112 protein-coding genes (1 of these 112 running past the window's edge) are annotated in these 112451 nt (G+C 63.0%); 61 read left to right on the top strand and 51 right to left on the bottom strand.

Annotated features, from left to right (window positions below; genetic code table 11):
- Positions 1-491 precede the first annotated feature (491 nt).
- From AAC077_RS13925 to urtA, 6 genes are all read right to left on the bottom strand, one after another.
- Positions 492-1247 carry a siderophore-interacting protein gene (locus AAC077_RS13925; RefSeq protein WP_339770597.1) on the bottom strand — a complete coding sequence of 252 codons (756 nt, stop codon included), beginning with the start codon at positions 1245-1247 and terminating at the stop codon, positions 492-494.
- Positions 1248-1340: 93 nt separating this feature from the next.
- Entirely contained in the window at positions 1341-2036 is a 696-nt protein-coding gene (gene urtE, locus AAC077_RS13930) for an urea ABC transporter ATP-binding subunit UrtE (RefSeq protein WP_339770599.1), read from the bottom strand.
- Positions 2037-2038: 2 nt separating this feature from the next.
- Positions 2039-2779, bottom strand: a complete 741-nt coding sequence (gene urtD, locus AAC077_RS13935) for an urea ABC transporter ATP-binding protein UrtD (protein WP_339770601.1) — start codon at positions 2777-2779, stop codon at positions 2039-2041.
- On the bottom strand, positions 2776-4005 hold the full coding sequence (urtC, locus tag AAC077_RS13940) for an urea ABC transporter permease subunit UrtC (protein ID WP_339770603.1): 1230 nt from the start codon (positions 4003-4005) through the stop codon (positions 2776-2778). The genes urtD and urtC overlap by 4 nt, the downstream gene beginning before the upstream one ends.
- Positions 4006-4009: 4 nt before the next feature.
- The gene (gene urtB / locus AAC077_RS13945; protein WP_339770605.1) at positions 4010-5968 is read right to left on the bottom strand and encodes an urea ABC transporter permease subunit UrtB; all 1959 of its coding nucleotides are present in this window, start codon (positions 5966-5968) and stop codon (positions 4010-4012) included.
- A gap of 60 nt (positions 5969-6028) precedes the next feature.
- Positions 6029-7312 (bottom strand): urea ABC transporter substrate-binding protein, encoded by a 1284-nt coding sequence (urtA, locus tag AAC077_RS13950; protein WP_339770607.1) that lies wholly within the window; start codon positions 7310-7312, stop codon positions 6029-6031.
- A gap of 453 nt (positions 7313-7765) precedes the next feature.
- On the opposite strand from urtA, the gene AAC077_RS13955 reads away from it, so the two are divergent.
- The 9 genes from AAC077_RS13955 to ureG are packed head-to-tail and all read left to right on the top strand — an operon-like array spanning position 7766 to position 13179.
- A complete protein-coding gene (locus AAC077_RS13955) occupies positions 7766-8575 on the top strand; it encodes an urease accessory protein UreD (RefSeq protein WP_339770609.1) in 810 nt (269 codons plus the stop codon).
- 1 nt (position 8576) lies between these two features.
- Positions 8577-8879 carry an urease subunit gamma gene (locus tag AAC077_RS13960; protein ID WP_028958337.1) on the top strand — a complete coding sequence of 101 codons (303 nt, stop codon included), beginning with the start codon at positions 8577-8579 and terminating at the stop codon, positions 8877-8879.
- Positions 8880-8894: 15 nt separating this feature from the next.
- Entirely contained in the window at positions 8895-9107 is a 213-nt protein-coding gene (locus AAC077_RS13965) for a hypothetical protein (protein WP_339770612.1), read from the top strand.
- Positions 9104-9409 carry an urease subunit beta gene (locus tag AAC077_RS13970; protein WP_339770614.1) on the top strand — a complete coding sequence of 102 codons (306 nt, stop codon included), beginning with the start codon at positions 9104-9106 and terminating at the stop codon, positions 9407-9409. The genes AAC077_RS13965 and AAC077_RS13970 overlap by 4 nt, the downstream gene beginning before the upstream one ends.
- Positions 9409-9750, top strand: coding sequence for an antifreeze protein (locus AAC077_RS13975; RefSeq protein WP_339770615.1), 342 nt, complete (start codon positions 9409-9411; stop codon positions 9748-9750). Before AAC077_RS13970 ends, AAC077_RS13975 begins: the two co-directional genes overlap by 1 nt.
- A gap of 23 nt (positions 9751-9773) precedes the next feature.
- Positions 9774-11483 carry an urease subunit alpha gene (gene ureC, locus AAC077_RS13980; protein WP_339770617.1) on the top strand — a complete coding sequence of 570 codons (1710 nt, stop codon included), beginning with the start codon at positions 9774-9776 and terminating at the stop codon, positions 11481-11483.
- Between the two features lie 10 nt (positions 11484-11493).
- The gene (locus AAC077_RS13985; RefSeq protein WP_339770619.1) at positions 11494-11940 is read left to right on the top strand and encodes an urease accessory protein UreE; all 447 of its coding nucleotides are present in this window, start codon (positions 11494-11496) and stop codon (positions 11938-11940) included.
- The gene (locus AAC077_RS13990) at positions 11930-12568 is read left to right on the top strand and encodes an urease accessory UreF family protein (protein ID WP_339770621.1); all 639 of its coding nucleotides are present in this window, start codon (positions 11930-11932) and stop codon (positions 12566-12568) included. Before AAC077_RS13985 ends, AAC077_RS13990 begins: the two co-directional genes overlap by 11 nt.
- On the top strand, positions 12565-13179 hold the full coding sequence (ureG, locus tag AAC077_RS13995) for an urease accessory protein UreG (protein ID WP_339770623.1): 615 nt from the start codon (positions 12565-12567) through the stop codon (positions 13177-13179). Before AAC077_RS13990 ends, ureG begins: the two co-directional genes overlap by 4 nt.
- A gap of 198 nt (positions 13180-13377) precedes the next feature.
- On the opposite strand, the gene AAC077_RS14000 is transcribed toward ureG, so the two are convergent.
- Positions 13378-14931: a class I adenylate-forming enzyme family protein gene (locus AAC077_RS14000; RefSeq protein ID WP_339770625.1), complete on the bottom strand. Its 1554-nt coding sequence runs from the start codon at positions 14929-14931 to the stop codon at positions 13378-13380.
- Between the two features lie 215 nt (positions 14932-15146).
- Between AAC077_RS14000 and AAC077_RS14005 the strand changes: the two genes are divergently transcribed.
- Positions 15147-15308: a hypothetical protein gene (locus AAC077_RS14005; RefSeq protein WP_339770627.1), complete on the top strand. Its 162-nt coding sequence runs from the start codon at positions 15147-15149 to the stop codon at positions 15306-15308.
- On the opposite strand, the gene AAC077_RS14010 is transcribed toward AAC077_RS14005, so the two are convergent.
- Genes AAC077_RS14010 through AAC077_RS14020 form a run of 3 tightly spaced genes read right to left on the bottom strand, consistent with a single transcriptional unit; the run spans position 15305 to position 18198 of the window.
- Positions 15305-16030 carry an Asp/Glu racemase gene (locus AAC077_RS14010; protein ID WP_339770629.1) on the bottom strand — a complete coding sequence of 242 codons (726 nt, stop codon included), beginning with the start codon at positions 16028-16030 and terminating at the stop codon, positions 15305-15307. The two genes, AAC077_RS14005 and AAC077_RS14010, sit on opposite strands and share 4 nt — an antisense overlap.
- On the bottom strand, positions 16027-17169 hold the full coding sequence (locus AAC077_RS14015) for a Xaa-Pro peptidase family protein (RefSeq protein WP_339770631.1): 1143 nt from the start codon (positions 17167-17169) through the stop codon (positions 16027-16029). The genes AAC077_RS14010 and AAC077_RS14015 overlap by 4 nt, the downstream gene beginning before the upstream one ends.
- 3 nt (positions 17170-17172) lie before the next feature.
- Positions 17173-18198, bottom strand: coding sequence for a pyridoxal-phosphate dependent enzyme (locus AAC077_RS14020; RefSeq protein ID WP_339770633.1), 1026 nt, complete (start codon positions 18196-18198; stop codon positions 17173-17175).
- Between the two features lie 326 nt (positions 18199-18524).
- Here AAC077_RS14020 and AAC077_RS14025 point away from each other — a divergent pair, with 326 nt between their 5' ends.
- On the top strand, positions 18525-19397 hold the full coding sequence (locus tag AAC077_RS14025; RefSeq protein ID WP_339770635.1) for a delta-class carbonic anhydrase: 873 nt from the start codon (positions 18525-18527) through the stop codon (positions 19395-19397).
- A 131-nt stretch (positions 19398-19528) separates the two neighbouring features.
- On the opposite strand, the gene AAC077_RS14030 is transcribed toward AAC077_RS14025, so the two are convergent.
- From AAC077_RS14030 to AAC077_RS14055, 6 genes are all read right to left on the bottom strand, one after another.
- Positions 19529-20266 (bottom strand): TIM barrel protein, encoded by a 738-nt coding sequence (locus AAC077_RS14030; protein WP_339770636.1) that lies wholly within the window; start codon positions 20264-20266, stop codon positions 19529-19531.
- Positions 20266-21756 (bottom strand): altronate dehydratase family protein, encoded by a 1491-nt coding sequence (locus tag AAC077_RS14035; RefSeq protein WP_339770638.1) that lies wholly within the window; start codon positions 21754-21756, stop codon positions 20266-20268. The genes AAC077_RS14030 and AAC077_RS14035 overlap by 1 nt, the downstream gene beginning before the upstream one ends.
- 4 nt (positions 21757-21760) lie before the next feature.
- On the bottom strand, positions 21761-22408 hold the full coding sequence (locus AAC077_RS14040; RefSeq protein WP_339770640.1) for an aldolase: 648 nt from the start codon (positions 22406-22408) through the stop codon (positions 21761-21763).
- On the bottom strand, positions 22405-23652 hold the full coding sequence (gene otnK, locus AAC077_RS14045; RefSeq protein WP_339770642.1) for a 3-oxo-tetronate kinase: 1248 nt from the start codon (positions 23650-23652) through the stop codon (positions 22405-22407). The genes AAC077_RS14040 and otnK overlap by 4 nt, the downstream gene beginning before the upstream one ends.
- Positions 23649-24548, bottom strand: a complete 900-nt coding sequence (ltnD, locus tag AAC077_RS14050; RefSeq protein ID WP_339770644.1) for an L-threonate dehydrogenase — start codon at positions 24546-24548, stop codon at positions 23649-23651. Before ltnD ends, otnK begins: the two co-directional genes overlap by 4 nt.
- Positions 24549-24610: 62 nt before the next feature.
- On the bottom strand, positions 24611-25342 hold the full coding sequence (locus AAC077_RS14055; RefSeq protein WP_339770646.1) for an SDR family oxidoreductase: 732 nt from the start codon (positions 25340-25342) through the stop codon (positions 24611-24613).
- Between the two features lie 89 nt (positions 25343-25431).
- On the opposite strand from AAC077_RS14055, the gene AAC077_RS14060 reads away from it, so the two are divergent.
- Complete coding sequence (locus AAC077_RS14060; protein WP_339770648.1) at positions 25432-25899, top strand: hypothetical protein; 468 nt, start codon at positions 25432-25434, stop codon at positions 25897-25899.
- An 83-nt stretch (positions 25900-25982) separates the two neighbouring features.
- Here the strand turns inward: AAC077_RS14060 and AAC077_RS14065 are convergent, their stop codons facing one another.
- From AAC077_RS14065 to AAC077_RS14075, 3 genes are all read right to left on the bottom strand, one after another.
- Positions 25983-26435 (bottom strand): hypothetical protein, encoded by a 453-nt coding sequence (locus AAC077_RS14065; RefSeq protein WP_339770650.1) that lies wholly within the window; start codon positions 26433-26435, stop codon positions 25983-25985.
- Between the two features lie 107 nt (positions 26436-26542).
- A complete protein-coding gene (locus AAC077_RS14070; protein ID WP_339770652.1) occupies positions 26543-27460 on the bottom strand; it encodes an NAD(P)-dependent oxidoreductase in 918 nt (305 codons plus the stop codon).
- Between the two features lie 25 nt (positions 27461-27485).
- The gene (locus AAC077_RS14075; RefSeq protein ID WP_339770654.1) at positions 27486-28244 is read right to left on the bottom strand and encodes an SDR family oxidoreductase; all 759 of its coding nucleotides are present in this window, start codon (positions 28242-28244) and stop codon (positions 27486-27488) included.
- Between the two features lie 112 nt (positions 28245-28356).
- Here AAC077_RS14075 and AAC077_RS14080 point away from each other — a divergent pair, with 112 nt between their 5' ends.
- The 3 genes from AAC077_RS14080 to denD are packed head-to-tail and all read left to right on the top strand — an operon-like array spanning position 28357 to position 30220.
- On the top strand, positions 28357-28602 hold the full coding sequence (locus tag AAC077_RS14080) for a hypothetical protein (protein WP_339770656.1): 246 nt from the start codon (positions 28357-28359) through the stop codon (positions 28600-28602).
- The gene (locus tag AAC077_RS14085; protein WP_339770658.1) at positions 28599-29195 is read left to right on the top strand and encodes a LysE family transporter; all 597 of its coding nucleotides are present in this window, start codon (positions 28599-28601) and stop codon (positions 29193-29195) included. The genes AAC077_RS14080 and AAC077_RS14085 overlap by 4 nt, the downstream gene beginning before the upstream one ends.
- A gap of 59 nt (positions 29196-29254) precedes the next feature.
- The gene (denD, locus tag AAC077_RS14090; RefSeq protein ID WP_339770660.1) at positions 29255-30220 is read left to right on the top strand and encodes a D-erythronate dehydrogenase; all 966 of its coding nucleotides are present in this window, start codon (positions 29255-29257) and stop codon (positions 30218-30220) included.
- Positions 30221-30267: 47 nt separating this feature from the next.
- Here denD and AAC077_RS14095 read toward each other — a convergent pair whose 3' ends face one another.
- The 4 genes from AAC077_RS14095 to AAC077_RS14110 form a co-directional block, all read right to left on the bottom strand.
- On the bottom strand, positions 30268-30828 hold the full coding sequence (locus AAC077_RS14095; protein ID WP_339770662.1) for a nuclear transport factor 2 family protein: 561 nt from the start codon (positions 30826-30828) through the stop codon (positions 30268-30270).
- A gap of 147 nt (positions 30829-30975) precedes the next feature.
- Positions 30976-31914, bottom strand: a complete 939-nt coding sequence (locus AAC077_RS14100; RefSeq protein ID WP_339770664.1) for a 2-hydroxyacid dehydrogenase — start codon at positions 31912-31914, stop codon at positions 30976-30978.
- A gap of 79 nt (positions 31915-31993) precedes the next feature.
- The gene (locus tag AAC077_RS14105; RefSeq protein WP_339770666.1) at positions 31994-33253 is read right to left on the bottom strand and encodes a ribulose-bisphosphate carboxylase large subunit family protein; all 1260 of its coding nucleotides are present in this window, start codon (positions 33251-33253) and stop codon (positions 31994-31996) included.
- Entirely contained in the window at positions 33250-34590 is a 1341-nt protein-coding gene (locus tag AAC077_RS14110; RefSeq protein WP_339770668.1) for a four-carbon acid sugar kinase family protein, read from the bottom strand. The genes AAC077_RS14105 and AAC077_RS14110 overlap by 4 nt, the downstream gene beginning before the upstream one ends.
- A 48-nt stretch (positions 34591-34638) precedes the next feature.
- On the opposite strand from AAC077_RS14110, the gene nanR reads away from it, so the two are divergent.
- Entirely contained in the window at positions 34639-35346 is a 708-nt protein-coding gene (gene nanR, locus AAC077_RS14115; RefSeq protein ID WP_339770670.1) for a transcriptional regulator NanR, read from the top strand.
- Between the two features lie 3 nt (positions 35347-35349).
- Here the strand turns inward: nanR and AAC077_RS14120 are convergent, their stop codons facing one another.
- Both AAC077_RS14120 and AAC077_RS14125 read right to left on the bottom strand, forming a co-directional pair.
- Entirely contained in the window at positions 35350-36180 is an 831-nt protein-coding gene (locus tag AAC077_RS14120; protein WP_339770671.1) for a phosphogluconate dehydrogenase C-terminal domain-containing protein, read from the bottom strand.
- A 77-nt stretch (positions 36181-36257) separates the two neighbouring features.
- Positions 36258-36686: a YqaA family protein gene (locus tag AAC077_RS14125; RefSeq protein ID WP_339770673.1), complete on the bottom strand. Its 429-nt coding sequence runs from the start codon at positions 36684-36686 to the stop codon at positions 36258-36260.
- Between the two features lie 152 nt (positions 36687-36838).
- Between AAC077_RS14125 and AAC077_RS14130 the strand changes: the two genes are divergently transcribed.
- The 8 genes from AAC077_RS14130 (at position 36839) to AAC077_RS14165 (ending at position 44590) form a co-directional block, all read left to right on the top strand.
- Positions 36839-37858 carry an ABC transporter substrate-binding protein gene (locus AAC077_RS14130; RefSeq protein WP_339770675.1) on the top strand — a complete coding sequence of 340 codons (1020 nt, stop codon included), beginning with the start codon at positions 36839-36841 and terminating at the stop codon, positions 37856-37858.
- A gap of 59 nt (positions 37859-37917) precedes the next feature.
- On the top strand, positions 37918-38685 hold the full coding sequence (locus tag AAC077_RS14135) for an ABC transporter ATP-binding protein (RefSeq protein ID WP_339770677.1): 768 nt from the start codon (positions 37918-37920) through the stop codon (positions 38683-38685).
- Positions 38678-39496: an ABC transporter permease gene (locus tag AAC077_RS14140; RefSeq protein WP_339770679.1), complete on the top strand. Its 819-nt coding sequence runs from the start codon at positions 38678-38680 to the stop codon at positions 39494-39496. Before AAC077_RS14135 ends, AAC077_RS14140 begins: the two co-directional genes overlap by 8 nt.
- 452 nt (positions 39497-39948) lie before the next feature.
- Positions 39949-40743, top strand: a complete 795-nt coding sequence (gene phnC / locus AAC077_RS14145) for a phosphonate ABC transporter ATP-binding protein (RefSeq protein WP_339770681.1) — start codon at positions 39949-39951, stop codon at positions 40741-40743.
- A 69-nt stretch (positions 40744-40812) separates the two neighbouring features.
- Complete coding sequence (gene phnD / locus AAC077_RS14150) at positions 40813-41724, top strand: phosphonate ABC transporter substrate-binding protein (protein ID WP_339770684.1); 912 nt, start codon at positions 40813-40815, stop codon at positions 41722-41724.
- 72 nt (positions 41725-41796) lie between these two features.
- Positions 41797-42687: a phosphonate ABC transporter, permease protein PhnE gene (gene phnE, locus AAC077_RS14155; RefSeq protein WP_339770685.1), complete on the top strand. Its 891-nt coding sequence runs from the start codon at positions 41797-41799 to the stop codon at positions 42685-42687.
- A 50-nt stretch (positions 42688-42737) separates the two neighbouring features.
- The gene (gene phnE, locus AAC077_RS14160; RefSeq protein WP_339770862.1) at positions 42738-43976 is read left to right on the top strand and encodes a phosphonate ABC transporter, permease protein PhnE; all 1239 of its coding nucleotides are present in this window, start codon (positions 42738-42740) and stop codon (positions 43974-43976) included.
- Positions 43976-44590: a chloramphenicol acetyltransferase gene (locus AAC077_RS14165; RefSeq protein WP_339770687.1), complete on the top strand. Its 615-nt coding sequence runs from the start codon at positions 43976-43978 to the stop codon at positions 44588-44590. Before phnE (AAC077_RS14160) ends, AAC077_RS14165 begins: the two co-directional genes overlap by 1 nt.
- A gap of 8 nt (positions 44591-44598) precedes the next feature.
- Here AAC077_RS14165 and AAC077_RS14170 read toward each other — a convergent pair whose 3' ends face one another.
- Genes AAC077_RS14170 through AAC077_RS14185 form a run of 4 tightly spaced genes read right to left on the bottom strand, consistent with a single transcriptional unit; the run spans position 44599 to position 48138 of the window.
- Entirely contained in the window at positions 44599-46029 is a 1431-nt protein-coding gene (locus AAC077_RS14170; protein ID WP_339770689.1) for a hypothetical protein, read from the bottom strand.
- Positions 46026-46787: a class I SAM-dependent methyltransferase gene (locus tag AAC077_RS14175; protein WP_339770691.1), complete on the bottom strand. Its 762-nt coding sequence runs from the start codon at positions 46785-46787 to the stop codon at positions 46026-46028. The genes AAC077_RS14170 and AAC077_RS14175 overlap by 4 nt, the downstream gene beginning before the upstream one ends.
- Before the next feature lie 13 nt (positions 46788-46800).
- Positions 46801-47184 carry a GtrA family protein gene (locus AAC077_RS14180; RefSeq protein ID WP_339770693.1) on the bottom strand — a complete coding sequence of 128 codons (384 nt, stop codon included), beginning with the start codon at positions 47182-47184 and terminating at the stop codon, positions 46801-46803.
- 3 nt (positions 47185-47187) lie between these two features.
- On the bottom strand, positions 47188-48138 hold the full coding sequence (locus AAC077_RS14185) for a glycosyltransferase family 2 protein (RefSeq protein WP_339770695.1): 951 nt from the start codon (positions 48136-48138) through the stop codon (positions 47188-47190).
- Between the two features lie 253 nt (positions 48139-48391).
- Between AAC077_RS14185 and AAC077_RS14190 the strand changes: the two genes are divergently transcribed.
- Positions 48392-49405: a histidine kinase dimerization/phosphoacceptor domain -containing protein gene (locus AAC077_RS14190; RefSeq protein WP_339770697.1), complete on the top strand. Its 1014-nt coding sequence runs from the start codon at positions 48392-48394 to the stop codon at positions 49403-49405.
- A 62-nt stretch (positions 49406-49467) separates the two neighbouring features.
- On the opposite strand, the gene phnF is transcribed toward AAC077_RS14190, so the two are convergent.
- Positions 49468-50178 (bottom strand): phosphonate metabolism transcriptional regulator PhnF, encoded by a 711-nt coding sequence (phnF, locus tag AAC077_RS14195; protein ID WP_339770699.1) that lies wholly within the window; start codon positions 50176-50178, stop codon positions 49468-49470.
- Positions 50179-50284: 106 nt separating this feature from the next.
- Between phnF and phnG the strand changes: the two genes are divergently transcribed.
- The 8 genes from phnG (at position 50285) to AAC077_RS14235 (ending at position 56674) form a co-directional block, all read left to right on the top strand.
- On the top strand, positions 50285-50740 hold the full coding sequence (phnG, locus tag AAC077_RS14200) for a phosphonate C-P lyase system protein PhnG (RefSeq protein ID WP_339770701.1): 456 nt from the start codon (positions 50285-50287) through the stop codon (positions 50738-50740).
- Complete coding sequence (gene phnH, locus AAC077_RS14205) at positions 50740-51300, top strand: phosphonate C-P lyase system protein PhnH (protein ID WP_339770703.1); 561 nt, start codon at positions 50740-50742, stop codon at positions 51298-51300. The genes phnG and phnH overlap by 1 nt, the downstream gene beginning before the upstream one ends.
- A complete protein-coding gene (locus tag AAC077_RS14210) occupies positions 51300-52472 on the top strand; it encodes a carbon-phosphorus lyase complex subunit PhnI (protein ID WP_339770705.1) in 1173 nt (390 codons plus the stop codon). Before phnH ends, AAC077_RS14210 begins: the two co-directional genes overlap by 1 nt.
- Before the next feature lie 136 nt (positions 52473-52608).
- Positions 52609-53478, top strand: coding sequence for an alpha-D-ribose 1-methylphosphonate 5-phosphate C-P-lyase PhnJ (locus tag AAC077_RS14215; RefSeq protein ID WP_339770707.1), 870 nt, complete (start codon positions 52609-52611; stop codon positions 53476-53478).
- Positions 53475-54245, top strand: a complete 771-nt coding sequence (gene phnK / locus AAC077_RS14220) for a phosphonate C-P lyase system protein PhnK (protein WP_339770709.1) — start codon at positions 53475-53477, stop codon at positions 54243-54245. The genes AAC077_RS14215 and phnK overlap by 4 nt, the downstream gene beginning before the upstream one ends.
- A 52-nt stretch (positions 54246-54297) precedes the next feature.
- Positions 54298-54981, top strand: coding sequence for a phosphonate C-P lyase system protein PhnL (phnL, locus tag AAC077_RS14225; RefSeq protein ID WP_339770710.1), 684 nt, complete (start codon positions 54298-54300; stop codon positions 54979-54981).
- Positions 54978-55532, top strand: a complete 555-nt coding sequence (gene phnN / locus AAC077_RS14230; RefSeq protein ID WP_339770712.1) for a phosphonate metabolism protein/1,5-bisphosphokinase (PRPP-forming) PhnN — start codon at positions 54978-54980, stop codon at positions 55530-55532. The genes phnL and phnN overlap by 4 nt, the downstream gene beginning before the upstream one ends.
- Positions 55529-56674, top strand: coding sequence for an alpha-D-ribose 1-methylphosphonate 5-triphosphate diphosphatase (locus AAC077_RS14235; RefSeq protein ID WP_339770714.1), 1146 nt, complete (start codon positions 55529-55531; stop codon positions 56672-56674). Before phnN ends, AAC077_RS14235 begins: the two co-directional genes overlap by 4 nt.
- 340 nt (positions 56675-57014) lie before the next feature.
- Here the strand turns inward: AAC077_RS14235 and AAC077_RS14240 are convergent, their stop codons facing one another.
- From AAC077_RS14240 to AAC077_RS14270, 7 genes are all read right to left on the bottom strand, one after another.
- Positions 57015-57941 carry a spore coat U domain-containing protein gene (locus AAC077_RS14240; protein WP_339770716.1) on the bottom strand — a complete coding sequence of 309 codons (927 nt, stop codon included), beginning with the start codon at positions 57939-57941 and terminating at the stop codon, positions 57015-57017.
- Complete coding sequence (locus AAC077_RS14245) at positions 57938-60373, bottom strand: fimbria/pilus outer membrane usher protein (RefSeq protein ID WP_339770718.1); 2436 nt, start codon at positions 60371-60373, stop codon at positions 57938-57940. The genes AAC077_RS14240 and AAC077_RS14245 overlap by 4 nt, the downstream gene beginning before the upstream one ends.
- A gap of 75 nt (positions 60374-60448) precedes the next feature.
- On the bottom strand, positions 60449-60901 hold the full coding sequence (locus tag AAC077_RS14250) for a fimbria/pilus periplasmic chaperone (RefSeq protein ID WP_339770720.1): 453 nt from the start codon (positions 60899-60901) through the stop codon (positions 60449-60451).
- Between the two features lie 14 nt (positions 60902-60915).
- On the bottom strand, positions 60916-61410 hold the full coding sequence (locus AAC077_RS14255; RefSeq protein WP_339770721.1) for a spore coat U domain-containing protein: 495 nt from the start codon (positions 61408-61410) through the stop codon (positions 60916-60918).
- 374 nt (positions 61411-61784) lie between these two features.
- On the bottom strand, positions 61785-63095 hold the full coding sequence (locus AAC077_RS14260; protein ID WP_339770723.1) for a TRAP transporter large permease: 1311 nt from the start codon (positions 63093-63095) through the stop codon (positions 61785-61787).
- Positions 63088-63639 carry a TRAP transporter small permease gene (locus AAC077_RS14265; RefSeq protein ID WP_339770725.1) on the bottom strand — a complete coding sequence of 184 codons (552 nt, stop codon included), beginning with the start codon at positions 63637-63639 and terminating at the stop codon, positions 63088-63090. The genes AAC077_RS14260 and AAC077_RS14265 overlap by 8 nt, the downstream gene beginning before the upstream one ends.
- Positions 63640-63714: 75 nt before the next feature.
- Entirely contained in the window at positions 63715-64869 is a 1155-nt protein-coding gene (locus AAC077_RS14270) for a C4-dicarboxylate TRAP transporter substrate-binding protein (RefSeq protein WP_339770727.1), read from the bottom strand.
- A gap of 296 nt (positions 64870-65165) precedes the next feature.
- Between AAC077_RS14270 and AAC077_RS14275 the strand changes: the two genes are divergently transcribed.
- Positions 65166-65816 (top strand): TetR/AcrR family transcriptional regulator, encoded by a 651-nt coding sequence (locus AAC077_RS14275; protein WP_339770729.1) that lies wholly within the window; start codon positions 65166-65168, stop codon positions 65814-65816.
- Here AAC077_RS14275 and AAC077_RS14280 read toward each other — a convergent pair.
- From AAC077_RS14280 to AAC077_RS14310, 7 genes are all read right to left on the bottom strand, one after another.
- Positions 65813-67408, bottom strand: a complete 1596-nt coding sequence (locus AAC077_RS14280; RefSeq protein WP_339770731.1) for a class I adenylate-forming enzyme family protein — start codon at positions 67406-67408, stop codon at positions 65813-65815. The genes AAC077_RS14275 and AAC077_RS14280 overlap by 4 nt on opposite strands.
- A 97-nt stretch (positions 67409-67505) precedes the next feature.
- Positions 67506-68891: a HAMP domain-containing sensor histidine kinase gene (locus AAC077_RS14285; RefSeq protein WP_339770733.1), complete on the bottom strand. Its 1386-nt coding sequence runs from the start codon at positions 68889-68891 to the stop codon at positions 67506-67508.
- Positions 68891-69547, bottom strand: a complete 657-nt coding sequence (locus tag AAC077_RS14290) for a response regulator transcription factor (RefSeq protein ID WP_339770735.1) — start codon at positions 69545-69547, stop codon at positions 68891-68893. The genes AAC077_RS14285 and AAC077_RS14290 overlap by 1 nt, the downstream gene beginning before the upstream one ends.
- A complete protein-coding gene (locus AAC077_RS14295; RefSeq protein ID WP_339770737.1) occupies positions 69528-70295 on the bottom strand; it encodes a phosphatidylcholine/phosphatidylserine synthase in 768 nt (255 codons plus the stop codon). The genes AAC077_RS14290 and AAC077_RS14295 overlap by 20 nt, the downstream gene beginning before the upstream one ends.
- Positions 70292-70984, bottom strand: coding sequence for a phosphatidylserine decarboxylase (locus AAC077_RS14300; protein ID WP_339770739.1), 693 nt, complete (start codon positions 70982-70984; stop codon positions 70292-70294). The genes AAC077_RS14295 and AAC077_RS14300 overlap by 4 nt, the downstream gene beginning before the upstream one ends.
- A gap of 23 nt (positions 70985-71007) precedes the next feature.
- Positions 71008-71409, bottom strand: a complete 402-nt coding sequence (locus AAC077_RS14305; RefSeq protein WP_339770741.1) for a diacylglycerol kinase — start codon at positions 71407-71409, stop codon at positions 71008-71010.
- On the bottom strand, positions 71402-73069 hold the full coding sequence (locus AAC077_RS14310) for a phosphoethanolamine--lipid A transferase (RefSeq protein ID WP_339770743.1): 1668 nt from the start codon (positions 73067-73069) through the stop codon (positions 71402-71404). The genes AAC077_RS14305 and AAC077_RS14310 overlap by 8 nt, the downstream gene beginning before the upstream one ends.
- Positions 73070-73341: 272 nt before the next feature.
- On the opposite strand from AAC077_RS14310, the gene AAC077_RS14315 reads away from it, so the two are divergent.
- From AAC077_RS14315 to AAC077_RS14330, 4 genes are all read left to right on the top strand, one after another.
- On the top strand, positions 73342-74118 hold the full coding sequence (locus tag AAC077_RS14315; RefSeq protein ID WP_339770745.1) for a transglutaminase family protein: 777 nt from the start codon (positions 73342-73344) through the stop codon (positions 74116-74118).
- A gap of 342 nt (positions 74119-74460) precedes the next feature.
- Positions 74461-77523 carry a PAS domain S-box protein gene (locus AAC077_RS14320; protein WP_339770747.1) on the top strand — a complete coding sequence of 1021 codons (3063 nt, stop codon included), beginning with the start codon at positions 74461-74463 and terminating at the stop codon, positions 77521-77523.
- 222 nt (positions 77524-77745) lie between these two features.
- A complete protein-coding gene (locus AAC077_RS14325; RefSeq protein WP_339770749.1) occupies positions 77746-77883 on the top strand; it encodes a hypothetical protein in 138 nt (45 codons plus the stop codon).
- Between the two features lie 116 nt (positions 77884-77999).
- Positions 78000-78698 (top strand): hypothetical protein, encoded by a 699-nt coding sequence (locus tag AAC077_RS14330; protein WP_339770751.1) that lies wholly within the window; start codon positions 78000-78002, stop codon positions 78696-78698.
- Between the two features lie 10 nt (positions 78699-78708).
- Here AAC077_RS14330 and AAC077_RS14335 read toward each other — a convergent pair whose 3' ends face one another.
- The 4 genes from AAC077_RS14335 to AAC077_RS14350 all read right to left on the bottom strand — a co-directional run bounded on the left by AAC077_RS14335 (position 78709) and on the right by AAC077_RS14350 (position 83813).
- Positions 78709-80427 (bottom strand): glycosyltransferase, encoded by a 1719-nt coding sequence (locus AAC077_RS14335; RefSeq protein WP_339770753.1) that lies wholly within the window; start codon positions 80425-80427, stop codon positions 78709-78711.
- Positions 80428-81651 carry a tetratricopeptide repeat protein gene (locus tag AAC077_RS14340; RefSeq protein WP_339770755.1) on the bottom strand — a complete coding sequence of 408 codons (1224 nt, stop codon included), beginning with the start codon at positions 81649-81651 and terminating at the stop codon, positions 80428-80430. It lies immediately after the preceding gene.
- 164 nt (positions 81652-81815) lie between these two features.
- Entirely contained in the window at positions 81816-82685 is an 870-nt protein-coding gene (locus AAC077_RS14345; protein ID WP_339770757.1) for a Hint domain-containing protein, read from the bottom strand.
- Positions 82686-82964: 279 nt separating this feature from the next.
- Positions 82965-83813 carry an NAD(P)-dependent oxidoreductase gene (locus tag AAC077_RS14350; protein ID WP_339770759.1) on the bottom strand — a complete coding sequence of 283 codons (849 nt, stop codon included), beginning with the start codon at positions 83811-83813 and terminating at the stop codon, positions 82965-82967.
- A 230-nt stretch (positions 83814-84043) separates the two neighbouring features.
- On the opposite strand from AAC077_RS14350, the gene AAC077_RS14355 reads away from it, so the two are divergent.
- The 8 genes from AAC077_RS14355 (at position 84044) to AAC077_RS14390 (ending at position 91830) form a co-directional block, all read left to right on the top strand.
- Positions 84044-84856 (top strand): UDP-2,3-diacylglucosamine diphosphatase, encoded by an 813-nt coding sequence (locus AAC077_RS14355; RefSeq protein WP_339770761.1) that lies wholly within the window; start codon positions 84044-84046, stop codon positions 84854-84856.
- Positions 84857-84861: 5 nt separating this feature from the next.
- Positions 84862-86094 (top strand): DUF3419 family protein, encoded by a 1233-nt coding sequence (locus tag AAC077_RS14360; protein WP_339770763.1) that lies wholly within the window; start codon positions 84862-84864, stop codon positions 86092-86094.
- Complete coding sequence (locus tag AAC077_RS14365) at positions 86091-86741, top strand: class I SAM-dependent methyltransferase (protein WP_339770765.1); 651 nt, start codon at positions 86091-86093, stop codon at positions 86739-86741. Before AAC077_RS14360 ends, AAC077_RS14365 begins: the two co-directional genes overlap by 4 nt.
- Before the next feature lie 145 nt (positions 86742-86886).
- A complete protein-coding gene (locus tag AAC077_RS14370; RefSeq protein ID WP_339770767.1) occupies positions 86887-87873 on the top strand; it encodes a TRAP transporter substrate-binding protein in 987 nt (328 codons plus the stop codon).
- Positions 87874-87943: 70 nt separating this feature from the next.
- Positions 87944-88462, top strand: coding sequence for a TRAP transporter small permease (locus AAC077_RS14375; RefSeq protein ID WP_339770864.1), 519 nt, complete (start codon positions 87944-87946; stop codon positions 88460-88462).
- Positions 88455-89738, top strand: coding sequence for a TRAP transporter large permease (locus AAC077_RS14380; protein ID WP_339770769.1), 1284 nt, complete (start codon positions 88455-88457; stop codon positions 89736-89738). Before AAC077_RS14375 ends, AAC077_RS14380 begins: the two co-directional genes overlap by 8 nt.
- Positions 89739-89860: 122 nt before the next feature.
- Positions 89861-90439: a TRAP transporter small permease subunit gene (locus AAC077_RS14385; protein ID WP_339770770.1), complete on the top strand. Its 579-nt coding sequence runs from the start codon at positions 89861-89863 to the stop codon at positions 90437-90439.
- Positions 90439-91830 (top strand): TRAP transporter large permease subunit, encoded by a 1392-nt coding sequence (locus tag AAC077_RS14390; RefSeq protein ID WP_339770772.1) that lies wholly within the window; start codon positions 90439-90441, stop codon positions 91828-91830. The genes AAC077_RS14385 and AAC077_RS14390 overlap by 1 nt, the downstream gene beginning before the upstream one ends.
- A gap of 76 nt (positions 91831-91906) precedes the next feature.
- Here the strand turns inward: AAC077_RS14390 and AAC077_RS14395 are convergent, their stop codons facing one another.
- The gene (locus AAC077_RS14395) at positions 91907-93001 is read right to left on the bottom strand and encodes a TRAP transporter substrate-binding protein (protein WP_339770774.1); all 1095 of its coding nucleotides are present in this window, start codon (positions 92999-93001) and stop codon (positions 91907-91909) included.
- Positions 93002-93385: 384 nt separating this feature from the next.
- Here AAC077_RS14395 and AAC077_RS14400 point away from each other — a divergent pair, with 384 nt between their 5' ends.
- The 6 genes from AAC077_RS14400 to AAC077_RS14425 all read left to right on the top strand — a co-directional run bounded on the left by AAC077_RS14400 (position 93386) and on the right by AAC077_RS14425 (position 101728).
- Positions 93386-94528: an efflux RND transporter periplasmic adaptor subunit gene (locus AAC077_RS14400; RefSeq protein ID WP_339770776.1), complete on the top strand. Its 1143-nt coding sequence runs from the start codon at positions 93386-93388 to the stop codon at positions 94526-94528.
- Positions 94525-97620 (top strand): efflux RND transporter permease subunit, encoded by a 3096-nt coding sequence (locus AAC077_RS14405; RefSeq protein WP_339770778.1) that lies wholly within the window; start codon positions 94525-94527, stop codon positions 97618-97620. The genes AAC077_RS14400 and AAC077_RS14405 overlap by 4 nt, the downstream gene beginning before the upstream one ends.
- Before the next feature lie 169 nt (positions 97621-97789).
- The gene (locus tag AAC077_RS14410; RefSeq protein WP_339770780.1) at positions 97790-98443 is read left to right on the top strand and encodes a paraquat-inducible protein A; all 654 of its coding nucleotides are present in this window, start codon (positions 97790-97792) and stop codon (positions 98441-98443) included.
- Positions 98413-99057, top strand: coding sequence for a paraquat-inducible protein A (locus AAC077_RS14415; RefSeq protein ID WP_339770782.1), 645 nt, complete (start codon positions 98413-98415; stop codon positions 99055-99057). The genes AAC077_RS14410 and AAC077_RS14415 overlap by 31 nt, the downstream gene beginning before the upstream one ends.
- A gap of 3 nt (positions 99058-99060) precedes the next feature.
- Entirely contained in the window at positions 99061-101154 is a 2094-nt protein-coding gene (locus AAC077_RS14420) for an MlaD family protein (RefSeq protein ID WP_339770784.1), read from the top strand.
- Positions 101155-101158: 4 nt separating this feature from the next.
- Positions 101159-101728, top strand: coding sequence for an ABC-type transport auxiliary lipoprotein family protein (locus AAC077_RS14425; RefSeq protein WP_339770785.1), 570 nt, complete (start codon positions 101159-101161; stop codon positions 101726-101728).
- A gap of 177 nt (positions 101729-101905) precedes the next feature.
- On the opposite strand, the gene AAC077_RS14430 is transcribed toward AAC077_RS14425, so the two are convergent.
- Positions 101906-103291 carry an amidohydrolase family protein gene (locus AAC077_RS14430; protein ID WP_339770787.1) on the bottom strand — a complete coding sequence of 462 codons (1386 nt, stop codon included), beginning with the start codon at positions 103289-103291 and terminating at the stop codon, positions 101906-101908.
- A gap of 1 nt (position 103292) precedes the next feature.
- A complete protein-coding gene (locus tag AAC077_RS14435; RefSeq protein WP_339770789.1) occupies positions 103293-103991 on the bottom strand; it encodes a GntR family transcriptional regulator in 699 nt (232 codons plus the stop codon).
- Positions 103992-104191: 200 nt separating this feature from the next.
- Between AAC077_RS14435 and AAC077_RS14440 the strand changes: the two genes are divergently transcribed.
- The 9 genes from AAC077_RS14440 to AAC077_RS14480 all read left to right on the top strand — a co-directional run.
- Positions 104192-105763, top strand: coding sequence for an ABC transporter substrate-binding protein (locus AAC077_RS14440; RefSeq protein WP_339770791.1), 1572 nt, complete (start codon positions 104192-104194; stop codon positions 105761-105763).
- Between the two features lie 62 nt (positions 105764-105825).
- Positions 105826-106812, top strand: coding sequence for an ABC transporter permease (locus tag AAC077_RS14445; protein ID WP_028954768.1), 987 nt, complete (start codon positions 105826-105828; stop codon positions 106810-106812).
- Between the two features lie 11 nt (positions 106813-106823).
- Positions 106824-107747: an ABC transporter permease gene (locus AAC077_RS14450; protein WP_339770794.1), complete on the top strand. Its 924-nt coding sequence runs from the start codon at positions 106824-106826 to the stop codon at positions 107745-107747.
- 9 nt (positions 107748-107756) lie between these two features.
- On the top strand, positions 107757-108722 hold the full coding sequence (locus AAC077_RS14455; RefSeq protein ID WP_339770796.1) for an ABC transporter ATP-binding protein: 966 nt from the start codon (positions 107757-107759) through the stop codon (positions 108720-108722).
- The gene (locus tag AAC077_RS14460) at positions 108719-109756 is read left to right on the top strand and encodes an oligopeptide/dipeptide ABC transporter ATP-binding protein (protein WP_339770798.1); all 1038 of its coding nucleotides are present in this window, start codon (positions 108719-108721) and stop codon (positions 109754-109756) included. The genes AAC077_RS14455 and AAC077_RS14460 overlap by 4 nt, the downstream gene beginning before the upstream one ends.
- A gap of 5 nt (positions 109757-109761) precedes the next feature.
- Positions 109762-110397 carry a flavin reductase family protein gene (locus AAC077_RS14465; RefSeq protein WP_339770799.1) on the top strand — a complete coding sequence of 212 codons (636 nt, stop codon included), beginning with the start codon at positions 109762-109764 and terminating at the stop codon, positions 110395-110397.
- The gene (locus tag AAC077_RS14470) at positions 110394-111131 is read left to right on the top strand and encodes an aspartate/glutamate racemase family protein (RefSeq protein WP_339770801.1); all 738 of its coding nucleotides are present in this window, start codon (positions 110394-110396) and stop codon (positions 111129-111131) included. The genes AAC077_RS14465 and AAC077_RS14470 overlap by 4 nt, the downstream gene beginning before the upstream one ends.
- 17 nt (positions 111132-111148) lie before the next feature.
- Entirely contained in the window at positions 111149-112354 is a 1206-nt protein-coding gene (locus tag AAC077_RS14475; protein WP_339770803.1) for an amidohydrolase family protein, read from the top strand.
- Positions 112351-112451 carry the beginning of a chlorohydrolase family protein gene (locus tag AAC077_RS14480; protein WP_339770805.1) on the top strand. The gene runs 1360 nt beyond the window's last position, so 101 of the gene's 1461 nt are visible here — the first part of the coding sequence; it begins with the start codon at positions 112351-112353; the stop codon falls past the right edge of the window. Before AAC077_RS14475 ends, AAC077_RS14480 begins: the two co-directional genes overlap by 4 nt.

The raw sequence follows: 112451 nt of genomic DNA on the forward strand, positions 1-112451 counted from the left end.
GCTAAGGTCTTACCACTACACAACGCCCGCGTAGCACCGGTTAGTTATGGCATGGACCGACAGAGGTCAAGAACACCTGCGCGGGGTGGGCACACAAAATCCGGCTGATTTCGCGGAATTCCGTCAGTGCGTCGCGTCAAGCATTTCTGTCAAGAACCGGACCTTCGACATAAGGTGCGCTGACGAAGCCGCCATGCACCAAAGCCCGGAGTCAAGGTGCGTAGCACCGCCGGGCAGCGCCCGACCGCCCCATGGGCGGGCGCTTTCTCGCCGTATCGCTGCTCATCACCCACACGCCAAAGACGAGACATAAAGTGGCAGTCACGAGCGTCGTGATGCCCACCCGCGGTCGGGCGCTGCCCTTTGTGGTAAGGTCACAAAAGCCTCATACCGGACTTTAGCTGCGGTCTTTACGAACGTCCGGTTCCCCATCTTGCGCCGGGCAAAGATGCAAAGGCCGCGTTCGCCTGACCTGCCCCCCCCCCTAAATCTCAGTCCTCGATGCCCTTGTCCGACGCATCCGCCTGCCCCGCCACCCAATAGCCCGAGGCTTTGATCCACTGTTTGTCGTGCCCCCTGTCCAGCAGATGCGTGCGAATGGCGCGGGCCACCATGGCTTCGGCTGCAATCCAGACAAAGGTGCGCGGGCCGAGGGGCATGGCGTCGAGTGCCGCGAGATAGGGCGCGGGATCGGTTGCCTGATCCAGCGGGCGGTGCAGCCAGTGCGCCGTCCAATCGGCGGCGGTGGTCACGGTCTGCTCGTCTGCCGCATCGGGCACGCCGACGATGCTGGTCACGGGCGTCGCGGCGGGCATCTCCTCGATCCAGCGGCCAATGGCGGGCAGCGCGGTTTCGTCGCCGATCAACAGCCAATGGTCTATATCGCCCTCGATCCGCTGGCTGCCGCGCGGGCCGCCGATGGTGATGGCATCGCCCAGCACAGCGGCCCGCGCCCAGTCGGCGGCGGGTCCGCCGGGGTGGTCGACCACATCCACCACCAGTTCCGACGTACTGAAACGACGCGGGGTATAGTCGCGCATTTGCGGGGTATCGCTGTCTGCGTTCAGGACCAGCTTCATGTGGTCATCCGGTGCGGTGCTTGCAAAATCATGCAGGTCCGCGCCTGTCAGGGTCAGGCGGATCATATGCGGGGTCAGCCGTTCTGTGGCTGCAACGGTCAGATTGCGGCGGCGCAGCTCGTGGCGGGTGCGCACGATGCGCGGCGCGGCGATGGTTTCATCTGTCATGGTATGTCCCTTGCAACAGCGTTCGGGATATACCTGTCTATTTTTGTCGGAATTAGCAAGTGCAGCAGCGCACAGACCCCGGCGCGCAGATGCTCAGACGGAAACGCCGCGCAGCACTTCGGCCTTGGGCACGTCCGCCTTGGCCCCTTCCAGCACCACCGCCCCGCGTCGCAGCACCACGAAACGGTCGGCCAGATCATAGGCGAATTCGAAATACTGCTCGACCAGCACGATCGCCATATCCCCCTGATCGCGCAACAGGCGGATCACGTTGCCGATCTGCTGGATGATGTTGGGCTGGATCCCTTCGGTGGGTTCGTCCAGCAGCAAAAGCTTGGGCTTGGTGATCAGCGCCCGCGCGATGGCCAGTTGCTGTTGCTGCCCACCCGACAGATCGCCGCCGCGCCGCGCTGTCATGTCCTTGAGCACGGGAAACAGATCGTAGATATGATCGGGAATGAAATGTTCATCCGGCGGCAGACAGACAAAGCCGGTCTCTAAGTTCTCTTTCACCGTCATCAACGGGAAAATCTCGCGGCCCTGCGGGACATAGGCCACGCCCAGATACGCCAGCCTGTGCGCGGGCAGCACCGGCAGGTCCTGCCCGTCCAGCGACAGGGTGCCCGCCGTGCGCGGATGGGTGCCGGAAATCGCCTTGATCAGGCTGGTCTTGCCCACGCCATTGGTGCCCATAACGCAGGTCACCTCGCCCTGTGCCGCCTGCATCGAAATCCCGTTCAGGATCTGGCTGTGGCCATAGTGCAGCGTCAGGTCGTTCAAACTCAGCATATTCAACGCCCCAGATAGACGTCGATGACGTCCTGATTTGATGTGACATGGTCCAGCGACCCTTCGGCCAGAACCGACCCTTCGTGCAGCACGGTGACCTTGCAGTTGAGGCGGCGCACGAACTCCATATCGTGTTCCACCACGACCACGGCGCGGGTCTTGGCCGCCTCGACCAGAATGTCGGTGGTTTTCTCGCGTTCTTCCGGCGTCATACCGGCGGCCGGTTCGTCCACCAGCAGCAGACGCGGCTCCTGCGCCAGCAGAATGCCGATCTCCAGCCATTGCTTTTGCCCGTGGCTCAACTCGCCCGACTTGCGCATGAGCGCGTCGCCAAGGCCGATGTCATCCGCCAGTGTGGCGACCTTGGCCAGATCATCCTCGGACGGACGATAGGACAGCACCGGCAACCAGCCGCGCGGTTTCTTCAGCGCCATCAGAAGGTTCTCCTGCACGCTTTGATCCTCGAATACCGTGGGTTTCTGGAACTTGCGCCCCACCCCGGCCTGCGCAATCTTCGCCTCGGACATTTTCAGCAAGGACACCGATTTTTCACCCCACAGCACGCGGCCTTCGTCGGGTTTGGTCTTGCCGGTGACGATGTCCATGAAGGTGGTCTTGCCCGCGCCATTCGGCCCGATCACCGCGCGCATTTCGGCATCCGCGATGCGAAACGACAGGTTGTTGATGGCGCGAAAGCCGTCAAAGCTGACCGTGACACCGGACACTTCCAGAAGCGTGCTCATTGCTGGGCCTCCTTCTCGCGCAGCGATCCTTGATCGGGGCCAAGGTCGGCGCCGTGGCGGTTCGGGCGCAAGCGGTCGCTGATCAGGTCGAACAGCCCGCCGATGCCCTGCGGCGCAAACAGGGTGACCGCGACAAAGGACAGCCCCAGCAGCACCAGCCACCAGTCGACCCATTTGATCGTGTAGACCCCCAGCGGAATATCAGGCGCCTGCCCGCCGGTGAACCATGTGGACAGCAGGCTGACCACGGCAGCGCCGATCACCGCACCATACAGCCGCCCGCGCCCGCCGATGGCCACCCAGACCGCCAGATAGATCGACGCGATGGGGGCAATCTCGGCGGGGTTGATGATGCCCGCCTGCGGGTAATACAGCGCCCCCGCGATGGCGGCGATACAGGCGGTCAGGGTAAACAGGGCCAGCTTGTAGGCCTCGACCGAATAGCCCAGAAACCGCACGCGTGCCTCGTTGTCGCGGATGCCGCGAATGACCGATCCGAACTTGCCCGACACCACCCATGCCGCCAGCAGATAGCCCAGCCCCAGCGCCAGCGCCGAGCCCCAGAAGAACCACATCGACACCACGTCCTGCGACGCGGTCACACCGGGCAGGTTTTGCAGGCCCGACAGGCCGTTGTTGCCGCGCAGGCCGCTGTCGTTCTGAAACAGGTACAGCGCCAGCGCCAGCGTCATCGCCTGTGTCAGGATCGACAGGTACACGCCTGTGACGCGGCTGCGGAACGCCAGCCATCCGAACACCAGCGCCAGCAGGCCGGGCACCAGCACGACCATGGCCAGCTGCAACGTCAGACTGTCGGCAAAGGCCCAGATGGCGGGAAAATCGCTGCTGCCGACGACGCCGAAAATCTGGTTGCCGATGCCATCGACAACCTCTTGGGGTGTGGGCGGGATCTGGCCCTGCGCCAATGCATCGACCACGATCAGGCGGGTGCGTTCATACATCAGCCACATGCCGATCATGTAGCCGCCCAAGCCGAAAAACGCGAAATGCCCCAGGCTGAGGATACCAGCATAGCCCCAGATCAGGTCCATCGCCACGGCCACCAGACACAGGCACAGCGTCTTGCCCAAGGTCTTGACGAAGCTGGTGGACATCATGCCGACGCCAAAGCCTTCGGACAGGATGGTGACACCCAGCGTGAACAGCGCCAGCAGGGCAAGGAAGATCAGGATCGACGGGTTTCGTGCAACGAATGAACGGTTCATGGCCTCAATCCCCCGCCGCGCGGCCTTTGAGGGCGATGATGCCCCTTGGCCGGAACTGGATGAAAATGATGATAAAGACGATCATATAGGTCTGTGCCGCCAGCGTGTTGCTGGGGTTGCCCCATTCGATGCCCTTTTGCAGGAACCCGATCATTGCAGCGCCCGCCAATGTGCCCCAGATGTTGCCGACACCGCCGACAACCACGGTCATAAAGCTTTGCACGATATAATCGGACCCCAGTTCCGAGGTCACCTTCGCGAACAGACCAATGGCCACGCCGGCCACCCCGGCGATGCCGGACCCAAGGCCGAATGTCAGCATGTTCACCCGCCCCGGATTGATGCCCATCGACGCCGCCATACGCGGGTTCTGCGTCACGGCGCGGGTCTCAAGCCCCAACCGCGTGCGCTTCATGATGAACAGGAACACCGCCAGGAAGAACAGCGCCAGAAAGAAGATCGCGATGCGGATGTAACTGATCGACACCACGTCATTCAGCGTCAGCGCCCCGTCCAGCCACGCGGGCGAGGTCAGCGGGCGGGCCTGCGTGCCGAATATGTTTTTGGCCAACTGTTGCAGCGCGATGGAAGTACCAAAGGTCGCCAGCAACGTCTCCAGCGGACGGTTGTACAGCCAGCGGATCACCAGCCGCTCCATCGCCACGCCGGCGGCGAATGTCACAGCAAAGGCCAGCGGGATCGCCACGATGATCGACAGGGTGTGGTTGGGAATGATCTGTTGGACCACATAGCCGGTATAGGCACCCATCATGATAAACTCGCCATGTGCCATGTTGATCACCCCCATCACGCCAAAGGTGATGGCAAGGCCGATGGCGGCGAGAAAGTAGATCGACGCCAGCGACATCGCATCCAGCGTCAGGTCGGCGGCCTGGTTCATCCCCACCTTCAGCTTGATCGCGTTCAGCGCGTCGTTTGCCGCGTCGGTCACCTGTGCAGAGGGATCGAAATAAGCGTCATAGAACGTGAAACCATCCAGCGTATCCTGCACCGCCTCCTCGGAAATGAACGGCGGCACGGTCCCGGCCTTGGCCAGCGTGATATAGGCCGCGCGGCGGCTGGCGTCGTTGTCCAGTTGCTGCACAGGCAAACCGCCCACACGTCCGTCCGCGATGTGCGCCTCAAGTGCTGCGCGAATGGCCGCATCCGTCACCCGCGGGGGGGCCAGATCGGCCGCCACCAGCATGTCATAGGCTTCGGCCTTGCCCAGCGCGTCGGACCCCGGTTTCAGGATCGCCGCCACATTGGTGCCCGCGGGCACATCGCCCTGCACAACGGCGCGGCGGGTGGCGACCAGCGGGTTCAGCGTGGCGCGCACGTCTACGCCCAAGTCGCCCGACATATCGGCCATCGCCTGTACCCGCGCATCGGGGTCGGCGTCGTAGCCGATGGTCAGCAGCCGCTCCAGCCGCAGCTTTTGCGCCTTCAGGGTCGCGTCGGTCTCCATGTCGATCGAATTGCGCAGCGGTTTCAGCAGTGCCTGGTCAGGGTCACGGGAAATCGAAGTCAGCGCGTCCTGACGGCGCTTGGGATCGGGATCTTTCAGTTGGAACTGCACCAGCGCCGTGCCGATCAGCGCGCGGATGCCGCTGTTGGGCTTGATCTGGTCCAGCGCGTCCTTTTCAAACACGCCAACCACCTCGCCGGTGTCGAAATCGGTCAGCGCATAGCCGCCCTCGGCCTTCTTGGCGCGAAAGAACAGACCGTCGGCCTCGCGCAGCCACATATCCTTGTCCGACCATGCCTCGAGCACCGCCTGCGCCTGCGGCAGCCCGCTGTCGGCCACCGCGTCGATGGCCGGACCAATGGTGGTGCGCGAGCTTTTCAGGATCGTGTCGCGGTGCTCTTGCAGCACCTGCTGGATGGGGCCCGTCGTGTCCTGTGCAAAGGCACTGACGCAGGTCAGCAACAGGGCCAGCGTGGCGGCAATAAGTCTGGTCATGTGAATGAAATCCGCATTGGGTCAGAGAGGGCGCGGGATGCGCGCCCTCTCAGGTCAAGCTTAGTAGTTCGACAGGATCTGAACGCAGGTCTTGGTTTCGGTGTTGTACATACCGCAGCCCAGATCTTTCCAATCCGATTCCAGCACGGCGGATTCGGGCAGGAAGTCGGTCCATGCGTCGCCCGGAACCGGATCGGTTTCCGAGATGATGTCAAACTGGCCGTCGGCCTGGATTTCACCGATCAGGACGGGTTTGGACAGGTGGTGGTTCACGCCCATCACGGCGGTGCCGCCGGTCAGGTTCGGGAATTCCTGCCCGTACATTTCGGCGCGCACAGCGTCCACATCGGTGGTGCCTGCCGCCTCGACCGCTGCGACCCACATGTTGAAGCCGATATAGTGGGCCTCCATCGGGTCGTTGGTCACACGCTTGTCGTCACCGATAAATGCGTGCCAAGTCTTGATGAATTCAGCGTTTTCCGGCGTGTCGGCGGACATGAAATAGTTCCACGCAGCCAGGTGGCCAACCAGGTTAGACGTGTCCAACCCCGACAGTTCTTCCTCGCCGACCGAGAAGGCGACGACAGGAATGTCATCCGCCGAAATGCCGGCCGCCGCCAGTTCCTTGTAGAAACCGATGTTTGCGTCGCCGTTGATCGTCGAGATCACGCCGACTTTCTTGCCGTCCGCGCCAAGTGCGACCACGTCGGCCACGATCTTGGACCAGTCCGAGTGCCCGAACGGTGTGTAGTTCACAAAGATGTCTTCGGCAGCAATGCCCTTACCCTTGAGATAGCTTTCAAGGATGTTGTTGGTCGTGCGCGGATAGACATAGTCGGTGCCCAGCAGCGCGAATTTCTCGATACCCAGTTCGTCCAGGAAATAATCGGTCGCCGGGATCGCCTGTTGGTTCGGGGCCGCACCGGTGTAGAACACGTTTTTCGATGACTCTTCGCCCTCGTATTGGACCGGATAGAACAACAGGCCGTTCAGCTCTTCGATGACCGGCAGCACGGATTTTCGGCTGACGGATGTCCAGTTGCCATAGATCACATCGACGTTGTGCACGGTCAGCAATTCGCGTGCTTTTTCCGCGAACAGCGGCCAGTCGGATGCGGGATCGACCACCACGGCCTCTAGCTGTTTGCCCAGCAAGCCACCCTTGGCGTTTTGCTGTTCGATCAGCATCAGCATGGTGTCTTTCAGCGTGGTTTCGGAAATGGCCATCGTACCGGACAGCGAATGCAGCACACCGACCTTGATGGTGTCATCCGCCGCCAGAGCAGCCGAGCCAAGCGTGGCCGCCGCAAGCGTGCCGGTCAGCATGGATTTGAAAAATGTCATATCTGTCTCCAAAGCAGGCCAGCCAGACAGCTACGGCTTGCGCCGCACAGACAGTCCCCTAAGCTGGTCCTGCAACGTTAGCGTTGCAATATCGTGTGGCGGCCCCTCGAGGTCGAAATCGCAAGGTCGCCACACACCCCCCCGTTGGCACTTGTCTCGTGCAATCAGGTCGTCTCAGCGTCAGTTCAAGTGATTGTGAATGGCAAACGAGGATGCAGGTGCAGCATCTTTGATCGCGGGAACTTGCACAATTTTAAGGCGACCCGCCGGAACGTGGTCACTTTTTGTGCGATAAAAACCAGAAGCGCGCTGAATGGATGGGCAATCTGCGCCCTGGGTGCTCTAGTCATTGGGCGCGGCGGGGGTGACTCGCCCAATGACTAGAGCACCGCAGTTTTTCGCCTTTGGGGGGGCACGCAGATCACGCATCATATGGTCATACCACCGGCAACGGTGCGACATCCGCAACAACCCCGCGCGCGCGGGCGCATGGTGGTGTCGTCCAAGCTGGCGCGCGGGCGGTCGGTGCTGGGCCAGTTGCATCAGGCCGGATCGTCAAAATGCCTGTTTCCGCGCGGCAGCGGCACAGCCCTGGACGCCGTGGTGCTGAACACTGCGGGCGGGGTGACCGGCGGCGACCAATATAGCGTGACCGCCACCGCCGAAGCGGGCACAACCCTGTGCCTGACCACCCAGGCCTGCGAACGCGCCTACCGCGCGCAGACCGGCGAAGTGGGCCAGTTGCGCAACACCCTGACCGTCGGACCACAGGCGCGCATCGACTGGCTGCCGCAGGAAACGATCCTGTTCGACGGTGCCGCCCTGGACCGCCGTTTGCAGATCGACATGGCCGCGGATGCGCAATTGCTGATGGTCGAGCCGCTGGTCTTTGGCCGCGCGGCCATGGGCGAACGGCTGCACAGCCTGCATCTGCGCGACCGCATCATGATCAACCGCAACGGCGTGCCGCTGTATCACGACGCGATCGTGCTGTCGGGGGATGCCACCGCGCATCTGGCCAAACCCCATGTGGCACAGGGCGCGGGCGCGATGGCGGCCATGGTCTACATCGCCCCTGACGCCGCCGGACAGCTCGCGCCCGTGCGCGCCATGCTGCCCGATACCGCAGGAGCCAGCCTGATCGGTGACGACATGCTGGTAGCCAGATTTCTGGCCATCGACAGTTTCGAGTTGCGGCGCAGCCTGCTGCCCGTTCTTATCCGCCTCAAGGGTGGACCCCTGCCAAGAACCTGGATGATCTGACATGAACCTGACCCCCCGCGAAAAAGACAAACTGCTGATTGCGATGGCCGCCGTGGTCGCCCGCAAACGGCTGGAGCGTGGCGTAAAGCTGAACCATCCCGAAGCCATCGCTCTGATCACCGATGCGGTGGTCGAAGGCGCACGCGACGGGCGCAGCGTGGCCGACCTGATGGAAGCAGGCGCGCAGATCATCACCCGCGATCAATGCATGGAGGGGATCGCCGAAATGATCCACGACGTGCAGGTCGAGGCCACCTTTCCCGACGGCACCAAGCTGGTGACCGTCCACAACCCTATCCGCTAACAGGAGCCTGACTTGATGAAATCCGTGACAACTGCCCTTGGCCTTGCCCTTCTTGCCGCCCCCGTGGCCGCACACACCGATGCGGGCCTGCACCTGCACCCCCACGTCACCGACGGGGCGGCATGGCTGCCGGTTCTGCTGGGCATGGCGGCCATCGTGGTGGCCGTGGCCCTGACCGCCACCCGCGCGACAATCCGCGCACGCAGCGCGCGGAAATCCCGCAAATGATCCCCGGCGAGTTGATACCGGGCACCGGCGACATCATCTTGAATGATGGCGCCACGGCCATCACGCTGATGGTTGCCAACACCGGTGACCGCCCTGTTCAGCTCGGCTCGCACTATCATTTTGCTGAAACAAACGCTGCGTTGGACTTTGACCGCGACGCCGCACGGGGGATGCGTCTGGACATCGCGTCCGGGACTGCCGTGCGCTTTGAACCCGGTCAACGGCGCGAAGTCTCGCTGATCCCCTATGGCGGGGCGCGGCGGGTGTTCGGGTTCAACCAACAGATCATGGGAGACCTTTGATGGTCACGAAACTGCCACGCTCTGCCACCCCTGCCGATATGATGGGTGCATGGATGAATATGTCGATGCTGATGGTGGAAACCGCCAGCGTCATGACGATGCGGATGATGGGGATGGCGGGCCTGTGGTCGGTCACCAAGTCCGAAAACGACCGGATGGTGTCGGAGAAATCCTCGGCGTTCCTGGACAGCGCCACCGCCGCGTCGATGGCCACCATGCGCGGCAAGCGCCCGGACGAGGTGATGAATGCCGCCGTGAAACCGCTGCGCCGCAAGACCCGCGCCAACGCCCGCCGTCTGGGCAAACGCGGCCCCGCCCTGCCCGGCTCCAAGAAACGCTGACGCCCACCAAAGGACACAGACCCATGCCCAAGCCCATTGCCCGCGCCGATTACGCCGCCATGTTCGGCCCCACCACCGGCGACCGGATGCGTCTGGCGGACACCGACCTGATCATCGAGGTCGAGCGTGACCTGACCACCTATGGTGAAGAGGTCAAATTCGGCGGCGGCAAGGTGATCCGCGACGGCATGGGCCAGTCACAGGTGACACGCGCCCAAGGGGCGGTTGATACGGTTATCACCAACGCGCTGATCGTGGACCACACCGGCATCTACAAGGCCGACGTGGGCCTGCGCGACGGTCGCATTCACAAGATCGGCAAGGCGGGCAACCCCGACACACAGCCGGGCGTCGACATCATCATCGGCCCCGGCACCGAGATCATCGCGGGCGAGGGCCGCATCCTGACCGCAGGCGGGTTCGACAGCCACATCCACTTTATCTGCCCGCAACAGATGGAGGACGCGTTGCATTCGGGCGTGACCACCTGTCTGGGCGGCGGCACCGGCCCCGCGCATGGCACGCTGGCCACCACCTGCACGCCGGGGCCCTGGCACATCGGGCGGATGTTGCAGGCCTTTGACAGCATCCCCATGAACATCGGCCTGTCGGGCAAGGGCAACGCCAGCCAGCCCGCTGCACTGGTCGAGATGATCAATGCCGGTGCCTGCGCGATGAAACTGCACGAGGACTGGGGCACCACCCCCGCCGCCATCGACTGCTGCCTGTCGGTGGCCGACGACATGGACGTGCAGGTGATGATCCACACCGACACGCTGAACGAAAGCGGCTTTGTCGAAAACACCGTGGCGGCCATGAAGGGGCGCACCATTCACGCCTTTCACACCGAAGGTGCAGGCGGCGGGCACGCCCCGGACATCATCAAGATCTGCGGCGAGGAACACGTCCTGCCGTCGTCCACAAACCCCACGCGCCCCTTTACGGTCAACACGTTGGAAGAGCATCTGGACATGCTGATGGTCTGTCACCACCTCGACAAATCCATCCCCGAGGACGTCGCCTTTGCCGAAAGCCGCATCCGCCGCGAGACCATCGCCGCCGAGGATATCCTGCACGACATGGGCGCGTTTTCGATCATCGCCAGCGACAGTCAGGCGATGGGCCGCATCGGCGAGGTGCTGATCCGCACATGGCAGACCGCTGACAAGATGAAGAAACAGCGCGGGCGGCTGGCCGAGGAAACCGGCGACAACGACAATTTCCGCGTGCGCCGCTATATCGCCAAATACACCATCAACCCCGCCATCGCCCACGGCATCAGCCGCGAGATCGGCAGCATCGAAGAGGGCAAGCGCGCCGATCTGGTGCTGTGGAACCCGGCGTTCTTTGGGGTAAAGCCGGAAATGGTGCTGATGTCGGGCACCATCGTCATGGCGCAGATGGGCGATCCCAACGCGTCCATCCCCACCCCGCAGCCGGTCTATTCGCGGCCCATGTTCGGGGCATTTGGCCGGTCGGTCGAACATTCGTCGATCACCTTCGTCAGTGCCGCCGCACAGGACGCCGACATTCGCGGCACGCTGGGGCTGGCCAAGCAGACCGTCGCCGTCAGGGACACCCGCAACATCGGCAAGTCGGACCTGAAGCTGAACACCGCCCTTCCGCACATCGAGGTGAACCCCGAAACCTACGAAGTGCGCGCCGACGGCGAGCTGCTGACCTGCGAACCCGCCGAGGTTCTGCCGATGGCGCAACGCTATTTCATGTTCTGAAGGTTTGACCATGCACACCCTGACCGCCCGCACCTATCACGACCACAGCCACACGACGCCCTTCGCGCAGATCACGCTGGACTACGACACGCGATTTTTGCGCCGCAAGATGCTGGAAACCGACGACGGGCAGCCGATCCTGATCGACCTGCCGCAGACCACATCGCTGGATCACGGCGGGGTCTTGGTGCTGGCCGACGGGCGCGAGGTGCTGGTTCAGGCCGCCGCACAGGATCTGCTTGAGATCACCGGCCCCGACATGCCGCGCATCGCCTGGCACATCGGCAACCGTCACACCCCCTGCCAGATCGAAGACCGCCGCCTGCTGATCCAGCCCGACCACGTGATCCGCGACATGCTGGCCAAGATCGGCGCGGTGGTGCGCGAGGTGAACGAACCCTTTACCCCCGAAGGCGGGGCTTACGGTCACGGACGCACCCACAGCCATGCCCATTGACGACGCGGTCCTGACGCTGGCGCAATGGTTCTCGCCGTCGTTTCCGGTCGGGGCCTTTGCCTATTCGCACGGGCTGGAATGGGCGGTGCAGGCGGGCGACGTGACGGACGCGGCCCAAACACAGGACTGGATCGACACGGTGCTGCGACATGGTGCGGGCTGGAACGATTGCCTGTTCATCGCCGCCAGCTATCGCGCGACGGATGTTGCAGCGGTAGATGCCACCGCCCGTGCCTTTGCCGCCTCGGCCGAACGGCTGCGCGAGACCGATCTGCAAGGGGCGGCCTTTGCTGCTGCGGTGGCCAACCTGAACGGCACCACCGCCACGCCGCGCACCTATCCCGTGGCTGTCGGTGAAGCGGCGCGCGCCGCCGACCTGCCGCTGGAACTGACGGCCAAGATGTACCTGCACGGTCTGACCAGCAGTCTGGCGGGGGCCGCCATGCGGCTGGTGCCCTTGGGTCAAAGCGACGGACAGGCGATCATCCGCGCCCTGACCCCCGTGGCGCAGGACGTGGCCACCCGCGCCTGTGCCGCCAGCCTTGACGATCTGACCGCCACGGCCTTTGCCACCGACATCGCGTCGATGAAACACGAAACCCAATATTCAAGGATTTTCCGCACATGACCCAGATGAACGGCCCCCTGCGCGTGGGCATCGGCGGCCCCGTGGGCGCTGGCAAAACCACGCTGACCGCCGCCCTGTGCGAGGCGTTGCGTGACAGCCATTCGGTCGGTGTGATCACCAATGACATCTACACGCAGGAAGACGCCGAGGCGCTGATGCGCCTGCAAGTGCTGCCGCAGGACCGGATCATCGGGGTCGAGACCGGTGGCTGCCCCCACACCGCGATCCGCGAGGATGCGTCGATCAATCTGGCCGCTGTCGACCAGATGGTGAAACGCCACCCCGAGATCGAAGTGCTGCTGATCGAAAGCGGCGGTGACAATCTGTCTGCCACCTTCAGCCCCGAGCTGGCGGATGTGACGCTATATGTGATCGACGTGGCCGCAGGCGAGGAAATCCCGCGCAAGGGCGGACCTGCGATCACCAAATCCGACATCCTGATCATCAACAAGACCGACCTTGCGCCCTATGTGGGTGCGTCGCTGGACGTGATGGAACGTGACGCCACGCGGATGCGCGCGGGGCGGCCGTTCTTGTTCACATCGCTGCGCCAGCGCGAAGGCGTGGCGGCAGTGGTGGCCGCGTTGAAGAAGGTGGGTGGGCTTGGTTAAGCCCTAAGCGCCAAAGCCCGGAGTCAAGGTGCGTAGCACCGCCGGCCTCTCGGTGTTCGCAAAGCGAACACCTGCCGGCAACACATTGCTTTGCAATGTGTGAGAGGCAGCGCCCGACCGCCCGTCACGCCGAAGGCGTGCCTAATATTATCGGCGCACCTTTGGTGCGACGGTCGGGCGCTGCCCTATTTGGCTACGTCACGGCCAATACGCCGCCCGCAGGTCCTTTTTCAAAATCTTCCCGATTGAACTGCGCGGCAGCACCTCGCGCACTTCGACTGCACTCAAACGGTGGCTCTTGCCCAGCTTCTCGTTCGCCCGCGCGCGGATCTCGTCGCCCGTGGTCTCAGCCCCCTCGCGCAGCACCACCAGCCCCAAGGGCGTCTCGCCCCATTGTTCGGACGGCACGCCGATCACGGCGGCATCCGTCACATCCGCATCCGCCAGCAGGATCAACTCCAAGTCGTTGGCATAGATGTTCAGCCCGCCCGAAATAATCATGTCCTTCTTGCGGTCCGACAGCACCAGAAATCCGTCGTCGTCAAACGACCCCATATCGCCCGAGCGGAAATAAACCTGGCCCTCCGCATTGCGCCACAACGTTTCCTCGGTCAGGTCATCGCGGCCATAGTACCCTGCCATCATCGTCGCAGACCGCCCGCAAATCTCGCCCACTTCGCCGGGAGCGACCTCGGTCCCGTCCGGCCCGATCAGGCGGATGTCGCAATTGGGTGCGGGTTTGCCCACGGTATGAAGCTTGGTCGGGTTCTCGTCGGCAATCAGAACGCTCACGCCGCCGCCTTCGGTCAGACCGTAATATTCCACCAGCTTGCCCGGCATCTGCGCCAGCACTTTCTGCTTCACATCCGCCCGCAGCGGGGCGGAAGTGGAAAGTTTCAGCCGCATAGCGCTGAGGTTATAATCTGCAAAAGCAGGCAGTTCGACAATGCGCTTGTACTGCACCGGCACCAGCATCGTGTGCGTGGCGGCTTCGGCCTCGGCCAGCGCCAGCCACCCCCCGGCGTCGAATTTCGACATCAGGATCACGGTCGATCCGCCCACAAGCGTCGGCAGAAAGGCCACGATGGTGGTGTTGGAATACAGCGGCGTGGAAATCAGCGTGCGCGCGGAATCGTCATAGCCGTTGGCGGTGACACGGTCCATCTGCGCGGCGCGCAGGAAATGGGTGTGAAAGATGCCCTTGGGCGTGCCGGTGGTGCCTGACGAATAGATCAGGTTGAACCCGTCATCCATCTCGACCGGCACCATCGGGTCGGTGGTGTCGGCAGCCTGCATCGCCGCCGCGTAGCTTTCGAACTCGTCGGCGTCAAAGTCCAGCGCGATGCGGGTGATGTCCATCGCATCCACGAATGGCACCAGATCACGGTAGGCTTCGGCCAGACAGAACACCCGCGCACCGCAGTCCTTTACCATTTTCTCCAGCGCATCCGACGACGCCATCGTCGACAACGGCACCACACAGCCCCCTGCCCGCAAGATGCCCATGAACAGCACCGCATAGGCGATCGAGTTCGGCGAAAGCACCGCCACACGGTCACCGCGCGTGACCCCGCGCGCGATCAGCATGTTGGCCGCCTGATTGATGGCTAGGTCGAACTCCGCCCAGCTTAGCCGTGTGCCATCGCAGACCACCGCGTCGCGGTCGGGGTTGATCCGCGCCACACGGCGCACCGCCGCGACGACTGTCTCGGTGGGCATGTTTTCGGGCATGTTCGGGATGATTTCTAGCATGGGGCCTCCTCCGCTCGGCGTTGGCGCGATCCTTGCGCGGGACGCAGGCGATTTCCAGCCCCCAAAGCGGTGTGAACCGGGCTGCGTGACGTAACGGCGCGTTTTTCAAGGGCTTGAGCCAGCCATGCGTCCGCTGCAATGCGGCAATTCCGCAGTCCGCATTGCTGCATCGCAGCATCATGCCTATGTTACGTCCAAGCATAGGAGAGACGACAATGTCCAAACTGATCGCGAAACTTAATTCCCGCAACGACGTGCCCACCATGGCCGATCAAGCGATGGCCCTGCACGCGCTAAGCGATGCCGAACTGGCTGACCGCAACATGAACCGCGCTGACATCGCGCGCGAGATCATGGTCAACGGCACCTGGGCTTAAGGCTTCAGCAACCGGCCCGGTCCCGTCAGTGGCACCGCGGCCAATTGCGCCATATGCCAGGCCAGCACCAGATTTGACGACAGGACAGGCAGGCCAACTGCGGCCTCCAGCCTGTCGATCACCGGCAATGTCCGCAGGTTGGTGCACGACAGAAACACCCCGTCCACATCCGCGTCGGCACACAGGTCTTTCGCCGCGTCGATGATCGCATCCGGCGCGATCCGCGCGACCTTGGCCTCTTCCGCCTCGGCAAAGGTGCCGAACACCGGCGTGTCGATGCCCTGCGCCCCCAGCACGGTGCGCAAATGGTCCGACACAGCCGCGACATAAGGCGACAACAGCGCCAGCCGCCGCAGCCCCAGATGCGCGCAGGCCGCGACCAGCGCCGTGACAGGTTCGGTTACCGCCGCGACCTGCCTGCCCTGCCGCACCAGCCGCGCCACCTGTTCGGGGCCGATTTGCGCCGCCCCCGACGTGCAGCCATAGGCCACCACCGCCAGATCCGCCGCAGGGGGCAGCAACGCCGCCGACCTGCCCAGATGTGCGGCCATCTCGGCCAATGTTTCGCGCGTCACCTGCGCCCCGCTGGGCACGCGGCTGACATAGACCTGCGCATCGCCCAATAGCTGGCGCATGTCGGCTTCGATCGTCTCGTCCACCTGCAACACCACCAGCCCCAGCGACGGCGCCGCCGCAACGCTGTGGTAGGGATAGATGCTCACAACTGGACCATATGTTCATCGCTGGGAATGCTCAGCCACTGCGGCCCCTCTGCGGTGATCACGATGTTTTCCTCGTGCACCAGCATCCGCCCCGGCGCCAGTTCAATCCCCGGCTCCAGCGTCAGCACCATGCCTGGTTCCAGCACCGTGTGATCGGCGGGCATAAGCGACGGCCATTCCGTCAACTGCATCCCCAACCCGTGTCCCAAGCGGCCCGCGTCCGATCCGCCCGCGCCGCCTGTCACCACACGGTCCATGGCGTGAAACAGGTCGGCGGCCGTGGCGCCGGGCTGGGCGGCTTCGAACCCCACTTCGGTCGCCTCGATCAGCCGCGCGTGGGCATCGTGCGCCGCTTGGTCCACGTCGCCCACCGCAAAGTTGCGGTCGAAGTCGCAGTAATACCCGGCCTTGACCGCGCCTGTGTCCAGCATCAGCACATCGCCGTCCATCAGCGGCACATCCGTCGCGGGCGAGATCACGTCGCCGTACCCGCCCTGTCCCGCAGCCCCCGCCAGATAGGGCACCCAATCGGCCCCTTCGGTCAGCAACAAGATCTGAAAGCGGCGGAACACTTCGGACAGGGGCAGGCCCGCGCCGATCACTTCGGGCACACGGTCGAACGCGGTATTGGCGATCTGGCAGATGGTGGCGATGCGGTCGATCTCGGCATCCGATTTGATCAGCCGCAGGCGGTGCATGATCCCCGCATCATCGCGGAAAGCAGCGGCGGTTTGCAGCGCAGCCCATGTGTCCAGCGGCATCCGCAGGTGCGTCTCCGCACCGCTGGGCACACCGACGGGGCCGCCCACCTCGGCCAGCGCATCGCGCAGCAGGCTGATGCCGTCATCGTCGGGCTGCGGGCTGCGCCAGGTGCGGATGTCGGTGATCCAGCTTTGCCCCATCAGATGCGCGCCGATGGACGGGATCACCGCCACCGGATCGCCGCTGGCAGGCACAATCAGGAACCAGGGGCGCGCGGGGCTTTCCCAGAAACGGGTCAGAAAGCCGGTGAAATAGCGCACCTCGGGTTCGGTTGTCAGCAGCAGGGCCGCAAGCCCGGCGCGGTCCATCATCGTTTGGGCACGGTGCAGGCGGGTGCGGTATTCTTCGCGGGCAAAATCGGGGGCGAAATCGGTCATCGGTTATTCAGGCCCTTCGCTGAGGATACACAAAACGCGGCTGTCCGGTCCCAGGTTCAGCGCCTGCGCGGCGGTGATCAACCCCGAGACGCCCGCAGCCCCCGACGGTGTGGACGGCACCCCGTGCTGCGCGCAAGCCGCCGCCCCTGCCGCGCCTTCGCCCTCGGAGATCAACAGGAACACATCCGCATCCCGCGCCAGCCCTTTCAACGCGATCAGGGACGGTTCCTTGCAGTCCAGCCGCCCCATGGCGGACACCGGCCCTTGGGTCGTCACCGCCCTGCCTGCGGTCACCGACGCGTGCAACGCGGGCGCGGCGTCGGGTTCCACCACGACGATCTGCACCGCCTCGCCCCAGGCCTTGCGCGCCAACGCGGCACAGGCCCCCGCCAGCCCGCCGACACCGGCCTGCAAGAACAGATGCGTCGGTGGCTGCGGCATCTGGCGGATCGCCTCGTCCATCAGCACAAGATACCCTTCCATCAGCCGGTGCGGGCGGTCGTAATAGCCGTCCCAGGAACTGTCGGACAACAGCGCAAACCCTTCGGCCTCCGCCGCAGCCATGGCGGCGGCCATGCTGTCCTCGTAAATCGCACCCTCGCGCCGCACCTCTGCCCCGATGTCACGCAATCGCGCGGCAAAAGCCTCGGGCACCGTTTCCGCAATATAGACCACCGCCCGCGCGCCAAAGGCCGCCGCACCGGCGGCCACGCTCATCCCGTGGTTGCCCGCACTGGCGGTCACGTAGGTGCGCCCCTTGGCGGTGCAGTCGCTTGCGTCACAGGCAATCACATAAGCGGCCCCCAGCGCCTTGAAACTGCCCAGCCCCATGCGGTTCCGCTCGTCCTTGATATGCAGGCTGCCAACGCCCGCTATTGCGGCCAGTTCAGGCGCATCGACCAGCGGCGTCGCCCCCGCCACAGGGCATTGCGCCACCAGCAGCGCCGCCCGCGCGGCATCGACCGACGGAGCGGGCACATCCAAAGGTAAGTCAACAGGGCGGCGCGGGGTGTTGTTCAACATGTCCATGGCCCCATTAGGGGCGGCGGCAGGCGCGGGCGTCAAGCGTCAATCACAGGCCACTGTCGGGCCACGCAGTGCGGCGTCAGACTACGCGACCAAATCCGAGTCGTGTTCACGACTTGATCACACAATTTCCCGTAACGCCCCTGAGGGTAGACAAATTATTGCTATTTCACAGAAGGTTATGAAAGAAATCCCAACCCACGGTAGCGTGAATTTACATTCTGATCTGCGAGGCGCTGATTTGAGAAAGATGCAGTCCCTGGGGTTCATTCACAACCGCCCCTACCTTCCACGGAACTGCATCACCGTAAAAAGTATTGGAAATCATCATGATCAAAAGAACCCTCCCGGTGTTGGCCACAGCCACTGCCGCGCTGCTTGCATTGAACAGCTTTGCAATGGCAGCCGGCGCTGTACACGCCGCCGTGTCCGACGACATCATCGCCCAGCAACGCGCTGCATTGGCCAGGAACACCAACGGTGCAGGCTTTGGCCCGCAGGCGCCGCGCGACATTGACGTGGCAGCGGGCAGCAACCACCGCGCCTTTGGCACGGCACCGGCCTATACCCAGATGAACCTGTGCGACATCCACTTTCACGAAAACGCCGAACACCGCGGCGGCGAATTTACCCACTATGCGGGCAACGGCGACGGGCACGGCTATGACACCGGCTATCAATACGATGGCAAGCTGACCAAGGCCGAGCTGAAACCGCTGGACCATCCCGTGGGCAAAACCGAACACGGCGCGCTGAAACCCGGCGACACCATCGAGGCGCATTTTGTCTATTCCACCGCGCAGGCCAAGCCGGGCCCGACCCTTGGCACCTGTCTAAGCGATGCGATCAGCAACCCGCAACTGCGCGTCGAGGCACAGGTGTTCGTTCTGGTGAACGATCCGAGCGCGCTGGATTTCACCAAACTGGCCGACGTTGAAACCGTGAACGGGCTGTATCAGGCCCCCAACATCCCCACCGACACCGGCACGCCAGTGGTCTACGCAGGCTCGACCACGGGACCGGGCTATAACGAGACCGGATCGCCCTTCGAGGTGACGTGGAGCGTGCATCCCAAGGTGGCCCGCGTCGACATCAACTCGGTCGACAAATGGCTGGGGCACAACGCGTTCGACGAAGACCACGCACACGGGGTGCGCAATCTGGTGACCAACCCCGACTTGCTGGCGCAGATCGGTCAGTGATCAGTTGGCCGCGGCCCGTGCAGGGTGGCGGCCTGCCTGCTTGGTCAAAGGTTGCCCGACGCAGGCGCTTTCGGGGGTCAGGCTGTGTGCTTGCAGACGACATGGCGTCTACAAGCGCGCCTTAGCCGCCATCACATCCAGCCCAGTGTCGGCTCTGTCGGCCCGTTCGGCTTGTACTCGGCCCCCACGGGCGCATCCCAGCCCAGCCGCGCCAGCACGTCCCACACATGACCGTAATGCAACTCTCCATGGTCCGGCGCGCCGCGATCAGGGACCGATGCCACCTGCACATGCCCAATCAGCGGCAGCAGCCGTTCCAGCCGGTGGGTCACGTCGCCTTCCATCAGTTGCACGTGGTAGCAGTCGAACATCAGTTTCAGGTTCGGCGCGCCCACTTCGGCAATGATCGCTTCGGCCTGCGTTGTCGTGCGCAGGAAATAATCCGGCGCGTCATAGTGGTTCAGCGGCTCGATCAAAATCGTGCGCCCGTCCGACCTGTCACAAGCATAGCGCAGCGTGTCGACAAAGGCCGCATGGGCCGCAGCACCTTGCGCGAAACCGGCCATCACATGCACGGCCCCCGTATCGGTGGCCGCGGCATAGGCCAGCGCCTGATCCACCGCCGCGCGGGCATCTGCGCCGCGACCGGGCAGCGCCGACAGCCCGTTTTCGCCCGGGTCGCCGCGCGTTGTGTTCAGACCCAGCATCGGCAGGCCCGTTTCGTGCAGCGCATCCGCCACATCCTGCGCAGGGACATCATAAGGCCAGTGGCATTCCACCGCCTGAAACCCCGCCGACTTCGCCGCGCGGATCGCATCGGGCAGTGACAACTCGGTCCACAGAAAGCCCAGGTTCGCCGAAAACCGCATCACATCACCGCCCCGATCTGCCAGGGCACAAATTCATAATCGCCCAGGCCCTGCGCCTCGGATTTGCTGACCTCGCCCGAGGCCATGCGCAACCACATCTGGTAAATCTCGCGCCCCACCTCCTCGACGCTGCGGCCTTCGGACAGGATGGTGCCTGCGTTCACGTCCATGTCTTCGTGTAGGCGACTGTACATTTCCGAATTGGTCGCCACCTTCATCGACGGCGACGGTTTCGCGCCAAAGGCCGAGCCGCGACCGGTGGTGAAACACACCAACGTGCAGCCGCTGGCAATCTGGCCGGTGACCGACGCGGGGTCGTATCCGGGGCTGTCCATGAACGTGAACCCGCGCGCCGTGACGGGTTCGGCGTATTTATAGACGCCCATCAACGGTGTCGTGCCGCCCTTGGCCACCGCCCCCAGCGATTTTTCAAGGATGGTGGTCAGCCCGCCCGCCTTGTTGCCGGGGCTGGGGTTGTTGTCCATCGAGCCACGGTTGCGGGCTGTGTAGTCCTCCCACCAGTGGATCAGGTCGATCAGCTTGTCGCCTGTGGCGCGGTCATGCGCGCGCGCGGTCAGCAGGTGTTCGGCGCCGTAAACCTCGGGCGTTTCGGCCAGCACGCCGGTGCCGCCCTGCGCCACCAGCAGATCGCAGGCATGGCCGACGGCGGGGTTCGCGGTTACGCCGGACCACGCGTCCGACCCGCCACATTGCAGCGCCACCATAAGTTCCGACGCAGGCGCAGGTGCGCGCGTCGCCTTGTTCACCTCGGGCAGCATCGCGGTGATCTTGCTGACCCCCAGCTCGACACAGCGGCGCAGCCCGCCCACCTCCTGAATGTTCATCGTCTGGAACAGCGGTCCCGGCGTCAGCCCGTAAGCCTCGATCAACCAGTCGATCTGCATCATCTCGCAGCCCAGCCCCGCCAGCAGCACCCCGCCCACATTGGGATTGCGCGCATAGCCCCACAGCGTGCGCTGCAACACCTCGAAGCCCGTGCCATCACCGCCCATCGCGCAGCCGGTGCCATGCACAAACGCCACAACCCCGTCGACATTGGGATAATCCGCCAGCTTGTCCGGCGTGAAATGCGCCGCGATCTGGCGCGCGGCGGTGGCCGAGCAGTTCACCGACGTCAGCACCGCGATATAGTTGCGCGTGCCAACGCGGCCACTGGCGCGGTGATAGCCCTGAAACGTGTCTTGCGTGGTCGCCGGGGCCACGGGGCGCAGGTTGGTGCCAAATTCATATTCGGTATCGACCGCGCGAAACTCCAGGTTGTGCGTGTGCACATGCGCCCCTTGGGCAATGTCTTCGGCGGCATAGCCGATCAGGTTGGCGTATTTGCGCACCGCTTCACCCTTGGCAATCGGCTGCGTCGCCATCTTGTGGCCGCGCGGGATCAGCATGGTCGCCCCCTCGTCGCCCACTTGCAACGGCTGGGTGGCGGTGACGACATTGTCGTCGGCAGACAGTCGAACAGTCTTCATGGTCTCACTCCCAATCCACGTCAAAGCGGGTGACGACATCGTTGATCTGCGCATCGCTCAGCGGACGGCGCGGCAGCCCGTGCGTCAACAGCGCCAGCCGCGCGGTGTCTTCCAGTTCCTCGATGGCATAACAGGCCGCCTCGACATCGCGACCCGCCACCACCGGCCCGTGGTTGGCCAGCATCACCGCCGACCGTTTCCCCGCCAGCCCGCGCACCGCGTCGCCCATTGCCGGATCACCGGGCAGGAACACGGGCAGCAGCTTGACCTTGCCCAGTTTCATGATCGCATAGGGCGTCAGCGGCGGCAGGAAATTGTCGGGGTCCACGCCGTCCAGCATCGACAAAGCCACCGCATGGCACGAATGCAGATGCACCACCGCCCCCGCCGTGCTGCGTGTCTCGTAGAACGCGGAATGCAGGGGCATTTCCTTGGTCGGCTTGTCACCGCCCACATGGGCGCCAGTGCTGTCGAACAGCGACAGCCGCGCAGGGTCCAGGCGGCCAAAGCTGGACCCCGTGGGCGTCACCAACAACCCGCCATCGCCCGTGCGCGCCGAGATGTTGCCCGACGAGCCGCCCGTAAGCCCCCGATCATATAGCGATTTCGCCAGCGTACAGATCAGCTCGCGCAGGTCGGCCTCGGCGCTCATGTGTCCAGTGTCCCCAATGCGGTGGCAAAGAAATCTTCCGTGCCGAAATTCCCCGATTTCAACGCCAGCGCCACGTCATGCCCGCCACTGACCGCCGCACACCACGGCACGCCGGGGGCAATCTCGGGGCCGATGTCCAGCCGCGTGACGCCCAGCGCCTGCGTCACGGCGCCCGCGCTTTCACCGCCCGCCACCACGAACCGCCGCGTGTCGGCATCGCGTGCGGCAATGGCGATCTGGCCCAAGGCATCCTCGACCACGGCACCGGCCTTGTCACGTCCCAGCTTGTCCTGCGCCGCCCGCACCACCTCGGGGGCCGCCGTGGCGTAAACCATCGGCGCGCCCGATTGCGCCGCCAACCAGTCCAACACCGGCTGCACCCCGTCGCGCACCAGCACCAATGGGTCCAACTGATAGCTGGGGTTGGCAGCCGCATAACGCGCCACCTGCGCCTGTGTCATGGCCGAGCACGACCCCGACAGCACCAGCGCAGGCCCGTCCGCCGCACGCCACGCAGCCGCCGCGCCGCCATCCTGCAACAGCCCCGCCGCACGGTAGAGATCGGGCAAGGGCATCGCCACGGCACTGCCGCCGGTCATCAGAACCGCATCGCGGCAGGCTTCCGCGATCACATACAGATCGCTGTCGGCCACCGCATCCACCACCACATGCGGCGCGGCCAGCGCCAAGGCATCGCGCAGCGCATCCGCCCCGCGCGCCACCGTCAAACGGTCGACCAGCCCCACGTCCCGCGTCACCTGCGGGGCCAGCAACCGCATCAGATTGCTGTCGCGCATCGGGGTCAGCGGGTGGTCTTTCATCGGGCTTTCGGCCAACGGCACCTGCCCCACGAACAGGTTGCCCATGAAAATCGTACGCCCGTTTTCAGGGAAGGCCGGACAATAGATCGTCTGCCGCGCCCCTGTTGCCTGCATCAACGCCTCGGCCACGGGGCCGATGTTGCCCTGTGCCGTGCTGTCAAAGGTCGAGCAATATTTCCAGAAAAACCGCCCTGCCCCCGCCTGCGCCAGCCACGTTTGCGCGCTGCGCGCCTGCGCCACAGCCTCGGCCACCGGGACCGTGCGGATCTTCAGCGCGATCACCTCAAACGGCGCGGCATCCTGCACCGGCCCCTCGGGCACGCCGATGCGCAAGGACACCCGCGCCCCGCTGCGCGCCAGCAATCCGGCCAGATCGGTGGCCCCGGTGAAATCGTCGGCAATCGCGCCCAGTATCGTGCTCATGCGTCCCCCGGCAGGGTGATCCCGGCGTTGCGGGCGTAAACCTTGGCCACCGCCGCGTCATCCTCGCGGCCCAGACCCGACCCCGACGCCGCCAACCACTGCTGCAACGCCGCCGCCGTGATCGGCGCGCCGAATTTGGCCGATTTGGCAATGTCCATGACAATCCCCAGATCCTTGGGCCAGATGTCCACCGCGCTCAGCGGCGTGTAATCCCCGTCACGCACATGCGGCCCGCGGCTTTCCAGCGCCCAGGACGTGCCGGCACATTGCGAAATCACCTCAAGAAACTGATCGGGATCAACCCCTTGGGTCATGCCGAATGTCATCGCCTCGGCCATGGCGGCGATGTGGATGCCCACCAGCATCTGGTTCACCGCCTTCATCGACGATCCCGCGCCCACCTGATCGCCCAGCTCGAACACCTTTTCCGCCATCGCATCCAGCGCAGGCCGCGCGCGGTCAAAGGCCGCCGCAGATCCCGACGCCAGAATGGACAAGGTTCCGTCGGCAGCGCGGATCGTCCCGCCCGACACCGGCGCGTCCAGATATTCCAACCCCAGTGCCGCACAGCGCGCCGCCATGTCGCGTGCAAAGGCGGGCGGCACCGTGGCGCAGGCCACCACAGCCGTCCCTGCCGCCAGCTTGTCGGCAATGCCATTGGCCCCGAACAACACGTCCTCGGTCTGCGCCGCATTCACCACGACCACCACAACCGCGTCCAGCGTGTCGGCCACCGCTTCCAGCGTGCCATCCGCCCCACCCGCCGCGCGAAACCGCGCCACGGCGTCAGGGTTCACATCAAACCCGTGCGTCACCAGACCGGCACGCAGCAGCGCCCGCGCCATACCGCCGCCCATCGCGCCAAGCCCGAAAATGGCCACTGTCCCTTGTGTCATCCGACACCTCCTTGTTCGATTTCACATTGGGGGCCGCCGCCGACACAGGCGGCCCATTGGGATCAGCCGCGCCCGATGTAGGGCATCGCCGTCGCCATCACGGTCATGAACTGCACATTCGCATCCAGCGGCAGGCTGGCCATATGCAGCACCGACGACGCCACGTTGGCCACATCCATCACCGGCTCGATCGCGTTCGATCCGTCGGCCTGCGGCACGCCCTTGGTCATCTTCGCGGCCATGTCGGTCAGCGCGTTGCCGATGTCGATCTGCCCGCAGGCAATGTTGAACGCCCGCCCGTCCAGCGAAATGGTCCGCGTCAGCCCGGTCACCGCATGTTTCGACGCCGTATAGGGCGCCGAGCCCCAGCGCGGCACATAGGCGCTGACCGATCCGTTGTTGATGATGCGCCCGCCCTGCGGGTCCTGTTTGCGCATCAGGCCAAAAGCCGCGCGCGCCGCGATGAACGCGCCCATGATGTTCACATCCAGCAGGTTGCGAATGTCCGCGACCTTCAGCTCATCCAGCGGCGCACCGCCCAGCGATACGCCCGCGTTGTTGAACAGCGCGTCCAGCCGCCCCCAGCGTTGTGCCGCCTTGCCAAACGCCGCGTCCACCGCGTCTTCGTCGGTCACGTCACAGGGCAGCACCAGCGCACCGCTGTCGCCTGCGGTGTCCTCCAGTGCGGCCACACGGCGCCCCACCAGCCCCACGTCCCAGCCCGCGTCGATAAAGGCCCGGGCCGTGGCGCGTCCCACGCCGCTGCCGGCACCGGTGATGATAATGGATGGCATGGTCTCTCTCCCGTTCTGCGCAATGCTTGCCGCAAGTTGTCAACTTGGTATACCATTTGCAAGAAGAATGCACAGCAAAGGCAACACCGATGAAACTTATCCTATGCGCGGCAGCACTTGCCGCCTTTGGCCACCCGCTTGCGGCGCAGGTGGCCGGGGCCGAGGCCTGCCTGGCTGCCGCCGTCAACGACGGCACCGACCCTGCCCTGTGCATCGAGGCGTCGGACGCCGCCTGCATGGACAACGCCCCCGAAACGCCCGCTGTCAGCACCGCCTGCTTTGCCGAAACCCGCGCGCAATGGGGCGCTGCCATCGGCAAGCGTATGCAATCCCTGCCCGATGACACCGGCACCACCGTCGCGCGGATCGAGGCGAAATACGATGTGATCGGCGGCATGGTACAATGCGACCGTATCGAGGCACTGGCCAAGGCGGCCTCGGACCTTGATGGCCCGCAGATCGCTCTGCAAAAGGAACGCTGCCTGTCGCGCGCCACTGCCCTGACATACGTGCGCCTGTTCGCACGCACGCATTCTGCCGATCCGGCGTCGGACTGATCCACGTAGCCACGAAAAAGCCGCCGGGACAACCGGCGGCTTGGTCTACGGTCATATGCTCTTGGGCGCGGTTGCCGTCCAGGTCAGACGTTGCTTTGCAGCTTGTCAGTACATTTAAGGTAAATGTTCCACATCGGCACATCGCCCGCCATGAACGGGCCATAGCCAAAATTGACAAGCCCAGGGTGCAGGTTTTCCGGACACAGGTTCAACGCTCTGTAAGCATCGCGGACCATGTTCTGAACTTCGGTGTCATCAGCGGTTGTCGCGGTAAAGGCCTTGCCCTTGCTCACATAGGTCAGAACCTTGTCCAACCCGAGATTCCCTTTGGCTTTTTGCTGCGCAAAAAGCGTGTAGGTTTTTCCAGAGGCTTTGTAGGTGAGCTCTTTAAAGCCTTTGCTCTTGTAAAGCTCTGGCGAGAAAGGTTGGGTTTTCGGGGCGGCTGCGGGCGTGTCCTGACCGGTTGATGTACCGCACGCGACAAGTCCGACGGCACAAAGGGCAAAGCACAAATTTCTCAGTAACATGTTGTTCAACCTATATTTCCTGTTTCTGCGCCAAGCGCCCGAAGTGGATACATCGGGCAAAATCTGCTCACAAGCCCGAAACAGAGCGGCACGTCACAAGCGACCTTTGTAGACGCTCACCCCCGCCCCTTCTTCGCCTCTTCTTCCATGTCCATCCCGTTCAGCGCCGCCACATGGTCGGTGATCTTGGGCACGTAATCCTGCCCGTTGCCGCTGGCCTCGACATGGGCGAAATACTGTTTCGCCGCCGCTGCCATCACCGTCATGATCCCCGCACCATCCGCCATCGCGTTGACATAGCGCAGGTCCTTGGCCGCGTTCGCGATGGTGAACTTGTGCACCTCTTCGCGGTCGACCGCATAGGTCATGAAGGTCTCGAAAAACCCGTTGGTCAGCCGCGATGACCCGATGACCTCGCGCACCTTGGCGGGCGGAATGCCGACACTGGCCCCCAGCACCGTCGCCTCGGCATAAAGCGATGCATAGCCCATCGAGATAAAGTTCATCAGCAGCTTCATCTTGTGCCCCGCGCCACTGTCGCCGACGTGGGTGATGTTGCCCGCCCAACACTCCAGCACCGGCCTGATCCGGTCGAATGTCGCATCATCACAGCCCACCATCGCGTCCAGCGTGCCGGCTTCGGCCTCTTTCGGGGTCCGGCCCAGCGGTGCGTCCACCAGCGTGCCGCCCGCCTGCGCCAGTTCATCCGCCAGAACGGCGGTCGAGGTCGGGTCCGCCGTGGTGGTGTCGATCACGATCAACCCCGCCCGCGCGCCTGCCAGAATGCCGTCGGGTCCGCGAAACACCGCTTCGACCTGTTCCGAGTTGGACAGGCACAGATGGATCACATCGCAATTCTGCGCCAGTTCACGCGCCGTCGCCGCCTCTTGCGCGCCCATGCCCACCAGATCGTCCACCGGCGCGCGGTTGCGGTTGCCCTTGACCCACAAGGGATAGCCCTTTTGCAGCAGGTTCTTGGCCATGCCATGCCCCATGAAACCGACGCCGATGAAACCGATAATGCTCTTGCTCATGCGATGCTCCTCCCAAAGCTCTTGTCTAAAGACTGGCGGTGATCCCGCCGTCGACGAAAATGGTCTGCCCGTTCACGAAACTGGACGCTTTCGACGACAGGAACACCGCCGCCCCCACCAGCTCGTCGACCCGCCCCCAGCGGCCTGCGGGGGTGCGTTTTTCCAGCCATTCGGTGAAGGCAGGATCGGCCACCAGTGCCGCGTTCAGCGGCGTTTCGAAATAGCCGGGCGCGATGGCGTTGCAGTTCAGCCCGTGTCGCGCCCAGTCGGTCGCCATGCCTTTGGTCAGATTGGCAATCGCGCCCTTGGACGCGGTGTAGGGCGCGATGCCCGGACGGGCCAGCGCCGTCTGAACCGAGGCGATGTTGATGATCCGCCCGTGGCCTTGGGCGATCATGTGCCGCGCCGTGGCCTGGCCCACGTAAAACGCCGAATTGACGTTGGTGCGCATCAGCCGGTCGAACGCTTCGACCTCGAATTCCTCCAGCGGGCCGCGATGCTGCATCCCTGCGTTGTTGATCAAAATGTCGATGGGCCGATGCGCTGCATAGCCGTCAACCGCCGCGCGCACCGCGTCGGCATCCGTCACGTCAAAGGCCAGCGTGTCCACCGCGTGCCCTGCGTCCCGCAGCCCTTGCGCCGCGTCCTCCAGCCGGTCCGCATTGCGCGCATTCAGCACCACGCGTGCGCCTGCCTCGGCCAGCCCCCGCGCCAGCGCCGCCCCGATGCCCATCGACGCGCCGGTGACCAGCGCCGTGCGCCCGCCCAGATCGAACAGTTCCATATTTCCCCTCCTCAAAAGGCGTGCAGGTGCCATTGACACCCCGCCTGAATCCGCATTTGATGAAATGGTATACCATTCCACTCCGGTTGCAAGAACCACCGAAAGGCCCGCGATGCCCCATGCCCTGTTCGCCCACGCCGCCCGCGACCTGCGGCTGGCCGAGGTGCCCGCCGAAACGCCCGGCCCCGGGGTGCAGGGGCGCGATCCGGTCGCCCTGTTGCCAGCGCGTCCTTGCGGGACCTGCGCACAAAGCGAGCGCGGCCCGCTGATCCGCCGCGTTCCGCTGGCCGCGTTCGACCACACCCTTGCCGGTGACCGTTCTCAGGCGATGAAGGTGCAACTGGTGTTCGGCGCATGATCCTGTTTGCCGCAGCGGTGTTCTTCCTGCTGATCACACCCGGCCCGGGCGTGCTGTCCACTGCCGGCGTTGGTGCGGGGCATGGGTTTCGCGCCGGGCTGCGGTATCTGACGGGGCTGCTCATCGGCACCAACATCGTGGCCTTTGGCGTGATCTCGGGGCTGGCGGCGGTGATCCTGGCCGAACCGGTGGTGCGCTGGGTGCTGATGGGGGCGTCGATCCTGTACCTTTTGTATCTGGCCGCGCGCATCGCCTTTGCCGGCAGCAAGGTCGCTTTTGTCGCTGCCGCCACCGCACCGGGGATCGGTGCGGGCATCCTGTTGCAGGCGATCAACCCCAAGGCCTATGCCGTCAACACCACCCTCTTCGCAGGCTTCCCCTATGCCCCCGACAGCCTGGTGTTCGAAACCGTGACCAAGCTGCTGATCGTCAACGCTTTCTGGATACCGATCCATCTGGGCTGGCTGTGGGCCGGGGCCAGCCTGCACCGTTTGAACCTGTCCGACACCGCCCAGCGGCGCATCAACTATGCGATGGCCGCCGCCATGCTGGGCGTCGTGGCGCTGGCCCTGATCGCGGGCGACACGAGATGACCCGAACCCAACCCCGGCAACGCGTTGCCGCAGACGACTGACCACGAAAAGGGAGAGAGATGAATATTCTGATTATAGGCGGCGGCGGTGTCGTCGGGCAGAAACTGGCCAAGGCTCTGGCCGCCAAGGGCACCCTGCGCGGCACGGCGATCAGCCGCCTGACACTGGCCGATGTGGTCGATCCCGCCCCCGTCGATGCACCTTTCCCCGTTGAGACCACCCGCTGCGACATCGCAGATGCGGCGTCGGTGGCACAGGTCGTGAGCAAAGACACCGACGTGATCTACCTGCTGGCCGCCATCGTATCGGCCCACGCCGAAGAGGATTTTGACGCAGGGATGCAAATCAACCTTTTTGGCACCTACAACGTGCTGGAACGCTGCCGCACACTGGGCACCGCGCCCGTCGTGGTGTTTACGTCCTCCATCGCCGTCTATGGCGGCGAGGCGCAGAACCCGCTGGGCGATCACAGCTATCCCAACCCGCAAACCTCCTACGGCGGGCAAAAGGCGATGGGCGAGATCCTGATCAATGACTATTCGCGCAAAAGTTTCATCGACGGGCGCGCCTTCCGCCTGCCGACCATCTCGGTGCGCCCGGGCAAACCCAACCGCGCCGCGTCGTCGTTCATGTCGTCGATCCTGCGCGAACCGCTGAACGGTCAGACGGCAATCTGTCCCGTCGACGGCGATTTCCTGCACTACTACCTTAGCCCGCGCAAATGCGCTGACAATCTGGTGAAAGCCGCCGAACTGGACGGTGCCGCCATCGGCGAAAACCGCGCGATGCAGATGCCGGGCAAGGTCTGGTCGATAGATCAGGTGATTGCGGCGATGACTGCCGTGGCAGGACCTGCGCCCGCCAAACTGATCCGCTGGGAGGCGCAGCCCGAGGTGCAGGCGATCGTGTCCGGCTGGCGCTGGGACATCCACGCCGACAAGGCTGAAAGCCTGGGGCTTGAGGCGGATGCGTCCTTCGAGGACAACATTCGGTATTATCTGGAAGACGATAAGCCCACCGCTTAAGCGCGCCAGCCCTGTCCGACATATCGCCGGACAGGGCCAAAACCACCTCAGCTTGCCGAGCGCGAGGCGTCGTCGATGATGAACAGCCAGCCTGCGCCCGCGAAATTGCGAACGACCTCGATGCCCCCGCCGGTCAGGTTCACCAGCTTGCCATCGGGATCGGTCAGTTCCAGCGACCAATGATTGGTGGTCAACGATATGTCCTTGTAGACCACGTGTTTGCGGTCACCGATGTCGATCTTGGGCTTAAGCGCCAGAAGAGCCGCGTAATCGGTGCGGGTGTCGGCGCTGCCGGAGATCTCGACACCGTCGGGATTGATGTAGGTGACATCGGTATCATACAGCGCCATCAGCCCGTCCAGATCACCGGCGTTAAAGCGGCTTTGCCAAGCGTCATAAACACCGTCCAGATCAGTGACCGGTGCAGCGTTGCCAGCGGCCTGCGCAAATCCACCCGAAGCCACCCCGCCCAGCGCGGCACCCGCAGCGCCCGTTGCCATCAAGCGCAGAAACCCCGCGCGCGTCATGCCCTTTGCCGACGATACCGGCAGGTTGACGGACGCACCTGACTGTCGCTGCTGCCATGCCTTGTAAACGGATGAAATCATCGTCGAACCCTCCTGAAACGCCATTGTTCACCTCAGGCTAATCACGCAGGGCCGCCCTGATCCATTGCGCTTCAGGACGTAGTTTGTGCAGGTCAGGCCAAACTGGCAGAGCCCCCGGCTTCAACCTGACCCGGGGAGGCATGGGTTCTAGTTCACCGCCGTCAGCAATTCCTGCCCCGCCAGATGCGCCGCCACGTTGTCGCGTTGCAGCTTGGCCATTGCCGCCCGTGTCTCGTGCGTGCCGGACCCCTGATGCGGTTGCAGCACCACGTTGTCCAGCTTCTGGAAGCGCGGGTTCAGATCCGGCTCGCCCACGAACACGTCCAGCCCGGCCCCGGCCAGCGCGCCGCTTTCCAGCGCGTCCAGCATCGCCTCTTCGTCAATCGTGCTGCCGCGCGAGATGTTGATGATCACACCCTTGTCGCCCAGCGCCGCGATCACCTCTTTCGAGACGTATTTCTCGGTCGCGGGGCCACCGACCAGTGCGACGAACAGGAAATCCACCGACCGCGCCAGATCGACCGGATCGGCGTGATAGGTCCAGCCGGGGGTCTCTTTCTCGGACCGCGCGTGATAGTGGATGTCGCATTTGAACGCCGCCAGACGGTCCGCAATGTCGCGCCCGATGCGGCCCATCCCCATGATGCCGACGGTGCCGCCGCTGACCTTGCGGTTCAGCCGGACCGGACCCTTATCGCCCCAGGACCCGTCGCGCACCCATACCTCGGCCTGCCGCATTTCGCGGCCCTGCATCAGCCACATGGCAATCGCCAGATCGGCCACATCGTCGTTCAGCACATCGGGCGTGTTCGTCACCTTGATCCCGCGTGCGGTGGCGGCGTCCACGTCGATGGCGTCATAGCCGACGCCGTAATTCGCAATCAGACCCAGGTTGGCAAAGCGGCCCATCTCGGCCCCGCCAAAGGCATGATGCCCCTTGTAGGCGATCGCCTTGACCGCAGCACAGGTCGCATCGTCCAGCGTGTTCAGGTCGTCGGGCGTGGCGACAAACGCGGGCTTTAGCGTGGCGGCAAAGGCATCGCGTTCGACGTCGGTATAGGGGCCGATGGCAAGGGTGGCGGACATGGCGGGCAACTCCTGAGAAAATGGTATACCAACGTGTCGCGGCATTTCCCGCCCATGTCAACTGTGCGTCACCGGAACGTCAGCCGCGCGTCACCGCCCCCTTGAACGCATCCAGCGCCGCCGCCAGTTCGGGATGGTCCGCCGCATAGGTCCGCACGTCCACGCCTGCGGCCTGCGCTGCGGCCGCCTGCCGGAAACTGGTGATGCCTGCCGCAGGCCCTGCGGGGTGGCTCATGATGCCACCGCCTGCGCAAATCAGGAAATCATCGTTGCCCAGCGCATCGGCACTTGGCCCCACCTGCCACGCGGTTTGACCGGACGAAAACACCGGCAACGCCCCGTGGTCGTGCCCGTCCGAGACCGGCGCCTGCACCGCCCGTGCGGCCTCGATCACCACATCGTCGGGTTCGGTAAACTTGCTGGCCAGCCCGTTCACATGCAAATGATCCGCCCCCGCCAGCCGCCACAGCTTTTGCATCGCAGGATACGCGATCCCGATGTGGGGCGAGCGGGACAACAGCCCCCAGCCATTGCGATGCGCATGGATCGGCAGAGGCGAGCGGTCGCGCACCGCGCGCAGCCCCGCCAGCCCGATCGAATTCAGCGACACCATCGCACAGGTGGCGCCCAAGCCTTCCAGCATCTCAAGATGCCGCCACATATCGGTAATTTCGTCGGTGATGTTGAACGCATACATCGCTTTACGCCCCGTCGCTTGCGCGGCATCGTCCAGCGCCTGCATCACCAGCCGCGCGCGGTCTTCCAAGGGACAGGCGGGGCCATTGCCCTGCAATTCGTCGTCCTTGATGAAATCAATGCCCGCCCGCGCCAGATCACCGGCCAGTGCGGCGGTCTCGGCCGCACTCAGACCCACGCTGGGCTTGACGATGGTGCCGATCATCGGCCCCGTCGCTACCCCCATCAGCGCCCGCGTGCCCGCCACCCCGAACTGCGGCCCCGGACAGGCGGCGGCGATGCTGTCGGGGATGTCCAGCGACAGCAGCCGGATGGCCGAGACTTCGGCCAGCTCAAACAGGTTGCCCGCCACCGTCGCCAGAATGTTGGGCAAGGACGGACCAAAGGTGTCCACCGGCCAGCTCAGCGTGATGCGCCCCTGCTCGTAGCGGTCCGCCTTCAACCGGCAGGGCAAGGCCGGATGGTCCGATGATCCCGTGACCTCGACCGCTTCGACCCGTGCGGCAGAGCGCGCGCGAAGGTCGTCGGTTTCCGAGGCCAGCCGGATGAACGTCCCCGTCGACTGCTCCCCTGCGATCACCTCGGCCGCGCGGGCCACGCCCACCGGGCTTTCAATCTCGTATGTTGCCTGCAACCGTGTCATCGCGCGCCGCCTCCGTCCCGTACCCATCCAAAATAGTCGCGGCTGCCCATCTGCCCGCCCTTCAGCGCCAGATGCAGCCCGTCCATCGGCCCCGTCGCGTGGGCACGGCAAATCGCGGCCCCTGCAATGGTCGGCGCCACCGCCGTCAGCGCGTCAATGCCCAGGGCGTTGCACACATGCCCCGAGGTGTCGCCGCCCGACACCACGGCACGGCCCAGCCCGCCCCGTTCGATCAAAGCGCGCAAGACACGGCCCAGCGCAGCACCAATGCGGTCGTTCACCGCAGGCAGGTCCGCCCCCGCCACCGCACGCAAGGCTGCAACCGCCGGATCATCCGGCCCGCGTGCCGTATAGATCAACGGCACCTGCCCTGCGTCCAAGGCCGCCAGCCCGGCGCTGACCGCCGCGTCCTCGGCCGCTTGCAAACCGTCGCCACAGGCCGCCAGCACATCGAACGCCACACCGGCAAACCCGTTGTCACAGGCCCATGCAATCTGATCCGCCGTGGTGGGCGAAACCGATCCGCTGACCACCGCCATCCGTTCAACGCGGCCCAACCCTGAAACGGGTGCCGCCGCAGGCAACCACCCGCGCGACCGAAAATAGGCGACCAACGCATAGGCCGTCCCCTGCGATCCCACCACAAAGCGGTTGGCCGCGCGGTTTTCCCACAACAACCGCCCCACCGCGACCTCGTCCGCCGGGCCCATCATGTCCACCGTCACGCCCTGCCCCGCCACCAGCGCCGCATCGGCGCGGCCCGCATCGTGCAACCCTTCCAGATCCAGACAGCCCAGCGGCATATCGGTCTGCGCCGCCAGGTGCCGCGCCACGTCAGCCTCGTCCATCGGCGTCACCGGATGGCGCGCCATCACCGGATGCCGGTCCAGCCGGAACACCCCCGCATCGGTGCCTGCGAACAACTGCCCGAACGCCTGATACCGCCGCATCTGCGGGGCCGCGACCACCACCGGAACCGCGCCGCCAAAGCGCGCCTGCCCGATGTCCATCGCCCGTCCGATGCTGCCCACATGCGGCGCGGAATCCAGTGTTGAGCAAACCTTGTACTGCACCAGCGCCGCCCCAGTGGCGTCCAGCGCGTCGAATAACGCAGGCAATTCCGCGTCCATCCACGCAGGCGACCGCGTGCGCGCCATGCTGGCAATGCCGATCCCCCGCAGGTCGGAGAACTGCGCCAGCCGCGCCGCATCGGGCACCTGCAAGAACAGCGTGGTCGGCAGTCCGGCAAAGGCCAGCACCTCCATCACCGCCGCCGCACCGGTGAAATCATCGCCCAGCCACGCCAGCACCGGTGTATCCAAGTCTTGACCAATCATCGCTTATCTCATCATACCAGTTGGAGCACCCAGAACACCGGAGCCGCCATGTCCACGCCCACCGATCCGATCCCGCGCCGCAAGCTTTCGGACGAAGTCTTTGACCGTCTGCACGCCATGATCGTCCAAGGGGCCGTTGCCCCCGGCGATCCGATGCCATCCGAACGCGCGCTGATGGACCGGTTCGGCGTGGGCCGGCCCGTTGTGCGCGAGGCCTTGCAGACCCTGAACACCATGGGGCTGATCACCGTCAGCCACGGCGAACGCAGCCGCGTCAACGCGATCACCCCGCAAAGCGCGCTGGCGCAACTGGACGGCATGGCGCAAACGCTGCTGTCCATCGCGCCCGAAAATCTGGGCCACCTGAAAGACGCGCGGCGCATGTTCGAACTGGGTCTGGTCCGTGTCGCAGCCCAGCAACGGACCGACGACGACCTGACCGCCCTGCACCACCTGATCGCCATGCAGGCCGCCGCCCGTGATGTGCCCGAGGATTTCGTCGCCGCCGACATCGCTTTTCACGCGCGCATCATCGCGATTGCGGGCAATCCGGTGATCACGGCGCTGGCCGATGCCATGCTGAAATGGATTTTCCACAACCACGGCACCCTGCTGCGCTGGTCGGGTCACGAGGACACCACCCTGTCCGAACACCGCCAGATCGTCGCCGCCATCGCCGAACGTGACGCCGACGCGGCGGTGGCACTGATGGCCACGCACCTTGACCGCTCTGCCGGATTGCAACCGCGCGACTGACATTCAGGTGATGCGCTGGATGCTGGCCGCGATTTCGTCGGGTTCGAACACCCGCTTCCAGTCGTCGCGCATCAGCATCGGCTTGCCGAATGTGATCGCCTTGTTGCAGGCATCCGAAAACACGCCGTCGATCTCGTCAAAGATCACCGCGCCCAGAATGTTCATATGCCCCAACAGGAAATCGCGTGCGGCCTCTTTCGGCACGCCGCGCCGCACCACCTCGTCCATCGCTTCGCGCATCACGTCCAGCAGCGACGCGCAGACGGTTTCGGACAGGCCCGGCTCCAGCAGCGCCATCTGCTCGACCGTCACACGGTGACTGCGCGCGACGGGCGCATAGATCGCGCGGCCCACTTTTTCGCCCAAGGCATAGTGGTCTTCCGGCCCCTGCATCAGCGCATTCACAATGCCCTGTTGCGCGGCAATCCCGCCAAAGTAATCCTTGCGGCCCGCGTCGGTCTGTTCGTCGTTGTAGATCGGCGGATGGCACGGGTGGGTCACGAAATAGGTCACGTCGTCCCGCTTGGGCAGATGCCCCGCGAACGGCCCCGCCGCGTCCAGACAGACCACCATCGCGCCCGCTGGCACCATGTCGATGATCGACGCCGCCACCGCGCGAATGGCTGTATCAGGCACCGCCAGCAGGACAACGTCGGCCCCTTTCAGCGCCTCTTCGACCGGCACGCAGTCGACGCCGATGGCATCCTTCAGGCGCGCGCGGCCTGCTTCCGAAATCTCGACATGCGCCACGTCAAAATCCGATTGCAACAGGTTCGTCGCACTGCGCACGCCCATCTTGCCGCCTGCGCCCATCAACGCCAGTTTATGTGCCATCTGTTCGATCCTCTTGTGCAAACCCTCAACTGGTATGATGAGATGATATATTCACAAGTTGAAGTCAAGCACGCCGGTTACACCCACGCCAGCGTCAGCGCCGCCAGCGCCAGATAGCGCGCGCCCTTGGCCACCGTGACCAGCACCAGAAACGTGGCGAACGGTTCGCGCATAACGCCGGCCACCACGGTCAGCGGATCACCCACCAAAGGCAGCCAACTGCCCAGCAGCGACCAGCGGCCATAGCGGTGATACCACCCCTGCGCGCGGTCCAGTTGCCGGTCCGACGCGGGAAACCAGCGCCGGTCCCTGAAGCGCAACAGATAGCGCCCCAGAACCCAGTTGATCACAGACCCCAGCACATTGCCCACCGTCGCCACCAGCAACAGCGCCACGACAGGCTGGTTGCCCGCCACCAGCAGGCCCACCAGAACCGCCTCGGATTGCATCGGCAGGATGGTCGCCGCCACCAGTGCGGATGCGAACAGGACAAGATAGGCGGTCATGTGAATCTGCCTGCGGCTCCAAGGGTCCGCCCCTGATAGCCGCCCCCACCCCGCCCGCATAGCGGGTAATATGCCCTGAACACTTGAAAATCCCGTCCCTTTGGATCACTGCAATATCAATCAAACAGATCATGCACATCAGGGAGGATACGATGATCAACTTCAACCGCCGCCAGACACTGGGTCTGATCGGGGCAGCCGCCGCCACCGGACTTGCCGCCCCCGCCATCGCGCAGAACAAGAAAATCGTCGTGGGCGCGCTGCGCTTCACCTCGCATTCCGCCAGCTTTGTCGCGGTCGAACGCGGCTATTTCGCCGAAGCGGGCCTTGATGTCGAACTGCGGTTCTTCCAGGCGGCACAGCCGATGGCGGTGGCCATTGCCTCGGGTGACGTGGACTATGCCGTCACCGCCGTCTCGGGCGGCCTGATCTCGCTGGCCGACAAGGGTGCGGTCAAGGTCATCGGCGGCGGTCTGACCGAAGAGCCGGGCATTGACGGCCAGAAAATCCTGGCCTCGGACGCGGCGTTTCAGGCGGGGCTGACCGCGCCTGCGGGTCTTGCGGGCAAAAAGTTCGGCATTTCCACCGCCGGATCGTCGTTCCACTACATGGGGTCCAAAGTGGCACAGGCCGAGGGCATCGAGATGTCGTTCACGCCCTTGCAAAAGGTCGGCGCGATCATCGGTGCGCTGAAGTCGGGCCAGATCGACGCGTGGTCGATCGTGCCCCATATCGCCAAACCGCTGGCCGGTTCGGGTGCGGTGCACATCATCGGCAACATCTCGGATTACCTGCCGAACTATCAGGTCACCACGGTCTTCACCTCGACCGACAACGCCGACAACCAGCGCGACCAGACGCAGGCCTTCCTGAACGGTTTCTCAAAAGGTGTGGCCGACTATAACGCTGCGATGATCGAAAAGACCGGCGGCGCGGAAGGCGAGAAAGAGATGGTCGATCTGATCCACAAATACGTCTACGAAGACCAGCCCATCGAAAAGGCGTCCAAGTCGATCATCAACGGCACCATGCGCCTGAACGAAGGGGCCAAGATGAACGTGGCCTCGCTGCGCGATCAGCTTGAGTGGTTCCAGTCCGAAGGTCTGGTCGATGCGGGCATCACGCTGGATACGTTCGTCGACACATCCTACGTCGAAACCTACGAGGCCTGACCGGCCCCGCGCGGCGGGCGCACCGGCCCGCCGCATCCCTTTACCCAAGGACAGCCCCCATGGACATCCGCCTGGACGCGATCAGCCACAGCTATGGCGACACCGAAGTGTTGCGCGACATCTCTCTGGACATTCCGGCGGGGCGGATCGTCTGTCTGGTCGGCCCGTCGGGCTGTGGCAAGTCCACGCTGCTGCGCCTGATCGGCGGGCTGGAGCGGGCCGACAAGGGCCGCGTGTTGCAGGTCGGCGCGCCACCTGCCGACAGCCTGAACCCGCTGACTTACGTATTTCAGGACTTTGCCCTGCTGCCGTGGCGCAGCGTGCATGGGAACATCTCGCTGGTGCTGGAAGATCACGGCATTCGGGGCCGCGCGGCCGATGCGATCATCGGCGATGTGCTGGCCCGCACCAAGCTGTCGGATTTTGCACAGGCCTTGCCACGGCAGTTGTCGGGCGGCATGAAACAGCGCGTCGCCATCGCCCGCGCGCTTGCGGTGAACCCCGCCGTGATGCTGATGGACGAGCCGCTGTCGGCGCTGGACAGCCAGACCCGCGAGCTGCTGATGGATGATCTGGTGGCGCTATGGATGCGCCAGCCGTTCACGTCCGTCTATGTCACCCACAACCTGGCCGAAGCGGTGCGGCTGGGTCACAAGATCGTCGTGCTGTCGCGCCGTCCGGGGCAGATTTGCGAAGTGGTCGAGATTGACAAACCGCTGGACCAGCGCGGCTATGCCGACCCCGAACTGGAAACGGTGCAAAAGCACCTGTGGACCCTGATGCGCGACGAAGCCCGCGCAGCCGATGCGGAGCTTTTGAATGTCTGACACCACCACGCCCGACACCGCCCAACCTGCCGTCGAAGTCCGCTTTCGCGGCGGCGGCTTTGCCCCCTCGGCCCGGCGCGGGGTTGGTGTGGCCGTGTTCGTGGTACTGATCCTGTTGGTGGAATGGGGCACGCGGGCGGGCTGGATCTCGGCGTTGACTTTGCCGAAGCCGTCGGACGTGGCCGCCACATTTGTCGAGCTGTGGCAAAGCGGGCTGCTCTTCAAACACCTCGGCCCCTCGCTCAGCCGTCTGGCTGTTGGGGCCACGCTGGGGGCCACTTTGGGCATTGGCGTCGGCATCCTGATCGGGCTGTTTTCCTATGCGCGCGCGGGGCTGGTGCCGCTGGTCGCCGCGCTGTTTCCGATCCCCAAGATCGCCCTGCTGCCGCTGTTCGTGATCTGGTTCGGCATCGACGAGACATCAAAATACGCGCTGATCGCGTTCGGCACCTTCACCCCCACGGTCGTCGCCACCTATGGCGCGGTGGACAATGTGGACCGGTCGCTGATCCGCATGGGCCAAAGCTTTGGCCTGTCGTGGCTGTCCATCGTGCGCAAGATCGTGTTGCCGGGGGCGATGCCGGGTATCCTGTCCGGTCTGCGGATTTCACTGGCGATTGCGATTATCCTGCTGGTGGCTGCGGAAATGCTGGGCGCGGAATATGGGATCGGCGCCTATATCCTTGAGGCCGGGTCGCTTTACGATCTGGAGCGATTGTTTGCGGGGGTTCTGATCCTGTCGGTGCTGGGTGTAGCGCTGAGCATGGTGATCGGGTTGATCGAGAAACGGCTGCTGGCGTGGCGGGGGTGACAGGCAGGAGCGGGCTGAAACGCAAAGCCGCGCATCGACGGGCCGAGGTGCGGCGATGCAACGCTAAACTCACCCACAAAGGCCCGGAACAAGGCACGCAGTGCCGCCGGGCAGCGCCCGACCGCCCCATGGGCGGGCGCTTTCTCACCGTCTTGCAACTCTGATTCCCCACGCCAAAGCAGATAGATAAAGTGGCATGAACGAAGTTACCTGCGCCCACCCGCGATCAGGCGCTGCCCTGTGAGTTGAGGTCCCTCTTACCTCAAAGGCGTCATTTTCCATTTCAGGTCGATGATCAAAACCAAGCGTTTGTTGATCTTGTGGCAAATTCCCTTGTGCGGACTTTGCTGTCATGCCTCATCCCCTCCCCCTGTCACATAACTTTCGCAAATCTGAAACATTTCTGAATCCTGTACCCAGTACGTCCGCCTCAACAAGCCTTGGGGACATACATGCTGGAAATCACCAACCTGACCAAATCGTTCGGCGCGAACACCGCCGTGGACAATGCCACGCTGTCGGTCAAGCGGTCGTGCATGATCGGTATCATCGGGCGGTCAGGCGCCGGTAAATCCACCCTGCTGCGGATGCTGAACCGGCTGACCGACAGCACCTCGGGCAGCTTTACCGTCGAAGGCCACGACATGACCCACCTGCGCGGCGCGGCCCGCCGTCGCTGGCAGTCGCAATGTGCGATGATCTTTCAACAGTTCAACCTGGTGCCGCGCATGGACGTGGTGTCGAACGTGCTGCACGGCACGCTGAACCGCCGCTCGACCATGGCGACCATGTTCAACCTGTATCCCACATCGGACGTGCACCGCGCCATCGACATTCTGGACCGGCTGGGCATCGTCGAACACGCCCAGAAACGCGCCGAGGCGCTGTCAGGCGGCCAGCAACAGCGTGTCGCCATCGCCCGTGCCCTGATGCAGGACCCCAAGATCATTCTCGCGGACGAACCCATCGCCTCGCTCGACCCGATGAACGCCCAGGTCGTGATGGAGGCCCTGCGCCGCATCCACGAAGAAGATGGCCGCATGGTCATCGCCAACCTGCACACGCTGGACACCGCGCGCCGCTATTGCGACCGGGTGATCGGTATGCGCGACGGTCGTATCGTCTTTGACGGCACGCCCGAGCAACTGACCGTGGGTGCCGCGCGCGACATCTATGGCGCCGACGCCTCGTTCTCCGAAGCGGCCACCTCGACGCAAATCGAAACACTGCAACAGGTGCACGCCTGACAGATCACCGCCCCGGCCGCATCAAAGCGGTCGGGGTTTTTCGTTTCACACCAAGAAAGAAGACATCTTATGAAACGCATCCTCGCGGCCGCACTGGCCACAACTGCCCTCGTCACTCCCGTACTGGCCGACGAGACGCCCATCACCGAATTCCGCATCGGCATCCTGGGTGGCGAAAACGCCCAGGACCGCCTGAACAGCTACCAGTGTCTGGCTGACTACACCACCGAAGAGCTGGGTGTTGAGACCAAACTGTTCGCCCCTGCCGACTATAACGGCGTGATCCAGGGCCTGCTGGGCGGCACATTGGACATGGCTTGGCTGGGTGCATCCGGCTACGCTGCCGTGTACCTGCAAGACCCCGAAGTGGTCGAGCCTGTGCTGGTCAAGATCAACCTTGACGGCTCTTACGGCTACCACTCGATCGGTTTCGCCCGCAAAGACAGCGGCATCACATCGCTGGCCGACCTCAAGGGCAAATCCTTTGGCTTTGGTGATCCGAACTCGACCTCGGGCTATCTGATCCCGTCCATCGAGATCCCCCAAGCGGGCGACGGCATCACCATGGAAAGCGGCGACTACTTCGGTGAGGTCAAATTCACCGGCGGTCACGAGCAGACCATCGTTGCCGTGAACGCAGGCGACATCGACGCCGGCGTGACCTGGGCCGATGGCCAGGGCAACTGGGAAGACGGCTACAACTCGGGCGCGCTGCGCAAGGCGGTTGATGCGGGCCTGGTCGACATGAACGATCTGGTCGAAATCTGGCGTTCCAAAACCATCCCCGAAGGCCCCGTCGTTCTGCGCAAGGCCCTGCCTGCAGACGTCAAAGCCAAGATGACAGCGCTGGTTGACGGCCTGCACGAAGCAGACCCCGAGTGCGCTTACGGCGTGGCCGCAGGTGACAGCCTGGGCTTTGATCCGATCACGCATGACGCTTACGTTTCGATCGTCGAAGCGCGCAAAGCGAAATCGAACTGAGGCCTCAGGCTCTCATGATCTTTTGCAGGCCCCGACATCCCGTCGGGGCCTGCACCACATGAAGGACACCCCATGACATCCGCTGCCGACACCGACCCCAGCCCCGCCGACATCCGTACCGACTATCTGGCGCAGATGCGTCAGAAGCGGATGTTGAACATGATCCTGCTGATGATCTTTGCCGCCCTGATGGTGGCCGGGTTCTACACGGCAGATGCGCGCAATGCCGGCGGGTTCTGGAACGGCTGGCGGCACATTCTGGACTTTCCCGCAGATGTGATCGGCGAAGCGATCGAGCGGGCCAACCTGCTGCCGGGCTATTTCGTGAAATACCTGCCCTCGCTGCTGGAAACCATCAACATCGCGGGGGCGGCGACCCTGATCGGGGCGCTGCTGGCGCTGTTTGCCTCGATGCTGGCGACCCGTGGTCTGGCCCCTGTCGGCTGGCTGATCGCGCCTGTGCGCCGCATCCTTGATATCCTGCGCGCCGTGCCCGAAATCGTCGTGGCGCTGGTGCTGATTTTCCTGCTGGGTGGCGGCCCTGTGCCCGCGATGATCGCCATCGCACTGCACACCGTCGGCGCACTTGGCAAACTGTTCTCGGAAGTGAACGAAAACGCCTCGCTCAAGCCTGTTGAAGGGCTGGCGTCGACGGGCGGGTCGTGGATGCAGCAGATGATGCTGGGCGTGGTGCCGCAAGTGGCGCCCAACTACCTCAGCTATGCCCTGCTGCGGTTCGAGATCAACATCCGCGCCTCGGCGATCCTGGGCTTCGTCGGCGCGGGCGGCATCGGCTATGACCTGCGCAACACCATGTCCTGGGGCCAGGGCAAATTCGACGAGGCCGCCGCAATCTTTTTGCTGTTGTTCGGCACGATCATCATCGTTGACCAGATTTCCAGCACTTTACGCAACCGCCTGACCCACGGGAAGGCGTTCAAAGACAAAGGGGCCGTGCTGTGACCGACGCCGCCATCTATGCCACCGCCGACCGTTCGCTGTCCCGCAAACGCATGATCACGCTGGCCGCGCCTGCGGTCATCCTGGCCTATCTGACATATGTCTTCTTTGCCTTTGACGTCGCGGGCCTTGCCGACCGGATCAGCGTGCGCAACATGCAAACGCTGGTGTCCGACACCTACAGCTACAAGGTCCACGTCACCCGCGACAACCGCGACGGCGCGACATCGGTTTCCATCGAAGGCGAGCGCAAGGGCGAATACCCCGCAGGCACCGGCCCCGACTGGGTCGATCTGGCCGACACCACGCGTGTCGATCTGGCCGACGGGTCGGTTATCATGCTGGGCGAAACCACCAGCTATGACATTCCCGGCTATGGCACCGTCACCGCCACCCCCGGCAGCAATGGGGTCAACGCCACCTTCCCGCCGGGTGACATCCCCGACTGGATCAACGCGTCGAAAAACCGCGTGGCCATCACCACCGACGCCGCGCGCCTGACCATCACCCGCAACCGCACCGAAGTGTTCCGCTATTTCTACGGCTGGGAGCTGTTCTTTTTCACCCTCGACAGCCCCTTCCACGGCAAAAGCGTGACCGAACTGCTTGGCTCGGGGCAATACGGCGCGATCTGGTCGGACTTCTGGAGCAACAAGATGTGGCGGCACGCCGACGTGGCATGGGCGTTGTTTGAAACGGTGCTGATGGCATTCCTTGGCACCTTTGGTGCGGCGATGATCGCCCTGCCCATGGGCTTTCTCGCGGCCAAGAATTTTACCCCGCTGGGCAGCCTGCGCTTTGCCGCGCGGCGCGTGTTCGATTTCCTGCGCGGGGTCGACGGGCTGATCTGGACCATCGTGCTGAGCCGTGCCTTTGGCCCCGGCCCGCTGACCGGATCGCTGGCGATCATGCTGACCGACACCGGCACCTTCGGCAAAATCTTCTCCGAGGCGCTGGAAAACGTCGACGACAAACAGATCGAAGGCATCGCCTCGACCGGGGCCAAGCCGATGCAACGCTACCGCTTTGGCGTCATCCCGCAGATCACGCCGGTGCTGCTGAGCCAGGTGCTGTACTATCTGGAAAGCAACACCCGCAGCGCCACCATCATCGGCGCGATCACCGGCGGCGGTATCGGGTTGCTGCTGACCCAGGCGATCATCACCCAGAAGGACTGGGAAGAAGTGTCCTATTACATCATCCTGATTATCCTGATGGTCATGGCGATGGACAGTTTTTCGGGCTGGCTGCGCCGCCGTCTGATCCAGGGCACCGGCGAGGGCACGCACTGATGGCCCGGCTAAGTGCCGACGCACCGTTCCTGCACCCCGATTGTGAAATCACCGACGCGCAGTTCGGCCGCTATGTCGAGATCGGTCGCGCCAGCCGCGTGGCCTACAGCACCATCGGGGATTATTCCTATTGCGACCGGATGGCGGACATCGCCAATGCCGAGGTGGGCAAATTCAGCAATATCGCAAGCTGCGTGCGCATCGGCGCCACCGACCACCCGATGGACAAGGCCAGCCTGCACCACTTTCACTACCGATCAGCAGACTACTTTGACGACGCCGAACACGACACCGCATGGTTCGACCACCGCCGCAGCCGCCGTGCAACCATCGGTCACGACACATGGCTGGGCCACGGCGCACAGGTCCGGCCGCAGGTCACCATCGGCCACGGTGCCGTGGTGGCGGGCGGTGCCATCGTCACCCGTGACGTGCCGCCCTATATGATCGTGGCGGGCATTCCGGCGGTGCCCCTGCGCGCCCGCTATTCCCGTGACATCGCCGACCGGATGATGGCGCTGGCGTGGTGGGACTGGAGCCACGAGCGCCTGCGCCAGACGCTGGACGACTTCCGCGCACTGCCCGCCGAGGCGTTTCTGGAAAAATACGAATAGCGTCCGCGTCAGTCCCCGTGCGGGTAACGCAGCCGGGTCTGCGCGCCGGTCGTCGCAACCTCGACCCTGAACACGGGCGCGCCGCTGTCCTCTGCCTTGGCACACTGGTCCGGGGCGGTCTGGCACAAAACGATCCTTTGTCCGGTCATCTGCTCCATCCGAAAGGCCAATGCCCTTTCAGACAGAAGACCAACCGCTTTGGCAGTGCTCAGCGACGTGACATCGCCATAGACCAATACGGGCCCTTCAGCGGCATTGATCGCACGGGCCATCGCACGGGTTTCGGCCTGCCAAGGGCGGTAAATCGTATACAGGCTGAACGTATGAACCATATAGCTCAGCACGATCAGCAGCGTGAAATTGCGCGCCATGCGGTCCGCAAACCCGGGGGTCCGGCCCAGCAACGCCGCCGCCCGCACAACGATCACCGCATAAAAGATCCACACGAACAGGAAGGACCGCGACGGGGCCACAACGCCCAGCTTCAGCACCTGAAGCACCATCAGCGCCATACCCAGCCACAGCCCCGCGTGCAGGTACAACGCCTCGCGCGGGGCATGACGGATCAGCACCAGCGTGGCACCGATCAGCATCGCCACGTGGAAATAGGCCGCCGGTGTGAACATGAAACTGATCTTGACCATCAGGAAGGACAAGGTTTCGGCCAGCATGGGCAGGTTGGCGATCATCCCGCTCAGGTCCGCCGCCGGGGTCGCCTGACGCCAGTCGTCCAGCGGCACGCCAAAGACACCGTGGACCTGCCAGTTCAGCGTATAGGTCAGCAGGATCGCCGCGGCAAAGCTGACCACGAACAGCACGCACAGCCCGATCAGGTCGCGCAGGCTGTGACGCTCGGTGCGCACAAGGCACACTGCCAGCAGGATCAGCGGATAGGTCGTATAAGCCCAGAAGCTGAGGATCACAAAAACCGGCAACAGCGCACGGTGCGTGCCAATCGACAGCCGACAGCCCAGAACTGCGTACAAGGCAACGATGCCCAGCCCCGGGATCAACGTGTTAAACCATAGCGAAATCAACGTGGCTGGCGGCGCCACAAGGATGAAAAGCGCCAGCACGGTTGCATACCACACCCGCCCGTCGCGCCCCATCGCCGCCGCCGCCAGTGCAGCCGCCAGCACGGCCCACAGAACCTGATAGACGGCAAAGTTCATCCACGCCGGGGTGACCACGCTGCGCAGGTGCCACAGGTAATTGATCCAGCGGCCCTCGTGCAGCGTCTTGCCCCAGAACAGCTCTGGCTGGGCCAGCAGGGCGGGGTAATCGTCGAACCGGATGAAGGGATCGGCAAGGTTCGGCAGCGACATCACAAGGACCGCCGCCACCGTGATCGCCGCCACCGGCCACAGCCGCAACGCCTGTGCGGTGCGGTCACGGCTGTGCGGCGCGATGCCTTGCAATGCAGTCGCGACAGTTGTCACGCGGCAGACCGTTTTGCACCGGCGCGCGCGGCGATGATGCCGGCACGGGCCTGTGCGATGCGGGTCACGGTGCCCTGCGGCAACATCGACACGACATTGCGGCGCAAGCGCCACATCGCATCCCCGCCGTTTTTCACGGACATGCCCGCCCCGACAGCATGGTCTGTCACGGCTGCGGGCAGCCCGGCGCGCCCCGCTTCGTTGACGTAAAGCACGGTGTTATAACGATACCACGGCTCGATCGCGCGGTTGTTCGACAGGTGCGGACGGACGCAGTCATAGGCGGTATAGCCCCGCGCCGCGAACAGGTCCTGCCAGAACGACAGCGGCTGCTCGTTGACGTGAAATTCGCCGCCCTGCCCGTTTACGGCTGCGGAAAACAGCACCCGGTCCGACGCCCGCGTCAGGCTGTCGATCAGCGTTTCCGACGCGGATGTGGGCAGGTGTTCGCCCACCTCAAGACTTTGTGCCAGATCGAACCGGCGATTGGTGCACACAGGCGCGGTCAGGTCGGCGGCCATGAAGCTGGCGCGTGGCACCGCCAGCTGGTCCAGGTTCACATAGTCGCCATCGACCGCCAGCACGTCCGCCACACCCGCCTTGTGCCACTCGTTCAGCCACACGCCCCGGCCCGAGCCAAGGTCCAGAACCGACGCAGGTGCAAGCCAGGGGGCCAAAAGGCCGATCACATGCTGCGCCGAACGGCGCGCGCCTTGGTCGATGTAGTCGAAAAACGTATCGGAATAGATATGTGCCATGGATCAATCGCTTTCAGGTCGAGGGATGGGAAAAGACCCAGAGGGTCATAAGGATGAAATTCTGCACCGGCAGGATCACTGTCACCGCAGCGGCGGCGAACCAGTCGTCCAGCGCCAGCGTCGGCGCGATCAGGCCGGTGATCAGGCACGATGTAACCAACCCGCAGCCGACCATGACGCCAAAACGCAACATTTGCGCAGGGTCGGCCAGATCTTTCTGGAAGGTGAACGCAGCCTGCCCGCCATATTGCGCCACGATCGCCAGCCCAAAGGCCGCCACGTTGGCCGCGCCGCGCGGCATCCCGATGTGCAGGAACGCCAGGTACAGCACGATATAAAGCGCAGCGATCAGAACGCCGACAAGCGCAAAGCGGGATATGCGACGGGTGTGGCTCATGGCTCAGACCACCTTGCGCAGCGGCAGCACATCGGCGGCACGGGTGTCTTCGGACACGAAATACAGCGGACGGTTTTTGGCCTCGACGTACAGCCTGCCGATGTATTCGCCCAGGATGCCCAGGGTCAGCAGTTGCACACCCGAAAACAGGCTGATCGCCAGTACCACCGACGCCCAGCCCGGCGCCGTCTGGTACACGATCAGCGAATGCAGCACATAGATCATCATCAGCGCCGAGAACCCCAGGCTGGCAAAGGACATGCGCGTCGCAAACTTGAGCGGCTTGGTGGAAAAGGCGGTCATCGCATCCACGGCAAAGCGCACCATCTTGCGCAAGGGGTATTTCGTCTCGCCCATCGCGCGGGGGGCGCGGGTGTATTCAATGCCGATCTGGTTGAACCCCGCCCATGCAAACATCCCGCGCACGAACCGCGCCCGTTCCGGCATCGACAGAACCGCATCCAGCGCCTTGCGGCTGACCAGACGGAAATCGCCGGTGTCGCGGGGGATGTCGACGTCGGACATCGCGTTCAGCACGCGGTAAAAGGCCCAGGCCGTGGCGCGTTTGAACACCGTCTCGCCCTGCCGTTCGCAGCGGCGGCCGTAAACCACGTCATAGCCGCGATCCATCATGCCCATCATATCGCCCAACAGTTCGGGCGGGTCCTGCAAATCGGCGTCCAGCATGAAAATCCGTTCGCCCTGTGCCGCCTCAAGACCAGCGGTCAGGGCCACCTGATGCCCGCGGTTCGCAGACAGCCGCAGGCCGCGCAATTGCTTGCAGGTCTGTTGCGCCGTCTGGATCGCCGCCCACGTCCCGTCGGTTGAACCATCGTCGACCAGCAAAATCTCGGCCCGGTCCTGATAGAGCGCAACCGCGCGCATCAGCCGTTCCACCAGATGCGGGATCGACGCCTCTTCGTTCATGCAGGGCACCACAACAGAGATCAACATAACAGCCACCTTTCGTTGCTTTTGGGAACTAGCGACAAAAAGTGGCCGGATTGTGTGTGCAATTGGCCCGTTTCAGGAAACAATACATTTCGTATACTGGGGGGTGTGGTGTTTGATATCTGGCACAGTTCTTAGATTTTCCGATTTTTCCAAGCGGAAACCCTGCCAAGTCGCTCAGAAATCACCTTTTCTGTCGGATTTTCTAAAGAGCTGTGCCATGACTTTGTTAAACCAGACCAGATATGGGTAAAAAATGCCAAAAAGACTGCTAAAGATCGATCTTGTAGATCGGTTTTCGCCATATCTTCCTGAACCCGCTGCTCAAGTGCTCATCGGCTTTGTGTGTGCCACACTCGCCGTTTTGGCGCGCGGGGTGGTCGACATCGTCTTTCCCTATGCTGGCCCATTCGCATTGACCTTTCCCTTTGTTCTGTTCGCCACGCTGTTCGGGCGGTGGGGCGCGGGGATCGGCGTGATGTGTTTTTCGGCCCTGTATGCGTGGTATTTTGTTTTGCCGGTCGTCAATTCGTTCACGTTCGAAGACCCGCGTGATGGGCCACGGGTTGTCGTCAACGTGCTCTCTGGGTTTCTGATCGTCGCACTTGCCGAATATTTCCGGCGCTTTGTGCGCAAGGTCTTGCTTGACCGGGACGCAATCGCGGAAGAACGGCGGCTTTTGCTTGAGGAACTGGACCATCGGGTAAAAAACAACTTTACCATGGTAAGTTCGATGGTTCGGATGGAACTGCGGTCCGCCCCAGAGGCCGCTCACCCGTCGCTTCGGATCATCCAGGGCCGGGTCGAAAGCATCGCACGGGCCCACGAAACGCTTTACCGTGGCGATCGGGTGATTGGCGAGGTCGCGATGCAGCCCTATCTGTCGAACCTCTGCACGTCGCTGAACGCCGCATATTTCCACGGCAAAGACACGATTTCAGTCGAAGCCAGCGACGCCTCGCTGCCGAGGGACAAAGCCGTTTCTATCGGTCTTGTCGTTAACGAGCTTTGCATAAACGCCGCCAAGCACGCCTTTCCCGAACGCAGCGACGGGCGCGTCCATGTGAAATTGTTCACGACCGACGCGGCAATGATCGTGTCAGTCTGGGATGACGGTGTGGGAATGAATGATGCAGCCGTCCGCGAAGGAAGCCTTGGCCAGGGACTTATCACCGCATTCTCCCAGCAGGCGGGTGGCACGCTTGAACGGGTCGATGTCGACACCGGCACGAAATTCCAGCTTGTTTTGCCGACAGGTGAAGTCCCGTAGGCGTTCGGTCTTACTTGTCTGAACACCACCTTTCAAACAGCCCCCAAGACCAGACACCAAAGCTATTCCCCCTCCAACGTCAGCGTTATCCTATCCCCCGCGAACCACGTGTTCCCGAACTCCACCGGCACGCCCTCCACGTCCACGTTGATGCTGATCGCGTGCAGCACTGGCGCGCCTTCGGCGATGCGCAGGTGCAGGGCTTGGGTTGCGGTGGCCAGTTTCGCCTTTAGCCGGGTGGACGCGCGGGTATAGTCCGCCACGCCGCCGCGCAGCAGCGCCGCCGTGATCGAACGCAGTTCGTGCAGGTCAGCGGGCAGATCGGGAAAGCGCGCCGCCGGAAAGACGCTGCGCACCAGCCCGACCGGCTGGCCATCGGACAGGGACAGCCCGTGATAATCGTGCACCTGCGCGCCGCTGCCCAGTTGCAGCGCCTTGCATTCCGCAGCCGTGGCGGCGCGGGTCTCAAGCGACAGGATTTCCTTGGCCGGCACCCGCCCCGCCAGCGTCAGGTTCTGGTGAAAGCGCACCCGCTTGCCGATGGGGTAATCGGTCGGCACCTGCGTCACGAATACCCCCGCGCCGCGCCGCGCATAGACCACGCCCTCGTCGGCCAATGCGCCAAGGGCATGGCGCACCGTGTGACGGTTCACGCCAAAGCGCGCGGCCAGCGCCGCCTCGGTCGGCAGCTTGTCGCCTTGGGCAAACTGACCGGCGGTGATTTCGTCGCGCAGATGGGTGGCGATGGATTTCCAGATCGGGGTGCGGGCCATGGGTGTCACCAAAACTTCACAGAAGGGGGGATTGCGGTGCGGGGCGGAATCAGGGATATATTTGTCTAGTTGTATAGGACTCTAGACAAATCGGCAAGGTGTCTACATGAATGAAAAGACCGACCCAAACGCCGCCCGCAAGGCCTGGCTTGGCCTGTTGGCCCGCTGTCGCGCGGCGGATCTGAATGCGCTGTGGACCGGCGCCGCGCTGAACCCCGATCACACTGTTTTGCGCAGCCCCGAAGTGGGCAGCGTCATGGTGCGCGGGCGTGCCGGTGCTGTCGGCAGCGCCTTTAACCTGGGCGAGGTCACCGTCACCCGCGCGTCGGTGCGGCTGGCGTCGGGGCAGGACGGGCATGGCTATGTGCAGGGCCGCGACAAGGTCAAGGCGACGCAGGCGGCGCTGATTGATGCGCTGATGCAGACCGCGCAGGCCGATGCGATCCGCGCCGCGGTGCTGACGCCCTTGCAGGAACAGATGGCGCAAACCCGCGCCACCCGCAGCGCCAAGGCGGCGGCCACCAAGGTGGATTTCTTTACCATGGTCCGAGGAGAAGACTGATGCAGGCCGATGCCCTCTCTGGCGGTTTTGCCAATGCCCCCATCGACGCGGCCCACGCGTTTCGCCACATCATGCAGGTGATGGCCGAACCGGGGCGGATCGAGACCGTGACCGGCGGCACGCCCCCTGCGCCCCTGTCCCAAGCGGCAGGGATCGTGCTGCTGACGCTTTGCGACCCGGACACGCCGGTGTTTCTGGCCCCGTCCCGCGACACAAAGGCCGTGCGCGACTGGATCACTTTCCACACCGGCGCGCCGTTTTGCGGTGCCGAGGATGCAGCCTTTGCAGTGGGCACTTGGGACGAACTGACCGGCCTGCCCTTTCCCATCGGCACGGCGGAATATCCCGACCGGTCCACCACGCTGATCGTCGAATGTGACGCCATCACCAACACCGGCGCCACCCTGCGCGGGCCGGGGATCAAGGACAGCGCCACGCTGTCGCTGCCCGAAACCACCGCCTTTCAGGCCAATGCCAAGCTGTTTCCGCTGGGTCTGGACCATTTTCTGACCGCAGGCGACCAAGTGGCCGCCCTGCCCCGAACCACAAAGGTGTCGTAATGTATGTAGCCGTCAAAGGCGGAGAGCGGGCGATTGACAATGCCCACGCATGGCTGGCCGAAGAACGGCGCGGCGATGCGTCGGTGGACGAACTGTCCGTCCCGCAAATCCGCGAACAGCTCAAGCTGGCCGTCAACCGCGTCATGGCCGAAGGGTCGCTGTATGATCCGGACCTTGCCGCGCTGGCGATCAAGCAATCGCGCGGTGATCTGATCGAGGCGATTTTCCTGATCCGCGCCTATCGCACCACCCTGCCGCGCTTTGGCGGGTCGATCCCGATCAACACCGAAACCATGGCCTGCGACCGCCGTGTCTCGGCCACGTTCAAGGACGCGCCGGGCGGGCAGATGCTGGGGCCGACCTTCGACTACACGCACCGTTTGCTGGATTTCAAACTGGCCGCCGAAGGGGACGTGCCCGCAGCGGAACAGGCCGAGGGCAGCACCGCGCAAACGCCGCATATCATGAGCTTTCTCGACCGTGAGGGGCTGATCCAGAGCGAAGTGGACAGCGACACGACGCCGCCCGACCTGACCCGCACGCCGCTGGAACTGCCCGCGACGCGCGATCTGAGGCTGCAATCGCTGACCCGTGGCGACGAGGGGTTCATCCTTGGGATGGCGTACTCGACCCAGCGTGGATATGCCCGCAACCACGCCTTTGTGGCAGAGCTGCGGATCGGGGTGGTGCCGGTGGAGATGGAGATTCCCGAACTGGGCTTCTCAATCGAGATCGGCGGGATCGAAGTGACCGAATGCGAGACGGTGAACCAGTTTCAGGGCTCGAAAACGCAGCCCCCGCAGTTCACCCGTGGCTATGGGCTGGTGTTCGGCATGTCCGAGCGCAAGGCGATTTCGATGGCGCTGGTGGACCGTGCGCTGCGCTGGAAAGAACTGGGCGAAGACAACCTTGGCGCGCCGGCGCAGGACGCGGAATTCGTGCTGTACCATGCGGACAACATTCAGGCGACGGGGTTTCTGGAGCACATCAAGCTGCCCCATTACGTCGATTTCCAGTCGGAACTGGAGCTGATCCGCAAGCTGCGGCGTGAGGCGCAGGGTAATACCGCTGCGCAGTCTGATACCTCAGAGGCTTCCCCTCTCGGCGGTGAAACCGCCTGCCGGGCAACGGGCGGGAGTTTATCTGGCAAGATGAAGGAGGCTGCGGAATGAGTGATTACCTCTCAATCTTGCGTCCGGCGGAACGCCGGACAGCGCCCGGCCGCCCCCACCCGCGGCCGAAGGCTGTCCTTAGTGGCAAATTCGGCGGGCCAAGCGAATTTCACCCTTTCTTGGGAAAGAAACTCTCATGACTGACTACAACTTTGCCTATCTGGACGAGCAGACCAAGCGGATGATCCGCCGCGCAATCCTCAAGGGGCTGGCGATACCGGGCTATCAGGTGCCATTTGCCAGCCGTGAGATGCCGATGCCCTATGGCTGGGGCACGGGCGGGGTGCAGGTGTCTGCCGCTGTGTTGACGCCCGAGGACACGTTCAAGGTGATCGACCAAGGGGCCGACGACACCACCAACGCGGTGTCGATCCGGCGGTTCTTCGAGAAGACCGCAGGCGTGGCCGTGACCGAAGCGACGGCGAAAGCCAGCGTGATCCAGACCCGCCACCGCATTCCCGAAGAGGAGCTGCGTGCCGATCAGATACTGGTTTACCAAGTGCCGATCCCCGAGCCGCTGCGCTTTCTGGAACCGTCCGAGGTGGAGACCCGCAAGATGCACAGTCTGGAAGAATACGGGCTGATGCATGTGAAGCTGTACGAGGACATCAGCCAGCACGGCGCGATTGCCACGTCCTATGCCTATCCGGTGAAGGTCGAGGGGCGCTATGTCATGGACCCCTCGCCCATTCCAAAGTTTGACAACCCCAAGCTGGAGATGGCCGCGATCCAGCTGTTCGGCGCGGGACGGGAACAACGCATCTATGCAGTGCCGCCCTATAGCAAAGTCGTCAGTCTGGATTTCGAGGATTTCCCGTTTGAGGCCAGCAAGGCGGACCACGCCTGTGATCTGTGCGGAGCGACCGACAGCTATCTGGACGAGTTGATTGTCGATGACGACGGCGGGCGGTTGTTCATGTGTTCGGACACCGATTATTGCCAGGGCCGCCGCGCGGCGGGGCATGTGGGCGCGCAGGGCGTCCCGATTGAGGAGGACGCGGCATGACACCGCTTTTGCAGGTAGAAGGCGTGGCAAAATACTATGGCGCGCGGGTGGGATGTACGGACGTGTCGTTCGATCTGTACCCCGGTGAAGTCATGGGGATCGTGGGCGAAAGCGGGTCGGGCAAGTCGACCTTGCTGAACTGTCTGGCGGGGCATCTGACGCCCGACGCGGGTGCCGTGCGCTTTGACACCAAGACCGACGGATTGCGCGACACCGTGACCATGCGCGAACCGGAACGGCGGATGCTGGGGCGCACCGACTGGGCGTTTGTCCACCAGCACGCCCGCGACGGGCTGCGCATGAACGTCAGTGCTGGCGGCAACGTGGGCGAGCGGCTGATGGCCGTGGGCGCGCGCCACTATGGCAGCATCCGCGACACCGCGACCGACTGGCTGGGCCGGGTCGAGATCAACGCCGACCGCATCGACGACCGCCCCACCGCCTTTTCGGGGGGCATGCAACAACGCTTGCAGATTGCGCGCAATCTGGTCACCGGGCCACGGCTGGTGTTCATGGACGAACCCACCGGCGGTCTGGACGTCAGCGTGCAGGCGCGGCTGCTGGACCTGTTGCGCGGGCTGGTGCGCGAGATGGGGTTGAGTGCGATCATCGTGACACATGATCTGGCCGTGGTGCGGCTGCTGGCCGACCGGCTGATGGTGATGAAAGACGGTCATGTGGTCGAGACGGGGCTGACCGATCAGGTCTTGGACGATCCGCAACATGCCTATACGCAGTTGCTGGTGTCGTCGGTGTTGCAGGTGTGACAAATGTTTCGCGCGCGAAACATTTTATATTTATTAACAGTAGGTTAACACAATGATCCAAGTTGAAAACCTGTCCAAGTCGTTCACCCTGCACAATCAGGGTGGCACCGTCATTCCGGTGATGGAGGGGGCCGCGTTCGATGTGGCGGCGGGCGAATGTGTGGGGCTGATCGGCGCGTCGGGCGCGGGGAAATCCACGCTGATGCGGATGCTCTATGGCAACTATCTGGCCGCGTCGGGGCATATCCGCATCGGTGGGGTGGACGTGGCCACCGCCCAGCCGCGCGAGATATTGGCGTTGCGGCGGGACACGCTGGGTTATGTCAGCCAGTTCCTGCGGGTGGTGCCGCGCGTGTCGACGCTGGACGTGGTGGCCGAGCCGCTGTTGCGCACCGGCCATAACCGCGACGCAGCACAGGCGCGTGCGCGTGCCCTGCTGGCGCAGTTGAACATTCCCGAACGGTTGTGGGGGCTAAGCCCCACCACGTTTTCGGGCGGCGAACAGCAGCGGGTGAACATCGCGCGCGGCTTTGCCTATGACTATCCTGTGCTGTTGCTGGACGAGCCCACCGCCAGTCTGGACGCCACCAACCGCGAGGTCGTGCTGACGCTGATCGAAGGGGCCAAGGCGCGCGGGGCTGCCATCGTGGGCATCTTCCACGACGAGGCGGCGCGGGACCGGGTCTGTGATCGGGTGATTGATGCGGCGGCCTTTACCCCCGGCATGGCGGCATGAGCGGGCGGATGATCGCCGTTGTCGGCCCGTCGGGGGTGGGCAAAGACACGGTGACGCAGGCGCTGGTGGATGCGGCCCCGCAGCTGTCGCTGGTGCGGCGCGTGATCACCCGCGCGGCGGACGCGGGCGGCGAGGATTACGACGCGGTCAGTGTGCCGATGTTCATGGGCATGCAGGCGGCGGGCGAATTCGCGCTAAGCTGGCAGGCGCATGGTTTGCGGTACGGCATTCCGGCCAGTGTGGACGGCGATCTGGCGCTGGGGCGTGATCTGCTGGTGAACCTGTCGCGGTCTGTGCTGGAGGCCGCACAGGCGCGGTTCGGCACCATGCCGGTGCTGTTGCTGACCGCCAGCCCTGCTGTGCTGCGCGCGCGCCTGACCGCGCGGGGCCGTGAGGATGGCCGCGAGATCGACGCACGGCTGGCGCGCGCGGGCTTTGCCCTGCCCGGGGGCATCAACGCGATACATATCGACAATTCCGGTCCGATTGCGGACACGGTACAGCGGGCGCTGCGCGCTCTTTATCCACAGAAAGACGTGACACTGACATGACCCAAGAGACCGTATTGACCAACGCCCGCGTGGTGCTGCCCGACGATGTGATCACCGGCACCGTGGTGCTGCGGGACGGCAAGATTTCCGATGTATCCTCGGGCGGCACGGGCGTGTCGGCGGCGCTGGATTGCGCGGGTGATTTCGTGGCCCCCGGCCTGATCGAGCTGCACACCGACAATCTGGAACGTCACATGGTGCCGCGCCCCAAGGTCGACTGGCCCCACCGCGCTGCCATTCTGGCCCATGACCGCGAGCTGGCCGGCACCGGCATCACCACCGTGTTCGACGCCATTCGCGTGGGGTCGATCCTGTCGGGCGATCACAAACGCTATGGCAAATATGCCCGCCAGATGGCCGATGAAATTCTGGACATGCGCAACCGCGGGGCGCTGAAGATCAGCCACCACATCCACCTGCGCGCCGAGATTTGTTCGGAAACGCTGGAGGAGGAGCTGGGCGAGTTCGGGGCCGACGACAAGGTCGGGATCGTGTCGTTGATGGACCACACGCCGGGGCAACGGCAGTTCCGCGATGTGTCGAAGTTCGAGACCTATGTGCGCGGCAAGCACAACATGCCCGCCGAGGGCTTTGCCGAATATGTGGCGTTTCTGTACGGGTTGCAGGACCGGCTGGGGGCGAAGCACGAGGCGGCGGCGGTCGCAGCGGCGGCGCGCTATGGTGCGACGCTGGCCAGCCACGACGACACCACGGCGGATCAGGTCGCGGCCAGCCATGCGCACGGTGTTGCGGTTGCGGAATTCCCCACCACGGTCGAGGCGGCAGCGGCCTGCCGTGCGGTGGGCATCGCCAACATCATGGGCGCGCCCAATCTGGTGCGCGGCGGGTCGCATTCGGGCAACGTGGCGGCGCAGGAGCTGGCGCAGGCGGGGCTGCTGGACATCCTGTCGTCGGACTACGTGCCTGCGGCACTGTTGCAGGCGGCGGTGCAACTGGCGGATGTCTGGGACGACATGGCCCGCGCGATTGCCACGGTCACGGCGACGCCTGCGCGGTCCGTGGGGCTGACGGATCGGGGCGAGATTGCGGTGGGCAAACGGGCCGACCTGATCCGCTTTGGCCTGCTGGAAGGCGCGCCGCTGGTACAGGCGGTGTGGTCGGAAGGGCGGCGGGTGGCTTGAGGGGGCGGCTGGTGCGGGTTCGGACATGACCCTACAGCCCGCCCCGGCCTTCGCAATGAAACACGGAGCCGTGCATTGTCGGGCCGAGGTGCGGCGATGCCACCTTGGTCCATGCCACTTTATGCCAGCCAAACACATCCCACCGTTCTGTCAGGCACTACACCAACCAAATCGCCGTGCCGGCGGGCAGCCCGGCGATGCGCGGCAGCCTTCGGTTTTGTTCCGCGCTTTGGCGCCTAAGTTAGGGCAAGGTGGACGGCAACGCTGAGGAGTCCAGCGCCGTCGGTTCGGGGTGTGGTCCTGGGCGCGGGGATCGGGTTATCCGCGCCGCACCTCCCCCTCAATAATTCACCGTCACCACCACATTGTCCGTGTACACCCCGACATAGGCGTTCTGCCCTGCGGGGATGCGGCCGTAGACGGTGAAGACGTTGTCGGTGCCGGTGCCGTAGCCCGCCGCGCGGGTGCCTGCTGTGTCACCCCAGGGGGCCGAGCGGCCTGCGTCGCGGTATAGGCCGTAGGACAGCGTTTCGGTGCCGTTGCGCAGGATGCGGTTCGCGGTGTCGCCGCTTTGACCGCTGCCCAGCGACACCGTGTAGTTGGTGTCGGACGTGCAGCGCACAGTGATGGACGACGACGCGTCCTTGGGCTGTTGGATGCTGCTGGAAATGATGCCGAAGGCCATCGGCGACACCACCAGTTCACAGCTTGGCACCACGTCGGCGCTGACGGTAAAGGGCGGCACGGTGGCCGCCTTGCCCGGCAGGTCGCAGGCGACCAGACCGTACCGCATCGAGACGTCGGCGCTGCCCGAAAAGGTGGAACTGTAGCTGCCGCTGCCAACCGACACGCTGCGGCTGGTGATGTCGGCATAGATCGGCACCTGCGCGCTGCCGGACCCCAGAAGGGTGACCACCGGCACGTAGATTTGTTCAAGCACGCCAAAGCCTGCGCCGTAGCCCAAGGGGCGCAATTGATAGGACAATGTCTCGCCGTTGACGCCGCGCATGTAGCGCGGGTTGTTGCCGCTGCTGGCCCCGCCCTGCCCTGCGCCAAAGGTCAGGCACACGCCCACCACGTCCAGCAACTCGCCCCGGCATTCCACGGTGATCGTCCCCGACGTGCGGTTGGTCGCCCCGCTGCGCACCGAGATGGAGCCGAAGTTGATGTTGCTGACCGAGGCCGAACAGGCCGCCTGCGCCGCGCGCGGTGTCATCACCACACAGGCCAGCAGCAGGGCCGCGCATATGGACAAAAGGCGGCTCATTTACAGGTCACCGGGTCGATCATGTCCTGCATCGCTGCCGTCTTTTGATAGACGAACCGCGCGGTGCAGCTTTGGCCCTGATAGCGGACCTTGACGGTGTTGTTGCGTTTGACGCCTTCCAGCCAGACCACGCCGTCGTAGCCCACGATGAATTCATCGTCCGAGCCGTTCAGGAAAGCAGCCGCCCCCGTGGGCAACACGGCCCCGTTCGCGTCGCGCAGCACGGCCAGCACCGACGGCGCGTCGTTGCCGTCAAAGCGGACCAGTTCGCCCGCGTTGCGCCCCGGCACGATGTCGACGGCTGTCACCCCGACCGAGGCGTCGGCGGGCAGATCGTTGACGTTGATCGACACCCGGCTGCGCTGGTGCGACGCCGCGCCGGTGATCACGGCGACGCCCTTGCCGTTGGTGCGCGCGATGGGGCGGTTTTGCAGGTAGACGGGCACATCGGCCACGCCCACATCGACGATGGCAAAACCGTCGGTGACGGTGTTGCCCGCCGCAAAGCGCCCGCCGGTGTAGACGATCGCGCCTTCGGCCTCGCCGCGGATATAGGTGGCATCGTCCGACAGCTTGATGTCGGCCCCGATCTTGCCATAGCGGCCACGGTAATCGCCGCGCGCCCCGGCCAGGAAGGTGTTTCCCTGTTTTTCAAGCTGTGCGGCATAGCCGATGTCGCCCACGTCTTCGCCCAGCGGTTTGGACACGTAAAGGCTGGCGGTTTGCATCCCCGTCTCGTCGCGGCCCGCGCCCGACCGCAGGTGGGTGCGGTTGCCCAGCGGCATCGACAGGTTCAGCGCGAATTTCTTGTCATCGGTGTCAAAGTTGCGCGATCCGGTCAGGCTGAGCGATCCGCGCCCACCTTTCAGCGTGTGGCCCACGGACAGCGACACGATACGGTCGGTTTCCGTGGCCCGTTCGGAGTGCACATAGTTCAGCCCCAGTTTCGAGCCGGTGCGCGCCAGCGGCACCGACAGGCTCAGCACGTCCAGCGCGCGGGGCGTTTCCAGCAACGAATTGCCCCCTGCCGCAATCAGGTCGATGCCGGTGACGGACGCCAGATCGGCATAGCCTTCTTGCGACCGCAGGGTCGAGGCGTTCAGGTCGATGCCGGCCACGGTGGTGCGCACGGTGGCGTGGACGAAACCGGCGGTGACGTCGTTGTACTGGCTGGCCCCTGCGGTCATCGACACTTCGCCCAGCGAAAAGGGGACAAAGTTCGCGCCGACGCCCAACAGGGCCAGATCGCGGGTGGCCTCGAAGTGGCTTTCGAGGGTGATTTTTTCGGAGAAACCGTAGCGCAGGCTGCCCGATATGATCAGGTCGTCGCCATAGCTGTTGCTGGATGTGCCATAGTCTTCGCGGGCATAGCCCACTTCAAGCGCATAGTCGGCCATGCCCGGTTTGATCAGGTTGCGCGCGGTAAAGAACGACACGCGGCGGCGTTCCTCGCGGCCCTGTTCGTCGCGCACCACGATGGTGGCATCGCCGGCACCGGTGTGCAGCGGCAGATCCTCGATGCGGAACGGGCCGCTGTCGACATTGGTGGAATAGGCGCGGTTGTTGTCGATGAAGACATCGACGGTCGAGGGCACGGCGGCGGCCCCCGAAAAGGTCAGGCGCTGGTCCTTGACCAGATCGCTGCGCAGGCCGAAATCACGGCGCACCTGAAAGCCGCCCATGCGGATCGGGCGGCTCCATTGCAGGCCGGATGTGGTCAGGTCGCCAAAGGTATAGGTCAGCGCGCGCTTGGTATCGACCACTTCGAAGTTGGTTTCGAAACGCACAAAACGGTTGTCGTCCGCACCCACGCCCGCAAAGCGGTACAGGCCGGTGGAATTCAGCGTGCCGAAGGGCGTGAAAACCCGCCCGTCCAGTGCGGCGCTGACGTTGTTCATACCAAAGTCCGAGATCCCGTCGCTGCTGCTGAAATCGGCGGCGACACTATAGTTCAGCACCGCGCCCGACGTGCGGTCGGGGGTTTCGAAGGGCGGCGCGCTGGCGGCAGAGATCACGCGCGGTTCCAGCGCCTGAAACGGCGCTTCGATATAGATTTTCTGCGCTGTGGCGTCGTAGTTGAAGGTCAGGCCCGCGATGTTGTCAAGGTAGACAGTCGCCCCCAGCCCCGCCGGGGCCTTGATGCCGATTTCTTCCAGTTCGGTGCGGGTGGAGGACAGGCGGTTTTCGGCGGGGTGCGCCATGAATTCGGCAACCAGACCAATCTCGCGGCCATTGATCAGCACGAACAGAAACAGCGGTGTGTCCTGCCCCAGGTCAGAGAACCCGTCCGAGATGACAGCCGTGGCATCCAGGGATGCCGCCTGTGTCACCTCGGTGGAGGGTTCATAGCCGTCGATGGTTTCGGGCATTGCGAACACAGGTCCGCAAATCCCGCCCATCAACAGTGCGAGTGTAAGGCGTTTGTGCGCCATGACATGAAGGTCCCGATTGCCTGTTTGGCCTTGACGGCTCTGATTGTCCTGGGAAGTCGTGTCGTCAGGGTTGGGTCAGCTAAAGCACAGGGGCACGGAATGCCGGACCTGCAACTTCACGGCCTGGCCGCTTTGCTCTTTGCCGGGCAGACGGTCCACCAGAACGCGGTAGCATTCGCGGCCACGCACGGCGCGCTTTTTGGTGCGCACAACGCGCACGGTCAATTCCTCGCGCGGGTTCAGACGGGCCGCAGGCGGGCTGATCACCACGTCGCGGGTGGCTTTCATTTTGCTGGGGTCCTGGCCCTCTTTCCATTCCATGACGCGCAATTGCAGAACCGAGGCTTCTTTGCCGTCTGCCTTGAGTGTCAGCGTGGTCTGGTTCGATGCGGGCACTTCCATGCGGGTCGGAGAGACCGACAGGCTTTCGGCAAGGGCCGCCGGTGCGGCCAGCGGGCCAAGCGACAGCAAGGCCGCGCCGAAACCGATGGACCGCAGGGCTGTGGTTTTGATGCTCGACTGTTTCATGTCCTGTCCTTTCCTCAGTATGTCAGCGTGACAAGAATGGTGTCGGAATACAGGCCTGCGTTGTAGCTGCCTGCGGGGATCTGGCCATAAACGGGAATGACCAGCGGGATCGCGGCGCTGACATCGCCCGAATAGATATTTTCAGCCGCGGCAATGGCGCTGGAGTGACCCGCGTCCGCGTAGACCGAATAGGGCAGGAAATTGCCGTCGGTGCTGATCATGCGGCGGGTGCCGCCGCTGGCGTTCTCGCCTGCGCTGAGCGAGACCGAAATGTCGCTGCGTGTCGACGTGCAGATCACGGCCAGCGAGCCGGGAACGGCCTGCGAGGTGGCCGTGCTGTTGTCGATACTGGCAAAGGACAGCGCGGTGGCTGCGTTCAGCGTGCAGGTGTCGAGAACGACGGCCGACACACCAAGGTTGGACGTTACAGTGTCTGCCGCATAGGCGGGCGCTGCAACGGCCAACATGGCGCCCATCAGGGCCCCGAATTTGGGAGTAATGTAGTTCATAATAACCTCTTGCTACTAGTTACAGACCCGAAACGATCCTGCTGGACCGGCTTGGGCAACTGCCGGAGTTTTCACTAAACTTTGAGGCAGGACTGAGGCACTGTCTGGGAATTACGCCGAAGCTTGACTGCGCAACAGATCATATAAACAAGGGGTTAGAGCTGGCGCCCTCCGATCTCCCTATGATTGCAAAGGGGGCCGGATATTCCTAAAATTGAGGCGAAACCTTTGCGTCTCGGCAGCGTTGGGGCGGGATTGTTCACGTATCGGTGGCAATAAGAATGCGGCAGAATTCGTTCATTCAGCACGCTGGCACAAAAAGGGCGGCTGCGTGAAGCAACCGCCCTGGGCTCGGGAGGGTCGGCCCCCCCGTCCTATTTGGCGAACATCTGCGGCAGAAACAGGACAATGTCCGGATAGGCGATCAGCACGGCCACGATCAGCAGATCGACGATGACAAACCAGAACACGCCTTTGAAGATGGTGGACAGCGATGCGATATTGCCCACCACGCCTTTGATCACGAACACGTTCATCCCCATCGGCGGGGTGATCATGCCGATTTCCAGCAGCTTCACCAGCACCACGCCGAACCACAGCAGGCTAAAGCCGGTTTCGTCCACCAATGGCAGCACCACGGGCAGGGTCAGCAGCATGGCCCCCACGGGTTCCAGCATCATGCCCAGCAGCAGGTATACAACCACGATGCCCACCATGATCAGCACGGGCGACACGCCGAACGACAGGATGGATGACGACAGCGCGTCGCCAATACCGGACAGCGCCAGAAAACGGGTCAGCAGGCTGGCCCCGACGGCAATGATCAGCAAGGCGGCGGTTGTGGTGATGGTTTCCACAACGGCCATGCGCAGCGCCTTGAGCGTCAGCGTGCGGTAGACCAGCGCCACCAGCGCGGACAGCGTGGCACCGATGGCTCCGGCCTCGGTCGGGGTGAAGACGCCGCCAAAGAGGCCCGCAAAGACACCGATCACGATCAGCAGCACCGGCCACGTCTGGCCCAGCGCGCGGATCTTCTGGGCGCGGGTGGCCTGGGTGTGGACCGGCGGGGCCAGGTCGGGGTTCAGTTTGACCCGCACCACGATCAGCAGGACATAGGCGATCAGGGTGATGACCCCCACCACCAGCCCGCCCAGGAAAAGCTGGCTGACCGACTGGCGCGAGATGATGCCGTAAAGGATCATCAGGATCGACGGCGGGATCAGCGCGCCGATGGTGCCTGCCGCGGCAACCGTGCCGGTGGCCAGTTCGGCGCTGTAGCGATGGCGGATCATCTCGGGCACCGCGATCTTGCCCATGGCCGCCGAACAGGCCACGGACGAGCCGGTGACCGCCGCAAAGCCCGCGCAACCAAAGACCGAGGCGATGGCCAGCCCGCCGGGCAGCCCCGACAACCAGACCTGCGCCGCGCTGAACAGCCCTTGGGTCAATTTGGTGTGGTAGCAGATGAACCCCATCAGCAGGAATGCGGGGATCGAGCTGAGCACCCAGCTGTTGGCAAAGTTATAGGGCACGATGCCCAGCGATCCCCACGCGATGTTCCAGTTGAACATCGACCACAGTCCGGCAAAGGACACGGCAATCAGCGACACACCGATCGGGATACGCATGAGGATCAGAAAAAACAGGGCGCCGATGAACAGGCCCGCGATTTGAAGTTCAGACATCAGGCGTTTCTTTCGACAGATAGGGGTCTTCGACGGTCAGGATGCTCAGGCCACTGTCGCGGCCCAGCGACAGGGCGATCAGCTTCCACGCCGCCACCAGCGCCATCAGGCCAAAGCCAACGGGCAGCACGAAATAGGTGGGCCAGATGATCACCTTGCCGCTGGCTTCGATGGAATAGGCCCCGGCTGCATATTTCGACATGGCTTCCTGACCTGTGCGCACAGCGACGGCGGCCATGACCACGGCGGTCAGCAGCAGCGCGACAAAGGCCAGAACGCTTTGAACGGAATTGGGCAGTTTTTCGACCAGCAGTTCCACGGCGATGTGGCTGTCTTTTTCTTCGACCAGCCCCAGCGGCAGGAACGCGATGGCGACCATGTAAAAGGCCGAGACATACAGGATCGTCGCATCAAGCGGCGTCGAGAACATAAAGCGCATCAGCACGTCAAGCGTGACGTGGATCACAAGCATAAGCACCATGATGCCCGCGATGCCAGAGGCCCCCGCGACCATCCACGAGATGAGCTTACCAATCGGTTTCATCGCAGTGAGTTTCCTTGTTCGGATATAGGAAAAGGGGCGCAAGGCCACAGCCTGCGCCCCCGTCATCGGATCGGATTACTGGCCGTATGTGGCCGGATCGACCTTGGACAGCACTTGATCCCAGTAAAGCTGTTGCAGCTCTTCCTGCGAGGAAATGTCGCCAACCAGACCGTACCATTTTTCAAGGATCGGCGCGAATTCGGCGGTAATCTCTTCCGCGCGTTCAACACCGTAGGTGTCCTTGAAAAGGCCCGACACGGTTTTCAGATCCTGCGCTGCAAACTCTTTCACAGCTGCAAGAAGCTCGGGCGTGGGTTCGTGGAAGGCAATGCCCAGATCACGCGATTTCTGCACAGCGGCGCTGTCGTCGCTGTAGAAGTTCCAAGTTGTCGCAGCCGTCATGACGCTGCCACCCCACAACAGGGCCTCGCGGTCTTCGGTGCTCATGGCTTTCCAGCGGTCGGCGTTCACGTTGGCCGAGGCCACGCCGGCAAAGGCACCGCCCGGCACATCCAGCGTGATGTCGGTGACAACTTCGTACAGGTTGTAGTTGGTCAACTCTGGCGCACTGAGCATGGCGCAGTCCAGAATGCCCTGATCCAGCGCTTCATAAACTTCGTTCACCGGCAGGCGCACGCCCTGGGCGCCGAAATGTTCGGCAAAGCGGACAAAGCCCGCGCCACCGGCGCGCAGGCGCTTGCCTTTGAGGTCTTCGATGGTGGTGATCGACGTGTCTTTGCACAGCATGTTATACAGCGGGGTCACGCCGCCGCCGGTATAAACCTGGTTCTGGGCTTTGAATTCGTCCATGCACTCGGGGCAGTTGTTGAACGTATATTCCAGCATCGCACCGGTGAAGGCCAACGGCTCTTTGCCGGTGGGGTTTTCGGCCAGATTGATCAGCAGGTTCTGTTCGTGCAGGAACAGGTTGGTGCTGTATTCGGCCGGGTAATACGGCGTAAGCACAAAGCCCACATCGGCCAGGCTGTCGCGCACGCCGGGGCTGGTTTCGGGCAGGCTGAGCAACGACATGGCAAAGCCGGTGACCGAGATGTTGCCGGCAGAGCGTTCCTCGACTGCGGCGGCATAGTCGTCGACAGCCAGACCGACAGCCGAGTTGTTCGGATAGCCGTAGGCAAAGTTCAGTTTCTCTTTGGCGAGGACAGGCGTGGCCGCGATCAGGGCGGCCCCAAGCGTTGTGATGACAGTCTTGGTCGTGTTGCGTTTCATAAATGCTCCTCCCGAGCGGGTATCGTGAAACCGTGAAATATTCATGGGATTATGGCCCTGTGCAGCCTCAAGGCGGTTCTCCCCTACCGCGCAAAGCCATAACGTCCCGTGGTGTTGTCCTTGCGCAGAGGGTCCGGCAAAAACATTCCCACGAGTATGTTTCTACAATTAACGCTTTTGTGGTGGTGTCAAGCTGGTAGGATGCAAATCCAAAAGTGACGCAACGGAGCATTTCAAAATGACCTTGAGAACCGTCCTGACGGTGGATGATCCGACCTGCGGGGCGCGGGTTTAGGATGTCGCAGCCAGCTTCCGCGCCCGAGGGCAGGCATTTGTCGCGGCGCAGCATCGAAAGCCAGCAACAGATCATTCACGCGGCTGCGGTCTGCTTTATGCAGCACGGGTTGGAAAAGGCGACGGTGGACGAAATCGCGCACGTGCTGGGGTCGACCAAGGGGCGCGTTTACCACCACTTTGCGTCCAAGAACGAGATTTACTTTGCCGTCTATCGGCAGGCGATGGAATATTGTTTTGACGCAGTTCTGCCGCTGTTGGAACAGGACATTCCCGCCCCAGAGAAGCTGACCCGCATGGCCACAGCGCACGGGCACGTGATGATGGACACCCTGCCCTTTCAGCGCACCATCCGGCTGGGGGTGGACGTGTACCTGCGCGGCTCGGCGACCGAGGCAGAGCGCAAGGTGCTGGCCGATCTGATCGCCATGCGCAACGACTACGAGGCGCTGTACCGTGCGGTCCTGCAACAAGGACAGGACGCGGGCACGCTGTCGGTGCCCAGCGTCGCTTTGGCGGGCCGTGTGATCATGGGGGCGCTGAACGGGCTGGTGGACTGGTACCGCGTGCGGCCCGACCAGACACGCGCCGACCGCGACAAGATTGCGGTGTCGCTGGCCGGTCTGATCGTGGGCGGGCTGCGCGCGGACTAGACCATATCGCGCAGCGCCTTTTTGACGATCTTGCCGTTGGCATTGCGCGGCAGGGGATCGGCGCTGAAGGTGACAAAGTCGGGCGTCTTATAGTCGGCCAGACGGGTCGCGCAAAAGGCTTTGACCGCGTCCGCATCCAGGGTCGGGTCCGCGCTGTGCACGAACACCTGCATCTTTTCGCCCAGCACGGGATCGGGTCTGCCGATGGCCGCGCATTCGATCACCGCCGGATGGGCGGTCAGCGCGTTTTCGACCTCGGCGCTGTAGATGTTGTAGCCGCCGCGAATGATCATGTCCTTGCGGCGGTCGTGCAGCTGAATGAAACCGTCGGCATCGCACGAGCCGACGTCGCCGCTTTTCCAGAAGCCGTCGTGGAATTCGGCGGCGGTTTTTTCGGGATTGTTCCAATAGCCCGGCACCACCATCGGCCCCTTTATCCACAGCTCGCCATGTTCGCCGGTGGCGACGTCGCGGCCCGTCTCGTCGACGATGCGGATCTCGGCACAGGGCACGGCATGTCCCACGCTGTCGGCGCGGATATGCCCCTGACCCAGCGGCATGATGGTCGCGGGCGAGCTAAGCTCGGTTGCGCCATATGCGTTGACAAGTGTCAGGTTGGGCAGCTTTTCGGAAAGTTCGGCAATGGTCGAATGCGCCATGGGTGCGCCGCCGTAGCCGCCAATGCGCCAGTGATCCAGATCGTAGTCGGCAACGTTGCAGCGCAGCAGAAACAGGTTGTACATCGCGGGCACCATCAGCGTCTGGGTCACCTTCTCGCGGGCTGCAAGTTCCAGAAAGGTATCGGCCTTGAAGGCGCGCAGGATCACGCTGCACCCCGCGGTGCGCAGCATGGTGAACAGCGTCGCCACCAGCCCCGTCACATGGGACGCAGGCACCGCCAGCAACGAGCGTTCCTGCGCGCCCAGCTCCATGCACAGCTCGAAATGCATGGCCGAGTGGATGATGTTCAGATGCGCCAGCATCGCGCCCTTGGGCTGGCCCGTTGTCCCCGAGGTGTAGAGGATCACGGCGGTGTCTTCGGGGTCGACATGGGCGGCACTGGCCTGCGCGTCATGTGCGGTCAGGGCGGCGTAGTCTCGCGATTCGTCTACGGCACCCTCTATGCAAAACCGATGCTTGATCTGTGTGACCGTATCAGGCGCGGGCAGTTTGGCCGCGACATCGGTGTCGTGGACCAGCAGCATGGCGCCACAGTCGTTCAGGATATGTGCAAGTTCGGGCGTGCCTTCGCGCACGTTGATCGGAACGGCGATGGCCCCCAGGCGCAGGGCCGCCATCAAGACGATCAGGAATTCGGGCGTGTTGCCCGACACCAGCGCCACGCGGTCGCCCTGTTGCACACCGTGGGCCGCCAGCCCTGCGGCCACGGCCCCCACTTGGGCGTCAAGTCCTTCGTAGGACAGCCGGACATCGTCGCAGACCAGCGCCTCGCCACCGGCGTTGCGGTCCACGGCCTGTTGCAGCATGTCGTTCAGGTTCGCAGGCCTGTCGGCAAAGCATTTCAGCCCCTCGCGGCCAAAATGTGTCTCGCGCGTGATCCGATCGGTGATCTGTGATGCCCAGTTTGTCATGCCGTGTGTCCTCCCACTTGACGTGAAGCGATACATGCCAGCCAAGTCAGGGGAAACTCAATCCGGTCGCGCGCGCGCCGTTGCGGCATTTGGAAAATCAACCCTGCGCGCCGGGTGCGCCGGTCTGCTGGCGGGGCAGTGTCAGCACGGCGGCAAAGCCGCGCGAACTGCCAGCACGCGGCGAGAAGATTTCAAACGTACAGCCGGATTGGGTGCACAGATCCTGTACGATGGACAGGCCCAGCCCGTACCCGTCTGACAGCGTGGTTTTGCGGACGAAACGGGTCTTGATCGCGTTCAGGTCGGAGGGCGTCAGCGGGTCACAGTCATTGGACACGACCACCTTGCCGTGCTGGCTGGCGTCAACAACCGTCGGCCCAGGCCCTGCGGCATATTTCAGCGCGTTGTCGAACACGTTGCTCAGGATGATCCCCAGCGCGTCGGGGTCGATCCGGCTGGGCCATGTGCCGGTCGGCGGCTTGAGCACCAGCGCATCGGGGACGACGTCGCGGCGTTGCAGTTCGTTCATCATCAGCGCAATGACCGGGTTGATGTCGGCCCCCACCGCAGTCAGGCCCAGCCCGGACTGCGCCCGCGACATTTGCAGCAGCCGTTCGATCAAGCGGACCAGCCGTTTCAACCCGGCCTCGATTTCCGCGACATTGGCTGTTTGGGCCGGATCGGCCAACTGGGTGCGCAGCCGCTGGACATGGGCCAGACAGATGGCCACGGGGGTGCGCAGTTCGTGCGCCGCGTTGGTGGCAAAGGCACGCTCGGCGGCCAGCACGACATCCAGCCGCGACATCAGCGTGTCCAGCGTGTCGATGGCGGGGGTGATTTCGACAAAGGCGTTGTTCCGGTCGATGGGCGACAGGTTGTATTCGTTCTTTTGCGCGATGTTGTCGCTAAGCTTGGCGATCATGGCGACCGACCGGCGCACCGCCCAGAAGGACGCGATGGCGAACAACAGCCCCAGCAGGCCAAAGCCGACGACCACGCCGATGACCACGTCGGTGATCGCCTCGTTGCGCTCGATCATGGGTTCCGCGACGATCACGGTGCCTGCCCCGTCGCGCCGTGGGGCCAGCACGAACACACGGTGATGCTGTGCGGTGCTGAACCCCGGCACCAGCGGCGCGGGCGGGGACAGCCCTTGGGCCGATGCAGACCGCGCGACGACCGCGCCGGTGCTGTCGAGATACCAAAACAAGGTGCGTTCAGCCGGATCGCGGGCGTCGTTTTCAAAGGCCAGCAGACGCGACAACGCCCGTTCGGTGGCATCGTTGCCGCCGATCCGGGCGCGTGTTTCCTCGATGATTTCGATCAGCAGGTGGGCCTTGCTGGACAGGCTGGAGTCCAAAAGCTCGTCATATTCGTCTTTCAGAACGTGGTAGACGATGAACACCCCCAGCGCCATCACCACGATCCCCGGCACCAACAGCGAGGAGAACAGCGATTGCAGCAGGCTTTTGCGAGGGCGCATCATGGGTTCAACGCATAGCCCATGCCACGGTGCGTTGTAATCAGGTCTTTGCCCAGTTTGGTGCGCAGGCGGCTTATGTGCGCTTCGAGCGCGTTGCTTTCGACCTCTTCGCCGTAGGCATAGATCGCGGTTTCAAGGTTTTCCCTGGCGACGATCTGCGGTTTGCGGCGCAGCAGCACTTCGAGCACGCCCCATTCCTTGGCGGTCAGGCGCACGGGCTGGCCTGCGCGAATGACGCTGTGGTCGGTCATGTTCACCACAAGGTCGCGCAGTTGCACGGTCTGGGCGATCTGGTCGGCGCTGCGGCGGCAGACGGTGTGAATGCGGGCTTTGACCTCGTCCAGATCGAAGGGTTTGATGACGTAATCATCGGCACCGCGGTTCAGCCCGTCGATGCGGTCCGACACCTTGTCGCGGGCGGTCAGGATGATGATGGGGGTGCGCAGCGCCCTGCCCCGCAGCGTGCTGAGAAACCCCAGCCCGTCGCCGTCGGGCAATTGCAGGTCCAGCAGCACCACGTCGTAGTCGGTGGTGCGGATGGCGGCGTCGGCCTCGTCCAGTGTGCCGAACCATTCGACGATGTTCTGGTCCGCTTCCAGATGCTCTTTCAGCGGCCGGGCCAGCGCCGCCTCGTCCTCAATCAGAAGGATGCGCATTGTCTTCCTGCCGTTTCTTTCGCTTTTCCTGCGCCAGATAGGAATAGGGCAACGAGGCCAGATACAGACAGTTGGCCACGATCAGTGTTGGCCACGGATAGACCATCAGGCACACGACCAGCGCCACCACCCCCACCAGCGCGAACGACAGGTGCGCGCGTTTGATGCTGGCGTGTTTGATCGAAATCGTGGGGATCGTGCTGATCGCCAGAAAGCCGACGCCGATGATATAGGCCGCGCGCAGCAGTGGAAAGTTGGTCTCGGTCCAGCCGTGCAGGTAGAAGAACACCGGCATCAGCGCCAGACAGGCCAGCGCGGGGGCCGGGACACCGACAAAGTGGTCGTCTTTCTTCAGCGTGACATCGGTGGCTTTGGCCGACAGGTTGAACCGCGCCAGCCGCAGAGCACAGCAGACGGCCAGCACCAGACAGGCCAGAAACCCAAGGTTGGAATCCGCGGTGCCGATGTACAGCGTGTTGTACAGCAAGATGCCCGGCACGATCCCGAAGTTGAAGAAATCGGCCAGCGTGTCCAGTTCGGCGCCGAAAGGGCTGGCGCTGTCGAGAAAGCGCGCCAGTTTGCCGTCGGCGGCGTCCAGGAACACCGCGATCAGGATGAAATACAGCGCCATTTCGATGCGCCCGTCCAGGCTCATGCGGATCGAGGTCATGCCGGCACAGATGGCAAAGACCGTGACCATGCTGGGCACGATGTGGCGCAGTTTGAGGCGGGGGGGTGTTTCGGTCATTCGGCGATGCCTGCGCGTTGACGTGTGGGGTCGGCCAGATCGGCCAGAATGGTTTCACCGGCGACAGCCGTTTGTCCGACACTGACCAGCGGCGACACGCCTTTGGGCAGGTAGACATCCAGACGGCTGCCAAAGCGGATCAGGCCAAAGCGGTGGCCCGCTTGCAGACTGTCGCCCTCTTTGACGAAACAGACGATGCGCCGCGCCACAAGACCCGCGATCTGCACCACGCCGATGCGGGTGCCATCGGGGGCTTCGATGGTCAGGCTGTTGCGTTCGTTGTGAATGCTGGCCTTGTCCAGCGAGGCATTCACGAATTTGCCGTGACGGTAGATGATGTGCAGCACCTTGCCCGCGATGGGCGCGCGGTTCACGTGGCAATTGAAAACGTTCATGAACACCGACACGCGGGTCAGCGGTTCGGTGCCCAGACCCAGCCCCTCTTCGGGGACGACATCCTGGATCAGTGACACGATGCCATCGGCGGGCGACACCACCAGACCGGGCTGTTGCGGGATCACCCGCACCGGATCGCGGAAGAAGTAATAGCACCACACGGTCACGCCCGCGCCAACCCAGAACAGCGGCGCCCACAGCAATCCAAGAACAACGGCAATCGCGGCAAAGATGGCGACGAATTTGCGGCCCTCTTTGTGCATGGGAACCGCGACGATTTTCAGCATATTCATCAGTAAACTTTCAGGTCAGGACATCAGGCCAATACATAGGAACGTAGGACAACTGCGACCAGAAAAACACCATTGGCAAAAAGAAGGCACATCGTCGCAAGCGACCCAAGGTCTTTTGCGTCGCGTGCGAACTCCTCCCATTGGGGGGCCAGATGGTCGACAATACATTCGATTGCCGTGTTCAACGCCTCGACCGCGATGAGGCAGGAAAACAGGATCAGTAGGACGCAATAGTCAATAAAGCTTGCGCCCACGGCATATAGAAGCACACCGCAGACGGGCAGAGCCGTCACAATATGCCGAAACGCGGTCTCCTGCCACAGTCTTCGTAAGCCTCCCACAGAATAGCCTGCGGCGGCGAACACATGGGCCACACCGCTGACACGGGCGGGCTTTTGGCGCGGGGTTTGGGTGTTGCTATTCATTTACGGCCACCTGCGTTTTCAGTTTGCATGCCGCGAAGATGTCCAGTTCGGGATCGCGTTCGGCGGTTTGAATGTCAAGCATCCCCAACAGCGAGTGGAACAGGTTGTCATGGGACAGCAGCTTGTCCTTCTGGTCGGCGACACAGGATTCATCAATGCCAAAGCGGTTCTTGTACGCCTCGGACATCCACAGGATCATCGGGACATGGGTTTGCTGCTCGGGCGCCATGAAATAGGGCGAGCCGTGCAGGTACAACCCGCTTTCACCCAGCGATTCCCCGTGGTCCGACATATAGATCAGCGACGTGGCCAGCCGGTCGTGGGCATTCAGCAGGTCGATGGTCTGGGCCAGGATGTGATCGGTGTAGGCGATTGTGTTGTCATAGGCGTTGGTGATTTCCTCGGGCGTGCAGCTTTTGAATTCAGCGGTGTTGCACGACGGGGCAAAGCGCGCGAATTCCGGCGGATAGCGCAGGTAGTAGGTCGGCCCGTGGCTGCCCATCTGGTGCAGCACCAGAACGGTGTCTTCGGTGATGCTGTCGGCATAGGCCCTCAGCGCGTCCATGAACACGCCGTCGATGCATTCGCCCGCATCGCAAAAACGGGGGTCCTGTTCGTTGGTGAAGGACCGCATGTCGATGCGTTTCGCGTTGCCCTTGTCGCCGGTGTTGTTGTCCCACCACGCCACGTTCAGACCGGCGTGCTGGATCACGTCCAGCACGTTTTCGGTCGAGATGCCCTTTTCATAGGAATACTCATCCCGGGTGTATTTCGAGAACATGCAAGGCAGCGACACGGCTGTGGCGGTCCCGCAGGAATGGGCGTTGGTAAAGTTGATGATCGGCAGCTTTGCCAGCTCGGGGTTGGTGTCAACGCCATAGCCGTTCAGGCTGAAGTTCTGGGCGCGCGCGGTTTCGCCGGCCACGACGATGGTCAGCATGGGTTTGGTGGCCCCGTCATAGGCCGGCCCCTTGTGCGCGTCGGTGCCGATGCTGGCGACTTCTACGTTTGTCGTATGTGACACCATGCGCGCATAGCGGATCGCACCGACCAGCGGTGCGCCGGGCTGGTAGCTGCTCATGAAATCCTTACGCTCGCGCAGGATCGAGGAATAGGATTTCAGGTCGGCCATCAGCAACCCTGCGGCCAACGCCAAACTGACCACGCAGGTCATCACCGGCATGACCGCCGTGCGGATGCGACCCAGCGGTTTGATGCGGACCCAGACCAGCACCAGTGCCGGCAGCACGCCATAGATCAGCACGTGGATCACGAAACCCGCCGTGATCAGGTGACGCGATTCCGCAATTGTGGTCACCATGACATTCTGGATCATGTCGCGGTCGATGATCACGCCCAGCGCGTCGACGTAATAGGAAGTGATGGCGCTGAGGATGACGATAAAGCCCAGGAACGGCTTGACCGTCCACGGATAGGCGAACAGGCTGAACAGCGCCAGCGTCAGGGAAAACACCGCCAGCATGTAGCCTGCATAGGACAACGGATGCCCCGAGAAGATCTGTGTGGCCGTGGACCAGAAAGTCCCGTTGTCGGCAACAAAGACAAAGGCGATGGTCAGAACCGTCAGCAACAGCGGCGAGATTGCTATCGCGCCGCGCAGGTCGGACAGTCGGGTTCTAAGGGTTTGGAGAGAGATCATTGGGAGCTTCCGCACAGTTTAATTGTGTGCGGTTGACCACCCGAAGCTTACGCGAAGCTTACGGGTGAATATTTTGCGTGTTTTCGCGTTAAAATCTGGAAACCCCAGCAACTGTGCTCGAAAATCCCACGTTTCGAAATAAGTTCATGAAAGCACATGCGCTGCACCCGCTTCACGCGTTGCGGCATGTGCCACGACACGCTAGGCGCAAAAGCGGAAGACACCGGAGGTCTTCTGACAGCTTGACAGATCAAGGCCAGAAGGGACACAGGATGCGCATTCAGATCGACGTTGCGATGCAATACCGTTTCATGCGGCCCAACACCATTTTTCTGGCCATCGAGGCGGCGCGCTATGACGGTCAGGACGTGCTGCACGAAAACCTGTATCTGGGCGATATTCCCATCAACCGCATTGCGGGAGATTCGGATGTGGGCGAACGGATCTGGGCGCAGGTGCCGTGGACCGAACTGACCATGAACTATCACGCTCAGGTCGAGATTACCCGCCCCCCCGCTGTGCTGGAGCGATTGGACGCGGTGCCCGCGCATCTGATCCCGGGGCCGGTTGCCCCCTATCTGCGCCCGTCGCGCTATTGTCAGTCGGACAAGTTCGTGACCTTTGTCGAGCGTCGCTTTGGCAACCTGTCGGGTGGTCAGAAGGTCGCGGCGATCCGCAACTGGATCGAAGAAAACCTGACCTATGTGCCGGGCAGTTCGGACGCGGACACCAACGTGCTGGAAACCTTTGCCGGCCGTCAGGGCGTGTGCCGCGATTATGCCCACCTGATGTGCGCAATGGTCCGGGCCGCGCAGATACCGGCGCGGATGGTCGCAGCATTCAGCCCCGATGTGACGCCCCCCGATTTCCATGCCATGACCGAGGTCTGGCTGGACGGAAAATGGCATCTGGTCGACGCCACCGGCATGTGCAGCGCCGACAGTACGGCAGTGATCGCCGTGGGCCGCGATGCCTATGACATCGCGTTTCTGGATTCCCAGGCGCCGGCCGAAATGCTGTATCAGTCGGTTCAGGTGATGCGAACCTAGGCGCGCAGTGACTGTGGCTTAGACGCTTGGGGCGCCGTCGCGGCGCATAAATCACCTATGGCATTTGGTGCAAAACCAGGGTGCGCCGCCTATCCCAGTCAGATGACTTGCAGGTCTTGCCGTATGTCGAGATCAGGCAACAGGTCATCGTTTTCTAGGGTTACAGCACGTTTGTGCCCTTGGCGGCGCAGCCAGACCAAGGGAAAGTCAAACAAAACCTCCCGCAAACAACGGCGGGCAAGAAACTTTAACAAAACTTAGTTCTTTGAGGCCGTGCAAAATATGAGACGAGGCAGTTCGACCGTCCCTGTCCAAACCCTGATTGCAACTGTGTTGCTGTCCATGGCCGCGCTTGCCGGCATCTATTTCGAACTGGCCATTTCCTTCTCGGTTGCGTTCATTTTCGGATCGGTCGCCGCATTGCTGGCGCTTCAGTTTCTGGGCCTGCTGCCCGGCCTGATCGTGGCGGCGGTGGCAGGCGCCTACACTTGGTTCAACTGGGGCCATCCTTACGTCCTGCTGATCATGACGCTTGAGATCCTGTGCGTCAGGCTGACCATGCGGCGGATCAACAATCTGGTGCTGTCGGATGCCGCGTTCTGGCTGGTGATCGGCGGGCCCCTGGTTGCCATATTGTATTGGAAACCGCTGGATCTGCCGCTGGACTCGGCGGTGATGATCGCGCTTAAGCAATCTGCCAACGGTGTGATGAATGCCTCGATTGCGACGTTCATCGTGGTGGGGTTGGCGCTAAGCCCGATAGGTCGCAACCACCCGAAGCTGGGCGTGTCCTATACGGGCGTCGTCTTTGCGGTGCTTATGTTTCTGGTGACGGTGGTCGGGGCCGCGCTGATTGTGTTGGGCAGCCGCGACCTGTTTGCGACCGAAAGGCTAAAGGTTTCGGAAACGCTGCAACTGGTGCTGTTGCTGACCCGAGAAGACCTGAAACAGGTGATAGACGGCGGTTCGGGTGGGGCTGATTTGCAATCCACGCTGGACCGCGCCGCGGCCAAGGTCGATGCTTTGATCGACAGCAAGACGGGGGTTACGGTTGGCATTCTGGACCCGCAGGGCAACCTTGTCGCCCAACACGGAACGCTTCGCAGCTTTGAACAACAGACGGTCGACGCCGGAGAAGGGATGCAACGGTGGGAACCGCAAGGCGATATGGCTGAATTACAACGCACCGCAGCCGGCCGCTTTGTCAAATCTCTGCCGCTTGACATCGACGGAGCGCCCTATGTGATCACCGCCGAAAGTGCCGTCGCACCGATGGTGGCGAAACTAGCCCAAAGCAGCCGGAACGACATGTTTGCACTTGCGGTGATCATGCTGTTTTCGACCTTGCTGGTGCAAATGCTTAGCATGATGACGACCCGCACCATTCGCAATCTTGCACAACTGAGCAGCCGGGTCAGTCAGGCGATTTCCGCAGGCGACCAAAGCCCGCCGACCTTTCCCAAAAGCAACATTCAGGAATACGAGATGCTGTCGACCTCGTTGCGGGAAATGAGCGCACAGATCGCGCATGACTTTGCTGTGCTGTCCGACCTGAAGGACACGCTGGAAAAACGCGTGCGCCTGCGCACCGCCCAGCTAAAGCGGCTGTCGCAGGTGGCCAGCCAGACCACAAACGGTGTGATTATCACCGATGTGCGCGGACGCATCGAATGGATCAATGACGGCTTAACCCGGATGACCGGTTTTGCGTCGGATGAGGTCATGGGCAAGAGGCCGGCCAGCTTTCTGTATGGCCCCAAGACCGATATGGAAACCGTCGCGCAACTGAACGCCGCGCTGGCGCTTGAACAGGATTTCGAGGCCGAAATCCTGCACTATACGCGCACGGGCCAAGAGTTCTGGACCGAAGTTTCGTGCAGTGCGCTGCATGACTATCGGGGACGGGTCAACGGCTATATGGCGGTACTCACGGATGTCACCGAACTGAAAGAAAGCGCAACCAAGCTGGAGCGTACCTTGGAGCGGCTGGCGCTGGCGCTGGACGCGGGCCACATCGGCGTCTGGGAGTGGAACATCGAGACGGACACGACGTTTTGGGATGACACCGTTTACGATATCTTTGGCGTAGAACCCGGGACAGAAATCAATGTCGACGTCTGGAAAAACGCCGTTCATGTCGATGATGTATCGCGCAACCAGCAGTTGCTTGAACTGGCGCTCAGCCCCAACGACAATGTGCTGGAGGACGAATATCGCATCCATCACAAGACCCGTGGTGAGCGTATCGTCAAAAGTGTGTCCAGGGTGGTGTTCGATGACCAGAAACGCCCGACACGGATCACCGGCATCAATTTTGACGTGACCGAAGACAGGCAGACCGAAATCGAGATCCGAGAGCTGGCCGAACACACCGAAACGGTGCTGAACAACATCGTCGACGGTATCATCACCATTGATCTTCAGGGGGCAATCCTGTCGTTCAACACTGCTGCTGAAAACATATTCGGATATCGCGAGGCCGAAGTGCTTGGGCGGCATTTCAGCGTGCTTCTGGACGGCGGCAACACCGAACAACTGGCTGCGCTTATTCAGGAGTACAGAGGTTTAAGCGACGCCGACAAGCGTGTGGCCCGCGAGATTCAGGGGCGGCGCAAATCGGGGGCGGATTTCCCGCTGGAATTCGCCTTTGCCGAAATTCGGCGCGATGGCCAAAAGGTGTTTGTCGGCATCGCGCGCGACATCACAGAACGCAAACGGATCGAGCGGATGACCAAGGAGTTCATCTCGACCATCAACCACGAACTGCGCACGCCGCTGACATCTATTCAGGGGTCTTTGAAGCTGATTGACAGCGGGATGATCGGGGCCTTGCCCGACAAGGTAAAAAAGATGGTGTCGGTATCGCTGCGCAACAGCGACCGGCTGCGCAAGCTGATCGACGATATGCTGGACATCGACCGGATGATCTCGGGCAAGATGCGGTTCAACATGGCCCGCCACCCGCTTGAGCCGCTGCTGGAACAGGTGATTTCCGACAACCAGGGCTTTGCCAACAGCCACGGGATTGCGCTTGCGCTGACCTCGGATGTGCCGGGCGTCGATATCCTGGTGGACCGGGACCGGTTTGTGCAGATCATGTCGAACTTTATCTCGAACGCGATCAAGTTTTCCGATCCCGAAGGCAAGGTCGAGGTTGCGGTGGCCACAACCGACGACGACGTGACCGTCCACATCGTTGACCAAGGGTGTGGCATCCCCGCGGCGCTGCATGAGCAGATTTTTGAACAGTTCTTCCGGGTGGATTCGTCGGATTCCAGCAGCATCGGCGGCACCGGTCTTGGCCTGTCCATTGCCAAGGCGATGGCCGAGCAGATGAACGGCACCGTGGGCCTGCATTCGGTCGTGGGTGAAGGCAGCGATTTCTGGATCAAGCTGCCGCTTTGAAGGCCGGCTTGCCCAGAAATATTTCTTGGGGGTGCTCGAATTTGCGCTTGAAGACGTATATATTGTAGTCACGACCAAACGACGCGCCGACGCGATCACAAGACGACACCACTCGAAATCAGAAGACAGCATCGCGGGCCTTATGACGGGCAGGCGATGATCGACCGCAGCCAGGCCTGTGCCATTGTGGCACCGGATCGCTGCATTTTGGAAGGACATTCCATGGCCAAAGGCAACAACAGCAAGCGCGGCAATAAAGAAACCAAGAAACCCAAACAGGAAAAGCCAAAAGTTCTGGCGACAGCCAATTCGCTGTCGGGCAAGAACGACCTGTCAATCGGGGGCAAGAAGCCCAAGTAACCACATCCGGACCGGGCCCCTTCGCGCAGAGGGGGTCCCTTCCGCCAGTCACTATCTATTGTGCAAAGCCGTGCATTCGGGCACGCTGACCCCCAGATCAATTCCAAGGGTTGGCGATGCCAGAAATCAGTGCAAGCGGGGTCGTCCTTGGCATTCTGGCCGCGATCCTGTCACGCCGTGTCCCTGTGCGCCGCGATCCGCGGCGCCCGATGCCGTTGTGGGCCTCGGTTCTGTTCGGGTCACTGGTGGCCTATGTCGGCCCCCCTTTCTTTGACATGATTGCCCGGTTCTGGCGCACGATCCCCTTTCTGCCCGAAGTCACCGAAGGCATGGTATTTCTGGGCCTGTTCGTGGGGTTTTTCTTGTATTTTGTGTTCGAGCGTCAGGACCGTCCGCGGCGTATACCCGTCTGGGCGGTGGTGGTGATTTCGATGGTCACCGCCTTTGCGCTGCCACCGCTGCTTTACCGCGTGACGGGGTCGTACTCCATGATAGCCCTGCGGGCGGATGTAAACCAATGCACCCAAGGGGTGCGCGGCGAAACACAGCCCAGCCGGGTCAGCAACACCTGTGATTTTCCGATTGTGGTCGGCCTGTGCGCGCCGGACGAGCAAAACCCAACCCCCTGCGCGCAACAGGTGACCCTGGCCCCCGGCGAAACCGCCAGCCTTGACCCCAAAGGAGCCACCCTTGCCTATGCGCCGGGCAACCGCGACGGGCTGTCCGTGGTGGCCTGCCGCCCGCCGAACCGCCCATCGCGGATGCTGAACCAGACCAACAAATATTATACAGGCGTGTGCCTGCCCGAACTTTAGCCCGCCGGCTTTAGACGGTCGCGGCCATGGCGTGCAGCACCTTACGCAATTCGGGCGGGGTCGCGCCGTCGTTGCTGTTCCAATAGGCCGGCGTCGCCTTGTAGGGCAGCCGCACATGCGCCTGAATTTGCGTGGACGCCACATAGCCTGGCAGCAGGCACAGGTTTTGCGGCACCTGATCGGCGGGAGTCTGCGCGATATAGGCGGCTGTCGCCCGCGAGATCAGACCCGGCCCCGTCTTGGCCCATGTGTTGTCGTTCTCGCGCGCCAGCAGGGATGCGCGCGCCATGTCCACGGCAATTTGCAACAGCGGGTGACCGGCACGCGCCATCATCAGGTTGTTGGCAATCGACCCGATCACAGGTTCGCGAAACAGCACGACCCCGCGCCCCAGCACCCGCAGGGCATCAATATCCCCCACCAGCATGTCATCGGCGTCGGTGTAAATGCCGCCATCTGCCAGCAGCAGGCACAGCCGCAGGAAATCGCATTCTTCGGCCACGTTGTTGGCCATCCGAAACGCCTGTACGTGGGCCGCGTCAAAGCGGTCCTTGAGAAAGGTGATGGCGCCCGCCTTGTCGTAGCGATGATAGGTATAGCCCGGCAGATCCTGCCAGCTTTGCATGACCGCCGCGACCTCGGGTGGGATGGTGGCGGTGTCCCAGTATTGCAGGACGCGGCGCGGAATGTCGGGGGCACCGGCAGGTGCCGCGCCCGTCGGCACGGTGCCTTGCCAGCGGTCCAGCGCCAGCTTGGCGGGGTGAAAGAACACCCGCTCAAGCTCGGGCGACATATCGGGCGACAAGCCGTCGTTCGAGCGCAGGAACAACTGCGCCTCGTTCAGCAAGGCGCCGATGTGGGTCGCGCGAAACTTGGAATTGGCACCGCCGCCCCGCCCCATGCCCGACGACACCACACGCGCCAGCGCGTTGGCGGCGTCAATCTCGCCACGGCCCAGTTTCAGCCGCATCATCTGGAACGGGTTCAGCAACGCGGCCCCGATGTCGCCCGCTTGGGCAATCAACGCGTCGGCCTTTTCCAACTGATTGCTTTCCAGCAGGATGTGCAGGCGCATCCGCAGCACCCGCGCGCTGAGCGGATCGGCAGAGGCGGCCAGCAGGTCCAGCGCCTGTTGCGGCGCGCCAAAGCGTTGGTAGGCGGTGGTCAGCAGCGCCAGAAAACGGAACGAATTGGGCCAGCGGCGACGGCAAAAGCCCAGGTAGCGCAGAACGGTTTTGCGTTTGCCCGCCTGAAACAGAACCTCGACCAGATCGGCGGCCTCGTTCGGCGCGCGCATCTTGACCCGCGCCGCACGCGCACGGGCCAGCGCCACGTCGGGGCCGTCCAGCAACAGGTCACTTTGCAACCGGAACCGTGCAATCTCGTTTTCCGGCAGGTGCGTTTCCAGCCAGTGGCGCACTCCGACCAGCAGGTTTGCGTCGGCAGCGGTATGCGCCAGCTTCACCGCATAGGTCGCCAAGGGCAATGATACCGTGTCACGCGCCGTGGCTTCGGCAAAGGCCGCAGCGGCCAGTTTGAAATCGCGGTTCTTTTCCGCGACCTGCATCAGCCGCAGAAGTTGCGGGGATGACCAATGTTCCAGCCGCTGCGTCGCCTTCGCCAGCACCGCCTGTGCGCGGTCCGACTGGTCAAGCTTCAGCGCAAGGTCACAGTATTTCAGCACGATGTCGGGATCGGCAGCGCGCAGGGTCGGTTTTGGGCGGTCCATTCAGTCCGCCGCCTGAATGTGCTGTTCCAGCAGCTCCATCGCCCCCACGACATCGCCGCGTGTCTCGGCCAGTTCGGCCAAACCCAGGATGGCTTGGGTGTTGGTGGGGTCGGATTGCAGGATTTCGGTAAAGATCGCCTGCGCCGCGGCCACCTCCCCGGCATCCAGTGCGGCGCGCGCGGCTTGCAGATGTACGGGCGATGCGGGCGGCGCGTCGGACCGCAGGGCGGACAACACGGCAAAAGCTTCGGCGGGTTGCCCCGATTGCAGCAAGATCTGCCCCTTGCGGCGCGCAATCTCGGGGTCGTCGGCCCCCAGACGGGACAGCGCCAGATCGCAGGCCGCCAGCCCTGCGTCCATGTCACCGGCCAGCAGCGCCATTTCGATCTGTGCTGTCAGGGCACCGCGATGCGACGGGGTCAGGTCCAGGATCGCCGTATAGATCGCGGCCGCCTCGTCCGACCGGCCCACCGCGCGCAGGGCAGCGGCCAGCGCGACCTGCACCGCCGTGCTGTGGGGGGCCTGACGCAGCAAGGTCTGCAAAATCCCGATCGCCTCGTCGGTGCGGCCAATGCGTTGCAGGGCATTGGCCAGCTTTTGCTGCAATGCGCTGTTTGCACCAAGCTGTTCCAGCCCCAGCTCGCACCGCGCGATTGCAAGAGGTGGGTCGCCCATGGCCAGCGCCACGTCCGCCCTGCCGATCCATGCCGGTTCGGCCTTTGGGTTTTTCGCCAGCACCTGTGCAAAGATGCGGTCGGCCCCGGCAAAATCCCGCACCGCCATCAGCCCGCGTGCGACGGCCAGTTTTTGTTGCAGCGTGGTCGCGGGATCGGTCGCCAGCGCGCCCAGCACCTGTTGGGCCTGTGCCGTCTGTCCCAGCGTCCGCAGCGCCGTGGCCCGTTTCAAAAGCAGCGCCGCATCACCCGGCATCACCGCCAGGGCGGCGGTGATATAGGACAACGCCGCCTGAAGATCGCCCGCCGCCATGCTGGCATCGACACGCCCGATCAAGGCCGGTTGAAAGTCAGGTGCCGTCGCCAGCACAGCGTCATACAGCGGGATCGCCTGTGCCTGTGCGCCAAGACTGCGCAATGCGGCGACAACGCCCATGCGCACCGGGTTGTCTGACGCCTCCAACCTGTGCGGTGCCACCAGAATATCACGCGCCGCGATCAGATGGGATGTCAGAGCGGCCTTGCAATCAAAGGAAGTGGCGTCGGGCATGGACTGGGAGCCTAAGGCAAAAAAGGGGAGTGTCGTCTGCGGCAGACGTTTTCAGGTTCGCGCAGCGGACTCAACCCCCGCGGTTCACGTATGCATGGGCCGCGGTCATGAAAAAGCCCGGACCACGGGATGCGGTCCGGGCTTTCAATGTGGCAAGGATCAGATCATGCGACCTGACGCGCGTCCAGCCATGCGCGGATCGCGGGCGGCAACAGCCGCGCTGCGGACACACGCGGGCGGTCCATTTCCGCGATGGGCAGCTCGTCGCCGTACAGGTCCAGGTATTCCTGATAATTGTCAAAAGACTGGCGGGTCACATAGTCGACAAACGTCTCGGAGGCCGCACCATTGGCCAGGATCGCATCATGGGCGGTGGTCTCGATGTGATAGACGGTAAAGTGGGTGTCCAGTTCGGCAGGCTTCACAAAGCGGATGCTGGTGCCGTTGACCAAAGCCGACGCATTGATGATCAGATCGTTCAGGATCATGCCGTGGTCTGCGGTGACGACCAGATCACGTGTGGGGACATTTTCGCCCAGCGCGCCTGCGGCGATCTTGACCGGCTCGTTGCGCTTGGCCAGACCGAACATCGGCATAATGGTGCGGTGGCCGACCCATTTGACGCGGGTTTCGGCGCCATCTGCCGTGATCAGACAATCACCGATTTGCAGATCCTGAACTGCGACTTCACCAGCGGATGTGGCAATCATCGTGTCCTTGGCAAAGCACGGAACTGCATAGACATCTCCTGAGTTCAACGCCAGGCTCGCGGGAGTGCTCACGGGGTCTTGTGTCATAAAAACAGTCACGAAATCCGGAAAGTCAGTGTATTCAAAGACTGGCCAGGTCACACCGTCGATCACCATGGTGCCGATATAAGAGATCGGAAAACCGCCCGCCGTGGTGGTGTCACCCAGCTCGAAAGTTGTATCCGCATCACCATCGTCGAGATTGAAAGGACCGTCCTGAACAGACGGGGCTTGTGCATCTGTTTTAGAATAGGTGATTGACTTGGTTGCCGTAAAACTTGCCATTCTGGGTATATCCTAATGCATGTCGTGAGATCGGCCGGCTGAATGCCGCATTACCGTTAACAACTGGTTGCACAGTTCCCTGACTGATTCAAGTTTTCTGGCCACTCCGCAAGCCTGCGTTCTGGAGAAGGCGCAACACGGTGCTTCACGTGAAAGTCCTGTCACATTCTCGACGTTAAGATAGGCGGATTAGGTATTGGGGGATGTAGTTTGACGTGCGTTGGCTTGATTGCAAGGCCCCACCGCCCGCTTGTGAACGAGGAGGTGTGTAAAGCAACCTTAGCCGTCACTTGTGGATAGGTTATCGTCATTGCGCACCCCGACGATCACCGGTGGATCGGTCAGGTTCTCGGGATAGGCCCCGAAGTTCAGCAGGTCGCGGCGGCCATATTGGTCGGCGATGCCTTCGGCCAGTGCACGGATGGTCACCCCCTGCCCGCTGCAAATGTTGGTGGGACCGGTCCGCGTGCCGGTGATGTCCTTGACCAGCAGCGCCGCCGCGTCTTGTACGTCGATATAGTCACGCAAGGCGGTGCCGCGCGTCAGGTCGACCGGCACGCCGCGCGCCAGTTTGTTGTGCAATTGCGGCACCAGCCGCCGCGCATCCTCGCGATCGCCGTACAGGTAGAACAGCCGCGCCCAAAGGAATGCGATGCCAGCGGTGGCGCACCATGCAGTCAGCATGGTAAAAGCCGCAACCTTGGCCGCTGCATAAGGAGTTTCGGGGGCCAGTGGCGTGTCGACCGAAAGATGTCCCACCGACAGGTCGTATTCAAAACAGGTGCCTGCGCCCACAAAACGGCGCACCCCGGCCTCTGTCGCGCCCTTGGCCATGGCCAATGTGCCGGTCAGGCAGTCAAGATTGCGCACGCTTGTCAGGTATTTGCCCGGCTCGGCGTACCATGCCAGATGCACAACGGTGTCAATGTCGGCCATCTGCTGCGCCCACCAATCCGCGCTTTGGGCAAACAGGTCGTCACATGTCACGATCTGCGCCTGCACCCCTTCGAGCCGCGCCTCGGACCCGGCGCGGATGACACAGGTGATGTCGTGCCCGAGAGCCGCCAGTTGCTGCGCCACGGGCAGCCCGACAAAGCCGGTGGCGCCGGTGATCAGGATGCGGCTCATGGTGCGACGGCCAATTGCGTGGGGCGCGTGCGGGACATCAAGATCGGGTTGCTGTGGGTCACAGGCGGTACCTTTCGGCTTGTCCTCCAACACCTACCGTGCCCCCCTTGCGCAATGCAACTGCGGTCGGCCCGTCCCCGCCAGCCCGGCCTGAAATTTGCAGACTGTCACATTTCCGATGCGTAGCTGCACTAAGCCGCTGGCAACAGAGATCAGACGCGGACGGGTCAATGCGGCACCGGACAATTTTTATATCCGACGTTCATTTGGGAACACCCGGATGTCAGGCAGAGATCCTGCTGGATTTCCTGTCGAACAATCAGGCCGATACGATCTATCTGATCGGTGACATCATCGACGCATGGCGGTTGCGGCGCGGCTGGTTCTGGCCGCAAAGCCACAATGACGTGGTGCAAGAGCTGCTGGCGCGGGCGCATGACGGGGCCAGGATTTTCTACATCCCCGGCAACCACGACGAGGTGTTGCGTGCTTATCCGGGCACCCATTTCGGCGGTGTCGAGGTGGTGAAAACAGCGCCCCATGTCACGGCGGATGGCCGCAGGTTGCTGGTGACCCATGGCGACCAATTCGACAGCATCGTGGTCAATGCCAAATGGCTGGCCCATCTGGGCGACCGCGCCTATGGATTTGCCCTTTGGCTGAACACCTGGCTGAACCGCATGAAACGGCTGTGGGGCGGGCAATACTGGTCGTTGTCCAAATGGGCCAAGCATCAGGTCAAACAAGCCGTCAGCTTTATCAGCGAATACGAACACGTTCTGGCCGACGAGGCGCGGCGCAATGGCTTTGACGGTGTGGTCTGCGGGCACATCCACAGCGCGTGCATCCGCAAGATCGACGGGCTGGATTACATCAACACCGGCGATTGGGTCGAAAGCTGCACGGCCGTGGTCGAAGACGCAGACGGCACGCTGCGGCTGCTGGATTGGGCCGGCTTCATGCGCGCCCGCGACGCCCGGCCCCCAAAACGGCGCATGGCACGCCGCACGGATACCCTGACCAAAGACAAAGAGGTGGCATAGCCCCTATGACCGATATTCCCAACATTGCAGACCAACTGGGCGCTGCCGTTCACCAGAATGCGGCGCTGAACTCGACCGGTTTTCTGGAACGGATCTTTTCACGGCTGTTTCAGGGGCTGGTCTATCCGCAGATCTGGGAAGATCCGGTGGTGGACATGGCGGCGCTGGACCTGCAACCGGGGCAGGATGTGTTCTGCATCGCGTCGGGCGGGTGCAACGCGATGTCCTATCTGACCGCGCAACCCGGATCGGTAACCGCGGTGGATCTGTCGCCTGCACATGTGGCGCTGGGGCGGCTGAAGGTGGCGGCGGCGACGCATCTGTCCCAAGCACAGTTTTTCGCGTTCTTCGGGCGGGGCGACGGTGCCGCCAATGTGGACATTTACGACCGCAAACTGGCCCCGGTGCTGGACAGCGACACTCGCGCCTTTTGGGAGAGCCGCGTGATGGGCCGCCGCCGGATCACCATGTTCGCGCGCGGCTTGCACAAATTCGGCCTGCTGGGCCGGTTTCTGGGTCTGGTGCATGGCGTGTCGTGGCTCGCCGGTCTGGATTACCGTCCGCTGCTGGAAGCGCCAAGCCTGAAGGCGCAAAAACAGTTCCACGACACCCGCATCGCGCCGCTGCTGGACGCGCGTCCGGTGCGGTGGCTGGCGCGGCGGCGGGCGTCGCTGTTCGGTCTGGGCATTCCGCCGGCGCAATATGACAAGCTGGCTGCCGATGGGGACGGCGACGTTCTGGTGGTGCTCAAGGAACGCGTGCGCAAGCTGGCCTGCGATTTTCCGATCCGCGACAATTACTTTGCCTGGCAAGCCTTTGGCCGCAGTTACGAGCCCGGCACACCGCGTTCAGTGCCGCCCTACCTTGAGGCGCAGCATTTTGAAACCGTAGCAGACGGGGCGGCCAACGTGACGTTCCTGAACCGGTCAATGACTGACCTGCTGGCCGAGCGGGACCCCGCGTCGCTGGATGCCTTTGTGCTGCTGGATGCGCAGGACTGGATGAACAACGTGCAACTGAACGCGCTGTGGCAACAGATCACCCGCACGGCGCGGCCCGGCGCGCGGGTGATTTTCCGCACGGGCGGGGCCGACGACATCCTGCCCGGGCGGGTGGCGCCCGAACTGCTGGACCTGTGGCAGTACCAGCGCGACACGTCGCTGGCCTGCTTTGCCCGCGACCGGTCGGCGATCTACGGCGGATTTCACCTGTACAAGCTGAAAGGCGCGCAACAATGACCGATACGGTGTCTCATGCCGAGCTGATGGACAGCACCTATCGTTACCAGCGGCTGATCTATGACATCACGCGGCGCTACTACCTGCTGGGCCGTGACCGGCTGGTTGCCGATCTTGCGCCGCCGCCGGGCGGTCGGGTGCTGGAAATCGGATGCGGCACCGGGCGCAATCTGGCCTGCATTGCCGACCGCTATCCCGGCTGCGCGTTGTTCGGGCTGGATATCTCGACGCAGATGCTGCTGAGCGCGCAGGCCAAGCTGGGCCCGCGGGCGACGCTGGTGCGCGGGGATGCCTGCGATTTTGACGGTCCGGCGCTGTTCGGCGCGCAGGGTTTTGACCGCGTGGTGTTGTCCTACAGTCTGTCGATGATCCCTGACTGGCAGGCCGCGCTGCGCATGGCGGCGGCGCAGTTGGCACCGGGCGGCGCGTTGCATGTGCTGGATTTTGGCGACCAGAGCGGCCTGCCCCGCAGCTTTCGCCAATTGCTGCAAGCGTGGCTCGCACGGTTTCATGTGACGCCGCGTGTCGGACTGCACGCACAGATGCAAGCCATTGCTGCGCAAAACAATCTGACGTTGCGCTTTGAGCCACTTTATCGCGACTATGCGCGCTATGGCGTTCTGACCCGTAGAACACTGGCGGATTAGGGCAAACCTCCGTCGCGTCTGTGCCTGATTTTCGCTGCATTGCAGCGTCTTAGCCGATATTTAAAACGCCGCGTCGGCCATTGCCAATGGTCAGGGCGCGGGATAGCAATCGCCCAAACTCAAGTGACCTTGGAGGAGGGAAAAGATGTTTTTCAACAAGATTCGCCAGACGGCTGCGGTTGCCGTCGTTGCCACGCTTGCAGCGGGCGCAGTTGCTGCCGAAACCGAAGTGAAACTGGGCTATGCGCTGGCACCGGATTCGCATTACGGCGTCGCCGCGGACAAGTGGCAAGAGGTGGTCGAGGCCAAGACAGATGGCAAGTTCAAGTTCCGCCATTTCCCGTCGTCCGGTCTGGGCGGTGAGCGTGAAGTGGTCGAAGGGCTGCAACTGGGCACTGTCGAGGCGACCATCGTGTCCACCGGCACGCTCAGCAACTTTGTGCCCGCCACCGGCGTGACCGACATCCCGTTCCTGTTCCGCAGCCTTGAGCACGCGCGTCACGTTCTGGACGGCCCGATCGGTCAGGAAATCCTGGCGGAATTCGACGATGCCGGTCTGGTTGCCATCGCTTGGGGCGAACAAGGCTTTCGCCACATCACCAACAACCGCAACCCGATTGAAACGCCCGAAGATCTGGCGGGCATGAAGCTGCGGACCATGGAAAACCCCGTTCACCTGTCAGCGTTCAACGCGCTGGGTGCGGCCCCCACACCGATGGCATGGCCCGAAGTGATCGGCGCGCTGCAACAGGGCACCATCGACGGTCAGGAAAACCCGCTGTCGGTGATCGTGTCGGCCAAGCTGAACGAAGTGCAGAAATACCTGACGCTGTCGGGCCATGTCTATTCGCCCGCCATGTTGCTGGTGTCGAAACCGTTCTGGGACACCCTGTCGGACGAAGACAAGGCCGCCTTTGAAGAAGGTGCAACCGAAGCGGTTGTCGCCATGCGCGCCTATGTGGACGATGTGGAAACCAGCGGCGTCGAGACGCTGCAAGAGCGCGGCATGGAAGTCAATGAGCTGTCCGAAGAGCAAAAGGCCGCGTTCCGCGCGTCGGTGGAAAGCGCCTATGAAGGCTACTATGAGACATACGGCAAGGACCTGATCGACCGCATTTCGGCGACAGAGTAACCCGCACGACGACACAAAAGCGGCCGAAGCGCACAGGCTTTCGGCCGCTTTTTCATTCCCGGAGAACATGATGCGCAGGATCGAACGAATTTTCGTGTCGCTGAACGAACTGGCGGTGATCGGGCTGCTGGGGTCCATGACACTGATCGTGGGGGCCAATGTTGCGTTGCGCTATACCACGAACCATTCGCTGCCTTGGGCAGACGAGGCCGCGCGGTATCTGATGATCTGGATGACCTTTCTGGGGGCGGGTCTGGCGCTGCGTATGGGTGGGCATGTGGCCATCACCAACCTGCACGATTTCATCGGCACCCGGTCGCAACAGATCTTGCGCGCGGCCATCGTGTTGGTGCTGCTGATCTTCTTTGCCTTTATGGTTTATGTCGGCTGGCAATACATGCAGCGCGCGCGGTTTCAGCAAACCCCTGCCCTGCGTCTGTCGTTTCAATATGTCTATGCGGCGATGCCCGTCGGGTTCAGCCTGTTGATTGTCCATCTCTTGCTGATCGCCAAGCCGTTCATTCAAGCCGGGTTGTACAAGCAGGAACAAGGCGCCTCCGATGCCGCGCCCGGAGCTGCCAATGGCTGAAATCCTGTTTATATCCCTCTTTGGGCTGATGATCCTTGGCCTGCCGGTGGCCTTTGCCATGGCAATCTCGGTGTTTCTGGCCATCGCATTCGGCAGCTCTTACCCCGAGATTGTCGTGGTGAAAGAGATGTTTTCGGGGCTGGACAGTTTTCCGCTGCTGGCGGTGCCGTTCTTTATTCTGGCGGCCGAGATCATGACCGGCGGGGCGATCACGCATACGCTGTTGCGCTTTGCCTCGCAGTTTGTGGGGCATTTGCGCGGCGGGCTGGGCTATGCCAACGTCATCTCGTCCACCATGTTTGCGGGCATTTCCGGCTCGGCTTTGGCTGATGCGGCGGGGCCGGGGGCGATGATGATCCGCATGATGGAAAAGGGCGGGTACGACCGGCCCTATGCCGGTGCGCTGACCATTTCCAGCGCAGTTGTGGGGCCGATCATTCCACCGTCGATCGTGATGATCATCTACGCCCTGCAAGATCAGGAAGTGTCGGTGGGCTCGCTGTTCATGGCGGGGGTTATTCCGGGGCTGTTGCTGGCCTTGGGCAACCTTGCAACGAATGGCTATGTCAGCTGGAAACGCAACTACCGCAGCACCGAACCGCGCCCCGCCAAGGCGCAGATGCTGCGCACCACGGCGATGGCGCTGCCCGCGCTGGGGCTGATTGTGCTGATCGTCGGTGGTATTCGCGGCGGTATTTTCACCCCCACCGAAGCGTCGGTGATCGCGGTGTTCTACGCGCTGTTCTGCGGCATGTTCATCTACCGCGCCCTGCGCCTGCGCGACCTGCCCGCGATCATCCTGCGCGCTGCCCTGATCAGCGCCGCCGTGCTGCTGATTTTGGGCGCGGCACGGGCCTTTGCCTGGGTTCTGGTGATCGAGGGCGTGCCGCAGTTCCTGGCCGAGACGATCATCTCGTGGAACCTGTCGCCCATTCTGTTCCTGCTGGCGGTCAACGTGTTGATGCTGCTGTTTGGCCTGTTCATGGACCCCTTGCCGGGTGTGATGATCCTGGTGCCCATTCTGGCCCCGATCAGCCACGCGCTGGGGATTGCGCCCGATCACTTTGCCATCGTGGTGATCGTGAACCTGACGCTGGGGCTGACAACGCCGCCTGTGGGCAGTCTGATCTTTGTCGTGTCATCAGCCGCCAATCTGCGGCCTGCCACGCTGATCCGTGAAATGCCGCCTTTCTTTCTGGCGAACTTTGTCGTGCTGATGTTGCTGACCTTTGTGCCGTTCCTAAGCACGTGGTTGCCACGGATCAGCGGGTTTTGAACGGACATGTGATGGATAAAGGTCCCTGCATGCAGGCGGTCCGGTGTTCGGCATCTTGACATTCGGGTGCCGCACTTTGATTGACTGAGCCAAGGGCTTGTTCACGTTAAGGGGGAGGAAAGATGCGTTTTCTGGGAAGGGTCGCGGCGCTGATTTGCGCCATTAACCTGGTGGTAGGCAAAACATTCGCCTGGCTGTCGCTGGGCATCGTTGTTGTGTGTTTCACCGTCGTCGTACAACGGTATCTGTTCGCCACCAGCTACGTGTGGATGCAGGATCTGTATATCTGGCTGAACGGGGCGATGTTCACGGCCGTGGCCGGTTTCGCGCTGTTGCGTGATGACCACGTGCGGGTGGATATTTTCTATCGCCCCGCCAAGATGAAAACCCGCGCGATCACCGATCTGATCGGTGTTGTCCTGTTTCTGATGCCGTTCATGTGGATCGTCTACGCCTATTCGATGCCCTTCGTGCAACGCGCCTGGACCTATCAGGAAGCGTCCGCGAACGTCGGCGGGATGCCTTGGCTGTTTATCCTGAAATCCTTCATCATCGTCTTTGCCGCGCTGATCGCGTTGCAAGGCGTGGCAATGATCATCCGGTCGATCCTGATCCTGACCGGCAACGTGCATCTGGTGCCCGCGTCGATCCAATACAGTGCAGACCGCATCGCGGCAGACCACCCCGAAGGAGCCGTTTGATGGACCCGGTGATGATTGGCGAGCTTCTCGCCGCGTTGATGTTTTTTGGCGTTATCGGCTTTTTGCTGCTGGGCTTTCCGGTGGCCTTTACGCTGGCCGGTACGTCGTTGCTGTTCGGCAGCCTTGGGTTGGCGTTTGGGGTGTTCGATCCGTCGAACTTCGGCTCCCTGCCCAACCGCTATATCGGGTTCATGACCAACGAAGTGCTGGTTGCCGTGCCCTTGTTCATCTTCATGGGCGTGATGCTGGAGCGCAGCCAGATTGCCGAGCAGTTGCTGCTGACCATGGGCAAGCTGTTTGGCAACATGCGCGGCGGGCTAGGGTTTTCGGTGGTGCTGGTGGGCGCGATGCTGGCGGCCTCGACCGGTGTGGTTGGTGCGACTGTGGTCACCATGGGCCTGATCTCGTTGCCTGCAATGTTGCGGGCGGGGTATGACCCCAAGCTGGCCACGGGCGTGATCTGTGCCAGCGGGACGTTGGGGCAGATCGTGCCGCCGTCAACCGTGCTGATTTTCATGGGCGACATGCTGTCAGGCATCAACAGCCAGGTGCAGATGGCCAAGGGCAACTTTGCCCCCACGCCGGTGTCCGTGGGTGACCTGTTCGCCGGTGCGCTGTTGCCGGGCATCCTGCTGATTGTTCTGTATCTGTTGTTCGTGCTGTTCAAGGCCGTGACCGACCCCGAATCCTGCCCTGCCACGCCCGTGCCTGCGGAAGAAAAGAAGCACCTGCTGCGAGAGGTCTTTGTGGCCCTGGTGCCGCCGTTGCTGTTGATCCTTGCCGTTCTCGGTTCAATCCTGGGCGGTATCGCCACCCCGACCGAAGCGGCGTCCGTGGGGGCCGTGGGCGCGATGATTTTGGCGGCGATGCGCTGGCGGTTGTCCTTTGGCGTGTTGCAGCAAACCGTGATCTCGACCGCGACGATCACCAGCATGGTCTTTATCATCCTGTTGGGCGCATCGGTGTTTTCCGTCGTTTTCCGCATGATGGGCGGCGACAATCTGGTGCATGAATTCCTAAGCAACCTGCCCGGCGGCAAGCTGGCGGCTGTGGCCGTGGTGATGGTGATCATGTTCTTCCTGGGGTTCATTCTGGACACCTTCGAGATCATTTTCATCGTGATCCCGATCACAGCGCCGGTATTGCTGGCGCTGGATGTCGATCCGGTGTGGCTGGGTGTGATGGTGGGTGTGAACCTGCAAACCTCGTTCCTGACGCCGCCGTTCGGCTTTGCGCTGTTCTACCTTCGCGGCGTGGCCCCGGCCGAGCTGCCGACCAGCGCGATCTACAAAGGCATCCTGCCCTTCGTGATGTTGCAGATCGTGGCGATTGCGATCCTGTTTGCCTTCCCCGAACTGGTCACATGGCTGCCAAGGTTGATCGCCAGCTAGGCGATCACATCCCCCGAAATGCAAAAAGGCCCGGTGTTTCCACCGGGCCTTTTCGTTTTGTCAGGATCGCTTGGGATCAGTACTTCAGATACTTCTGACGTGCTGCCACCAGCGGCGAGTCGATGGTTTCGGTGCGGACGCGCACCAGGTTCAGCGCCTCGATGAAGCTTTCCGTGGTCTTTTTCACCAGCGGGTCGTCGCTGTTGCGCAGCTCCTCGATCACTTCGACCGACGCCTTGGCACCGGCTTCCATGATGTCGTCGGGGAAGGCACGCACGATCACGCCATGGTCATCGACCAGCGTTTTCAGAGCACGCGGATCGTTGGCGACAAAGTCGGATGCAACCTGATCGTATTCCGCCTGGCTGACGTCACGAATGATCGCTTGCAGGTCGTCGGGCAGGTCCTGGTACTTTTTCTTGTCCACGACCAGCTCGGTCGCCAGCCCCGGTTCAACGAAGGACGGCATGTAGTAGTTCTTGGCGACCTGATGGAAGCCCAGCGCCAGATCGTTGTAGGGGCCCACGAATTCGGCCGCGTCCAGCGTGCCCGATTGCAGCGCCTGGAAGATTTCGCCGGCCGCCATGTTGGTGACGGTTGCGCCCAGTTTTTCCCAGACGCGACCACCCAGACCGGGTGTGCGGAAACGAATGCCTTTGACGTCCTCGACGCTTTTCAGCTCGTCGCGGAACCAGCCGCCGGCCTGCGTGCCGGTGTTGCCGGACAAGAAGCCCTGAACGCCGAACTGGTCATAGATTTCGTCCCAGATTTCCTGACCGCCCAGGAAGCGGACCCATGCGGTCAGCTCGGGCGTGGTCATGCCGTAGGGCACGCCGGTAAAGAACGACAGGGCGGGCGATTTGTTCTGCCAGTAATAGGCGGCGCCGTGGCTCATCTCGGCTGTGCCGTCGATGACAGCGTCCAGCGATTGCAGCGGCGGCACCAGTTCGCCTGCCGAATAGACCTGAACGGTCAGGCGGCCACCGGACGCGGCGGTGATGCGGTCGGCCAGACGCTGTGCGCCCACGCCCAGACCCGGAAAGTTCTTTGGCCATGTGGTGACCATGCGCCATGTGATGTTGCCTTGGGCAACGGCGGGTGCGGCCAGTGTCGATGCCGCAGCACCTGCCCCCAACACGCCTGCTGTACGAATGAAAGAACGACGATCCACGATGTTTCCTCCCGAATTGAAATGCCGTTAAGCCTGTTTGAACCAAGTTGTCTGACAGGCTTCAAGCCGTTGATAGACCTAGCCCTTGGGGAATGTCCATGCGTTGAACGCAAACTGATACATCACTTTTTGCGTGTACTGTAACACTGTGGCTCGGGCAGGATTTTGGATGTGGTATCAAGCATCTATGCAGATCCGCGCCCAAAAGGTTCCGGCCAAACTTGCCGCAGCGTGCCCGGATTGCAGCATATGCCCGCGACCTCTTGGCGCGGGGGGCGGGACACAGCGATTTGACGTGCTATTTACGCAAAGACTATTCATGATACCGCTCGCTGCAACCAGACGAAAGCACCGTTGATGAAAGCGCTTCGCCAGATTGTTCTTATGCTGCTTGTCCTCGCTGCGGGGGTCTATGTGTGGGTGGCTTACGTGCCGGCCGCGCAGCCCGTTTTGACGCGATTGGGGGTCTATGACCTGCTGGGAATGACGCCCCCTGCCCCGCAGGACACCGCGGCCCAAGGTCGCCCGCGCGGCGGCGGCGGTGCGGTGCCGGTTGTCACGGCCCGTGTCAGCGAACAGGCCCGCGCCGACCGGATCACGGCGATTGGCGACGGGCGCGCGCGCCGGTCGGTGACGGTGCGGTCCAGTGCGGTGGGCACGATCACTGAACTGCCCATCGCCTCGGGCCACTATGTGCAAGCGGGTGCGATCATCGCGCACTTGCAGGACGAGGCGGAAAAGATCGCGCTGGAGCAGGCCGAGATCGAATTTGAAAACGCCGACACCGAGGCCAAGCGCATTGCGCAACTGGAAACCTCGGGTGCGGTGACCGAAGTGCGCCTGCGCGAAAGCCAGTTGGCGCTGCGCAGTGCCGAACTGGCGGTGCGGCAGGCCCGGTTTGATTTGTCGCAACGGCAGATCACCGCACCGATCAGCGGCTGGGTCGGTATCATTGATCTGGAAGAAGGCGATCGCGTCAATGCGCAGGATGTGCTGGTTACGATCACCGACCGCTCGGACATCTTGATCGACTTTCGCGTGCCGGAGCGTGTGGTGGGCCAGATTGCTGTGGGCCAGCCGATCATTGCAACACCGCTGGGTCAGCCAGGAACAGAGCTTCAGGGCGAAATCAGCGTGATCGACAGCGTCGTGGACCGCGCCAGCCGCACGCTTTTGGTGCAGGGGCGCGTGCCCAATGATGCGGACCTGCTGCGCGCAGGCATGGCATTTTCGGTCAACCTGAGCTTTCCCGGTGAAACCCTGCTGTCGATTGCGCCGCTGGCGGTGCAATGGTCCAGCGACGGGCCTTTTGTCTGGGTGGTGCGCGACGGCAAGGTCGCCCAGGCCACTGTCGAAATTGTCCAGCGCAACAGCGACGCCGTGCTGGTCCGGGCCGAGGGGCTGGGACCGGACGACGCGGTTGTGACCGAAGGCGTACAATCCTTGCGCAACGGTGCCGAGGTCAGCCCCCGCAGCGAGGACGCATCGGCGCAGGCGGATGAAACCGCGCCCGGCGGCACGCTATGAGCACACCGGCATCGTCGTCATCGGGCACCGCGCTGTTCGTGCGCAGGCCGATCCTGGCCTTTGTGCTAAATGCGCTGATCGTGCTGGCCGGTATCGCGGGCCTGTTCGGCGCGGAAATCCGCGAGCTGCCGAACGTGGACCGCCCTGTCGTCACGGTCACCACCCGCTTTGACGGCGCATCCCCCGAGACGGTGGATCAGGAACTGACCGGTCGGATCGAAGGTGCTGTGGGCCGTGTGTCGGGCGTGCGGTCGATCTCGTCCAACTCTCGCTTTGGCCGGTCGCGGGTGACGCTGGAATTCAACGACAACGTCGACATCGACGTGGCTGCCACAGACGTGCGCGACGCGGTGGCGCGGATCGTCAACCAGTTGCCCGACACCGCCGACCAGCCCGAGATTGTCAAAGCGGACGCCAATGCCCAGCCGGTGATGCGCATTGCCGTCACATCCGCCGGCCGGTCGCCGCAGGAACTGACCGCCATCGTGCAGGACCGGATCGAGGACCGGCTGATTTCCATCGACGGCGTGGCCGACTTGCAAATCTACGGTGACCGCGAGCCTATCTTTCGCGTCGACATCGACCAGTTGAAGCTGGCCAGCCGGGGGCTGACACTGGGCGACATGCAGCAGGCACTGTCCAATCTGGCCTTTGACACGCCTGCGGGTGATCTGGCGGGTGACCGGCAGTCGATCAACGTGCGCACCACGGCCACGGTGGCCACAACCGCCGCCTTCGAGGCGCTGGAGATCAAGCGCGACGTGAAGGTCGGCGATGTGGCGACGGTCACCCTTGGCCCGGATTCAGGCGAAACCGTGCTGCGGGCGAATGGTCAGCAAGGGCTTGGGATCGGGGTGATCCGGCAGGCCACATCGAACACGCTGGAGATTTCCGCAAGCGTGCGCGCCGTGGTGGCCGAGCTGAACCAGACCCTTCCGCAGGATGTGACCATTACCGTCACCTCGGACGATGCGATCTTTATCCAGGGCTCCATCGAGGAAGTGCTGAAAACGCTGGGCTGGGCTGTGGCCATTGTGGTCGCGGTGATCTTCCTGTTTCTGCGCGATTTCCGCGCGACGTTGATCCCGACGCTGACCTTGCCGGTGGCGCTGATCGGGACGCTTGCCGCAATCTACATGGTAGGGTTCTCCGTCAACATCCTGACGCTGCTGGCGCTGGTGCTGGCCACGGGGATGGTGGTGGATGACGCCATCGTCGTGCTGGAAAACATCGTGCGCCAGCGCGCGGCAGGCATGGGGCCACGGGCCGCTGCGGTGAACGGCACGTCGCAGGTGTTCTTTGCCGTTGTCACCACCACTGCGACGCTGGCGGCGGTGTTCGTGCCGCTGTCGTTCCTGCCCGGACAGGCAGGTGGGTTGTTCCGCGAGTTCGGCTTTACCCTTGCGATGGCGGTGTTGCTGTCGTCGGTTGTGGCGCTTAGCCTGTGCCCGGTACTGGCCAGCCGTATGCTGACACGCGCCCCCGACGACAACGCGCGCGGGCCGATGATCTGGCTGGGCAACCGGCTGATGCGGATATACGAAGCCAGCCTGCGCGGCGCGCTGGCGATGCCGTTTGTAATCGTGTTGATCGCAGCCCTTGTTGCCGCCACCGCCGCGATGATGGCGGGCGGCATCCGGCAGGAACTGACCCCAGCCGAGGATCGCGCGGTGGCCTTGCTGAGCGTGACCGCGCCGCAGGGTGTGTCGCTGGATTACACCCGCACCAAAATGCGCGAGATCGAAAGCATCGTCGCCCCCATGCAAGAGGCGGGCGAGGTGACCAACGTGTTTTCGATCACCGGCTTTGGCGCGGACAACCGCGGGTTCATGGTGTTCACATTGGCCAAATGGGAAGACCGCGCCCGCAGCCAGCAGGACATCGTGAGCGAGATCAACGGCAAGCTGCGCGGGATCATCGGGGTGCGCGCCTTTGCCATCCAGCCCAATTCGCTGGGCATTCGCGGCGCGGGGCGCGGGCTGGCCTTTGCGATCACCGGCGACAGCTATGACCAGTTGAGCCAAGTCGCGGAAGAAATGGTCGTACGGCTGGGCCAGAACCCTGACATGGGCCAAGTCCGGTTGGAATACGAGCGCACACAGCCGCAGCTGTTCGTGCAAATCGACCGCGCGCTGGCCGCCGATCTGGGGATCGACATCACCGGGTTGGGTCAGGCGTTGCAGGCCATGCTGGACGGACGCACGGTGGGATCGGTGTTTATCGACGACAAAAGCTTTGACGTGAAAATGCTGTCCACGTCGAACCCTGTGAACGATCCGCGCGACCTTGAGAACATCTTTGTGCAGTCGGGCAACGATCTGATGGTGCCGCTGGCCAGCTTCGTGACACTGGAAGAACGCGCCGTTGCCCCCGAGCTGGACCGCGAGGGGCAGAACCGGTCAGTTGAATTGACAGCGGGGCTGACGCCCGACCTGTCGCTGGGCGATGCGCTGGCGCAGGTGCGTGACATCGGTGACGAGGTTCTGGCCGAAAACAACCGCATCGTGCCACTGGCCGAAGCGGCGACGCTGGACCAGACCAATTCGGGCATCTTCCTGACCTTCGGCTTTGCCATTCTGGTGGTGTTCCTGGTGTTGTCCGCGCAATTCGAAAGCTTTATTTCGGCGGTCGTCGTCATGGCGACGGTGCCGCTGGGGCTGGCCTGTGCGGTGTTTGCGCTGTTGCTGACGGGGCAAAGCCTGAACGTCTACAGCCAGATCGGGCTGGTGATGCTGATCGGGATCATGGCCAAGAACGGCATCCTGATTGTCGAATTTGCCAACCAGTTGCGCGACAAGGGCGATAGCGTGCACGACGCGATCCTGCAGGCGTCAACCATACGGTTGCGGCCTGTGATGATGACCATGACTTCGACCGTGGTGGGCGGCATTCCGTTGATCCTGTCCGCAGGCGCCGGAGCCGAAGCGCGCGAGGCGCTGGGATGGGTCATTGTCGGCGGGTTGGGCATGGCGACGCTGTCGACGCTGTACCTGACGCCGGTGGCCTATCTGCTGCTGGCGCGCTTTGCCACGCCCAAGGCGCACGAGGAAGCGCGGTTGCAATCCGAGTTGCAGGCAGCCGAAAGCATCTGAAGCGCATCTGGTGGGTGATAAAACTCTGCGTGTACTGACACCGAATGACGCTGCAAGCCCTGTCAGCGGCTTTGAAACGGGCTATAGTCTTTGACAATCCAACACCTCGGTGTGTGCAATCCCTTGCACGCCCCCTGGACCGCACATTCTGGAGCGCCACACCTAGGCCATGTCGACCGATACATTTGCACAGACAACGCCCGATGGGGCGGCGATCGAGGATTTGATCGCCTGCCCCCATTGCGATGCGTTGTATGTGGCGCAGATGCCCGCGCATGGCGGGCGTGCGGTGTGCAGCCATTGCCACACCGTGCTGATCGCGCCACGCAAGAAGGCCGGCAAAAAGATGATTGCGCTGACGCTGACCGTGATGATCCTGGTGGTGGCGGCGCTGTTCTTTCCCTTTCTGGACATCAATGCCAGTGGCATCGGCAATTCGACGTCCATCCTGGATGCGGCGTCCAGCTTCCGGTCAGGGTACATGGTGTTCCTGTCGTTCCTTGTGGCGGCGGCGATTATCTTTATTCCGCTGCTGCGCACCGTTCTGATCCTATACGTGCTGCTCCCCATCGTACGCGACCGCCCCGCCCTGCCCCACGCGCGCAGCGCTTTTCGTCTGTCGCAAGAGCTGAAGCCATGGGCCATGGCCGAGGTATTTGCCATTGGCTGCGCCGTGGCGCTGGTTAAAGTGCAGGATCTGGCGCATATCGGCTTTGGCCCCGCGTTCTGGATGTTTTCCGCTTTGGTCATCCTTGTTCTTATCAATGATAATTTTTTGTGTACCTGGTCTGTATGGAAATCGCTCGAACTGGAAGAAGACTGACGGCGCGCGAAGCAGGCCTTGTGGCCTGCCGCCGCTGTGCGCGGGTCTGGCCGATGGGTCAGGCGCGCTGCGGGCGCTGTGGCAGCCACCTGCAATCGCGTGACACCAAAAGCCTGCAAAAGGTCTGGGCGTGGTGGATTGCGGGCGTCATCGCCTATATTCCCGCCAACATCTTTCCGATGCTGAAAACCAACACGCTGGTGTCGCACACCGAAAACACCATCATCGGCGGCGCGGTCGAACTGGCCCATCATGGCAGCTATGGCGTGGCAGCCATCATCCTGATCGCAAGCGTGCTGATCCCGGTGGGCAAGTTTCTGGCCATTGCTTTTCTGGCCATCACCGCGCGGCACGGATCGACCGTGCCCGCCCGCAGCCGCACCTATATGTACGAGATCGTCGAATTCATCGGCCGCTGGTCGATGATCGACGTTTTTGTCGTGGCCATCCTGTCCTCGCTTGTGCAGTTGTCCGTCGTGGCGTCGATCCGGCCGGGGCCTGCGGCGATGACCTTTGCTTTGTCCGTTATTTGCACCATGTTGTCCGCTCAGGCATTTGATCCCCGTCTGATCTGGGACGCTGTGCGCCGTCAACAACCCAGAAAGACCCCCTGACCTATGTCCGACAACAGTGCGCCGACACCCGTTCCCGTCGAAGACGGCAAGCCCAGGTTCTGGGAAGGCATTTCGTTCATCTGGCTGATCCCGATCCTGGCGCTTGTCGTGGCGTTGGGTGCGGCCTGGAACAATTTCAACCAGCAGGGCCCGCTGATCGAGATCACCTTTGAAAATGCGGCCGGGGTCAAGGCGGGCGAAACCGAGCTGCGCTTTCGTGACATTCGTGTGGGGCTGGTGGAAACCGTGGGCTTTACCGATGACCTGAAACAGGTGCGCGTCGGCGTGCGGATCAACAAGGATCTGGCCGATTTCGTCGATGGTGAATCGCAATTCTGGGTCGTGCGCCCTGAAGTGTCGGCCCAAGGGGTCACCGGTCTGGATACCGTTCTGTCGGGTGTCTACATTCAAGGGACATGGGACGGCACGGCAGGCGGTTTTCGAACAAAATTCGAAGGCCTCTCGAACGCTCCCTTGCTAAGCGCGGACCGCGAGGGCATCCAGTTTACGCTGCGGTCCCCAGAAAGTCTGCCCACCGCCAACACGCCCATTCTGTACAAGGGCTTGCAGGTGGGTCAGGTCGCCTCTGCCGAGATCAACGAAGACGGCACCGGTGTCGCGGCCAAGGCGGTGATCTATGCCCCTTACACCACGTTGGTCACCACTGGGACGCGGTTCTGGGATGTCTCTGGCTTTTCCTTCTCACTGGGGGCAGCGGGTGCGCAGATCAATTTCGACAGCTTTGCATCGCTGATCTCGGGCGGGATCACCTTTGAGACCATGGGGTCCGGCGGCGCGGCGCTGGCCCAAGACGAGGTGTTCGAACTGTTTGCCGACGAAGAAACCGCGCGCAATGATTTCCTTGTCGAAGGCGACGGCGAAAGCAATAGCGCGACACTGACCATGATCTTTGATCAGAACCTGTCCGGGCTAAGCGCCGGCGCGCCGGTGGAACTGGGCGGCCTGCGCGTGGGCGAGGTTGCATCACTGACCGGTCTGGTCGACCCGGAACGGTTCGGCGACGACAAGGTGCGCCTGATGACCACCATGCGGATCAACCCCAGCCGGATCGGGTTAGAGGATGATGCAGGCGATCAAGAGCTGCTTGATTTCCTGTCGCGGCGGGTCGCGGCGGGTATGCGTGGGCAATTGACCAACGCGTCGCTGCTGACCGGTTCGCTGAAAATCCGTCTAATCGACGTGCCCGACGCCCCCGAGGCCGAGCTGATCCGCACAGCCGAACCCTATCCGATCCTGCCCACCACCGACGCGGACATCACCGATGTCGCCACCTCGGCGCAGGGTGTGTTGCAGCGGGTCAACGATCTGCCCATTGAAGAAGTCATGCAATCGGCCATCAGCTTTCTGGACAACGCCACCGCCCTTGTCGGATCGCAGGCGCTGCAAGAGGCCCCCGAAGAGCTGCGCGGCATTCTGTCGGGTGTGCGCGGCGTGGTCGAAAGCGATGACGTAAAAGCGATCCCCGGGCAGGTTTCTGTCGTGCTGAAAGACCTTGAACAGATCTCGGGCAAGCTGAACACCATCGTGACCGAGATCGAAACCAAGGGCGTGATCGATCAGTTGATCAGCTCTATCGACAGTGTCAAAACCGCCGCTGACGGTCTGCCCGGTATTGTGGATCAAGCCAGCGCCATTCTGGACGACGCCGCCGAAGTGTCGCTGAAAACGCTGGCGGATCGGACCACCGAACTGCTGGCCGCGGCAAATGCCCTGATCGACCAGCCGTCGACCCGCGCCCTGCCGCAAGAGCTGAACGAGGCGCTGGCGCAATTGACGCTGACGCTGGAAGAGCTGCGCGACGGCGGGCTGGTGGACAATGCCAACGCCACGCTGGCGTCGGCGCGTGACGCGGCATCGGCGGTCGAAGAGGCCACCAAGCTGCTGCCGGGCATCGCCACGCAACTGCGCAACGTCGCCAATCAGGCGGCGGCCACGCTGAACAACTACGGGCGCGAATCCGCATTCTCGCGCGAAACCAGCGCCGCACTGCGTCAGATCGAAGCCGCGGCCTCGGCCATAGAACGTCTGGCGCGGGCCATCGAACGCAATCCAAACTCGCTTATCCTGGGACGGTGATTTTATGAAAACGATCAACACAGGCAGCATCGCTGCCCTTGGCCTTGTCACGCTGCTGGCCGCTTGTGGCACGACCGAAGTGCGCGTTGCATCGCCGGTCAGCGCGCCGCAAACACGGGTGAACTCCAGCTTCTCCAGCCTTGAAGTGTCCGAGGTGACCCTGCCCAGCTATGCTGCCGCCGAAGATATCTATATGCGCGCCGCAGATGGCACCATTTCGCCCATGGGGACACTGTGGGCGGACCTGCCCGCACGGTCGATCAGTCTGCAACTGGCCCGCGATCTGGGGACCATCACAGGCGTTACCGTCGCCCCCGCACCCTGGCCCTTCCGCGCCTATCCCGCCGCCAAGGTAGACGTGCGGATCGAGGAACTGCTGGCCACAGCCGAAGGTGTGTTCCGCCTGTCAGGCCAGTATTTTATCGCACCCGAAGCGGGCGGACGTGCCACCGCGGGGTCCTTTGCCATTGAGGAGCCGATTGTCGGTGACGCAAGCTCGGCCACTGCCATCGCGGCGGCGCGCGGGCTGGCCGTGGGGCGGCTGGCAGAGACCATCGCGCGCAAGGGGCTGTGATCCAAGAGGCAGGCCAGGGTGCGAATGCGTCGCGGTCCGCCCCCTGGTTTCGCTTTCATGTCTTTTGGTGACTCTGGCCTGACGCTTTGCCAAACGGGCTGCTTGGCGCCGCGCTACACCGACGCCTGAGCAGGTGATTGATGCGACGGCGCGCGCCTCGGGTTGGGAGGTTTGCGCCTATTCTTCCAGAAGATGCTCCAGCCCGCAGCGTGCGATCGCATCGGTCAGCTCTTGCGATGCGGCTGCCAGGATCGCGCGTTCGTCCAGATCGGTCTTGCGGTGACGCATCCGGATCTTGCCGTTGACGATGACCGTGTCCACATCGCCTGCATTGGCGAATTGCGCGGCGGCGGTCAGCGGCATGATCGGCGGATAGAAATGCGCCTGTTCGCGGTCCAGCATCACGATGTCGGCCTTTTTGCCCGCTTCCAACGACCCCAGATCATCCTGCAAACCGATAGCGCGCGCCGCGTCGATGGTGCACATTTCCAGCACGTCAATTGGCATCATCACATCGGGATCGCGAAAGTGTCGGCGGTGGTAGTGCAGGCACTGGGCCATATGGCGAAACATGTCATAGCCGCGATCCGGTGCGGCGGCATCCGACCCCAGCGCCACGTTCACCCCCATATCGCGCAGTTCCGGCGCGGGACAGCGGCCATAAACCGACATGATCGCAGATGGATTGTGAACGATCGAGGTGCCGCTGCGTTTGGCGGCAGCCATGTCGCCCTCGGTCAGGTCGACCGAATGTGACAGGTATGACCACGGCCCGATGATCTCGAGCGTTTCGGCCAGCGCGATAGAGCCGTCGCGGTGTCCGTCTTGTGTGAACAGCAGCCCCGCCTTTTCACGCAGGTCCATCACATCGCGGCACATGCGGCGGATGGTCTGCGGGTCTGCCTGAACCGCGTTCGGCTGGTAGACCGGCATGATCAGGCACACGCCTGTCCCGGTGCCCAACAGGTCGTTGTGCGTCTCGGCCAGTTCGGCGCAGACCGCCAGCTGGTCTTCGAAACTCAGCGTGATTTCGCGCGACTGGTCAAGGCTGCGATAGGTCTTGGGGAACGGTGCGCGGTTCACACCGGCGGCCACCATCGTGCGCAGACCCGCCTCGCGGGTGGCGGCGCAATGCAGATCGCCCGCTTCGCGCGTGTCAGTGCGATAGTGGTCCGCGCCACCACCCAGCAACATGGTGCAGGTGGTGATCCCCGCCCTGAGCCGTTCCAGCGCTGACAAACGCGCCTCGGCCTGCCAGAAACCTGCGGTTGATCCGCGTGTGTACAGGTCTTCGCAAGCTTGAAACCATGCGTCGCCCCCTGCCCGCGCGCCCAGATTGCGGGTCAGTCCGTGGCCTGCGTGGGCGTGGCTGTCGATCAGCCCCGGCAACGTCAACGTGCCTTTGCCGTCGATGATCTCGGCGCTTTCGGGAATGGTCACGTCACCGGCGGCACCGACCTGTGTGATGCGGTCATCGGTAAAGACAATCGTCGCCTTTTCGATGACGCGACGCTTGGCGTCCATGGTGATGGCAGTCGTTCCGGTAATGGCAATGGTGGTCAACTCAGGTATCCTCGGTCAGGGCTGCACCCAGAACATCGGTCGGGAACGGCTGACCATCCCCCGAGGTTTCCAGTTGCAGCGTGTGTTCAGCTTCCAACAGATGCGCGTCCATTGCGCTTTTGGCGGTGTCGAAATCGCCTCGCGCCAGCGCCTCGACGATCGACGCATGTTCGTCCGGTCCGCATTGGGTGTCACATTTCGGCTGGAACACCGCGGTGACCAGCGTGCTTTTTGACACCAGGTCGCGCAGAATGTCGGCCAGCAAGGGCGAGGCACCCAGTTCAGCCAGCAGCATGTGAAACGCCCCCGACAACCGGATGGTTTGCGATGCATCCCCGTCGCGCAGGGCCTGTCGTTCCTGTTCGATATGACTGTTGAGCGCCGCAAGCGTGTCGTCGCTGACGTTCTCTTTCAACGCCTCAATCACACCGCGTTCAACCACGCGTCGGGTGAAAAACACATCGCGTGCTTCGTCCGCTGACGGGGTGGACACAAAAGCCCCGCGGTTGGGGATGTGGCAGACCAGACCATCATGGGCCAACTGGTCCAGCGCGCGGCGGATGCGGGGACGGCTGACGCCGAAAATCTCGCACAGGCGCTCTTCTTTCAGGCGGGTGCCCGGTGGCAGGCGGCGTTCGGCAATAGATTTCCAGATCCGTTCATAGATCTGCTGTTCCGTGAGTTTGGGAGCGTCCGACATCTCACCTCCTTGGCATGGACCGGGCAACGGGCCCGATCCCAATTGTCGCAAAATTAGGCAGAAGGATGCAAGCATTTAATGTCATCATAAATTGTTAACAATAATTGTAGACGTAAATTGCGAATCATGTCAGCTTCCCCTCGTCATCCACGTGCAAGCCGCTTTTGCCGGCTCAATGAACCGAAAACAGGGATACCAACATGACACCACGCAAACTCTTGCTGACCGCAACCACGGCGCTGTCGCTGGCCTTTGGCGGCGCGGCGCAGGCCGAAACCTTTCGCCTTGGCACCAACGGCGACCTTTACGGCCTTGACCCCCATTCCATGACCGACAGCTTTACCGTGTCGTTCCTGAACCACATCTACGAGGCGCTGGTGCGCTATGATGCGGATCTGAGAATTGAACCGGCGCTGGCCACAAGCTGGGAACAGATCGACGAAACCACCGTGCGCTATCACTTGCGCGAAGGCGTCAAATTCCACGACGGTCAGAATCTGACCGCCGAGGATGTCGTTGCCTCGGTCAACCGTGCCGCGCATGAAGATTCGCCCATTCGCGGCAACATCGCGGGTCTTGTCGGGGCCAAGATGGTGGACGACATGACCGTCGATCTGCTGCTGGACGGGCCGAACCCGCTGCTGAACAACTTTCTGACCAACATCCTGATCTTCGATGCGGGCTGGTTGAAAGAGCACGACGCGCTGGACCCCATCGACGCGCAAAAAGGCGAAGAAGGCTATACCACCTCGCACGCCAACGGCACCGGCCCGTTCCATTTCGTGTCACGCACCCCGGACGCGCAGACCGTTCTTGAGGTCAACGAAGGTTGGTGGGACACGCCAAAACACAACATCACCCGCATCGAGCTGAACCCGATCAACTCGGACGCCACCCGTGTGGCTGCGATGCTGTCGGGCGAGTTGGATATGATCGTGCCCTCGCCCCTGCAAGACTCCAAGCGCATCGAGGCGACCGAAGGTATGCACGTGCTCGAGGCGCCCGGACTGCGCGCGATCATGATGGGCTTTAACCTGAGCGATCAGTTGAACAATGCCAGCACCGAAGGCAATCCGCTGCAAAAGGTCGAGGTGCGTCAGGCATTGGTCCATGCGATCAGCTATGATCTGCTGCGCGACAAGATCATGCGCGGCAAATCCCGCAATCTGGGCACGCTTGTCGCCCCGCAAGTGCCCGGCTTTGACGACGCGAACGATGAAATCCCCGCCTATGATCCCGAACTGGCCAAGCAGATGCTGGCCGACGCGGGCTATGCGGACGGCTTCAGCTTTAACATGAACTGCCCGAACGACAGCTACGTCAACGACGCGGCGATCTGTCAGGCGCTGGCCGCGATGTTCGCACGTGTGGGCGTCAAGGCGGACCTGACCGCCGAAACCAAGGCGATCCATTTCGAACACGCCCGCGCCAACGAGACGGATATGTTCATGCTGGGTTGGGCCACGCTGCCGATGCTGGACGGCTATTCGGTGCTGTCGGCCATGCTGCACACCCCCGGCGGGCAGATGGGCACCTGGAACCCCGGCGGCTATTCCAACGTCGAAGTGGATCGCCTGACCGAAGCCGTGGCCACCGAACTGGATGCGGACAAGCGTCTGGCGATGATGACCGAAGCCTTTGCCATCGCCAAAAGCGAGGTTGCATGGCTGCCGCTGCACGCACAGCCGCTGTCGTGGGCCGCGCGTGACGGTGTGAGCATTCCGCAAACCGGCGACGACAAAGCGCGCCTGTGGCTCGCGCGGATCGACTGACCCCTTCGTGGCGGGTGCATGCGTGCCCCCGCCACCTTCCCTCATTCCTGCCGGAGGCCGCCATGTTCGCCTTTCTTCTCAGACGCATCGTCCAAGCCGCCCTTGTGATGCTGGTTGTTGCGTCAATTGCCTTTTTGATGTTCCGCTTTCTGGGCGACCCGATCTCGAACCTGTTGCCCGAAGATGCAACGGTCGAAGAACGCGCGGACCTGCGTGAAAAGATGGGGCTGAACGACCCCTTCGTGGTGCAATACGGACGTTTCATCGCGAACGCGGCCCAAGGGGACTTTGGCCAAAGCTACCGCAACAACCGCCCTGTCTCTGACCTGCTGGCCGAACGGTTTCCTGCAACAGCCGAACTTGTGCTGGTCGCGGCAAGCCTTGCATTGGCCTTGGGTATCCCCTTGGGCATCTACACCGCACTGAACCCGCGCGGCTGGATCAGTCAGGGGTTGCAGGTTGTGTCGCTGCTGGGGATTTCGGTGCCCACATTTGTCACCGGCATCCTGCTGATACTGCTGTTTTCCGTGACGCTGGGGTGGCTGCCCAGTTTCGGACGCGGCGGGGTTGTGGACCTTGGCGGTTGGACCACCGGTTTCCTGACACTCTCGGGGCTCAAGGCGCTGATCCTTCCGTCGATCATGCTGGCCCTGTTCCAGATGACCCTGATCATGCGGCTGGTGCGTGCCGAAATGCTTGAGGTGCTGCGCGCCGACTATATCAAGTTCGCCCGTGCACGCGGCATGCCAAACCGGATGCTGCATTTCAAATACGCGCTGAAAAACACGCTGATCCCGGTGATGACCATTTTCGGCCTGCAACTGGGCGGGCTCATCGCCTTTGCCATCATCACCGAGACGGTGTTCCAGTGGCCGGGCATGGGCTTTTTGTTCATTCAGGCCGTGAACTTTTCCGACGTGCCGGTCATGGCCGCCTATCTGGTGCTGGTGTCGTTCCTGTTCGTCGTCATCAACACCATCGTCGACCTTTTGTACCACGTCGTTGATCCCCGCCTGCGCGTCGAGAAATCGACCGCGCGCGGCGTCTGAGGAGACCCCCTATGTCCACTTTCATGCCTATGCTCTATTCCGCCTGGGACAGCGACATCGCCTATAGCTTCCGCAAGTCGCGGGTTGCGGTGATCTCGACGCTGCTGTTGCTGGCGATGTTTCTGGCGGCAATCCTTGCGCCCCATCTGGCGCCGCAAAACCCCTTTGATATTGCCGAGCTAAGCCTGTTCGACAGCGAACTGCCCCCCGCCTGGGCCGAGGGCGGCAACCCCGCCTATCTTCTGGGCACCGACACCCAAGCGCGCGACGTATTGTCGTCGATCATGTACGGGATGCGCATTTCGCTGGTCGTCGGCTTTGCCAGCGTGCTTCTGGCCGCCGTGCTGGGTGTCACGCTGGGCCTGCTGGGCGGCTTTCTGGGCGGGATCGTCGATGCGGTGCTGATGCGCATTGCCGATGTTCTGCTTAGCTTTCCGCCGATCCTTGTGGCGTTGCTGATCAACGGCGTTCTGCGCGGTGCGCTGCCACAATCGGCGCAGGCGGATTCGGCGCTGATCGTGCTGATCCTGTCCATCGGGCTGACCAACTGGGTGCAATATGCACGCACCGTGCGCGGCTCGACCATGGTAGAGCGGCGCAAGGAATACATCGAAGCGGCGCGCACCCTTGGCACCGGATCGGTGGCCATCATGGTGCGGCACATCCTGCCCAACGTGCTGGGGCCGGTGCTGGTGATCGCCACCATCAACCTTGGCATGGCGGTACTGACCGAAGCGACGCTAAGCTTTCTGGGAGTCGGCATGCCGCCAACCCAACCGTCGCTGGGCACGCTGATCCAGATCGGCAACGAATTCCTGTTTTCCGGCATCTGGTGGGTCGTCGTCTTTCCTGCTGCGGCACTGGCCGTGCTGGTGCTGGCTGTGAACCTGCTGGGCGACTGGCTGCGCGACGCGCTTAACCCGAAACTGAGGTGAGGTGAGATCATGACCCTTCTAGAACTCGACAATATCGTCGTAGAATTCCCCACCCGCCGTGGCCCGCTTGAGGCCGTCAAGGGGCTGAGCCTTGAGCTGGACGAGGGACAGATCCTTGGGCTGGTGGGCGAAAGTGGCGCGGGCAAGTCCATCACCGGCGCCGCGATCACCGGCCTGATCGAGCCGCCCGGCCTGATCCGGTCGGGTCAGGTACGCCTGCGTGGGCAGCGGATCGACAACCTTGCGCCCGAAAAAATGCGCCGCATCCGGGGCAAGGAAATCGGGGCGATCTTTCAGGACCCGCTGACCAGTCTCAATCCGGTTTACACTGTGGGCGAACAGTTGATCGACACGATGCGCGTGCATCTGGGGCTGGATCACAAAGCCGCCCGCAAGCGGGCCATTGACTGGCTGGCCGAAGTGGGCATTCCCGCCCCCGAGGCACGTCTGGACCAGTACCCGCACCAGTTTTCCGGCGGGATGCGTCAGCGGGTCGTCATTGCATTGGCCCTGTGTGCTGAACCGAAACTGATTATTGCGGACGAACCGACCACGGCGCTGGATGTCAGCGTGCAGGCGCAGATTCTGGCCCTGCTGAAACGCCTGTGCCGCGAGAACGGCACGGCGGTGGTTCTGGTCACCCACGATATGGGCGTGATTGCCGAAACCGCCGACCGTGTGGCGGTGATGTACGCAGGCCGGCTGGTCGAGATCGGGGACGTGGCGCAGGTCATTCAGGACCCGCTGCACCCCTATACCAAGGGGCTGATGAACTCGATCCCGCAGATCGGCAACCGCGACGCCCGCCTGACCCAGATCGAAGGCGCGATGCCCGGTCTGCGCAACCCCGCCCCCGGCTGCGCCTTTGCGCCGCGTTGCCCGCAAGCCATGGACACCTGCCGCACCCTGCGCCCTGTCCCCGTGGACGCAGGCAGCGGTCAGGTCGCCTGTCATCTGTTCGGAGAGGTTCAATGAACGATCAAGCACAAAGCCCCGACATCCTGAGTGTCCGCAAGGTTTCCAAGCGTTTCGACATATCCGAGCCGTTCCTGAACCGTCTGCTGGAACGCCGTCCCAAGCGCATTCTGACCGCCGTGGACGAGATCAGCTTTGACGTGCCGCGCGGCAAAACCTTTGCCGTGGTGGGTGAATCCGGCTGTGGCAAATCCACCGTTGCGCGTCTGTTGATGGGTCTGCACACGCCCAGCGCCGGGGCAATCCATTTCGAAGGCAGCGACATCACCCACATGGCCCCCGGCAAGCCGCCTGCGTTGCGCCGCCGGATGCAGATGATCTTTCAGGACCCCTTTGCCTCGCTCAACCCGCGCTGGCGGGTGCGTGACATCATCGGCGAGCCGCTGAAGAATTTCGGCATCTGCAAGACCCGCGCCGAAGTTACGCAAGAGGTGGAGAAACTGCTGGTACAGGTGGGCCTGAATGCCGCCGACGCCAAGAAGTTTCCGCACGAATTTTCGGGCGGACAGCGTCAGCGTCTGTCCATTGCCCGCGCCCTGACCACGCGCCCCGAACTGCTGATCTGCGACGAGCCGACCTCGGCGCTGGATGTCAGTGTGCAAAGCCAGATTTTGAACCTGATGAAGGACCTTCAGGACGAATTCGGCATGAGCTATATCTTTATCAGTCACGATCTGGCCGTGGTCTGGTACATGGCCGACGTTCTGGCGGTGATGTATCTGGGCAAGATCGTCGAGGTCGGCCCGAAAGAGCAGATTTTCGAAAACCCTCAGCATCCCTATACCCGCCTGCTGATGGAAACCGTGCCAAAGCTGGCCATCGGCGGCGTCGAGCGCGCACCTGTCGCTGGTGAGGTGCCAAACCCGATCTCGCCGCCTTCGGGGTGCACATTCCACCCGCGCTGCCCGCTGGCCAACGAAAGATGTCGCACCGTATCGCCCGAGTTGAATGTCAGGGCCGGTGGTGCGCACTCTGCATGTCATGCGGCAGAAGAAGGACGGTTGCCGTCCTGGGCACGCATGGCAGCGGAGTAGACACGATGGAATTTGATTTTACAGCACTTCCCGAACAGGACCGCTATCGGTTGCTGTCCAACTTTGTCGCCCCGCGCCCCATCGCGCTGGTCACGACGCTGTCGGCAGACGGGGTGGCGAATGCGGCCCCGATGAGCTTTTTCAACGTGTTCTCGCAAGATCCGCCGATCCTGATCCTGGGCATCCAGACGCGCCCCGACGGCACCGTCAAGGACACCGTTGCCAACATCGACGCGAGCGGATCGTTCTGTGTGAACATGGTGGACATGGCCCTGGCCGAGGCGATGACCGTTTGCGGCATCAGCTATGAACCCGACGTGGACGAGATTGCCACCGCGGGTCTGACAATGACCCCCGCGACGCAGATCAACGGCGGCTGGATCGCGGAAAGCCCCTGCGCGATGGAATGCAAGGTGGCCGAAACCATCCGCTACGCACGGCGCGTGATCATCCTGGGCGAAGTGGTGCAGATGCACGTGCGCGACGCCTGTCTGGATGCCGCGGGCCGTTACGTGAACCCCGAAACCTATCAGCCCATCGCGCGGCTGCACGCCGACAATTACATCACATCCGACCGTCAGTTCGAGCTGAAAGCCCCTGCGCAGCCTCCTGTCGGCATCAAAAGGAAAACCCCCTCATGAAAGTTTTGCTGGTCAATCCCAACTCGACCCGCGAGATGACCGACGCCATCGCGCGCACCGCGCGGGCGCTGTCCGGTCCGGGCATCGAGGTGATGGCCGTGACCGCGCGCGGCACGCCCGCCAGCATCGAAGGCTATGCCGACGAAGCACGCGCCGTGCCCGCGATGCTGGACGCGATCCTCGAGGCCGAGCGTCAGGGTGCAGCGGCCCATGTCATCGCTTGCTTTGACGACCCGGGCCTGGACGCCGCCCGCGCGGTGGCCAGCGGGCCGGTGGTGGGCCTGTGCGAGGCGGCGCTGATCGCTGCTGGACGAGTGGCCAAGCGGTTCTCGGTTGTGACCACCCTGCCCCGCGCCGTGCCGATCATCGAGGATCTGGCAGGTCGCTACGGCTGCGGGCGCAGCCTGCGCCGTGTTCATGCTGCCGACATTCCGGTGCTGGATCTGGAAACCGATCCGGACCGTGCGCTGCCACTGATCGCGGCCAAGATCCGGCAGGCGGTCGAGCAGGACGGCGCCGAAGCCGTCGTGCTGGGCTGTGCGGGCATGAGCGCCCATCTCGAACTGCTGAGTTGTGACGCCGGTGTGCCGGTGATCGACGGCGTAGGCTTTGCCATCCGCATGGCGGCGGGTCTGGCGGGCACCGGCCTGATGACCAGCAAGACCGGCGCCTATGCGGTGCCCCGCCTGAAACAGACCGTCGCGGGCCAATTGGCCCCCGCACCCCACACTTGACCAGACAGGACACAGACATGCCCGACCGTTTGCTTTTGAAAAACCTTCGCCTGATGGGCGCGGACCCTGTGGATGTGCTGATCGAAGGTGGCCGTATCTCGCAAATTGCGGCAGCCATCGCGCCACGAACCGACGACACGGTGGAACATTGCGAAGGGGCGCTTGCCCTGCCCGGACTGGTCGACGCCCATGCGCACCTGGACAAGACGCTGTGGGGCATGCCGTGGCATCCGCACGCCCAGGGCAAAAGCCTGCAACAGATGATCGACACCGAGCGCAGCTTGCGGCACGAACTGGACATGGACGCCGCCCGCCAGTCCGCGCGGCAGGTGACGCTGGCGCTGTCCAAGGGGACGACCGCCATCCGCAGTCACGTGGACATCGACACCGACCACGGGCTGAAGATGTTCGAGGGCGTGGCCGAAACCCGCGCCCGCTTTTCCGATGTGATGCAGATCGAAATCGTGGCCTTTCCGCAATCAGGCATGATGATCCGCCCCGGCACCGTCGAGTTGATGGATCAGGCGCTGCGCGACGGTGCGGATATTGTCGGCGGGCTGGACCCCTGCGGCATCGACCGCGACCCCAAGGGGCAGCTCGATGCTGTTTTTGGACTGGCCGAGAAACACGGCAAACCGGTCGACATCCACCTGCACGAAGCGGGTGAATTGGGCGCGTTCAGCCTGGACATGATCCTGGACCGGACCCAGGCGCTGTCGATGCAAGGCAAGGTCACGGTCAGCCACGCCTTTTGCCTGGGCATGAACGACACCGCGCGGGTGAATGCGCAACTGGACCGGATCGCGACCCTTGGCGTGTCGTTGGCCACCACCGCGCCCGCATCGCGGCCCGTGCCGTCGGTTGCGGCCTGCCGTGAACGGGGTATTGCCATCTGCGCGGGCAACGACGGCATCCGCGACACGTGGACCCCTTATGGCAACGCCTGCATGTTGGAACGCGCCATGCTGGTCGGTCTGCGCAACAACTTCCGCGCCGATACCGAGATCGCCTGGGCGCTGGACACCTGCACCACCGACGGAGCCCGTGTGATGGGCCTGAACGCCTATGGGTTGGACGTGGGCAGTCGCGCCGATCTGGTGCTGGTCAATGTCGAAGCCCTGTCCGAAGCGGTCACATTGCGCCCCGACCGGCGGTTGGTCATTTCAGGCGGGCAGGTCGTGGCACGCGCCGGCGAAACCCTTGCCGCATGGCAAAGCGCATGAAACGCACCGCTCTGACCGCACGCTGGGTGGTGGGCCACGCGGATGGCAGCCACAGGCTGTTCCGAAACGGCACCGTTGTCGTCGAAGGCACCCAAGT

Source organism: uncultured Pseudosulfitobacter sp. (assembly GCF_963976325.1).
Classification (GTDB): Bacteria; Pseudomonadota; Alphaproteobacteria; order Rhodobacterales; family Rhodobacteraceae; genus Pseudosulfitobacter.

What these genes read in the sequence shown, in the direction of transcription:
- AAC077_RS13925 (WP_339770597.1), bottom strand. Translation starts at nt 1,247, where the DNA reads ATGACAGATGAAACCATCGCCGCGCCGCGCATCGTGCGCACCCGCCAC.
- urtE (WP_339770599.1), bottom strand. Translation starts at nt 2,036, where the DNA reads ATGCTGAGTTTGAACGACCTGACGCTGCACTATGGCCACAGCCAGATC.
- urtD (WP_339770601.1), bottom strand. Translation starts at nt 2,779, where the DNA reads ATGAGCACGCTTCTGGAAGTGTCCGGTGTCACGGTCAGCTTTGACGGC.
- urtC (WP_339770603.1), bottom strand. Translation starts at nt 4,005, where the DNA reads ATGAACCGTTCATTCGTTGCACGAAACCCGTCGATCCTGATCTTCCTT.
- urtB (WP_339770605.1), bottom strand. Translation starts at nt 5,968, where the DNA reads ATGACCAGACTTATTGCCGCCACGCTGGCCCTGTTGCTGACCTGCGTC.
- urtA (WP_339770607.1), bottom strand. Translation starts at nt 7,312, where the DNA reads ATGACATTTTTCAAATCCATGCTGACCGGCACGCTTGCGGCGGCCACG.
- AAC077_RS13960 (WP_028958337.1), top strand. Translation starts at nt 8,577, where the DNA reads ATGAACCTGACCCCCCGCGAAAAAGACAAACTGCTGATTGCGATGGCC.
- AAC077_RS13965 (WP_339770612.1), top strand. Translation starts at nt 8,895, where the DNA reads ATGAAATCCGTGACAACTGCCCTTGGCCTTGCCCTTCTTGCCGCCCCC.
- AAC077_RS13970 (WP_339770614.1), top strand. Translation starts at nt 9,104, where the DNA reads ATGATCCCCGGCGAGTTGATACCGGGCACCGGCGACATCATCTTGAAT.
- AAC077_RS13975 (WP_339770615.1), top strand. Translation starts at nt 9,409, where the DNA reads ATGGTCACGAAACTGCCACGCTCTGCCACCCCTGCCGATATGATGGGT.
- ureC (WP_339770617.1), top strand. Translation starts at nt 9,774, where the DNA reads ATGCCCAAGCCCATTGCCCGCGCCGATTACGCCGCCATGTTCGGCCCC.
- AAC077_RS13985 (WP_339770619.1), top strand. Translation starts at nt 11,494, where the DNA reads ATGCACACCCTGACCGCCCGCACCTATCACGACCACAGCCACACGACG.
- AAC077_RS13990 (WP_339770621.1), top strand. Translation starts at nt 11,930, where the DNA reads ATGCCCATTGACGACGCGGTCCTGACGCTGGCGCAATGGTTCTCGCCG.
- ureG (WP_339770623.1), top strand. Translation starts at nt 12,565, where the DNA reads ATGACCCAGATGAACGGCCCCCTGCGCGTGGGCATCGGCGGCCCCGTG.
- AAC077_RS14000 (WP_339770625.1), bottom strand. Translation starts at nt 14,931, where the DNA reads ATGCTAGAAATCATCCCGAACATGCCCGAAAACATGCCCACCGAGACA.
- AAC077_RS14005 (WP_339770627.1), top strand. Translation starts at nt 15,147, where the DNA reads ATGTCCAAACTGATCGCGAAACTTAATTCCCGCAACGACGTGCCCACC.
- AAC077_RS14015 (WP_339770631.1), bottom strand. Translation starts at nt 17,169, where the DNA reads ATGACCGATTTCGCCCCCGATTTTGCCCGCGAAGAATACCGCACCCGC.
- AAC077_RS14020 (WP_339770633.1), bottom strand. Translation starts at nt 18,198, where the DNA reads ATGGACATGTTGAACAACACCCCGCGCCGCCCTGTTGACTTACCTTTG.
- AAC077_RS14025 (WP_339770635.1), top strand. Translation starts at nt 18,525, where the DNA reads ATGATCAAAAGAACCCTCCCGGTGTTGGCCACAGCCACTGCCGCGCTG.
- AAC077_RS14030 (WP_339770636.1), bottom strand. Translation starts at nt 20,266, where the DNA reads ATGCGGTTTTCGGCGAACCTGGGCTTTCTGTGGACCGAGTTGTCACTG.
- AAC077_RS14035 (WP_339770638.1), bottom strand. Translation starts at nt 21,756, where the DNA reads ATGAAGACTGTTCGACTGTCTGCCGACGACAATGTCGTCACCGCCACC.
- AAC077_RS14040 (WP_339770640.1), bottom strand. Translation starts at nt 22,408, where the DNA reads ATGAGCGCCGAGGCCGACCTGCGCGAGCTGATCTGTACGCTGGCGAAA.
- otnK (WP_339770642.1), bottom strand. Translation starts at nt 23,652, where the DNA reads ATGAGCACGATACTGGGCGCGATTGCCGACGATTTCACCGGGGCCACC.
- ltnD (WP_339770644.1), bottom strand. Translation starts at nt 24,548, where the DNA reads ATGACACAAGGGACAGTGGCCATTTTCGGGCTTGGCGCGATGGGCGGC.
- AAC077_RS14055 (WP_339770646.1), bottom strand. Translation starts at nt 25,342, where the DNA reads ATGCCATCCATTATCATCACCGGTGCCGGCAGCGGCGTGGGACGCGCC.
- AAC077_RS14060 (WP_339770648.1), top strand. Translation starts at nt 25,432, where the DNA reads ATGAAACTTATCCTATGCGCGGCAGCACTTGCCGCCTTTGGCCACCCG.
- AAC077_RS14070 (WP_339770652.1), bottom strand. Translation starts at nt 27,460, where the DNA reads ATGAGCAAGAGCATTATCGGTTTCATCGGCGTCGGTTTCATGGGGCAT.
- AAC077_RS14075 (WP_339770654.1), bottom strand. Translation starts at nt 28,244, where the DNA reads ATGGAACTGTTCGATCTGGGCGGGCGCACGGCGCTGGTCACCGGCGCG.
- AAC077_RS14080 (WP_339770656.1), top strand. Translation starts at nt 28,357, where the DNA reads ATGCCCCATGCCCTGTTCGCCCACGCCGCCCGCGACCTGCGGCTGGCC.
- AAC077_RS14085 (WP_339770658.1), top strand. Translation starts at nt 28,599, where the DNA reads ATGATCCTGTTTGCCGCAGCGGTGTTCTTCCTGCTGATCACACCCGGC.
- denD (WP_339770660.1), top strand. Translation starts at nt 29,255, where the DNA reads ATGAATATTCTGATTATAGGCGGCGGCGGTGTCGTCGGGCAGAAACTG.
- AAC077_RS14095 (WP_339770662.1), bottom strand. Translation starts at nt 30,828, where the DNA reads ATGATTTCATCCGTTTACAAGGCATGGCAGCAGCGACAGTCAGGTGCG.
- AAC077_RS14100 (WP_339770664.1), bottom strand. Translation starts at nt 31,914, where the DNA reads ATGTCCGCCACCCTTGCCATCGGCCCCTATACCGACGTCGAACGCGAT.
- AAC077_RS14105 (WP_339770666.1), bottom strand. Translation starts at nt 33,253, where the DNA reads ATGACACGGTTGCAGGCAACATACGAGATTGAAAGCCCGGTGGGCGTG.
- AAC077_RS14110 (WP_339770668.1), bottom strand. Translation starts at nt 34,590, where the DNA reads ATGATTGGTCAAGACTTGGATACACCGGTGCTGGCGTGGCTGGGCGAT.
- nanR (WP_339770670.1), top strand. Translation starts at nt 34,639, where the DNA reads ATGTCCACGCCCACCGATCCGATCCCGCGCCGCAAGCTTTCGGACGAA.
- AAC077_RS14120 (WP_339770671.1), bottom strand. Translation starts at nt 36,180, where the DNA reads ATGGCACATAAACTGGCGTTGATGGGCGCAGGCGGCAAGATGGGCGTG.
- AAC077_RS14125 (WP_339770673.1), bottom strand. Translation starts at nt 36,686, where the DNA reads ATGACCGCCTATCTTGTCCTGTTCGCATCCGCACTGGTGGCGGCGACC.
- AAC077_RS14130 (WP_339770675.1), top strand. Translation starts at nt 36,839, where the DNA reads ATGATCAACTTCAACCGCCGCCAGACACTGGGTCTGATCGGGGCAGCC.
- AAC077_RS14135 (WP_339770677.1), top strand. Translation starts at nt 37,918, where the DNA reads ATGGACATCCGCCTGGACGCGATCAGCCACAGCTATGGCGACACCGAA.
- AAC077_RS14140 (WP_339770679.1), top strand. Translation starts at nt 38,678, where the DNA reads ATGTCTGACACCACCACGCCCGACACCGCCCAACCTGCCGTCGAAGTC.
- phnC (WP_339770681.1), top strand. Translation starts at nt 39,949, where the DNA reads ATGCTGGAAATCACCAACCTGACCAAATCGTTCGGCGCGAACACCGCC.
- phnD (WP_339770684.1), top strand. Translation starts at nt 40,813, where the DNA reads ATGAAACGCATCCTCGCGGCCGCACTGGCCACAACTGCCCTCGTCACT.
- phnE (WP_339770685.1), top strand. Translation starts at nt 41,797, where the DNA reads ATGACATCCGCTGCCGACACCGACCCCAGCCCCGCCGACATCCGTACC.
- phnE (WP_339770862.1), top strand. Translation starts at nt 42,738, where the DNA reads ATGATCACGCTGGCCGCGCCTGCGGTCATCCTGGCCTATCTGACATAT.
- AAC077_RS14165 (WP_339770687.1), top strand. Translation starts at nt 43,976, where the DNA reads ATGGCCCGGCTAAGTGCCGACGCACCGTTCCTGCACCCCGATTGTGAA.
- AAC077_RS14175 (WP_339770691.1), bottom strand. Translation starts at nt 46,787, where the DNA reads ATGGCACATATCTATTCCGATACGTTTTTCGACTACATCGACCAAGGC.
- AAC077_RS14180 (WP_339770693.1), bottom strand. Translation starts at nt 47,184, where the DNA reads ATGAGCCACACCCGTCGCATATCCCGCTTTGCGCTTGTCGGCGTTCTG.
- AAC077_RS14185 (WP_339770695.1), bottom strand. Translation starts at nt 48,138, where the DNA reads ATGTTGATCTCTGTTGTGGTGCCCTGCATGAACGAAGAGGCGTCGATC.
- AAC077_RS14190 (WP_339770697.1), top strand. Translation starts at nt 48,392, where the DNA reads ATGCCAAAAAGACTGCTAAAGATCGATCTTGTAGATCGGTTTTCGCCA.
- phnF (WP_339770699.1), bottom strand. Translation starts at nt 50,178, where the DNA reads ATGGCCCGCACCCCGATCTGGAAATCCATCGCCACCCATCTGCGCGAC.
- phnG (WP_339770701.1), top strand. Translation starts at nt 50,285, where the DNA reads ATGAATGAAAAGACCGACCCAAACGCCGCCCGCAAGGCCTGGCTTGGC.
- phnH (WP_339770703.1), top strand. Translation starts at nt 50,740, where the DNA reads ATGCAGGCCGATGCCCTCTCTGGCGGTTTTGCCAATGCCCCCATCGAC.
- AAC077_RS14210 (WP_339770705.1), top strand. Translation starts at nt 51,300, where the DNA reads ATGTATGTAGCCGTCAAAGGCGGAGAGCGGGCGATTGACAATGCCCAC.
- AAC077_RS14215 (WP_339770707.1), top strand. Translation starts at nt 52,609, where the DNA reads ATGACTGACTACAACTTTGCCTATCTGGACGAGCAGACCAAGCGGATG.
- phnK (WP_339770709.1), top strand. Translation starts at nt 53,475, where the DNA reads ATGACACCGCTTTTGCAGGTAGAAGGCGTGGCAAAATACTATGGCGCG.
- phnL (WP_339770710.1), top strand. Translation starts at nt 54,298, where the DNA reads ATGATCCAAGTTGAAAACCTGTCCAAGTCGTTCACCCTGCACAATCAG.
- phnN (WP_339770712.1), top strand. Translation starts at nt 54,978, where the DNA reads ATGAGCGGGCGGATGATCGCCGTTGTCGGCCCGTCGGGGGTGGGCAAA.
- AAC077_RS14235 (WP_339770714.1), top strand. Translation starts at nt 55,529, where the DNA reads ATGACCCAAGAGACCGTATTGACCAACGCCCGCGTGGTGCTGCCCGAC.
- AAC077_RS14240 (WP_339770716.1), bottom strand. Translation starts at nt 57,941, where the DNA reads ATGAGCCGCCTTTTGTCCATATGCGCGGCCCTGCTGCTGGCCTGTGTG.
- AAC077_RS14245 (WP_339770718.1), bottom strand. Translation starts at nt 60,373, where the DNA reads ATGGCGCACAAACGCCTTACACTCGCACTGTTGATGGGCGGGATTTGC.
- AAC077_RS14250 (WP_339770720.1), bottom strand. Translation starts at nt 60,901, where the DNA reads ATGAAACAGTCGAGCATCAAAACCACAGCCCTGCGGTCCATCGGTTTC.
- AAC077_RS14255 (WP_339770721.1), bottom strand. Translation starts at nt 61,410, where the DNA reads ATGAACTACATTACTCCCAAATTCGGGGCCCTGATGGGCGCCATGTTG.
- AAC077_RS14260 (WP_339770723.1), bottom strand. Translation starts at nt 63,095, where the DNA reads ATGTCTGAACTTCAAATCGCGGGCCTGTTCATCGGCGCCCTGTTTTTT.
- AAC077_RS14265 (WP_339770725.1), bottom strand. Translation starts at nt 63,639, where the DNA reads ATGAAACCGATTGGTAAGCTCATCTCGTGGATGGTCGCGGGGGCCTCT.
- AAC077_RS14270 (WP_339770727.1), bottom strand. Translation starts at nt 64,869, where the DNA reads ATGAAACGCAACACGACCAAGACTGTCATCACAACGCTTGGGGCCGCC.
- AAC077_RS14275 (WP_339770729.1), top strand. Translation starts at nt 65,166, where the DNA reads ATGTCGCAGCCAGCTTCCGCGCCCGAGGGCAGGCATTTGTCGCGGCGC.
- AAC077_RS14280 (WP_339770731.1), bottom strand. Translation starts at nt 67,408, where the DNA reads ATGACAAACTGGGCATCACAGATCACCGATCGGATCACGCGCGAGACA.
- AAC077_RS14285 (WP_339770733.1), bottom strand. Translation starts at nt 68,891, where the DNA reads ATGCGCCCTCGCAAAAGCCTGCTGCAATCGCTGTTCTCCTCGCTGTTG.
- AAC077_RS14290 (WP_339770735.1), bottom strand. Translation starts at nt 69,547, where the DNA reads ATGCGCATCCTTCTGATTGAGGACGAGGCGGCGCTGGCCCGGCCGCTG.
- AAC077_RS14295 (WP_339770737.1), bottom strand. Translation starts at nt 70,295, where the DNA reads ATGACCGAAACACCCCCCCGCCTCAAACTGCGCCACATCGTGCCCAGC.
- AAC077_RS14300 (WP_339770739.1), bottom strand. Translation starts at nt 70,984, where the DNA reads ATGAATATGCTGAAAATCGTCGCGGTTCCCATGCACAAAGAGGGCCGC.
- AAC077_RS14305 (WP_339770741.1), bottom strand. Translation starts at nt 71,409, where the DNA reads ATGAATAGCAACACCCAAACCCCGCGCCAAAAGCCCGCCCGTGTCAGC.
- AAC077_RS14310 (WP_339770743.1), bottom strand. Translation starts at nt 73,069, where the DNA reads ATGATCTCTCTCCAAACCCTTAGAACCCGACTGTCCGACCTGCGCGGC.
- AAC077_RS14315 (WP_339770745.1), top strand. Translation starts at nt 73,342, where the DNA reads ATGCGCATTCAGATCGACGTTGCGATGCAATACCGTTTCATGCGGCCC.
- AAC077_RS14320 (WP_339770747.1), top strand. Translation starts at nt 74,461, where the DNA reads ATGGCCGCGCTTGCCGGCATCTATTTCGAACTGGCCATTTCCTTCTCG.
- AAC077_RS14325 (WP_339770749.1), top strand. Translation starts at nt 77,746, where the DNA reads ATGGCCAAAGGCAACAACAGCAAGCGCGGCAATAAAGAAACCAAGAAA.
- AAC077_RS14330 (WP_339770751.1), top strand. Translation starts at nt 78,000, where the DNA reads ATGCCAGAAATCAGTGCAAGCGGGGTCGTCCTTGGCATTCTGGCCGCG.
- AAC077_RS14335 (WP_339770753.1), bottom strand. Translation starts at nt 80,427, where the DNA reads ATGGACCGCCCAAAACCGACCCTGCGCGCTGCCGATCCCGACATCGTG.
- AAC077_RS14340 (WP_339770755.1), bottom strand. Translation starts at nt 81,651, where the DNA reads ATGCCCGACGCCACTTCCTTTGATTGCAAGGCCGCTCTGACATCCCAT.
- AAC077_RS14345 (WP_339770757.1), bottom strand. Translation starts at nt 82,685, where the DNA reads ATGGCAAGTTTTACGGCAACCAAGTCAATCACCTATTCTAAAACAGAT.
- AAC077_RS14350 (WP_339770759.1), bottom strand. Translation starts at nt 83,813, where the DNA reads ATGAGCCGCATCCTGATCACCGGCGCCACCGGCTTTGTCGGGCTGCCC.
- AAC077_RS14355 (WP_339770761.1), top strand. Translation starts at nt 84,044, where the DNA reads ATGCGGCACCGGACAATTTTTATATCCGACGTTCATTTGGGAACACCC.
- AAC077_RS14360 (WP_339770763.1), top strand. Translation starts at nt 84,862, where the DNA reads ATGACCGATATTCCCAACATTGCAGACCAACTGGGCGCTGCCGTTCAC.
- AAC077_RS14365 (WP_339770765.1), top strand. Translation starts at nt 86,091, where the DNA reads ATGACCGATACGGTGTCTCATGCCGAGCTGATGGACAGCACCTATCGT.
- AAC077_RS14370 (WP_339770767.1), top strand. Translation starts at nt 86,887, where the DNA reads ATGTTTTTCAACAAGATTCGCCAGACGGCTGCGGTTGCCGTCGTTGCC.
- AAC077_RS14375 (WP_339770864.1), top strand. Translation starts at nt 87,944, where the DNA reads ATGCGCAGGATCGAACGAATTTTCGTGTCGCTGAACGAACTGGCGGTG.
- AAC077_RS14380 (WP_339770769.1), top strand. Translation starts at nt 88,455, where the DNA reads ATGGCTGAAATCCTGTTTATATCCCTCTTTGGGCTGATGATCCTTGGC.
- AAC077_RS14385 (WP_339770770.1), top strand. Translation starts at nt 89,861, where the DNA reads ATGCGTTTTCTGGGAAGGGTCGCGGCGCTGATTTGCGCCATTAACCTG.
- AAC077_RS14390 (WP_339770772.1), top strand. Translation starts at nt 90,439, where the DNA reads ATGGACCCGGTGATGATTGGCGAGCTTCTCGCCGCGTTGATGTTTTTT.
- AAC077_RS14400 (WP_339770776.1), top strand. Translation starts at nt 93,386, where the DNA reads ATGCTGCTTGTCCTCGCTGCGGGGGTCTATGTGTGGGTGGCTTACGTG.
- AAC077_RS14405 (WP_339770778.1), top strand. Translation starts at nt 94,525, where the DNA reads ATGAGCACACCGGCATCGTCGTCATCGGGCACCGCGCTGTTCGTGCGC.
- AAC077_RS14410 (WP_339770780.1), top strand. Translation starts at nt 97,790, where the DNA reads ATGTCGACCGATACATTTGCACAGACAACGCCCGATGGGGCGGCGATC.
- AAC077_RS14415 (WP_339770782.1), top strand. Translation starts at nt 98,413, where the DNA reads ATGGAAATCGCTCGAACTGGAAGAAGACTGACGGCGCGCGAAGCAGGC.
- AAC077_RS14420 (WP_339770784.1), top strand. Translation starts at nt 99,061, where the DNA reads ATGTCCGACAACAGTGCGCCGACACCCGTTCCCGTCGAAGACGGCAAG.
- AAC077_RS14425 (WP_339770785.1), top strand. Translation starts at nt 101,159, where the DNA reads ATGAAAACGATCAACACAGGCAGCATCGCTGCCCTTGGCCTTGTCACG.
- AAC077_RS14435 (WP_339770789.1), bottom strand. Translation starts at nt 103,991, where the DNA reads ATGTCGGACGCTCCCAAACTCACGGAACAGCAGATCTATGAACGGATC.
- AAC077_RS14440 (WP_339770791.1), top strand. Translation starts at nt 104,192, where the DNA reads ATGACACCACGCAAACTCTTGCTGACCGCAACCACGGCGCTGTCGCTG.
- AAC077_RS14445 (WP_028954768.1), top strand. Translation starts at nt 105,826, where the DNA reads ATGTTCGCCTTTCTTCTCAGACGCATCGTCCAAGCCGCCCTTGTGATG.
- AAC077_RS14450 (WP_339770794.1), top strand. Translation starts at nt 106,824, where the DNA reads ATGTCCACTTTCATGCCTATGCTCTATTCCGCCTGGGACAGCGACATC.
- AAC077_RS14455 (WP_339770796.1), top strand. Translation starts at nt 107,757, where the DNA reads ATGACCCTTCTAGAACTCGACAATATCGTCGTAGAATTCCCCACCCGC.
- AAC077_RS14460 (WP_339770798.1), top strand. Translation starts at nt 108,719, where the DNA reads ATGAACGATCAAGCACAAAGCCCCGACATCCTGAGTGTCCGCAAGGTT.
- AAC077_RS14465 (WP_339770799.1), top strand. Translation starts at nt 109,762, where the DNA reads ATGGAATTTGATTTTACAGCACTTCCCGAACAGGACCGCTATCGGTTG.
- AAC077_RS14470 (WP_339770801.1), top strand. Translation starts at nt 110,394, where the DNA reads ATGAAAGTTTTGCTGGTCAATCCCAACTCGACCCGCGAGATGACCGAC.
- AAC077_RS14475 (WP_339770803.1), top strand. Translation starts at nt 111,149, where the DNA reads ATGCCCGACCGTTTGCTTTTGAAAAACCTTCGCCTGATGGGCGCGGAC.